This is a genomic window from Tenacibaculum sp. TB-53 (genome assembly GCF_059716285.2).
In genome coordinates this window covers 665,858-781,200 of the sequence record NZ_CM202790.1, presented here as the reverse complement: position 1 = coordinate 781,200, position 115,343 = coordinate 665,858, and the positions used below count along the sequence as shown (strand labels likewise).

General features: G+C 31.8%; 99 protein-coding genes and 1 riboswitch (2 of these 100 running past the window's edge). Of the genes, 36 read left to right on the top strand and 63 right to left on the bottom strand.

The window, feature by feature from the left end; genetic code table 11:
• The 5 genes from AC3VJB_RS03500 to AC3VJB_RS03480 form a co-directional block, all read left to right on the top strand.
• Positions 1-476, top strand: the 3' portion of a protein-coding gene (locus tag AC3VJB_RS03500) for an NUDIX hydrolase (RefSeq protein ID WP_167713922.1). The gene continues 151 nt to the left of window position 1, outside the view; only the last 476 of its 627 coding nucleotides appear in the window; the start codon falls outside the window, past its left edge; it ends in the stop codon at positions 474-476.
• A gap of 60 nt (positions 477-536) precedes the next feature.
• A complete protein-coding gene (locus AC3VJB_RS03495) occupies positions 537-1,373 on the top strand; it encodes a lysophospholipid acyltransferase family protein (RefSeq protein WP_281979357.1) in 837 nt (278 codons plus the stop codon).
• 25 nt (positions 1,374-1,398) lie between these two features.
• A complete protein-coding gene (locus AC3VJB_RS03490) occupies positions 1,399-2,487 on the top strand; it encodes a M42 family metallopeptidase (RefSeq protein ID WP_047789544.1) in 1,089 nt (362 codons plus the stop codon).
• A 57-nt stretch (positions 2,488-2,544) separates the two neighbouring features.
• Entirely contained in the window at positions 2,545-3,087 is a 543-nt protein-coding gene (locus tag AC3VJB_RS03485; protein WP_239179522.1) for an NUDIX hydrolase, read from the top strand.
• 72 nt (positions 3,088-3,159) lie between these two features.
• Positions 3,160-4,770 (top strand): class I SAM-dependent methyltransferase, encoded by a 1,611-nt coding sequence (locus tag AC3VJB_RS03480; protein WP_437824504.1) that lies wholly within the window; start codon positions 3,160-3,162, stop codon positions 4,768-4,770.
• A 55-nt stretch (positions 4,771-4,825) separates the two neighbouring features.
• On the opposite strand, the gene AC3VJB_RS03475 is transcribed toward AC3VJB_RS03480, so the two are convergent.
• The 5 genes from AC3VJB_RS03475 to AC3VJB_RS03455 all read right to left on the bottom strand — a co-directional run bounded on the left by AC3VJB_RS03475 (position 4,826) and on the right by AC3VJB_RS03455 (position 15,174).
• Complete coding sequence (locus tag AC3VJB_RS03475; protein WP_437824502.1) at positions 4,826-5,503, bottom strand: fibronectin type III domain-containing protein; 678 nt, start codon at positions 5,501-5,503, stop codon at positions 4,826-4,828.
• Complete coding sequence (locus AC3VJB_RS03470; RefSeq protein ID WP_497666757.1) at positions 5,500-10,038, bottom strand: immunoglobulin domain-containing protein; 4,539 nt, start codon at positions 10,036-10,038, stop codon at positions 5,500-5,502. Before AC3VJB_RS03470 ends, AC3VJB_RS03475 begins: the two co-directional genes overlap by 4 nt.
• Before the next feature lie 172 nt (positions 10,039-10,210).
• Positions 10,211-12,712 (bottom strand): PIG-L family deacetylase, encoded by a 2,502-nt coding sequence (locus AC3VJB_RS03465; RefSeq protein WP_253680338.1) that lies wholly within the window; start codon positions 12,710-12,712, stop codon positions 10,211-10,213.
• Positions 12,713-12,862: 150 nt separating this feature from the next.
• Positions 12,863-13,711: a hypothetical protein gene (locus tag AC3VJB_RS03460; protein WP_437824499.1), complete on the bottom strand. Its 849-nt coding sequence runs from the start codon at positions 13,709-13,711 to the stop codon at positions 12,863-12,865.
• A 35-nt stretch (positions 13,712-13,746) separates the two neighbouring features.
• A complete protein-coding gene (locus tag AC3VJB_RS03455; RefSeq protein WP_437824497.1) occupies positions 13,747-15,174 on the bottom strand; it encodes an ATP-dependent DNA helicase in 1,428 nt (475 codons plus the stop codon).
• A gap of 102 nt (positions 15,175-15,276) precedes the next feature.
• Between AC3VJB_RS03455 and AC3VJB_RS03450 the strand changes: the two genes are divergently transcribed.
• The 4 genes from AC3VJB_RS03450 to AC3VJB_RS03435 all read left to right on the top strand — a co-directional run bounded on the left by AC3VJB_RS03450 (position 15,277) and on the right by AC3VJB_RS03435 (position 17,774).
• Positions 15,277-16,011 (top strand): hypothetical protein, encoded by a 735-nt coding sequence (locus tag AC3VJB_RS03450; protein ID WP_047789538.1) that lies wholly within the window; start codon positions 15,277-15,279, stop codon positions 16,009-16,011.
• The gene (locus AC3VJB_RS03445; protein WP_239179516.1) at positions 15,986-16,816 is read left to right on the top strand and encodes a DUF3822 family protein; all 831 of its coding nucleotides are present in this window, start codon (positions 15,986-15,988) and stop codon (positions 16,814-16,816) included. Before AC3VJB_RS03450 ends, AC3VJB_RS03445 begins: the two co-directional genes overlap by 26 nt.
• Complete coding sequence (locus AC3VJB_RS03440) at positions 16,816-17,370, top strand: RsmD family RNA methyltransferase (protein WP_073182896.1); 555 nt, start codon at positions 16,816-16,818, stop codon at positions 17,368-17,370. Before AC3VJB_RS03445 ends, AC3VJB_RS03440 begins: the two co-directional genes overlap by 1 nt.
• A 125-nt stretch (positions 17,371-17,495) precedes the next feature.
• A complete protein-coding gene (locus tag AC3VJB_RS03435; RefSeq protein WP_047789535.1) occupies positions 17,496-17,774 on the top strand; it encodes an STAS domain-containing protein in 279 nt (92 codons plus the stop codon).
• 52 nt (positions 17,775-17,826) lie between these two features.
• On the opposite strand, the gene AC3VJB_RS03430 is transcribed toward AC3VJB_RS03435, so the two are convergent.
• Positions 17,827-19,449 carry an ABC-F family ATP-binding cassette domain-containing protein gene (locus AC3VJB_RS03430; RefSeq protein ID WP_047789534.1) on the bottom strand — a complete coding sequence of 541 codons (1,623 nt, stop codon included), beginning with the start codon at positions 19,447-19,449 and terminating at the stop codon, positions 17,827-17,829.
• A gap of 178 nt (positions 19,450-19,627) precedes the next feature.
• Here AC3VJB_RS03430 and AC3VJB_RS03425 point away from each other — a divergent pair, with 178 nt between their 5' ends.
• From AC3VJB_RS03425 to AC3VJB_RS03415, 3 genes are all read left to right on the top strand, one after another.
• Positions 19,628-20,980: a thioredoxin family protein gene (locus tag AC3VJB_RS03425; RefSeq protein WP_167713929.1), complete on the top strand. Its 1,353-nt coding sequence runs from the start codon at positions 19,628-19,630 to the stop codon at positions 20,978-20,980.
• Positions 20,981-21,105: 125 nt separating this feature from the next.
• A complete protein-coding gene (locus AC3VJB_RS03420) occupies positions 21,106-22,899 on the top strand; it encodes a DEAD/DEAH box helicase (protein WP_497666756.1) in 1,794 nt (597 codons plus the stop codon).
• A 355-nt stretch (positions 22,900-23,254) separates the two neighbouring features.
• Positions 23,255-24,241 (top strand): hypothetical protein, encoded by a 987-nt coding sequence (locus AC3VJB_RS03415; RefSeq protein ID WP_047789531.1) that lies wholly within the window; start codon positions 23,255-23,257, stop codon positions 24,239-24,241.
• A 119-nt stretch (positions 24,242-24,360) separates the two neighbouring features.
• Here AC3VJB_RS03415 and cysM read toward each other — a convergent pair whose 3' ends face one another.
• The 20 genes from cysM to guaB form a co-directional block, all read right to left on the bottom strand.
• Positions 24,361-25,248 (bottom strand): cysteine synthase CysM, encoded by an 888-nt coding sequence (gene cysM / locus AC3VJB_RS03410; protein WP_047789530.1) that lies wholly within the window; start codon positions 25,246-25,248, stop codon positions 24,361-24,363.
• A gap of 20 nt (positions 25,249-25,268) precedes the next feature.
• Entirely contained in the window at positions 25,269-26,012 is a 744-nt protein-coding gene (gene epsC / locus AC3VJB_RS03405; protein WP_167713931.1) for a serine O-acetyltransferase EpsC, read from the bottom strand.
• A gap of 23 nt (positions 26,013-26,035) precedes the next feature.
• Complete coding sequence (locus tag AC3VJB_RS03400; protein ID WP_073182911.1) at positions 26,036-26,371, bottom strand: 2Fe-2S iron-sulfur cluster-binding family protein; 336 nt, start codon at positions 26,369-26,371, stop codon at positions 26,036-26,038.
• A 134-nt stretch (positions 26,372-26,505) separates the two neighbouring features.
• Positions 26,506-27,561, bottom strand: coding sequence for an NAD(P)/FAD-dependent oxidoreductase (locus AC3VJB_RS03395; RefSeq protein WP_159495369.1), 1,056 nt, complete (start codon positions 27,559-27,561; stop codon positions 26,506-26,508).
• A 122-nt stretch (positions 27,562-27,683) separates the two neighbouring features.
• Positions 27,684-28,259 (bottom strand): precorrin-2 dehydrogenase/sirohydrochlorin ferrochelatase family protein, encoded by a 576-nt coding sequence (locus AC3VJB_RS03390; RefSeq protein WP_437824489.1) that lies wholly within the window; start codon positions 28,257-28,259, stop codon positions 27,684-27,686.
• Positions 28,259-29,026, bottom strand: coding sequence for a uroporphyrinogen-III C-methyltransferase (gene cobA, locus AC3VJB_RS03385; protein WP_497666755.1), 768 nt, complete (start codon positions 29,024-29,026; stop codon positions 28,259-28,261). The genes AC3VJB_RS03390 and cobA overlap by 1 nt, the downstream gene beginning before the upstream one ends.
• A 14-nt stretch (positions 29,027-29,040) precedes the next feature.
• The gene (locus AC3VJB_RS03380) at positions 29,041-31,143 is read right to left on the bottom strand and encodes a ferredoxin-like domain-containing protein (protein ID WP_437824486.1); all 2,103 of its coding nucleotides are present in this window, start codon (positions 31,141-31,143) and stop codon (positions 29,041-29,043) included.
• Positions 31,144-31,180: 37 nt separating this feature from the next.
• Entirely contained in the window at positions 31,181-31,531 is a 351-nt protein-coding gene (locus tag AC3VJB_RS03375) for a 4Fe-4S dicluster domain-containing protein (RefSeq protein ID WP_047789522.1), read from the bottom strand.
• 12 nt (positions 31,532-31,543) lie between these two features.
• Positions 31,544-32,791, bottom strand: coding sequence for a sulfate adenylyltransferase subunit CysN (cysN, locus tag AC3VJB_RS03370; protein WP_253056838.1), 1,248 nt, complete (start codon positions 32,789-32,791; stop codon positions 31,544-31,546).
• 123 nt (positions 32,792-32,914) lie between these two features.
• Complete coding sequence (cysD, locus tag AC3VJB_RS03365) at positions 32,915-33,820, bottom strand: sulfate adenylyltransferase subunit CysD (protein ID WP_497666754.1); 906 nt, start codon at positions 33,818-33,820, stop codon at positions 32,915-32,917.
• Between the two features lie 11 nt (positions 33,821-33,831).
• The gene (locus tag AC3VJB_RS03360; protein ID WP_159495372.1) at positions 33,832-34,440 is read right to left on the bottom strand and encodes a phosphoadenosine phosphosulfate reductase domain-containing protein; all 609 of its coding nucleotides are present in this window, start codon (positions 34,438-34,440) and stop codon (positions 33,832-33,834) included.
• An 11-nt stretch (positions 34,441-34,451) separates the two neighbouring features.
• Positions 34,452-34,706, bottom strand: a complete 255-nt coding sequence (locus AC3VJB_RS03355) for a DUF2061 domain-containing protein (protein ID WP_073182924.1) — start codon at positions 34,704-34,706, stop codon at positions 34,452-34,454.
• A 117-nt stretch (positions 34,707-34,823) separates the two neighbouring features.
• Positions 34,824-35,231 (bottom strand): RrF2 family transcriptional regulator, encoded by a 408-nt coding sequence (locus AC3VJB_RS03350; RefSeq protein ID WP_047789518.1) that lies wholly within the window; start codon positions 35,229-35,231, stop codon positions 34,824-34,826.
• A 23-nt stretch (positions 35,232-35,254) separates the two neighbouring features.
• Complete coding sequence (locus AC3VJB_RS03345; protein ID WP_159616670.1) at positions 35,255-36,421, bottom strand: O-succinylhomoserine sulfhydrylase; 1,167 nt, start codon at positions 36,419-36,421, stop codon at positions 35,255-35,257.
• Between the two features lie 264 nt (positions 36,422-36,685).
• On the bottom strand, positions 36,686-40,084 hold the full coding sequence (gene thrA / locus AC3VJB_RS03340; RefSeq protein ID WP_497666753.1) for a bifunctional aspartate kinase/homoserine dehydrogenase I: 3,399 nt from the start codon (positions 40,082-40,084) through the stop codon (positions 36,686-36,688).
• A 183-nt stretch (positions 40,085-40,267) separates the two neighbouring features.
• Entirely contained in the window at positions 40,268-41,560 is a 1,293-nt protein-coding gene (locus AC3VJB_RS03335; RefSeq protein WP_167713939.1) for an O-acetylhomoserine aminocarboxypropyltransferase/cysteine synthase family protein, read from the bottom strand.
• Between the two features lie 131 nt (positions 41,561-41,691).
• A riboswitch (SAM riboswitch) is annotated at positions 41,692-41,805 on the bottom strand.
• Positions 41,806-41,989: 184 nt separating this feature from the next.
• Complete coding sequence (locus AC3VJB_RS03330; RefSeq protein WP_497667312.1) at positions 41,990-43,555, bottom strand: protein adenylyltransferase SelO; 1,566 nt, start codon at positions 43,553-43,555, stop codon at positions 41,990-41,992.
• A 6-nt stretch (positions 43,556-43,561) separates the two neighbouring features.
• The gene (gene msrA, locus AC3VJB_RS03325) at positions 43,562-44,107 is read right to left on the bottom strand and encodes a peptide-methionine (S)-S-oxide reductase MsrA (protein WP_167713940.1); all 546 of its coding nucleotides are present in this window, start codon (positions 44,105-44,107) and stop codon (positions 43,562-43,564) included.
• Between the two features lie 14 nt (positions 44,108-44,121).
• Positions 44,122-44,568, bottom strand: a complete 447-nt coding sequence (msrB, locus tag AC3VJB_RS03320) for a peptide-methionine (R)-S-oxide reductase MsrB (protein WP_047789587.1) — start codon at positions 44,566-44,568, stop codon at positions 44,122-44,124.
• Positions 44,569-44,821: 253 nt separating this feature from the next.
• Positions 44,822-46,297, bottom strand: coding sequence for an IMP dehydrogenase (guaB, locus tag AC3VJB_RS03315; protein WP_167713941.1), 1,476 nt, complete (start codon positions 46,295-46,297; stop codon positions 44,822-44,824).
• 247 nt (positions 46,298-46,544) lie between these two features.
• On the opposite strand from guaB, the gene AC3VJB_RS03310 reads away from it, so the two are divergent.
• The 3 genes from AC3VJB_RS03310 (at position 46,545) to AC3VJB_RS03300 (ending at position 48,283) form a co-directional block, all read left to right on the top strand.
• Entirely contained in the window at positions 46,545-47,300 is a 756-nt protein-coding gene (locus tag AC3VJB_RS03310) for a hypothetical protein (RefSeq protein ID WP_167713942.1), read from the top strand.
• 120 nt (positions 47,301-47,420) lie between these two features.
• A complete protein-coding gene (locus tag AC3VJB_RS03305; RefSeq protein WP_167713943.1) occupies positions 47,421-48,008 on the top strand; it encodes a hypothetical protein in 588 nt (195 codons plus the stop codon).
• Between the two features lie 5 nt (positions 48,009-48,013).
• A complete protein-coding gene (locus tag AC3VJB_RS03300; RefSeq protein ID WP_047789511.1) occupies positions 48,014-48,283 on the top strand; it encodes a hypothetical protein in 270 nt (89 codons plus the stop codon).
• On the opposite strand, the gene AC3VJB_RS03295 is transcribed toward AC3VJB_RS03300, so the two are convergent.
• From AC3VJB_RS03295 to AC3VJB_RS03250, 10 genes are all read right to left on the bottom strand, one after another.
• Positions 48,284-49,027 (bottom strand): LytR/AlgR family response regulator transcription factor, encoded by a 744-nt coding sequence (locus AC3VJB_RS03295; protein ID WP_497666752.1) that lies wholly within the window; start codon positions 49,025-49,027, stop codon positions 48,284-48,286.
• A 3-nt stretch (positions 49,028-49,030) separates the two neighbouring features.
• The gene (locus AC3VJB_RS03290; RefSeq protein ID WP_497666751.1) at positions 49,031-50,746 is read right to left on the bottom strand and encodes a tetratricopeptide repeat-containing sensor histidine kinase; all 1,716 of its coding nucleotides are present in this window, start codon (positions 50,744-50,746) and stop codon (positions 49,031-49,033) included.
• Positions 50,747-50,776: 30 nt separating this feature from the next.
• On the bottom strand, positions 50,777-51,268 hold the full coding sequence (locus AC3VJB_RS03285) for a hypothetical protein (RefSeq protein ID WP_159611589.1): 492 nt from the start codon (positions 51,266-51,268) through the stop codon (positions 50,777-50,779).
• A gap of 242 nt (positions 51,269-51,510) precedes the next feature.
• Complete coding sequence (locus tag AC3VJB_RS03280; RefSeq protein ID WP_497666750.1) at positions 51,511-54,003, bottom strand: TonB-dependent receptor domain-containing protein; 2,493 nt, start codon at positions 54,001-54,003, stop codon at positions 51,511-51,513.
• Complete coding sequence (locus AC3VJB_RS03275) at positions 53,978-55,345, bottom strand: HTTM domain-containing protein (protein ID WP_437824471.1); 1,368 nt, start codon at positions 55,343-55,345, stop codon at positions 53,978-53,980. Before AC3VJB_RS03275 ends, AC3VJB_RS03280 begins: the two co-directional genes overlap by 26 nt.
• Positions 55,338-56,438, bottom strand: coding sequence for an imelysin family protein (locus tag AC3VJB_RS03270; RefSeq protein WP_497666749.1), 1,101 nt, complete (start codon positions 56,436-56,438; stop codon positions 55,338-55,340). The genes AC3VJB_RS03275 and AC3VJB_RS03270 overlap by 8 nt, the downstream gene beginning before the upstream one ends.
• A 105-nt stretch (positions 56,439-56,543) precedes the next feature.
• The gene (locus AC3VJB_RS03265; RefSeq protein WP_497666748.1) at positions 56,544-57,749 is read right to left on the bottom strand and encodes a DUF4856 domain-containing protein; all 1,206 of its coding nucleotides are present in this window, start codon (positions 57,747-57,749) and stop codon (positions 56,544-56,546) included.
• A 133-nt stretch (positions 57,750-57,882) separates the two neighbouring features.
• Positions 57,883-59,442, bottom strand: a complete 1,560-nt coding sequence (locus AC3VJB_RS03260; protein ID WP_497666747.1) for a bifunctional metallophosphatase/5'-nucleotidase — start codon at positions 59,440-59,442, stop codon at positions 57,883-57,885.
• Positions 59,443-59,479: 37 nt separating this feature from the next.
• Positions 59,480-60,286, bottom strand: coding sequence for a hypothetical protein (locus AC3VJB_RS03255; protein WP_047789503.1), 807 nt, complete (start codon positions 60,284-60,286; stop codon positions 59,480-59,482).
• 4 nt (positions 60,287-60,290) lie between these two features.
• On the bottom strand, positions 60,291-61,148 hold the full coding sequence (locus tag AC3VJB_RS03250; RefSeq protein ID WP_047789502.1) for a hydroxymethylglutaryl-CoA lyase: 858 nt from the start codon (positions 61,146-61,148) through the stop codon (positions 60,291-60,293).
• A 199-nt stretch (positions 61,149-61,347) separates the two neighbouring features.
• Here AC3VJB_RS03250 and AC3VJB_RS03245 point away from each other — a divergent pair, with 199 nt between their 5' ends.
• From AC3VJB_RS03245 to AC3VJB_RS03230, 4 genes are read left to right on the top strand one after another with little or no spacing between them, the layout of a single operon-like run.
• Entirely contained in the window at positions 61,348-61,914 is a 567-nt protein-coding gene (locus AC3VJB_RS03245) for an RNA polymerase sigma factor (protein ID WP_394421319.1), read from the top strand.
• Positions 61,904-62,434 (top strand): hypothetical protein, encoded by a 531-nt coding sequence (locus AC3VJB_RS03240; RefSeq protein WP_394421321.1) that lies wholly within the window; start codon positions 61,904-61,906, stop codon positions 62,432-62,434. Before AC3VJB_RS03245 ends, AC3VJB_RS03240 begins: the two co-directional genes overlap by 11 nt.
• On the top strand, positions 62,421-63,491 hold the full coding sequence (locus AC3VJB_RS03235; RefSeq protein ID WP_497666746.1) for a hypothetical protein: 1,071 nt from the start codon (positions 62,421-62,423) through the stop codon (positions 63,489-63,491). The genes AC3VJB_RS03240 and AC3VJB_RS03235 overlap by 14 nt, the downstream gene beginning before the upstream one ends.
• A gap of 22 nt (positions 63,492-63,513) precedes the next feature.
• On the top strand, positions 63,514-64,242 hold the full coding sequence (locus AC3VJB_RS03230; RefSeq protein WP_437824463.1) for a head GIN domain-containing protein: 729 nt from the start codon (positions 63,514-63,516) through the stop codon (positions 64,240-64,242).
• Between the two features lie 70 nt (positions 64,243-64,312).
• On the opposite strand, the gene AC3VJB_RS03225 is transcribed toward AC3VJB_RS03230, so the two are convergent.
• A complete protein-coding gene (locus AC3VJB_RS03225) occupies positions 64,313-66,952 on the bottom strand; it encodes a valine--tRNA ligase (RefSeq protein ID WP_437824461.1) in 2,640 nt (879 codons plus the stop codon).
• A gap of 187 nt (positions 66,953-67,139) precedes the next feature.
• Here AC3VJB_RS03225 and AC3VJB_RS03220 point away from each other — a divergent pair, with 187 nt between their 5' ends.
• Complete coding sequence (locus AC3VJB_RS03220) at positions 67,140-67,544, top strand: DUF1573 domain-containing protein (protein WP_047789497.1); 405 nt, start codon at positions 67,140-67,142, stop codon at positions 67,542-67,544.
• Positions 67,545-67,589: 45 nt separating this feature from the next.
• Here AC3VJB_RS03220 and AC3VJB_RS03215 read toward each other — a convergent pair whose 3' ends face one another.
• Entirely contained in the window at positions 67,590-68,930 is a 1,341-nt protein-coding gene (locus tag AC3VJB_RS03215; protein ID WP_437824459.1) for a retropepsin-like aspartic protease, read from the bottom strand.
• Between the two features lie 158 nt (positions 68,931-69,088).
• On the opposite strand from AC3VJB_RS03215, the gene AC3VJB_RS03210 reads away from it, so the two are divergent.
• The 6 genes from AC3VJB_RS03210 to lipA all read left to right on the top strand — a co-directional run bounded on the left by AC3VJB_RS03210 (position 69,089) and on the right by lipA (position 74,719).
• Positions 69,089-70,279 carry a pyridoxal phosphate-dependent aminotransferase gene (locus AC3VJB_RS03210; protein WP_239180505.1) on the top strand — a complete coding sequence of 397 codons (1,191 nt, stop codon included), beginning with the start codon at positions 69,089-69,091 and terminating at the stop codon, positions 70,277-70,279.
• Positions 70,280-71,290, top strand: coding sequence for a UDP-N-acetylmuramate dehydrogenase (gene murB, locus AC3VJB_RS03205; protein WP_073182968.1), 1,011 nt, complete (start codon positions 70,280-70,282; stop codon positions 71,288-71,290).
• 115 nt (positions 71,291-71,405) lie between these two features.
• On the top strand, positions 71,406-71,612 hold the full coding sequence (locus tag AC3VJB_RS03200; RefSeq protein ID WP_047789493.1) for a hypothetical protein: 207 nt from the start codon (positions 71,406-71,408) through the stop codon (positions 71,610-71,612).
• Positions 71,613-71,848: 236 nt separating this feature from the next.
• On the top strand, positions 71,849-72,412 hold the full coding sequence (locus AC3VJB_RS03195) for an RNA polymerase sigma factor (protein ID WP_082118657.1): 564 nt from the start codon (positions 71,849-71,851) through the stop codon (positions 72,410-72,412).
• 169 nt (positions 72,413-72,581) lie between these two features.
• Positions 72,582-73,811, top strand: coding sequence for an Nramp family divalent metal transporter (locus tag AC3VJB_RS03190; protein ID WP_349265245.1), 1,230 nt, complete (start codon positions 72,582-72,584; stop codon positions 73,809-73,811).
• Between the two features lie 38 nt (positions 73,812-73,849).
• A complete protein-coding gene (gene lipA / locus AC3VJB_RS03185) occupies positions 73,850-74,719 on the top strand; it encodes a lipoyl synthase (protein WP_497666745.1) in 870 nt (289 codons plus the stop codon).
• Positions 74,720-74,959: 240 nt separating this feature from the next.
• Here lipA and AC3VJB_RS03180 read toward each other — a convergent pair whose 3' ends face one another.
• Entirely contained in the window at positions 74,960-76,318 is a 1,359-nt protein-coding gene (locus tag AC3VJB_RS03180) for a pyridoxal-phosphate dependent enzyme (RefSeq protein WP_497666744.1), read from the bottom strand.
• Positions 76,319-76,340: 22 nt separating this feature from the next.
• Entirely contained in the window at positions 76,341-77,576 is a 1,236-nt protein-coding gene (locus AC3VJB_RS03175) for an ABC transporter permease (RefSeq protein WP_073182978.1), read from the bottom strand.
• Between the two features lie 135 nt (positions 77,577-77,711).
• On the opposite strand from AC3VJB_RS03175, the gene AC3VJB_RS03170 reads away from it, so the two are divergent.
• Together AC3VJB_RS03170 and AC3VJB_RS03165 are read left to right on the top strand one after the other, a co-directional pair.
• Positions 77,712-78,968 carry an exo-beta-N-acetylmuramidase NamZ family protein gene (locus tag AC3VJB_RS03170; RefSeq protein WP_497666743.1) on the top strand — a complete coding sequence of 419 codons (1,257 nt, stop codon included), beginning with the start codon at positions 77,712-77,714 and terminating at the stop codon, positions 78,966-78,968.
• Between the two features lie 83 nt (positions 78,969-79,051).
• Positions 79,052-79,783, top strand: coding sequence for a hypothetical protein (locus tag AC3VJB_RS03165; protein WP_253680375.1), 732 nt, complete (start codon positions 79,052-79,054; stop codon positions 79,781-79,783).
• A gap of 10 nt (positions 79,784-79,793) precedes the next feature.
• On the opposite strand, the gene capA is transcribed toward AC3VJB_RS03165, so the two are convergent.
• Both capA and AC3VJB_RS03155 read right to left on the bottom strand, forming a co-directional pair.
• Positions 79,794-80,789, bottom strand: coding sequence for a cysteate synthase (capA, locus tag AC3VJB_RS03160; protein ID WP_047789484.1), 996 nt, complete (start codon positions 80,787-80,789; stop codon positions 79,794-79,796).
• A 114-nt stretch (positions 80,790-80,903) separates the two neighbouring features.
• Positions 80,904-83,000, bottom strand: a complete 2,097-nt coding sequence (locus AC3VJB_RS03155; RefSeq protein WP_073183445.1) for a S9 family peptidase — start codon at positions 82,998-83,000, stop codon at positions 80,904-80,906.
• Positions 83,001-83,138: 138 nt separating this feature from the next.
• Between AC3VJB_RS03155 and AC3VJB_RS03150 the strand changes: the two genes are divergently transcribed.
• From AC3VJB_RS03150 to AC3VJB_RS03140, 3 genes are read left to right on the top strand one after another with little or no spacing between them, the layout of a single operon-like run.
• On the top strand, positions 83,139-83,462 hold the full coding sequence (locus AC3VJB_RS03150) for a YbaB/EbfC family nucleoid-associated protein (RefSeq protein ID WP_047789483.1): 324 nt from the start codon (positions 83,139-83,141) through the stop codon (positions 83,460-83,462).
• A 6-nt stretch (positions 83,463-83,468) separates the two neighbouring features.
• A complete protein-coding gene (locus AC3VJB_RS03145; RefSeq protein ID WP_231128418.1) occupies positions 83,469-83,762 on the top strand; it encodes a DUF2752 domain-containing protein in 294 nt (97 codons plus the stop codon).
• Positions 83,763-83,775: 13 nt separating this feature from the next.
• On the top strand, positions 83,776-84,102 hold the full coding sequence (locus AC3VJB_RS03140) for a CCC motif membrane protein (RefSeq protein WP_047789482.1): 327 nt from the start codon (positions 83,776-83,778) through the stop codon (positions 84,100-84,102).
• 52 nt (positions 84,103-84,154) lie between these two features.
• Here AC3VJB_RS03140 and AC3VJB_RS03135 read toward each other — a convergent pair whose 3' ends face one another.
• The 9 genes from AC3VJB_RS03135 to AC3VJB_RS03095 all read right to left on the bottom strand — a co-directional run bounded on the left by AC3VJB_RS03135 (position 84,155) and on the right by AC3VJB_RS03095 (position 90,925).
• The gene (locus AC3VJB_RS03135; RefSeq protein WP_156167055.1) at positions 84,155-84,313 is read right to left on the bottom strand and encodes a hypothetical protein; all 159 of its coding nucleotides are present in this window, start codon (positions 84,311-84,313) and stop codon (positions 84,155-84,157) included.
• A 24-nt stretch (positions 84,314-84,337) separates the two neighbouring features.
• Entirely contained in the window at positions 84,338-84,499 is a 162-nt protein-coding gene (locus tag AC3VJB_RS03130) for a hypothetical protein (protein ID WP_156167053.1), read from the bottom strand.
• 10 nt (positions 84,500-84,509) lie between these two features.
• Positions 84,510-84,686, bottom strand: coding sequence for a hypothetical protein (locus AC3VJB_RS03125; RefSeq protein ID WP_156167051.1), 177 nt, complete (start codon positions 84,684-84,686; stop codon positions 84,510-84,512).
• A gap of 113 nt (positions 84,687-84,799) precedes the next feature.
• Entirely contained in the window at positions 84,800-86,131 is a 1,332-nt protein-coding gene (locus tag AC3VJB_RS03120) for a DUF58 domain-containing protein (protein WP_047789580.1), read from the bottom strand.
• Positions 86,132-86,133: 2 nt separating this feature from the next.
• Positions 86,134-87,138 carry an AAA family ATPase gene (locus AC3VJB_RS03115; protein WP_073182992.1) on the bottom strand — a complete coding sequence of 335 codons (1,005 nt, stop codon included), beginning with the start codon at positions 87,136-87,138 and terminating at the stop codon, positions 86,134-86,136.
• A 1-nt stretch (position 87,139) separates the two neighbouring features.
• On the bottom strand, positions 87,140-88,375 hold the full coding sequence (locus tag AC3VJB_RS03110; protein ID WP_497666742.1) for a DUF4350 domain-containing protein: 1,236 nt from the start codon (positions 88,373-88,375) through the stop codon (positions 87,140-87,142).
• A gap of 1 nt (position 88,376) precedes the next feature.
• Positions 88,377-89,036, bottom strand: a complete 660-nt coding sequence (locus AC3VJB_RS03105; RefSeq protein ID WP_497666741.1) for a DUF4129 domain-containing protein — start codon at positions 89,034-89,036, stop codon at positions 88,377-88,379.
• 79 nt (positions 89,037-89,115) lie between these two features.
• Positions 89,116-89,967: a hypothetical protein gene (locus AC3VJB_RS03100; protein WP_047789478.1), complete on the bottom strand. Its 852-nt coding sequence runs from the start codon at positions 89,965-89,967 to the stop codon at positions 89,116-89,118.
• Positions 89,960-90,925, bottom strand: coding sequence for a stage II sporulation protein M (locus tag AC3VJB_RS03095; protein ID WP_497666740.1), 966 nt, complete (start codon positions 90,923-90,925; stop codon positions 89,960-89,962). Before AC3VJB_RS03095 ends, AC3VJB_RS03100 begins: the two co-directional genes overlap by 8 nt.
• A gap of 119 nt (positions 90,926-91,044) precedes the next feature.
• Here AC3VJB_RS03095 and AC3VJB_RS03090 point away from each other — a divergent pair, with 119 nt between their 5' ends.
• Positions 91,045-91,761, top strand: coding sequence for an RDD family protein (locus AC3VJB_RS03090; protein ID WP_497666739.1), 717 nt, complete (start codon positions 91,045-91,047; stop codon positions 91,759-91,761).
• Between the two features lie 142 nt (positions 91,762-91,903).
• On the opposite strand, the gene AC3VJB_RS03085 is transcribed toward AC3VJB_RS03090, so the two are convergent.
• Both AC3VJB_RS03085 and AC3VJB_RS03080 read right to left on the bottom strand, forming a co-directional pair.
• A complete protein-coding gene (locus AC3VJB_RS03085) occupies positions 91,904-94,270 on the bottom strand; it encodes an outer membrane beta-barrel protein (protein WP_497666738.1) in 2,367 nt (788 codons plus the stop codon).
• Between the two features lie 380 nt (positions 94,271-94,650).
• The gene (locus AC3VJB_RS03080; protein ID WP_156167049.1) at positions 94,651-94,959 is read right to left on the bottom strand and encodes a hypothetical protein; all 309 of its coding nucleotides are present in this window, start codon (positions 94,957-94,959) and stop codon (positions 94,651-94,653) included.
• 207 nt (positions 94,960-95,166) lie between these two features.
• Here AC3VJB_RS03080 and AC3VJB_RS03075 point away from each other — a divergent pair, with 207 nt between their 5' ends.
• The gene (locus AC3VJB_RS03075) at positions 95,167-95,775 is read left to right on the top strand and encodes a class I SAM-dependent methyltransferase (protein ID WP_047789473.1); all 609 of its coding nucleotides are present in this window, start codon (positions 95,167-95,169) and stop codon (positions 95,773-95,775) included.
• A gap of 25 nt (positions 95,776-95,800) precedes the next feature.
• Here the strand turns inward: AC3VJB_RS03075 and AC3VJB_RS03070 are convergent, their stop codons facing one another.
• From AC3VJB_RS03070 to AC3VJB_RS03030, 9 genes are all read right to left on the bottom strand, one after another.
• The gene (locus AC3VJB_RS03070; protein ID WP_437824436.1) at positions 95,801-97,168 is read right to left on the bottom strand and encodes an MATE family efflux transporter; all 1,368 of its coding nucleotides are present in this window, start codon (positions 97,166-97,168) and stop codon (positions 95,801-95,803) included.
• A gap of 15 nt (positions 97,169-97,183) precedes the next feature.
• Entirely contained in the window at positions 97,184-98,605 is a 1,422-nt protein-coding gene (locus AC3VJB_RS03065) for a DUF3526 domain-containing protein (RefSeq protein WP_437824434.1), read from the bottom strand.
• On the bottom strand, positions 98,602-100,032 hold the full coding sequence (locus AC3VJB_RS03060; RefSeq protein ID WP_437824432.1) for a DUF3526 domain-containing protein: 1,431 nt from the start codon (positions 100,030-100,032) through the stop codon (positions 98,602-98,604). The genes AC3VJB_RS03065 and AC3VJB_RS03060 overlap by 4 nt, the downstream gene beginning before the upstream one ends.
• A 43-nt stretch (positions 100,033-100,075) precedes the next feature.
• Positions 100,076-100,777, bottom strand: a complete 702-nt coding sequence (locus tag AC3VJB_RS03055; RefSeq protein ID WP_437824430.1) for an ABC transporter ATP-binding protein — start codon at positions 100,775-100,777, stop codon at positions 100,076-100,078.
• 8 nt (positions 100,778-100,785) lie between these two features.
• Entirely contained in the window at positions 100,786-102,003 is a 1,218-nt protein-coding gene (locus tag AC3VJB_RS03050; RefSeq protein ID WP_437824429.1) for a DUF4374 domain-containing protein, read from the bottom strand.
• Positions 102,004-102,025: 22 nt separating this feature from the next.
• The gene (locus tag AC3VJB_RS03045; protein ID WP_437824428.1) at positions 102,026-104,314 is read right to left on the bottom strand and encodes a TonB-dependent receptor; all 2,289 of its coding nucleotides are present in this window, start codon (positions 104,312-104,314) and stop codon (positions 102,026-102,028) included.
• A gap of 101 nt (positions 104,315-104,415) precedes the next feature.
• The gene (locus tag AC3VJB_RS03040; protein ID WP_437824426.1) at positions 104,416-105,330 is read right to left on the bottom strand and encodes a hypothetical protein; all 915 of its coding nucleotides are present in this window, start codon (positions 105,328-105,330) and stop codon (positions 104,416-104,418) included.
• Between the two features lie 2 nt (positions 105,331-105,332).
• Positions 105,333-105,815 carry a UCP032817 domain-containing protein gene (locus AC3VJB_RS03035; RefSeq protein WP_159611646.1) on the bottom strand — a complete coding sequence of 161 codons (483 nt, stop codon included), beginning with the start codon at positions 105,813-105,815 and terminating at the stop codon, positions 105,333-105,335.
• Positions 105,816-106,546: 731 nt separating this feature from the next.
• Positions 106,547-106,894 carry a hypothetical protein gene (locus tag AC3VJB_RS03030; protein ID WP_156167047.1) on the bottom strand — a complete coding sequence of 116 codons (348 nt, stop codon included), beginning with the start codon at positions 106,892-106,894 and terminating at the stop codon, positions 106,547-106,549.
• A 248-nt stretch (positions 106,895-107,142) separates the two neighbouring features.
• Here AC3VJB_RS03030 and AC3VJB_RS03025 point away from each other — a divergent pair, with 248 nt between their 5' ends.
• The 3 genes from AC3VJB_RS03025 to AC3VJB_RS03015 all read left to right on the top strand — a co-directional run bounded on the left by AC3VJB_RS03025 (position 107,143) and on the right by AC3VJB_RS03015 (position 114,762).
• Complete coding sequence (locus AC3VJB_RS03025) at positions 107,143-110,118, top strand: DEAD/DEAH box helicase (protein WP_497666737.1); 2,976 nt, start codon at positions 107,143-107,145, stop codon at positions 110,116-110,118.
• A 310-nt stretch (positions 110,119-110,428) separates the two neighbouring features.
• A complete protein-coding gene (locus AC3VJB_RS03020; protein WP_497666736.1) occupies positions 110,429-113,617 on the top strand; it encodes a LodA/GoxA family CTQ-dependent oxidase in 3,189 nt (1,062 codons plus the stop codon).
• An 8-nt stretch (positions 113,618-113,625) separates the two neighbouring features.
• Complete coding sequence (locus AC3VJB_RS03015; RefSeq protein WP_389863238.1) at positions 113,626-114,762, top strand: NAD(P)/FAD-dependent oxidoreductase; 1,137 nt, start codon at positions 113,626-113,628, stop codon at positions 114,760-114,762.
• Between the two features lie 382 nt (positions 114,763-115,144).
• Here AC3VJB_RS03015 and metF read toward each other — a convergent pair whose 3' ends face one another.
• Positions 115,145-115,343, bottom strand: partial view of a methylenetetrahydrofolate reductase [NAD(P)H] gene (metF, locus tag AC3VJB_RS03010; RefSeq protein ID WP_437824419.1) — the 3' portion only. Its footprint extends 758 nt past the window's final position; the window shows 199 of its 957 coding nt (coding positions 759-957); the start codon falls outside the window, past its right edge — the gene reads right to left on this strand; the stop codon is at positions 115,145-115,147.

Sequence of the window (115,343 nt, the reverse complement as noted above, 5' to 3'; positions counted from 1 at the left end):
TAGCGTTATTTTACCCTGACAATGATAACCAAACACGCTTTTTACTTACTGAAAGAGCGAGTTATAATGGAGCGCATTCATCTCAAATTAGCTTTCCTGGTGGGAAATTTGACAAAGAGGATAGTAGCCTACAAACAACTGCTTTACGGGAAACTTTTGAAGAAGTTGGTATACACTATAAATCTATTGAAATAATACGACAAACTTCAGACGCATATATTCCTCCTAGTAACTTTTTAGTAGCTCCATTTATAGGTGTTTCAGAAAAAACACCTCATTTCACTCCAAACGAAGAAGTTGCAGAAATTATTGAAGTTTTATTAGCTGATTTATTAGACGATTCAAACTTGACTTCAGTAGAAATGGAAACCTCATACATGAAAAATATTGAGGTACCATGCTTTAAATTAAACGATTACATTGTATGGGGTGCAACTGCCATGATGCTTTCAGAAATTAAAGATTTATTTAAATAGTTTTTTTTATGGTTTTCTTTTGTAATTTAGCATTTACACTAATAAAACCAGATTATAAAAATGCCTTTATTTAAAAGGAATCCTTTTGGACATATATTGTTCATTAAAAGATTTTTAATACAAGTTCTCGGAGTTATTTCTCACGGACGTTACCGTAAGTTTAATGACCTGCAAATAGAGGGAATGGATGTTTTAAGAGGTCTCCCCGACCAAAAAGTACTATTTATCTCCAATCACCAAACCTATTTTGCCGATGTAGCAGCCATGTTTCACGTATTTAATGCCGCTTTAAAAGGTAGAGATGACAATATTAGAAACGTAGGGTATTTATGGAAACCTAAACTAAATATTTATTATGTTGCTGCAGGTGAAACCATGCGTTCTGGTTTGCTTCCTAAAATTTTTGCTTATGTAGGTTCTGTCTCTGTTGAAAGAACTTGGAGAAGCGCAGGAAAAGATGTAAACAGACAAGTAAAAATGTCTGACATTTCTAATATAGGAAAAGCTTTAGACGATGGCTGGGTAATTACCTTTCCACAAGGTACAACTACCCCTTTTAAGCCTATTCGTCGTGGTACAGCCCATATCATTAAAACCTACAAGCCTATTGTAGTTCCTATAGTAATTGACGGATTTAGACGTTCTTTTGACAAAAAAGGATTGATGATAAAAAAACGTAACGTGCTACAATCTATGGTTATTAAAGAACCTTTAGAAATTGATTACGAAAATGAAGATGTGGCTAGCATTGTTGAAAAAATTGAGTATGCAATAGAGCAACACCCATCTTTTTTAAAGGTGTTAACACCTAAACAACTTCAGGAACAAGAAGAGTTTATTGAAAAGAGACGTTTTTGGGGAGCTGATAAACCTAAAGAAAAAGAAAAGAAAGATTAATAACATTAAAATTAACGTTTAAGTTATGGCTGATAAATCTATTTTAAATGAAAAGTCTATTGACTTTTTAGAAAAATACTTGAATAATGCTGCTCCTACAGGATACGAGTGGGAAGGGCAAAAAATATGGATGGACTATTTAAAACCTTATGTTGACGAGTTTATTACCGACACTTATGGTTCTGCTGTAGGAATTATAAACCCTGATGCTAAATATAAAGTAGTTATTGAAGGACATGCTGATGAAATTTCTTGGTATGTAAACTATATTTCTGATGACGGATTAATTTATGTAATCCGTAACGGAGGTAGCGACCACCAAATTGCTCCTAGTAAAATTGTAAACATTCACACTAAAAACGGAATTGTAAAAGGTGTTTTCGGATGGCCAGCAATTCATACACGTAATAAAGCGAAAGAAGAAGCTCCAAAACCAGACAATATTTTTATTGATTGTGGTTGCAGCACTAAAGAAGAAGTTGAAAAATTAGGTGTGCATGTCGGTTGTGTTATTACCTACCCAGATGAGTTTCACATTCTAAACGAGAACAAGTTTGTATGTCGTGCTTTAGATAACCGTATGGGAGGTTTTATGATTGCTGAAGTAGCACGTTTACTACACGAAAATAAGAAAAAATTACCTTTCGGTTTATATATTACAAACTCTGTTCAAGAAGAAATTGGTTTGCGTGGTGCGGAAATGATTACCGAAACCATTAAGCCTAACGTAGCTATTGTTACTGATGTAACACATGACACTACCACACCAATGATTGATAAGAAAAAAGAAGGTCATTTAGAGTTAGGTAAAGGTCCTGTAGTAGCTTATGCTCCTGCGGTACAACAAAAATTACGAGATTTAATTATTGATACTGCCGAAGCTAACAAAATTCCTTTCCAACGCTCTGCCCTATCAAGAGCTACAGGAACTGACACTGATGCATTTGCATACAGCAATGGTGGAGTTGCTTCTGCTTTAATCTCTTTACCATTACGTTACATGCACACTACCGTTGAAATGGTACACCGTGAAGATGTTGAAAATGTAATTAAAATGATTTACGAAAGTTTATTAAAAATTGAAGACGGAGAAGATTTCTCTTACTTTAAATAATATAAATAATCAAACGTCATTACTTATTTGTAATGACGTTTTTTTTACCAGCTTTTTATGGATGAACTTATAGATATTGTCGATGAAAATGGAAACTATACAGGAAAAACTTGTTTAAAATCTGAGGCTCATAAACATGGCTACTTTCACCCTACTATCCATGTTTGGTTGTACACTTCTAATAAACAAATACTACTTCAAAAAAGAGCACTAACTAAAAAAGTTTTTCCTGGTTTATGGGATATTTCAGTTGCTGGTCACATAGCTGCCGGTGAAAACATTAAAATTGCTGCTGTTAGAGAGGTTAAAGAAGAAATAGGTTTTGATATTCTTCCTGAAAACTTACATAAAATAGGTACTCGAAAACACATGGTAAATCACCCGAATGGAATTATCGATAATGAGTTTCATCATGTATTTATTGCTGAATTAACAGTTTCTGTCCAAGAATTAAAACTTCAAGAAGAGGAAGTAGCAGACTTAAAGCTATTTAGCTTAGAAACAATACTGCATACAAAAAACTACGAAAACTTATTACTTCCTCAATATCAAGACTATTATTCTTTTGTTCACAAACATATTTTAAATATTTTAACTTAATTTTTTAGCTTTAATAATTTAGTTTTAATTTTAAAATCAATTAGTTATATTTAGAATGAAAACTATCAAACTATGCTATCAAAACAAGAAAAGTCTGCGTTAAGGAGTAGGTTGTTTCGTCACTTAGACGGAATTGTTACTTGTCCAGCAGCTTACACTTTACATGAAAAAGGAATTACTAACTACTTATTAAAGAAGAAATCTGTTAGTTTAAATGAAATTACTTCCGAATTTAACGCTAATGACGGTTATTTAAATGTGGCTTTAAGAACATTGTGTTCTCAAGGCTGGTTAACACAACATGTAGATAATACACATAACACTGTTCAATTCGAAATCAATGAAGCTTCAGCTATAGCTTTTTCTTATTTTCACTTATATAAAGAAGCTTTTTTATTGTTGAAATTTTCAGAAAATTATAGCGCTCGAAAATTTGAAATTGAACCTTATGAGAAGCTTGAAAAGCTTTATAAAAACTTTACAAACAACTTCGGAATTAAAACTCCATCAACTTCTGAAGAAAAAGAAGCTCTAGCTCAGATCCTTACACATATCGAAGGTATTATTGTTGGTCCAACAACAGTTTTATTAGGTATGAGCGGTATGTTTCATAAATACTTTATGCAAACAAAATTCAGTGCTGATGAGTTTCATAAAGACGCTGATAATTTTAGTCGGCTACTTGATTTATTAACCAATCTAGGTTGGTTTTTCAAGACTAAAGACTCTTATGAGTTTACTGATGAAGGCTTGTTTTTTGCTCGAAGAGCAAGTGCTTATGGAGTTACCGTATCGTACATTCCTACACTCAGAAAACTAGACAAACTTATTTTCGGAAATCCTGATATTTTTAGAACTTCAGAAATTGGAAATGACGAAATTCATGTAGATAGAGAAATGAATGTTTGGGGAAGTGGTGGCGCGCATTCTACCTACTTTAAAGTAATCGATGAGATTATTATTAACCTATTTAATAAACCTATCAACGAACAACCTAAAGGTATTTTAGATGTTGGCTGTGGTAATGGTGCATTTTTAAAACATTTATTTAATGTAATTGAACATCAGACTAAAAGAGGTACTATGTTAGAGGATTATCCTCTATTACTTATTGGTGTCGATTATAACGAAGCTGCATTAAAAATCACTCGAAAAAACCTAGTACAAGCAGATATTTGGGCTAAAGTGATTTGGGGAGATATTGGAAATCCGAAAGCGTTATCAGAAGATTTACAAGATAAATACGGAATTAACCTTTCTGATTTATTAAACGTTCGTACCTTTTTAGATCACAACAGAATTTGGCAAGAGCCTGCTCCTAATGATAATTCAACTATTACCAATTCAACTGGAGCTTATGCTTACAGAGGAAAACGTTTGAATAACAACTTGGTAGTAGAATCTTTAAAACAGCATTTTACCAAGTGGAAACCGTTTATTAGTAAATTTGGCTTATTGCTAATTGAATTACACACATCAAAACCTGAATTGGTTGCTAAAAACTTAGGAAAAACAGCGGCTACTGCCTACGATGCTACACATGGTTATTCTGATCAATACATTATTGAGCTTGATGAATACATGAATACTATGGAAGCTATTGGGTTGACTTATGATAAAAACACGTTTAGAAAATTTCCAAACTCGGAATTAGCAACGGTTTCTATAAATCTTTTTAAGTAAAAAAGCTAGAGTAGTTAAACTACTCTAGCTTTTATAAAAGATAAGTTCAATTTATCTAAATGTTAAACTGGAATTCCTTATAAATAGACGATGAGTTTCCATTTTTATCTAAGACCACAACCATTAAAAAATAAGTCGTGTTATAATCAATACTTTGTTTTTCAATAAAAGTACTTTCTGTTTCTTTTATCAATTCAACTGTATCTTTTGACTCCCCTAAATATACTTTGTATTTTAAAATGTCATTATCAAGATCAGATGCTTCCCAACTGATATTAATCGTACCATCTTTATTATCTTCTAATGTTATACTCGCAGGAAATGGAGCATGATTAGAAACAGAAACTCCTTCTGTATAAAAATTCCAAGCACTATTACTCTGTTTTCCTTTATTTTGTATAATAGCAGTTACATTCCAAGAAAATTTTGTTGCTTTTGGCAAAATAACACTCATAGAATTAGTGTTAGTCATCTTTTCAATTCTATTTCCACTTTCAGTGTTAGTAAGTACCACTTCATAAGATATAGCATTTGTAGAATTACTCCATTTTAAAGGAATAGAAACTTCGGTATCAGATACTTCAGTTCCTTCTGTACAAAGCGTATTATTTTCAGGAAAAACTAACTCAAAAGCCCCTAATTCTGGTTCTGATGGTACTAGATCTTCACTTCCCCCTCCTCCACAAGAAATTAAAATTAATTGTATAAATAGTATAAATATTAGTTTTCTCATTTTTTGAATATTTTTGTGTTAACGGTTTGTGTTGAAGTAGTAACTGTTACAAGATACATTCCTGTAGCTAGAGTATCCATTGGTAATCTAGCTCCTCCATTATAAACATTAAGCTTAGCTGATAACACAGTAGCTCCCTCAAGGCTTCTTACGGCTACTATGGCAGAATTACCTGTAACACCAGAAATGTTTAGGTAATTTGTAACTGGAATAGGGTACAATGTAATACTTTTAACTGTAACGCTCTTGTTATAAACACCTTGACATGGTTTATTTGTTGTTATCTCTACAGAATTATTTCCATTATTTAGATTAACTGTTATTTCTCGTTCACCAGTATCTTTAAAAGTATACAAATACTCTTTATTATTAATTGTTACTTTATAGTTTTCACTACCTGATACTTGATAAGTAAGTGAAGTGCCTTTTAAACTCGCTTGAGAAACTTTTAAGGCTACTGGAGCACTAACCATTACATTATAACATTGGCTGAAACTAGGTAACTCTGACGCGGTAACACATATTTCATAACTTCCTACAGGTAACTCTGTAATTTCTAATCCAGAAGTATAGTTTACATTTTCAAAAGTTTTATTTATTACACCTTGTCCTACCAAAATTACTTTATAAATATAATTCTTTTTAAATGAAAGGTTTACAATACCGTTACTTTTATCTGGACAAGTGGTACTGCTTACCATGACCTGAATATCACTAGGCACTATATCAATTAATTGGTATTGAGCACAACCATTAACATCAACAATGCTTCCTTCACTTGTATTAGGACATTGATCAACATTATTGAATACATCATCATTATCATCATCTAATTGACTCTCCGAACATCCGTCTACATTTACCGGTTCTCCTGTTGGAGTATTAGGGCATAAATCTTTGTCATTATTTATTCCATCATTATCATCATCTAACTGACTTTCGGAACATCCATTAGAGTTTACCGACTCTCCTGCTGGGGTATTTAGACATAAATCATCTACATCCTTTATTCCATCACCATCTAAATCTGATGGATCCACATTTAATATTATTCTGTTTTTCGTCAATTTTAAGTCAGTAATAAGACTATTACTAATAACACAATCATAAACACCCTTATCAGTTAATTTTAAACTCTCAATAACATACTCTCTGCTTTTAGCACCATTAATATCTACCCCATCTTTACGCCATTGATAAGTATTGTTAGTACTTTTAGTAGCTTCAACAGTTAATCTAACTTCATCTTCTTCTATTACTGTAATTATTTCTTCCGTATCAATATTCGACTGAGGTTGGTAAAAGAAACCAAATAATGTTTTATAAGTATTAAATTCATTTTCAAAATCTTCAAAAACGAATTGATTATCTTGAATATCCAAAATTTGTAATTTAGTCAAACTCGTAAGATCTGGAATAACTCCTGATAATTTGTTTCCTCCTAATTCTAGTAATTGTAAATTACTAAAAGTATTAATAAATTGAGGTATTTGACCAGTAAGCTTATTTCTAGAAAAATCTAGAGAATAAAGAGCTGTTAATTTAGAAAAAGAAGCAGGTATTTCTCCTTCTATATTCCCATATATTCTTAAACTTTTTAGTTTGATTAAATCCCCTATTGAAGCAGGCATTAATCCAGTCAAAGGTATATTAAATGAGAGGCTTTCTAGATTAACAAGCGCTCCAATTTCATCTGGTATACTACCTGACATTTTATAAGCTCTAATACTTAATTCTTTTAGTTTAGTCAAATTACTTATTGTCGTAGGTATACTTCCTGTTAATTCATTATTAAATAAAGTTAACCTTTCTAAATTGGTTAAATCTAATATATTTTCTGGAAAATCACCTTCAGAAGAAAGATCCACATTACTTAAATATAGAGATGTAAGATTTATAAGCTCCGATAAATCATCAGGAAAATCCAATGTAAGCATGTTTCCATGACCATCAATTTTAACATTTTTTAATGATATTATATTAAAAAGACAACTTGGTATAACACCAGTTAAGTTAAGTTGATCTATATTTATCTCTTCAATCTTCGTAAGATTACATAAACTAGAAGGAATGCTTCCTGTGAGCCCATTACTAGTAGAACCTAACCCTAAAAGCGTTAATTTTCTAAGTTCTGTTAGATTTCCAAGATCATCTGGTAAAGTCCCATTAAGCTTTCTATACCTAATATCTAATTCTGTAACTCTACCAACTGTATTTACTGTAACTCCTTCCCAAGTACTTATATCTGCATTGAGATCCCAAGGATTTGTCCAATTTGCCCCATCAGTAGCATTATAAAATGCTATAAGGGCATTTTTATCATGTATTACACCTTTAGATTTAACTTTTAATGTTATTTCATTTTTCAATAATATTAAGTCGGTAATAATACTATTTTTTATAACACAATCATATACTCCATTATCATTAAAACCTAAATTATTTATTGTATAAGAACGATTCGTTGCTCCATTAATTTCAACACCATCTTTACGCCATTGATATGAATTATTAGTACTATTGGTTGCTTCTGCAATTAAAGTAATAGATTCTTCTTCTATTACCGTAATATTTTGCTCTTCATCTATTTTAAGTTGTGGTTGGTAAGAAAAAATATATGGTATTTGATTTTTGTAGTTTGTATATTCATTTTCAAAATCTTTGAAAACAAATTTATTATTATCAAACTCTAAGTTCTGTAAATTTGTTAATGTTGTAAAATCAGGAATAGTTCCTGACAAGTTATTATGACTGAAATCTAAACTTGTTAAAGTATTAAAAGTATTAATATAAGAAGGGATATGACCCGTTAGTTTATTTCTAGAAAGATCCAGAGCACGAAGAGATGTTAATTTTGAAAAAGAAGATGGTATTTCACCTTCAATATTTGTTGATACTATTGTTAAACTATTCAACTTAGTTAAATCACCTATTGAAGAAGGTATCACTCCAGTTAACGCCCCACTATGTCTAAGTGAAAGCTCTGTTAAATTACTAAGTAGCCCTATCTGTTCAGGTATGTTTCCAGTTAATCTAGTAATATAAAGAGATAATTTTTCTAAATTGGTTAAATCTAAAATACTCATTGGAAATCCTCCATTAGATGAAAGATCTATTCGACTCAAACTTAGAGTTGTAAGATTTGTAAGGTTTGATAAATCATCAGGAAAATCTAGAGTTAATAAAGGACTATTACCTATTAAATATACACTTCTCAATGATGCTATAGTAAAAAGACAACTCGGTACTGCTCCTGTCAATCCTGGCATATCTATTATAACATCTTCAACTTTTACAAGGTTACAAATACTATCAGGAATACTACCTCTCACACTACTAGAAGAACCTTCATTAAGATGTAATTTGATCAATTCTGTTAGGTTTCCTAATTCATTTGGTAATTCTCCATTAAGTTTTCTATAATTAAGTGATAAACTTGTTACTCTTCCTAAGGAATTTACCGTTACTCCTTCCCAAGAATTCATAGCTTCATTAAGATTCCATGAGTCTGTCCAATTTGCGCCATCAGTAGCATCATATAACGATATAAGAGCATTTCTATCGTTTATAGCTCCAATTGTATTGTAATTAATAATGTTTCTCTTTAAAGTAAGGTTTGGTACATTGGCATTCTTTACTTCACAGTAATACACACCTGCATCAGTTAAAGTTGATCCTGTAATTTGATAGGTAGGATTAGTAGCTCCTCCAATTGGAACATCATTTTTATACCACTGATAGGTATTATTAGCGCTTGTTAACCCTGTAATTGAAAAACTAATATTTTCTCCTACATTTAATTCAATTGTTTCTATTTCACCAACTCTATTTTGAGGACTATAGGTAAGTGTAGCAACATTATCTTCTAAAACTTTAGCTATATTGTCAAAAGATGGAACTCTTTCAAACACAGAAAAATTAATATTGTTATTACTGATATCTAAAGTGTTTATTCTGAATAAAGAAACATTAGTATAATCTGGTAAATCTGTTAATAGGTTATTAGATACAAAAACTTCACCTACGTTTGCAATTGATTCTCCAATCTCCACTGGTAACTTACCTGTCAATTTATTATGGCTTAAATTGATTTCAACAAAATGTCTCTCATTAAGCGTAAAAAGCTCTACAGGTATATTCCCTGTTAATTGGTTATTTTGAAGGTATAAGTAATTAAGATCTTTTGCATTCCCCAAAGCACTAGGAATAGCACTAGTCAAGTTATTATTTGAAAGATTTAGTGTATTTAAGCTTTTTAAGTTACCTAAATCAGCAGGTATAGATCCACTTAAATTATTATTTAAAAGATTTATCTCATCCACATGTCTTTCGGCTCCTGAAGCACCAAAAACAACACTGGTAACCACTCCATACCAATTCTGTGGAGAGTCATTCAAATCCCATTTGTTTGTCCAATTTGCTCCATCTGTAGCATTATAAAGCGCTATTAAAGCATCTTTATCACTTTGAGAAATTTCTTGAGCATTTACATATACGCCAAAAAGGACTAGCGTAAAAAGTAGTAGTCTTTTCATATAATTTTTTTAATATTCAGCGTCAAAAGTAATTAAAGTTACCTCAATCACAAAAAATTACTTTCCATTTAGTTTGTACTTACTTAGAAATCTATTTTTATCAGTCTTTTTAAATAGAAAAGCGGGGTTTAAACCTCGCTTTTCTATAATTTATATGACTCTTTTCAATATTCTATTTCTCCACGGTATTTTCTTTTACCGATAATAAGTTTGCAAATAACTTATAAGCTCCTGAAACTCCTGCTGGAAGCTCTCTAAAGAAGCTTAACCCTGTATAGATATAGTTTCCTTTACCATATTTAGCAACTAACAAACTTCCTTTTTTTACTGACTCCCCTTTATCATACATAGATAATATCGAAGTGTATTCTTTACTCCATTTGTTAGGAAAATATAAGCCTCGTTCTTGTACCCAACCATCAAAATCAGCTTCAGTAATTTTGTTTGGGTAATTTAAAATAGAATGTTCTTTAGCTAACAAGGTTACTTTAGAATATTCGTCTGTTACTCTATCACGTGATAATTGTAATTCATACGGCGCTTGTACATCTACTCCTCTATTCGTGTTGTATTGCACTATTAAATTTCCACCATTTTTTACATATTCTAACAAGTATTTTTGCTTAAACTGCAATTCTTTTATAGTGTTATATGCCCTAATACCAACAACAATTGCGTCAAATTGCTCTAAATTTCCATTAATCTCATTTACATTCAATTCTGTTACCTCGTAGCCAATTTGTTGTAAACTTTCTGGAATAGCATCTCCTGAACCTTGTATATACCCTATTCTTGTACCGTTCTTTTTTATATCCATACGTACAACTTTTGCTTGTGATGGTAATAATACTGACTGTTTAGGAATATGACTATAATTAATTTCTATCAATTCTTTATCATAACTTTTACCTTCAACTTTTGCTATAGCTTTTAAAACTCCTTCTGATTCATTTTGTGTTGGAGTAACCATAAAGTCAATCAACTGAATATCTCCCTTTTGGTCTATAGAAAATTTTGCTTCGTTTGGAGTAACTTTCCACCCTTTTGGTGCTTTTAGAGTAACTATTCCATTTGTATTTTTCGCTCCAGAACGAATTGCTACAGTTACTTTTTGAGATTTTTCTGAAGAAAAAACAAGTACCTTATTCAATAGCTTTGTTGTTACTTTCGGTAACACCTCAAAAGGTTCATAAATTTCTCCTTTATCTCTTTTAGCGTATCTATGTACCACTGGAATTGTAAATGCAATTGGTTGGTCTTCAATTATAATATTGTATTGAATTTGAATTGGCCTTAAAGACTCTGGATTACCTATTAATTTTTGATCGTTTACTTTGTACATTCCCAAATCCCACTGAGTAGCTAACCAATATGGCGAAGAGTAAGAAACATCTTTAGCGATATTGATTTTACTTTTAAAGTTTTGTTTACTATTGGGTGCTAAATCCAATTCTTTTTTGATGTTTTTCCCTTCAGGAAGGATAGTAATTGATGACAACTCCATAGAAATGAAACTTCTATTTAGTGCTTCAAAATTTACATTAATTGTACTGCTTGGAATTGAACTAGAACTTTCTGCCGAGGCTTCTAGATATAAACCTGCACAAGCTTTGATAATTTCATTCAATTCTTTAGTTTTAATAGCTCTCCAATGTGAATCTTTTAGTTGTCTTACCTTCTTATAGGCTTCCAATAGGTCTGGTAGATGTTTTGATGGATTTACAAAATCAAAATTTTGTTCAATATCATATAAAATATCTCCTATTTCTCCTCCGCCTTCTACTCTATTCCATGTTGTATTTATTCCTGAAAAAATATCTTTTTTGTCTTTAGGAAATTCTCCTTTTAAAAACTCTACATATTCTGTTTGACTTCCTCTAGTGGTTAACCTTCCAAACCCTTGGCATAAATGTTGACTGCTTGCTATTGCTGCTACTTCATTATTAGACAATCCTTTTAAAGGGTAGTACGTTCCTATATCAAAGCTTAACATATTACTTTTGTCTGCTTTTTCAAAAGCTTCTTCACTTCCGTAAAACCACCAAGATGTATTGAAAAACAACCTATTAGGCCTCCATGTATCTGTATACTTTAGTTGCTCAGGGTATTTTGATTTATCATTAGCTAAATCAAAAGCTTCAACACTTAACATCGCTGATGAAGTATGGTGGCCATGCGTTGTTCCTGGTGTTCTATGATTAAAACGATTGATAATCACATCGGGTTTGAAAGTACGAATTGCCCAAACTACATCGGCTAAAACTTTATCTTTATCCCAAATTTTTAACGTTTCATCAGGGTGTTTTGAATATCCAAAATCATTAGCTCTAGAAAAACGTTGTTCTCCTCCATCTACATTTCTTGCAGCTAACAGCTCTTGAGTACGAATAACTCCCAAAAGTTCACGCATTTCAGGACCTATTAAATTTTGTCCTCCATCTCCACGGGTTAGTGATAAATACCCTGTTCTAGCTTTTTCATGATTAGATAAATATGCTATCAAACGAGTATTTTCATCATCTGGATGCGCAGCGATGTATAATGCAGAGCCTAAAAAGTTTAATTTTTGAACTTTCTCGTAAATCTGATTTGAAGTAAGTTTTTGTGGTTTTTGTGCGCTTATTGTTAGTGAAATCAATAAAAAAGATAGTAATAAAAGTACTTTTTTGTGCATTTTTAATAGTTTGAATACTACACAAATGTAACTTTTTTAACTAAAGTATGAAGTACATTAACAAAATGCTAACATTTAAAAAAAGAAAAACCGAGAATACTGTAGACTTCTCGGTTTTTCTTTTTTTAACGTTATAAATATCCTCTTTTTTTACTCCCAATGTAAACCTAATACAAATGTTACATCTTCCCCTCCTATGTTATAAGTATTGGCAGTAAAAGAAAGTTCTTTAGGTTTTATATCACGATATTCAGCTAAAGAAATACTTTTCTTTACTAACTCTCTTTTCGGCTTACTTCTTTTTGTGTTTTGACCACTAAAAGTCAAAGAAAACGATTTATTAGGAATTCCATCATGATATACTTTTGTCTCATACATAAAATTTACAAGGTTTTGAGATTGATCTTCCCAATCAACCCATACCACTTCTCTAAACCTAGAAAGAGAGCTATTATTTGTATCGTCTTCTTTTGATAGATATACAAAATTCTCATTATTATTCTCATCTAATTCAGAAATAGAAAAACTTGCTCTTAAGGAAAGAAGTGAGTCATTATAACCATAATAAAAATCATCCAAAATACGATAACCAACTCCATTTAAAATAACATAAGTAATATATACTTTTGAGTGTTCTTTTTCTATAATTTCAAAGTTTTTACTTACAACTATTTTTTTCTCGCCATTAACATAAAAAGTTCCCTTTACATTTTTAGTGCCAAAATCTTTAAACGTTTTTGTTATTGAATTATCATAACCTTCAACAATCTCATCATCGAACACCCATTCAACACCACTTATATAAACCTCTTTTTCGGAAGATTCTTGAGTTACCCTAAAAGTAATTTCTTCAAACTGTGTTTTTTTACCTATAATTTCTACATAAAACTTCGGATCATCTATATCTATTTCTTCATCATTCGAAGAGGAACAAGCAGTTAATAAAACAGAAATTAATAAGAAGAAAGCAATTTTTGTTTTTGTAAAATACATTTTCATAGTTTTAAATTTTAAATTGACGCGAATATAGTTTTTTAATCTAAAAAATACTCGTCTTTAAAACCTATTAAATACAATTTTTCTTGTGCACGGGTAACAGCCGTATATAACCAACGTAAATATTCAACCGAAGCTCCATCTGGCAAGTATGGTTGTTCTATAAAAACTGTTTTCCATTGACCTCCTTGAGATTTATGACAGGTCATTGCGTAAGAGAACTTTACCTGAAGCGCATTGAAATACTTATTTTTCTTAACACCCATAAATTGCTTGTACTTTGATTTTTCATGTGCAAAATCTTCTTTTACAGCTTCATATAATCGGTTAGATTCTTCATAGGTTAATGACGGACTTTCACTTGTAAGAGTATCTAACAACAACACTGTTTCAAAAAGTTTCATATCAGGATAATCAATCATGCGAACTTCAACTTCTGCAAACTTAAAGCCGTATAATTCTTTAATTGAATTGATACGCATAACTTCACAAATATCTCCATTTGCTATAAATCCTGCCGAAGAAGAGTCTTTTAACCAGTAGTAATTATTTTTCACTACCATCACGTAATCTCCTGTAGAAATTTCATTTTCTTGTCCACGAATTTTAGTTCTAATCTGTTGATTGTATTGATTAGCTCTCTTATTTGAACGTACAATAATAGCAGTATCTTCCACTCCTATATCTCCATCATAAGCCATTGTTATAGCATCTTGAATATCATAACCATCTTGTAGACGAATAATGTCGGGATAATTTAAATCAAATTGAAAATGTATTGAATCATTCTGAATTAACAAACGTAAATCGGTTGCATTAGCCAAAATCCCTGAGCCTTCTTCTTGTCTAACCACTTCGTCTAACTCAATTTCTGTAACTTCTTTATTAAACTCAAACGAAAGTTTGTCAGCTTCTAAAGCTGGACTCATAGTTAACTTTACAGGTGGTAACTGTGCCGTATCTCCAATAAAAATAATTTTACAATTTTTTCCTGAGTATACATATGAGATTAAATCATCCAATAAAGAACCATTTTCAAATAATTTCGCGTTCTGCTTTTCATCAGAAATCATAGAAGCTTCATCTACAATGAAAAGAGTATCAGTATGCTTATTAGGTTGCATTACAAAATTTACAGCTCCACTACTTTGCTTTTTAGGAAAGTAGATTTTTTTATGAATCGTAAATGCCTGTCGGTTAGAATATCCTGAAATTACTTTCGCTGCACGACCTGTTGGCGCTAGTAAAACTGCTTTTTGTCCTATTTTCCATAAATTATGTACAACGGTACTTATTATTGTTGTTTTACCTGTTCCTGCATACCCTTTTAATAAAAATAAAGCGCGATTATCATCTGAAAAAATAAAATCTGTTAAGACATCTAGTAACTCATTTTGTTTTTCTGTAGGCGAATACGGGAATTTTTGTAGTATTTCTTTATAAAATTTCGGAGCAGTTTGTATCATATATCAAATAATATTCAAAGATAAGTCTATTTCTAAATAATTATTTTCATCATTGAAAAAAAATTGTAGATTTGCGAATATCATACATTAAAAATTAAAAAAATGAATTTATTATTAATGATTTTAGCAGCTGTTGTAGTTGCAGTTCTTTTAGCATTACTTGTTGTTAAGTTTGTTCCTCTAAAAATGAGATGGTTAGTCTCTATATTATTATTAGGAGCAACTGTCTTTTTAGTATATAAAATTTATAATGGTGTTATGGAACCTATTAATTTTAACAAAGACAAGAGAGTACGTTATGCTAAGGTTATTAAGAATTTAAAGTTGATTCGAGACGCTGAAGTAAAATATAAAGAAGTTTACGGAACATATACTAACAATAAAGATACTTTGCTTGCCTTTATTAAAAATGGTAAATTAGCTATTACAGAAACTAAAAACGTTGAAAAAACTGTTGAGTTAGGTGGTGGTATTACTAAAGATATATCTGTTAAAGTTATTGATACTGTAGGGTACGAGCCTGTTTTAAAATACTTTGAAGGTAAAGAGTATGCTACTATGTTTGATGTTCCTGGTACAGAAGAAAAATTTGAATTAGCTACAGGTAGAGTTGAAAAAGTTGCTGGCTTAGAAGTTCCAGTTTTTGAGGCGAAGGTTTCTAAGAAACCTATCTTAAAAGGAATGAATCCTTCTTTAATAAAGCAAGAATTAGAAGCCATTGAGACAGATCAAATTAAAGGTGAGTTTGTTTCTGTTGGTTCTTTAACTGAAGTAACTGTAGGTGGTAACTGGCCTCCTTATTACGATAAAGGTGACGCAATTGCAAAAAAAGAGTAAAAAAATTAGCGCTAATGCGCAGTATAAAAGTTTATCCATCCAATTTAGTTTGGATGGATTTTCTTTTTGTATATCAAACTCAGAAACAAAAGAAACTCTTCTTTTTACCAAGTATACATTTTCTGACTCTATTGCTTCTCCAGAACTATTACTAGATAAAATCATCCGTGTTTTTGATACTGACAAAGATTTACAACAAGACTTTACAGCTGTTTTTGCCATTCATCAAAACAATTTAGCTACGTTGGTTCCTAACAAGCTCTTTGACAGAAATAATTTAGTTCCATATTTAAATTATAACGTAAAAACATTAAAAACAGATTTTATAACCTACGATTTACATACTGTAATAGCTGCTAATACAGTTTATATACCTTATGTAAATATCAACAACTACCTTTTTCAAAATTTTGGGGAATTTGAATACAAACATCATTCAACGGTTTTAATAGATAAACTACTAAACTATTCTGAGAATGATTCTGAAGATCAATTCTTTGTATATGTTTCTTCTTCTTATTTAGATATCGTTGTTTGTAAAGAAGGCAAACTATTATTTTATAATTCATTTTTATACAATACAAAAGAAGATTTTATATATTACATTCTTTTCACTGCTGAACAATTACAAATGGATCCAAATTCTTTCCAATTGACATTTATCGGTGATATTGAGAAAGAATCAGATATATATTCTATTACTTATTCATACATTCGAAATATTCACTTTATTAATCCAATTAATAGTTTTTTTGCCGATAGTAAAGACTTTTCGAATCACTCTAATTTTATACTCATAGCCTAATGCGAATTATTTCTGGAAAATATAAAAGTAAAAGAATTACAGCTCCTAAAAACCTGCCTGTAAGACCCACAACAGATATGGCAAAAGAGTCTTTATTTAATATTTTAAATAACTTCTATTATTTTGAAAACATTTCTGTACTAGATTTATTTGCTGGAACAGGAAACATAAGTTACGAATTTGCTTCTCGAGGTACTGAAACCATTAATGCTGTTGACGCTCATTATGCTTGTATAAAATTCATTAATCAGACAGCTAAGGATTTAAACATGTCTATTAACAGCTATAAAAGTGATGTATATAAGTTTTTAGAAAAAACGCCCCTTAAAGTAGATGTAATTTTTGCTGACCCTCCATATGACTTTGAAGAAAAACAATTTTTAAAAATAGCTGACATAGTTTTTGATCGCAACTTGTTAAATAATGATGGGCTTTTGATAATTGAACACTCAAAACATACAGATTTATCTCAACATCCCTATTATAACTATGAAAAACGTTATGGTGGTAACGTTTTTAGCTTCTTTGAAATAGTTAATGATAACCAAGAGTAATACTTATAACTAATTTATCTATTAAAACAACCTAATCAACTATAGAAAACTGAATTCCAACGAAATAAGCTATTTATTTTAAAAGCAAGTTATAATTTTATAATATAAATTTAAAACTATGTATTATGGAATTTAAAATTAAAAGCTCTAAAAATTATTTAAAGATATCAGGTGACTTAACTCTTACCAACGTTCAGCTTTTTGAAGTAATGATTTATTCTTTTATAAAAAAATATAAAGACATTAGCATAGATATTAGTAATGTTACTAATATTGATACTCTAGGGGTTAACTCAATTGTAGAAGCTTATCAGTTTTCTTTAAAAAATAAAAAGAATTTGCTTTTTTGTGGCAAAGGCTCAAAAGATATTATGGATGAATTATATTACAGAAATGTGGCATAAAAAAACAGCCATAATTTTATATGATATTATGGCTGTTTTTTTAATTAATAATTTAAGAATACATTTTCTCTCTTAATTCTTTTACTTTAGAGTCCTCTAAATATTCATCGAAAGTAGCATACTTATCAATAATCCCTTTAGGTGTAATCTCTATTATTCTATTAGCTACTGTTTGTGCAAACTCATGGTCATGTGTAGTAAACAATACAGTTCCCTTGAAGTTTATTAATGAATTATTCAACGCTTGAATAGACTCTAAATCTAGGTGATTTGTTGGTTCATCTAGCATTAAAATATTAGCTCTTGTCATCATCATACGAGATAGCATACAACGTACTTTCTCTCCTCCAGATAATACATTACTTTTCTTTAAAGCCTCTTCTCCTGAAAAAATCATTTTTCCTAAGAAACCTCTTAAAAATACTTCCTCTCTCTCCTCTTCAGTTTGTGCGTATTGACGTAACCAATCTACTAAATTTAACTCTCCATTTTGAAAATAAGCAGAATTATCTGCTGGTAAATACGATTGAGTAGTTGTTACACCCCAACTATATTTACCTGAATCTGCTTCTTCATTACCTGAAATTACTTGATAAAAAGCTGTAGTTGCTTTAGAGTTTTTAGAAATAACGGCAACTTTATCTCCTCTATTCAAATTAATATCAACATTTGAAAACAATAACTCTCCTTCTGCATCCTTTTTTGATAAACCTTCAATATTTAAAATCTGGTCTCCCGCTTCTCTATCTCTTTCAAAAATAATTGCAGGATAACGACGTGAAGAAGGTTTAATTTCATCAACATTTAGTTTCTCAATCATTTTCTTACGTGAAGTTGCTTGTTTAGATTTAGCCACGTTTGCAGAAAAACGACGAATAAACTCTTCTAATTCTTTCTTTTTATCTTCTGCCTTTTTATTTTGTTGAGCTCTTTGTTTAGCTGCTAATTGAGAAGACTCGTACCAGAAAGTATAATTTCCTGAATAATGATTAATTTTTCCAAAGTCTATATCAGAAATATGCGTACAAACAGCATCTAAAAAGTGACGGTCATGAGATACTACAATTACTGTATTATCATAATTTGCTAAGAAATTTTCTAACCAAGAAATAGTTTCAAAATCCAAATCGTTTGTAGGCTCGTCCATGATTAATACATCAGGATTCCCAAATAAAGCTTGTGCCAATAATACACGTACTTTTTTCTTAGAGTCTAATTCTGATAATAATGTGTAATGATCTTCTTCTTTAATACCCAAATTTGACAGTAAACTTGCAGCAGAAGCATCGGCATTCCAACCGTCCATTTCTTCAAAACGAACTTGTAACTCACCAATTTTTTCTGCATTTTCGTCAGAATAATCAGCATATAATGCATCTATTTCTGATTTTATTTTGTGCAGTTCTTTGTTTCCCATTAACACAGCTTCTAAGGCAGTATACTCATCAAAAGCATAATGATCTTGTGTTAATACAGACATTCTCTTTCCTGGTTCTAAATGAACTTGCCCTGAAGTTGGTTCTTGTTTTCCTGATAAAATCTTTAAAAATGTAGATTTTCCCGCTCCATTTGCTCCGATAATTCCGTAGCAATTTCCTTGAGTAAACTTTGTGTTTACTTCATCAAACAAAACACGTTTTCCAAACTGAACTGATAAATTAGAAACTGATAACATGTATATTTTTTTAAATTCCGTGCAAAAATATAAAAACTAAAGACTATAAAAGAATTTGCATTAAAGTTTTTAACATCTTACTTTTGGCTCGTTTTAATTCGTTTTTAACAACGAATTAACAGCCTAATATTAAAGAGTTATCTATTTTTGAACTTTAATATTTAGGATAATTTGAATTATGATTAAGTATTTTATACCTCTCATATTAATTGTGTTTATTGGATGTAATAAGTCTGATAAGGATAAGCCTACCTATTTTGGAGGTAAAATTATCAATCCTAAATGTGATTTTGTTGTATTATCAGACAATTACGATTTTAACGACACTATACCTCTTAGCAAAAATAATACGTTCCTAGGTAGCTATAAGAAATTTAAAGAAGGTTTATACATCTTTCATCATGGTAATGAGCTTCAATATGTATACATGCAACCTTCTGATAGTTTGTTAATTAGACTGAACACATGGGACTTTGATGAATCATTAGTTTTTAGCGGTATAAATGCTGAACGTAATAATCTCTTGTTAGAGTCCTTTTTACAATATGAGCAAGATTTTAAAAATACCTTCGCATATCTTTCTTTACCTAAAAATGAATTTTTGGCTAAGATAGATTCAATGAAATCAGATAAAAAGATTATTCTTGAAAACTATAAAACTAACAGTAATGATGTTTCTGGTTTTTTAGATGTTTTTGATATATCTTTAAACTTCCCTTTATATACTAGATTAGAACAATATGCTATTAAAAATTTAAATAATAACATTCAAAATTTTAGTAGTTCTTATTACAGTTACCGCGAAAAGGCTCCTAATAAAGACTCTTTGATGTTTTATGGACCTTACTACAGATTCGTGATGGAAAAAATTAATAATGATGCTTATCAGAAAAGTAACGGAGTGAAAACTGATAAATTCACACAAAATCTTTTGCATGCCATTAACGAAAATGTAACTCTCGAGACTGTTAAAAATAAAATGTTGTACAATGCTGTTATTCGTAATTTTTACGAAGAGCCTAGTAGCGAAGTTAAAAGTGAAGCATTTTTTACTTTTTTTAAGTTAAACACCAACAACGAGCATAAAAAAAATGTTCAGCGTTTGATTAATGATTTAAAAGTTCTAAATAAAGGAGAGAAATTACCTCCTTTCAAACTAATTGCAGCAGACGGAGAGTTAAAAGAGTTTTCTAACATTTCTAAAAATAAAAACACTGTTGTTTTATTAAAAAACTACGAGTATGCATCAGATGATTGGGTTTCTTCTCGTTTCAATTATTTAGTTAAAAAAAATCCTGATATTAATTTTGTTCTTGTTAATTTGTGCGACTCTTCTAAAAGATTTACAAAAAACGTAGATGTAAAATATCAATACACCATACCTAGCGAAAGTGCCGTATGTGATTTTACCACCAGTAAATTTCCTCGTATGATTTTAGTTGATAAAAACGGAATTATTCAAAATGGTTATACTAGCTTATCTGCTAAAGATATAAATATAGAAATAAGCAACTTACAAAAAACAAAATAGTTAGCCTCTATTCATTTTATTTAGTGTACTTTTGCACCGTCCAAAAAAATCGTGCTAAAACGATTTAATTAATATTAATTATAGAATTCGCGGAGGGGCATCTGTGGGTTCTCTAAAAACACAGTATGTCAACATTTTTAGATTTAGGTTTGCAAGAACCTATCAATAAGGCATTAACCGATTTAGGTTATGAAAAGCCAACAGTAATTCAAGAAAAAGCAATTCCACAAATAATTTCTTCTACAGAAGATTTAAAAGCATTTGCACAAACAGGTACAGGTAAAACTGCTGCCTTTAGTTTACCTATTATTGAACTTGCTGATCAAACAAGCACACACACACAAGCAATCATCTTATCTCCTACTCGTGAACTAGCAGTACAAATAGGAAAAAACATTGAAGACTTTTCAAAGTATTTACCTAACTTGAAAGTAGCTACTGTTTATGGTGGAGCTAACATTGAAGAGCAAATAAGAAAACTTAAAAAAGGGGTACAAATAGTTGTAGGTACTCCTGGTAGAACTGTAGACTTAATTAAAAGAAGAGCTTTAAAGCTTGGTAATGTACAATGGTTAGTACTTGACGAAGCTGATGAAATGCTTAACATGGGCTTTAAAGATGAACTAGACCAAGTTTTAGAAGCTACACCAAACACCAAACAAACATTATTGTTTTCTGCAACTTTTCCTAGAGAAGTAGAAGATATTGCAAAAAACTACATGACTAACCCTGTAGAAGTTACATCTGGACAAAAAAACCAAGGCTCAGATAATGTAAGTCATGAGTATTACTTAGTAAACGAAAAAACTCGTTACCCTGCTTTAAAAAGAGTAGCTGATTTAAACCCTGATATTTACGGAATTGTTTTCTGTAGAACACGTAGAGAAACACAAGAAGTAGCTAATAATCTTATTAGAGATGGTTATAATGCTGATTCTTTACATGGTGATTTATCACAAGCTCAACGTGACTCTGTAATGGAGAAGTTTCGTAAAAAGAACATTCAAATATTAGTAGCTACTGATGTTGCTTCTCGTGGATTGGATGTTAACAACTTAACACACGTTATTAATCATAAATTACCAGATCAAATTGAAAACTACAATCACCGTAGTGGTAGAACTGGTAGAGCCGGTAACAAGGGAGTTTCTATTGCTTTAGTAAGCAAAAAAGAACAAGGCAGGTTACGTCCTATTGAACGTATTATAAAAAAACAATTTGTTCACACTCCTATTCCATCTGGCAAGGAAATATGTCAAAACCAATTATTTCATTTAATTGATAAAGTTCATGATACTGAGGTAAACACAGAACAAATTGAAGGTTTTTTACCAAGTATTTACGAAAAATTAGAAGATTTAAGTCGTGAAGAGTTAATTCAAAAGTTTGTTTCTTTAGAGTTTAACACCTTCTTATCTTACTACGAAAATGCTCCTGATTTAAACAACTTATCTTCAAGAGAAAATTCAAGAGGACGCTCTTCTAGTGAAAACATGACCCGTTTCTTCATCAATTTAGGAAGAAAAGATCGTTTAAACCCAGCCAAGTTAATTGGTTTAATCAACGATCAGAACATAGGTGATAAAATTGAAATTGGAGCTATAGATATATTAGATACTTTTTCTTTCTTTGAAGTCGATAAAAACTTCGAAAAAGAAACTTTAGATGCCTTTGCAGCAAATGATCCAGATTTTAATGGACGATCAGTGAATATCGAAATTACTAAAAACGATCGTAGTGGTGGTGGAAGAAAATCACGTAGAAGTGGTGGTAGCGGATTCAATGGTAAAAAACGTAGAAGTGATAAGCCTACTGATAGCAGAAAAAATTTTGGTAGAAGACGTAACGAAAACAGTTCTTCAAGAAGAAGTGATAACAAACCTGCTGCAGGTTTTGGTAGAAAACGTAGAAGAGATTAACAGTAGTGGTAGTGCTTCTGCTTCATTTCAATATTAATTATGCTAGGGAATAATAGTTTTATCTCTTTTAATTTAACATTACTATAAGGCAGTATTAAAATTAATGTAAAACTACATGATTAACGTAAGTTAACTGATAATATAACCGTACATTTTTTGTACGGTTTTTTATTTTGTTTTATATTGGCTAACGCTTACTTAAAAAGATTAAAATTGCTAAAAACTACGCTTATCACATTTAAACACACGGATAAAAGAAGTTTTTATTCTTTTATCCCAAATTGAATCAACCACAACTTTTACTATAGTTCAACAACTTAAATAATAAATCTAAATTCATAATTTAAAAAATAGAATGAAGTATATATATTTATTAGCCCTTTTTATTTCTATCAACTCATGTTCTCAAAATGAAAAATTAAATTTTGAAAACAATGGCGGTATGATATTGAAACTAAACTTTGATAAAACAAATATTGAATTCAAAGAAAAGATTATTCAAAGGGTTAAATTTTTCTGTGAATTAAATGATAAATATCAACGAGAATATGATTTTTCATCACTTGTAAATGAATCTAAAAATGAACTTATTTTTAAATTCCCCTTCCTTTTGACACAAAAGGACTTAGATAAACTTATATTATCTAAAGGAGAAATGTTAATCTCTAAAAATAATAATTACTTAAAAAAGGATAAGATAAAGAAACTCGAAACATCCTTTAATCAGTTATTACGTCGTAATATTGATGTTATTTTTAACAATAAAGAAATGTTATTAAGTTATTTAAATAATAGTCTTAATGAAGAAATTGTTATGACAGTAGATAAAGACACTGTATCTTCTTCAATCATTAGACAAATACCCAATAAAATTGAAAAATTGCCCTTTAGCATATCTTTAAACTACAATTCTGAAATAATATATACAATAGTTAGTCACCTTTATGAAAGGAATCTTAAAATAGACTTAGTACACAAAAATATTTATTTAAACTCAGCAAAAGGTATAATTAAAATGAAACCAGAAATGTTTTCTTTTTATAAAAAACTTAGGTCTTTATTTAAAGAAAACTACAGTTTAATGTATAATATATTAAATGAAATTCCTCCTACTGATAAATCTTTAAGTAAAATCCTACTAAATAGAGATCTAGAATTCATAATAAAACACAATTTTGATGATTTTTTAGTAGCCTCTAATTTTAACAATATTGATTCTTTAAAAGATTTTTTCAAGCAATTTAAATTTATTAACAGTTATAAAAATAAATTCGGTAATGAAGCTCAAGAAGAAATCTTAAAAATTATTAATATTATTAATAAAATTGAAAATTATAAGTAAACTACACATAACAATGACTAAAAGTAATTTCTTGTTCTTGTCTACTTTTTTATAAAGTATAAATTTAAAAATCCCCGCTTAGACGGGAATTTTTGCATTATAAAATAAGTAAAGACAGTCTATTGAAACAAATCAGAAGATAAATAGCGGTCTCCTCTGTCGCAAATAACTGCAACGATCACACCCTTATCAATCGTTTTAGCTATTTCTAAAGCTGCATGTACTGCTCCTCCACTACTCATTCCTGCAAAAACACCTTCTTCTTGCGCTAATTTTCTAGTCATGTTTTTAGCATCATTTTCATCTAGCTCCACTACTTGGTCTACCTTACTTTTATTAAAGAATTTTGGTTGGTATTCTGGCGACCACTTACGAATTCCTGGTATTCTAGCTCCGTCTTTAGGTTGTGCTCCTACAATTTGTACCTCTGGATTTTGTTCTTTTAAATAGGTAGAAACTCCCATAATGGTTCCTGTAGTTCCCATCGCTGAAACAAAATGAGTTACTTCTCCTTCGGTGTCGTTCCAAATTTCTGGACCTGTAGTTTTATAGTGTGCTTTCCAGTTATCGGTATTTTCAAACTGATTCAGCATAAAATAGCCTTTTTTATAGCGTAACTCTAGCGCGACATCTCTAGAACCTTCAATACCTTTTTCTGCATCCGTTAAAATAACCTCAGCTCCGTAAGCACGCATGGTTTTTACACGTTCTTCTGTAGAGTTTTCTGGCATTACCAATACCATATTTACTCCTAAAACTTTTGCCATGAGTGCTAACGCAATTCCTGTGTTTCCACTAGTTGCTTCTACTAAATAATCTCCTGGACGGATATTTTTCCTTTTAATAGCTTCAGCAATCATATTAAAGGCTGCTCTATCTTTTACACTTCCGCCAGGGTTATTTCCTTCTAGTTTTAATAATAGCTTTACGCCTTCCTTTTGAAGAATGTTTGAAACTTCTATGAGTGGCGTATTCCCTATACTATCTATAATTGTTTTAGTTTTCATGGTTGATTTTCGTACCTACATCATTTAACATAGGATTTTCTAGTGGTTATTTTATTTTCTGACTCATAGGTTACAATAGATCCTTCGGGTACAGAGGTGGTTACGCAAACATTAGCACCAATTATACTATCTCTTCCTATCACTACATCGCCTCCTAAGATAGTTGCGTTGGCATAAATGGTTACATTATTTTCAATGGTTGGGTGCCTTTTTGTGGATGCTAATTCTTTCTTTACTTGAATTCCTCCTAGGGTAACTCCTTGATATATTTTTACGTTTTCTTTAATAATGGTAGTTTCTCCAATTACAATTCCTGTTGCATGATCTATAAAAAACGAATCGCCAATGGTTGCTCCTGGATGGATATCTGTTCCTGTTAATCCATGCGCATATTCACTCATCATTCTTGGTAAAATCGGTATTTTCATTTTGTACAATTCATGACTCAAACGATATACAGCAATCGCATGAAACCCTGGATAGGCTAGATACACTTCACCTAAGCTTTTACAGGCTGGGTCAGTCTTTTCAAATGCCTTGGCATCTAAATCTAACTTTTCTCGTATTCCACAAAATGTTTGTTGGTATGCAGCCCATGTTACCGAAGCATTTTTGATAGCCAACCCGTTTAAAATTTTTTTAAACTTTTCTTTTAAATGATTTGCTTTTTCTTGACATACATCATTAAACAATGCGTAAAATAATTGTTTTGTAAAATTTGCTACATCATCTTTTAATGATAAATCGTATTGTTTAAATTGCATTTATTCTTTTTTTACAAAAATAACTAACTTTCAGGAGCTAACTCAACCTCTAATCCTTCTAATTCAAGTGTTATTTGAATCTGACATCCTAATCGGCTATTTTCTTCTACATGAAATGCTTCTGCTAACATTGCATCTTCATCATCATTCATCTCTGGCAATTCATGATTTGATTTTACATAACATTGACAAGAGGCACACATCGCCATTCCTCCACAGATTCCAATAGTTCCTTCTGGAGCAAGTTCATAAGAACGAACCACCTCCATTAAATTCATTGCCATATCTGTCGGAGCAACTACCTCGTGCATTACACCTTCTCGATCTGTTATTTTTATATTAATATCTTGATTATCCATCAGTAACAATTTATTATAGGAATCAGTAGTTAGGTAGGCTATTTTAGTTTTGCTGGTGAAGGGGCTTACTAAAAATTTGTAATTACAACAAACTTATTCGCTAAACTCCTAACTACTTTCATCCTAATCCCCAATTATTCAATTGCTTTTACTACCGCTTTTGGCGCTTCTTTTCTTGTTCCATCAAAACCGTCTACACCACCAACAGTGGTATATTTCATCACATATTTTTTATCTGGATATATACGTTTATAAGCACTTTGACACATGAGTGTTGCTTCGTGGAATCCACACAAAATCAATTTTAGCTTTCCTGGATAGGTATTCACATCACCAATGGCATAGATACCTTCTACATTGGTTTGGTAATCTAACGCATTGTTTACTTTAATAGCGTTCTTCTCAATTTCTAATCCCCAATTGGCAATTGGTCCTAATTTAGGTGCTAATCCAAATAATGGAATAAAATGATCCGTATCTATCATGTAAGGTTCTTTCCCTTTTTCTTCTACCACAACTCCTGTTACATGATTTTCTCCTAATACTGCTTTTACCTCAGCAGGAGTGATCAAGTTTATCTTTCCTAAATTCTTTAATTCTTGAACTTTTTCTACAGAGTCTAACGCTCCTCTAAACTCGTTTCTTCTATGAATTAAGGTTACCGATTTTGCTACATCTGTTAAGAAAATAGACCAATCTAAGGCAGAATCTCCACCTCCAGCAATTACTACATCTTTGTCTCGATACAGTTCTGGTTCTTTAATCATATACTCTACTCCCTTATCTTCAAAATCAGCAATGTTAGGAATAGGTGGTTTACGAGGTTCAAAACTTCCCAGTCCTCCTGCAATAGCTACCACAGGTGCTTGGTGTTTGGTTCCTTTATTGGTAGTTACGATAAATGTTCCGTCATCTTGCTTCTCAATAGTATCTGCACGCTCACCTAAGGTAAACCCTGGTTCAAATTGCTTGATTTGTTCCATCAAATTCTTAGTTAAATCTCCTGCTAAGATCTCTGGATATGCTGGAATATCGTAAATAGGTTTCTTTGGATAAATTTCTGAACACTGCCCTCCTGGTTGTGGTAAGGCATCAATTAAATGACAACGTAATTTTAATAACCCTGCTTCAAAAACGGTGAATAGCCCTGTTGGACCTGCTCCAATAATTAATATATCTGTTTGTATCATGTCCTCTTTATTTTGTCACTTCGACTACGCTCAGTGACCTCTCTCTATTTTATAAATTTATAGATTTCTTCATTTTAGTCTTGAGCCTTTCGACTTCCCTCAAGATAAACTTAGGCGAAAGATTACTTTACTAAACTCTCAGTTAGTTTATTTAATGTTTCTACTTTTTGTTCAAAGTTTCCTTTGATGGTTTTTCTATAACTATTTAAGTTTTGTACTAATTGATTGATGTCTTCTGGAATTACTTCTTCAAAAAACTGACGCAATCTTTTAGCAGTTGTTGGCGATTTTCCATTGGTTGAAATAGCTACTTTTACGTTTCCTTTGGTAACAATTCCGCCCATATAAAAATCACAATATGGTGGATTGTCCGCTACATTCACCAATTTATGTTGGCTCCTACAATCTTTATACACTTGTATATTTACCTCAGGAACATCGGTTGTCGCAATCACCAAATGTTTTCCTTGTAAATACGTATCGTTATAACTATCGTTTATCATATTCACCTTACCTTTTTGGGCTATAACAATGGTTTCTTCTCTAAAAAAAGGAGCGACCATCGTTACCTTAGCATCTGGACTCGATTTTAATAAAAATCGTAGTTTTTCCTCTGCTACGAACCCTCCACCTATAATTAGCACTTCCAATTCTTTAGTCTTTAAAAAGATTGGATATAGATTATTTCTTTCTTCCATTATACCACCTCTTTTAAAGCTACTTCTTGTTGTACTTGTAACAATTGTTGTCTATGGTTTACCACATCTCCCAACAAAATAATAGCAGGGTTACTCAAATTATTTTTAGCCACTACTTCTTCTATATTATCTACGGTACCGATTCCTATTTTTTCTTCAGGAGTAGTTCCATTTTGAATAATGGCTACTGGTAACTCATTCTTTCCTTCTTCTTTAAAAAGCTGAATAATTTCTGAAAGTTTGCCCATTCCCATTAAAATAACAACCGTTGCACTCGATTTTGCTGCTAAGGCAACATCGTTTGATAATTGGTGTTGTTTAGTGGTTCCTGTAATTACCCAAAAGCTTTCTGAATTTCCTCTTTTTGTCAACGGAATATTCTGATACGCTGGTACCGCTAACGATGAAGAAATACCTGGCACTACAGCAACCTCCAATCCGTGCTTTGCTGCGTACTCCATTTCTTCTGCCCCTCTTCCAAAAATAAAAGGGTCACCTCCTTTTAAACGTACTACATGTCCGTGAGAAAATCCTCTTGCAACAATCAACTCATTGATTTGTTCTTGTTGATAACGGTAGCACCCTCTTCTTTTTCCCACAAAAATTAATTCTGCATTCGGGTTTACGTACCCTAACAGTTCGTTATTCACCAATGCATCGTACAATACCACATCAGCTTGTTCTAATGCTTTGATAGCCTTTAAAGTGATTAAATCAGCATCTCCTGGTCCTGCACCTACTACGGTTAATTTCGGTTGATTTTTCATTGGACTCTCCTTTTTTAACTTTCTACGGCTACTTTTCGGTAGGCATCAATTGTTTTATAAAATGATGATGCTTCTTCTAAATACTTTTTTGCAAAAGCTTCCGTAGGTTCATTTTTATTGATTTGATAAATCAATTCTGAGAATGAACTTGATAATTCTATTTTATTTGTTGCTACAAACAATTCATCAAAATTGGTAATGATTCCTGCTTGTGTATTGGTTTTTGCTCCTTCTGCTGTTAACAAAGCTTTAGCAGTGTTTACCATAGCTGCATAAGCGTGGTAAATACTATCTGACCATTGTTGATTATTCAAGGCTTGTGAAGCATTTTCTAACTTTTCTTCACTTTCAAACAGTAAGGTTGCTACTAAGTCTATTACAACTCCAGCACATTCCCCTACTCCTATGGCTTTTACATAGTTTTTATTGTGACCCCAATCAATAAAATCATCTTCCGTTAAATTGGTGGTGTCTGATAATTCTTTTAACAGCTCATAGAAATATGTTTTACCTTGTCTATCGTAATAGCTTAAGAAGTCTTCATCTACTTGTTTATGGCTTTCAAAGTTGTTTAATAAGATTCGTAAAGATTCTGGTCCTCTTTTACTTGGTATTTTTATCAACTTATCAGCAAAACGACCATTTCCTTCTCCTAAAACTCCTCCTCCAACTAATACTTGTAAAGCTGGTGCTAATAACTTTCCTACTTTTATAGACATTCCTTGAAAACCAATGTGCGCCATGTTGTGTTGTCCACAAGCATTCATACACCCACTAATTTTAATGGTAATATCTTTGTTATTTACATACTGTGGATATTCAGCTTTTAACACATGTTCTAACTCTGCTGCAATTCCTGTACTGCTAGCAATACCTAAATTACATGTATCGGTTCCGGGACATGCAGTGATATCATTCAAACTATTATATCCTGCGTCTGCAAAACCTAACTTTTTTAATTCTGTATAGAAAAATGGTAAAAACTCCTCTCTTACGTGACGAATCAAAATATTTTGACGTAGCGTAAAGCGTAACTCATTTGCACCATATTTCTTGATTAAATCAGCTAACAAACGTGCTTTATCGGTATAAAAATCTCCTAAATGTACTTTAATGCCTATCGCGTATAACCCCTCTTGCTTTTGCTTGAAAACATTCGTTGTTTTCCAGTTTTGATATGCTTCTTTATCTTCAATTACTACAGATGGAACTTCGTTGGTTTCAAAAACAATGTCTTGTTCAAAGTTGGTAGTATTTATCGGATACGTTTTATACGCTAATGCATTTCTTTCAGCTGCAACCAGTTCTAAGAAAGCATCTACACCTAAATCTTTTACCAAGAATTTTAAACGAGCTTTGGCTCTTTTAGCACGTTCTCCGTAACGGTCGAACACACGTAACACTCCTTCAATAGTTGGTATCAATAAATCTGCTTCTAAAAACTCATAAATTACATCGGCATGACGTGGTTGTGACCCTAATCCTCCTGCCAATAATACCTTGAATCCTTTTACTTCTTTACCGTCAACTGTTTTCGTTTTTGCAATGAATCCTAAATCGTGAATAAAACTCAACGCGGTATCTTCTTCTGTTGCAGAGAAAGACATTTTGAATTTTCTTCCCATTTCTTGACAGATTGGATTACGCAAGAAAAATTGAAAGGTTGCGTGTGCATACGGTGTTACATCAAACGGTTCTTTCGGATCGATTCCCGCAGTTTCTGAAGCTGTAACATTACGTACTGCATTACCACATGCTTCACGTAACGTAATATCGTCTTTCTCTAACTGTGCCCATAATTCAGGGGTTCTGTCTAAACTTACGTGGTGAATTTGAATATCTTGACGTGTCGTAATGTGTAAACGACCACGAGAATATTCGTCAGAAACATCCGCTATTCTATGCAACTGTTCACTCGTAACTTTACCATACGGTAATTTTATACGAATCATTTGTACCCCAAACTGACGTTGCCCGTAAATTCCTCTGGCTAGACGTAAGCTTCTAAAACGTTCTTCATCTATTTTTCCTTCGTTAAACAAACGTATTTTACGTTCTAACTCTAGGATATCCTTTTCTACTAAAGGGTTTTCTATTTCTGATCTAAAACTTTGCATGTGGTTTTTTAATAGTTGTTTGCTTATAAAAGCGTTGTTATTCGTTATGTAAGAACTCTTGCTTTGCTAACAATTGTTCTTCTGTTTCTACATGTGCATCATCTGGCACACAACAATCTACTGGACATACTGCTGCACATTGTGGTTCTTCATGAAATCCTTTACACTCAGTACATTTATCAGGCACTATAAAATAGTACTCGTCTGATACTGGTTCATTCTCCTCGTCTGCATTTACAGAAGCTCCATCTAATAAGGTTACATTTCCTTGTAATGACGTTCCTTCGCTATATTTCCAGTCACTCGCTCCTTCATAAATGGCTGTATTTGGGCATTCTGGTTCGCAAGCTCCACAGTTAATGCACTCATCTGTAATGATTATTGCCATAACTTTTATTATTTACTTGATAAAACCAACTCCTGATGTAGTATTGGTTTTTGGATTGATGATTATAAACGCTCCGTTTGCTTTGTTTTCCTCATATGAGTCAACAAACAAAGGCTTGCTTACTTTTAAACTTACTTCACCTATTTCGTTTAATGATAATTTGGCAGGCGCTTCTTCTACTCCAGAAAAATCAGTACGAACAATTGTTTTTAACTCCGTTATTTTTGCTTGCGCATCATTTACACCATGCTTGATGTAATATTTTTGAGAAGCTTGTAATGGTGCTTTATCCATCCAACAAATAGTAGCTTCTAATTGTTTTACCACAGAAGGTTCTTCTCCTGTTTTAACCAACATATCACCTCTACTTACATTTACATCATCTTCTAAAGTGATGTTTACAGAGCTTCCTCTTTTTGCTCTTGCATATTCTTTATCAAAAAATCGAATGCTTTTTATAGTAGATTTTGTTGCTGATGGTAATACCGTTATACTATCTCCTACTGCTAAATCATCTCCATACAATTTCCCAGCATATCCTCTAAAATCATGATACTCATCCGTTTTAGGTCGAATAACTGTTTGCACTGGGAAACGTGCTTTTGATACTTCTTGCGTATCTTCAGACCCCAAGTTTTCAAGGTAATTCAGTAATGTTTCTCCTTTATACCAAGGGGTGTTTTCTGAAGACTTCACAACATTATCTCCTTTCAAAGCTGAAAGAGGTATGAATGTGATATTTTGATTTTGATAGTCACTCTTCTTTGCTAAATATTCTATCTCACCTTTAATCTGGTTAAATTTTTCTTCTGAAAAGTCAACCAAATCCATTTTGTTTACAGCTACTATCACATCTTTTACTCTCAATAAATTATTGATAAAAAAGTGACGATAGGTTTGTTCTACCACTCCATTTCTGGCATCTACCAAAATGATAGAAGCTTGAGAATTTGATGCTCCAGTAACCATGTTTCTGGTATACTCAATATGACCTGGAGTGTCGGCTATGATAAAGCTTGTTTTTGGTGTTGAGAAATATATGTGAGCTACATCAATAGTAATTCCTTGTTCACGTTCTGCTACTAATCCGTCAGTGGCTAAAGAAAAATCTAAGTAATCAAACCCACGTTGTTTACTTTTTTCTTCTATCGCTTCTAATTTATCTTGGGTTAATGATTTTGTATCGTATAAAATTCGCCCGATTAGTGTACTCTTTCCGTCATCTACACTTCCTGCTGTTGCTATTTTTACTACGTTCATATTTTATGTTGTTGGCGATTGGCAATTGGCCATTAGCCTTTAGCCTTTAGCACTTGCCTAGTTTTATATTGTTATTAATTTTCATATTGCTAACAGCCAAGAGCTAATAGCAAAAAACTTTTTTTAAAAATATCCTTGTTGTTTACGTTTCTCCATTGCTGCTTCTGAGCGTTTATCGTCTATTCTTGCTCCTCTTTCTGATATAGTTGATTCTCTAATTTCGTCTACTACTGTATCAATGTCTATTGCATCTGATAAAACTGCTGCCGTACAACTCATATCTCCTACTGTTCTAAAACGAACCATACGCTCTTTTACTTCTTCTTCCTCTTCTCTATACACAACTTCATCGTTTGCAGACCAAATTAACCCATCTCTAATAAAAGTGGCTCTTTTATGAGCGAAATAGATGGATGGAATTTCAATTTGTTCTTGTTGTATATACGACCATACATCTAACTCTGTCCAGTTAGAAATTGGAAAAACACGTACATTTTGACCTAAATCAATTCTTCCATTTAGCATGTCGAATAATTCTGGACGTTGATTCTTTTCATCCCATTGTCCAAAATCATCTCGTACTGAAAAAATACGCTCTTTAGCTCTCGCTTTTTCTTCATCTCTACGCGCTCCACCGATACATGCGTCGAAACCAAATTCTTCAATGGCATCTAATAACGTTTCGGTTTGTAACATGTTTCGGCTAGCGTACTTTCCTGTTTCTTCTTTTACTTTACCAGCATCAATATTGTCTTGTACTTGACGAACAATTAACTCAACACCTAATTCTTCTACCAAACTGTCTCTAAATTCAATCGTTTCAGGAAAATTATGTCCTGTATCGATATGCAATAAAGGGAATGGAATTTTTGCTGGGTAAAATGCTTTTTGAGCAAGTCGCACCAGTGTTATGCTATCTTTGCCCCCCGAAAACAATAACACCGGTTTTTCAAATTGCGCGACTACTTCTCTTAATATATATATGGCTTCACTTTCTAAAGCTCCTACTTGTATCGTTTCTGTATTCATAATCATGTTCTTTAAATATGTAAACCACATTCTCTGTTACTTTCTACTTTTGTGGGATCGAAGTACTTAAACTCGTTAGGTAATTGATGCTCTTCTAAATAAGCATCTAACTTCTCATCTGACCAATGGTAAAACGGACTCACTTTTAATATTCCATCTTTACTTCTTGAAACAATATCAATACTATCTCTAAAAGCTGTTTGTCCTTTTCTTAAGTTCGTAAACCAAACATCTGGCTTATGTTCTTCCATCGCTCTTTTAAAAGGCTCTAACTTCACTTGCTCAGTAAATACCGCATGTTTTGGGTCATCAACTGTTGGTAATCCTAAAGTGATGTTTCTGTGTGCTACCGTTTGTTTAGGTACATACAACTGAATGTTTAATTGTAATTTTTCAATTAACTCTTCAGCATGTTTATAGGTTTGTGGAGTATTATATCCTGTATCACACCAAATAACATCTATACTGTTTTTTACTGATGCTACTGCGTGTAAAATGGCTCCTTCATAGGGACGAAAGTTTGTGGTTACTACGGCTTTATTTGCTTGTAGTAATGCCCAAACAATAATCTCTTTTGGAGATTTGTTTTTTAACTCTGCGTTTACTGCTTCTAAATTCATTGTTTCTATACTCATTTTTTGCCCCATTTAATACTGTTCCAAACTCTTTCGTGAAAAAAATACAATAGCATTTTTGTTACTAATTCTACAGCTCCAATTGAAAAAGCTGTTTTTACTTGTCCTGTAATTACCCATGATATTAATATTGTATCTATGGTACCAACAACTCTCCAACTTATTGATTTTATAATGCTTCTTAGTGGCTTTTCAGAAAGCTTATCTTCTTTATAATTAGCTTTATTTTCTACTACTTGTTCTACAATCATTTTTAAAATACCATTACCCTATCGGAATACTAGGTTTTAAGTCGACAAATATACAGATGCTTTTTAATTTTCCAAGGGGAAATCAAAAAAATATTTGAATTTTACAATTTGTTAATGCTACACTAAATCTGCAAGTGTGTTATTACGAAGTACTTGTAGCGTATTATCTCTTACTTGAATCATTAGTTTGTGTACTGAGCATGCTTCTTCATCTGGACAGTCATCACATTTTTCATAATAATTCAAACTAACACATGGTACCATAGCAATAGGTCCTTCTAGTGTTCTAATAACATCAGTCATTTTAATTTCGCTCGCAGGCTTTAGCAAATAATAGCCTCCACCCTTTCCTTTTTTTGCTCCTAAAATCCCTGATTTTCGTAAGGTTAGTAATATGCTTTCTAAAAACTTGTGTGAAATATTTTCGTTTTCTGAAATGGTAGCTATTTGTACCATAGTGCCCTTTTCTTGTTTTGCAATAAAAGTAAGCGCCTTAATTCCGTATTTTGTTTTCTTAGAAAGCATATCACAAATATATGCTTTACTTCTTAATTATTTAATGCTTGATTTAAATCGTTAATTATATCCTCTACATTTTCTAGTCCTACCGAGCATCGTACCAATCCATCTGTTATTCCTACTTCTAATCGATCCTCTTCACTTAACTTACTGTGAGTGGTTGATGCTGGATGTGTTACAATCGTTCGTGTGTCTCCTAAATTTGCTGATAATGAGCATACTTTTATACTATTTAAAAAGTTGCGTCCAGCTTCAATACCTCCTTTTACTTCAAAAGCGACAATGTTCCCTCCCAATCGCATTTGCTTTTTTGCAATTTCATGCTGTGGATGCGACTTTAAAAATGGATACTTTACCAAGTTCACCTTCGGGTGCTCTTCTAAAAACTGCGCCACCTTCAACGCATTCTCGCAATGTTTTTCCACTCGTATCGATAAAGTTTCTAAACTCTTAGACAGCACCCAAGCATTGAATGGCGACATTGCAGGTCCAGTGTTTCTTGAAAACAAATAAATTTCTCTTATCAGTTCCTCTTTTCCCACTACAACACCTCCTAAAACACGTCCTTGACCATCTATTAATTTTGTTGCTGAATGAATTACCAAATCTGCTCCAAATTTGATAGGATTCTGTAAGTACGGAGTTGCAAAACAATTATCTATCACTAACAATAAATTGTGCTTCTTTGCAATACTTCCTAACAACTCTAAATCTAAAATATCAACTGCTGGATTTGTTGGAGTTTCAGCATACAATATTTTTGTATTCGGCTGAATTAAACTTTCAATCCTATCTACCTCATTAATTTTAAAATAACTCGTTTCTATATTCCATTTAGGTAAATACTTTGTAAACAAGCTATGAGTTGACCCAAAAACAGAGCGACACGATACTATATGATCTCCCGCATTTAACAGAGCTCCAAAAGTTGAAAACACCGCTGCCATACCGGTTGCAAACGCATATCCTGCTTCGGCACCTTCCATAGCCACTATTTTATTGACAAATTCTGTGGTATTCGGATTTGAAAACCTGCTGTATAAATTCTTCTCCTTTTCTTCTGCAAAAGATGCTCGCATATCTTCAGCATCATCAAATACAAAACTTGAGGTTAGGTATAAAGGTGTAGAATGCTCTGAAAATTGTGAACGTTCTGTTTGCGTTCGTATGGCTTGTGTTTCAAAATTTTTGCTCATGTTGTTTTTTTAGATGTTTGACCGCTTCGTTGTCAGATAAAAGAATCAAGATTTTTGGGACTTAGTTCTTCTACCTTTTTTCTGATGTCACTTCGAGTAAAATTATTGAAATGAAATAAAAATAATTTTTGTATCGAGAAGTATTCTAATCGTTCTCGATACAATTTTTACTTCGTTAACACTCCATAAAAATCACTCGAACTGACAAAGGCTTTAGTAAATCTTATCTCTATTTTCTTGGTTCTTGTTTCTTGTTTCTTTCTACTAATTATTATTCTTTGCTAATCGTAAGATGTCTCCAAATACGCCTCTAGCGGTTACTTTAGATCCTGCTCCTGCTCCTTGAATAACAATAGGTTGTTCTCCATACGACTCCGTATAGATTTCAAAAATTGCATCAGAACCTTTTAAACTTCCTAAAGGTGAATTCTCTGGTACAGATACTAATTTTACATCTAACTCTCCTTTTGTTTGTTGTAAATCTCCATGTAAATCTCCTATATATCTCAGTACGTGCTTCTCTTCCTGTGATTCTTTTTGCTGTTGAAATGTAGCATCTAGTTTTTCTAAGTTTCCTAAAAACTCATCAGAAGATATTTCTCTAAACTCCTCTGGAATCAAGTTTTCTATCTGAATATCCTCAAATTCATTTTCTAAATCTAATTCACGTGCCAAAATCAATAGTTTTCTGGCAACATCATTTCCACATAAATCCTCACGCGGGTCGGGTTCAGTAAATCCGCTGTCAATTGCTTCTTGTAATACGGTTGAAAACGGCACGTCTTCCGAAGAAAATTTATTAAACAAATAACTTAACGAGCCCGAAAACACACCTCTAATTCTCGTGATATTTTCTCCTGAATCATGTAGCAGTTTAATCGTATCAATCAATGGTAACCCTGCACCTACATTGGTTTCGTACAAGTAACTCTTATTATTTTTATCTAACGCTTTACGCAATTCTTTGTAAAAATCATACGAAACTGTATTGGCTATTTTGTTAGAAGAGACTAAGTCAAACCCAGCATCGACTAACGGAATGTAATTTTCTATAAAATCTACACTTGCTGTATTGTCTACTGCTATTAAATTTTCTAAATGATGTTCTTTTGCATAGTCAATTACACTATCAACTGTATGCTTATCTCCTACTGCTTTTTCAAGCTCATTCAACCAATTAGCTCCAACTCCATTTTTCTCTAATAATACTTTTTTAGAATTAGCAATCGCAAAAATGTTCAGGTGAATTTTACGTCTTTCTAAAATTGATTTTGAGTTCTCTAGAATTTGTTCTATCAAAGTTCCTCCTACTAATCCTTTACCAAAAACAGCTATGTTTATCTTTTTAGCAACTCCAAATACTTGACCGTGAATCACATTTAACGCCTTGTGTAACTGTTCTTTTTTTACCACCAAGCTTACATTTTTACCTGTAATGGTATTGTTAAATAATAAAGGAACTATTTGATTCTTAATCAACGCATTGTATGGCTGATGAAACTCACTTAAATCTTGACCTATAATTGAAATTACTGATACTTCTTCCTGAATTGAAATTTGATTTACATCTTTTGTTTGTAAATCATTTTCAAACTCTTGCTCTAAGGCTTTTACAGCAGCAGTTGCATTCGATTTGTCGACCACTAAACCAATTCCTCTTTCTGAAGAACCTTGCGAAATAATGCTCACGCTAATTCCATGATTACTCAATGCTTTAAAAATACGTGCATCTACCCCTACTTTACCTAACAAACCTCTTCCTTCAAAATTGATTAAAGCAACCTTGTCTAAAACCGATAATGATTTGATTCCTTTTAAGGTTGACTTTGCTGTAATAAGCGTTCCATTATCGTTAGGATTGAAGGTATTTAAAATTCGTAGATTGATATTCTTCTCTAACAACGGAATAATTGTTTTAGCATGTAAGATGTTCGCTCCAAAGTTTGCCAATTCATTTGCTTCTGAAAATGATAATACTTCTATCTTCTTAGCATCTGCTACCAAATCAGGATTTGCCGTGAAGATTCCATCAACATGGGTATAGTTTTGCAACTCTTCCGCATCTAAATAGTTTGCTAACAACGAGGCGGTATAATTACTTCCATTTCTACCCAACGTAGTAGTTTCGTTTTTTAGGTTTGAAGCTATAAACCCTGCTACCACATTCACAGTTGTTCCGTTATATTGTCTAAAGTGATTTAATACATTTTCTTTAGAAATTTCAACAATCGATTGCCCTTTGCCAAATATCTCATCCGTTTTTAACAACGTTCTTGAATCTGTAGCTAGGGCATTGATTCCTTTTTGTTGTAATAAATCTGTTACCGTTTTTATCGATAATAACTCACCTTGAGCTAACACTTCATCTTTTATCTTTTGGCTATAATCTCCTAACAAACTAACTCCCTCAAACAACTTTTCTAAGCGATTAAATTCCGTAGAAAAATCTACTAACGGAGTTAATTTCGTTTGCTCATATCGAAATGCTTCTAATTGTTCTTTAAAAGTTTTATTTTTAGCAGCTCTTTCTAAGAGTTCTTCCAGTTCATCTGTAGCATTTCCTCTTGCTGATACTACCAGTGCTATCTTCTCTCCATTATTAATTTTCTGTTCTATGATAGACACTACATTTTGTATCCCTTCATTCGACAAAGATTTTCCGCCAAACTTTAAAATTTTCATTCTTTTATTTGTTGATTTTTGATTGAATATAGGTTCAATAATTTTTTCTAATTGCTTGTATTCTATTAAGAAAGCGTCATGCCCATGATCTGAATTAATTTCATTATAGGTTACATTCGCATGGGCAGATGCCAGTTGTTTATGTGTTTCTCTGTTTTCTTCCGCAGTAAAAAACAAATCAGAATCTACGCCAACAATATGGATGTCTGCCTCGATTCTCTCTAATACATCTAGCTCTTCTCTTCCTTTTGTAACATCAATGGTTTTTAATAACTGATTCATCAATTTGTAAGAAGCTAACTGATAGCGTTCTTGTAATTTTTTTCCGTGATGTAGCAGCCAGCTTTCTACATTAAAAATCTGTAACTCTTCATTTTTTGAGCGTTGAAAACGTTTTTTAAACGACTCTGGCGTTCTGTAACACAACATTGCATGCATACGTGCATCATGCACAGGATTACTAGAATTGATTAAAAATTGCTCTTGTATTTGACAATTTGCTATCAACCAATCGGTCGATTTCCAATCAGTAGCTACAGGAATTAAATGTTCGGTAATTTTCGGGTTCAACACAGCCATTTCCCATGCTATTCCACCTCCTAAAGATCCTCCTATCAACGCAAATAATTGTGTTATGTTGAGTTGTTCTAGCCCTTGTAGAAAAATGTTTGCAATATCACGTGCTACGAAACTTTTGTAATCATCTATTAAGAAGTTATCATAACCGTTTCCAGGTATGTTAAAGCACAAAATGGTATATTCATTAGTATCTATAACCTTGGCTTCTCCTATTAAATCTTGCCACCAACCTTGGCTTCCTGCAACATTGCTATTTCCTGTGAGTGCGTGGTTAATAAGTACCACAGGAGCAGTACCCAATGCTTTTCCAAAAACTTGATAGCTTAACGGAATTGTATCGAATTGTGTACCGCTTAATGTGGTATAACTAAGAATATTAATATGCTGCAAATCACTTTTCATTATTGATGTCTTTATGGGCGTTCCCTTAAAGGGTCGGGCTTTCCGTTATATCTTTTGTTGGTTCTCGATACTTGCTTCGCAAACTCGAACTGACAACAAAAGGATGCCACCGCAAATGCGAAGCATTCAACGAAACCAATAAGTAAATAACCTATTATGAGTTAATCCCTAACGCAAGTTGTTTTAAACCAATACTTCTTTAGGAATTTGAGCAAATGCTTCTTGTAAATCGGTTTTTAAATCTTCAATATTTTCCAAACCAACTGATAAACGGATTAAGTCTTTAGTAACTCCTGTGCTTTCTTGAGCTTCATCACTCAATTGTTGGTGCGTAGTACTTGCTGGATGAATAATTAAAGATTTAGTATCTCCAATATTGGCTAGTAATGAAAAGAGTTTGGTATTGTCAGCAATGGTTTTAGCAGCTTCGTAACCTCCTTTTACTCCAAAAGTTACCAATCCACTTTGACCTTTTGGTAAGTATTTATCTGCTAAAGTTTTGTATTTGTTACCTTCTAACCCTGGATAGTTTACCCAAACAACTTCTTCTTGTTCTTGCAACCATTTTGCTAGTTTCAATGCATTTTCACTATGCTTTTGAATTCGCACTTCTAAGGTTTCCAATCCTTGAATGATATTAAAAGCATTGGTAGGACTCAAAGCTCCTCCAAAATCACGTAATCCTTCTAAAATTAGTTTAAACGTGTACGATGCTGCACCTAAAGTTTCGTGATATACCAATCCGTGATATCCTGCTGAAGGTTCTGTAAATTCAGGGAATTTCCCATTTTCCCAATTAAAAGTTCCTGCATCAATAATGGCTCCTCCTAACGAGTTTCCTTGTCCTCCAATGTATTTTGTTAAGGAGTGAATTACAATGTTAGCTCCGTGTTCTATCGGATTTAATAAAGCAGGTGTTGCTACGGTATTATCCACAATGAAAGGAACTTCTGCTTCTTTCGCATGCGCTGATATAGCTTTTAAATCCAATACATCTAACTTCGGATTCCCTAGAGATTCAACAAAAAAGGCTCTAGTATTCTCTTGTACTGCAGCCGAAAAATTATCAGGGTTTGAAGCATCTACAAACGTAGTAGTAATACCCAATCTTGGTAAAGTGACATTTAATAAATTGTAGGTTCCTCCGTACAAACTACTCGAAGCTACGATATGGTCTCCTGCCTTTAATAAAGTTAACAATCCAGTCGAAATAGCTGCTGTTCCCGAAGCAAAAACTACAGCTCCTATACCACCTTCTAAAGCAGCTAAACGATCTTGCAAAATTTGATTGGTGGGATTGTTTAATCGGGTGTAAATAAATCCCAATTCTTTTAACGAAAACAGGTTTGCTGCATGTTCTGCATCATTAAAAACATACGAAGTAGTTTGATAAATAGGAACTGCTCTTGTTCCTCCATTTTGTGTTACATCATGTCCTGCGTGCAACGCGTTTGTTGCGAATTTTTGTGTACTCATTTTTCTTGTTTTTGAGTTAATAAAAAATTAAACCAAAAGCCAAAACACATCTATTTTTAGATGTTGCTTACTAGAAAAATGTTATTAAGAAATTATAAGAAGATTCTTGTAGATATTAAAGAAACTTCTTTGGGTTATCTATCCACGAGTTTTTACGCTCTGGTAGAATTTAGCACCTTCTTTGTTTGCACAAAGGGTTGCTAAGGTTTCATAGGGTCTAATCCCTCCACCTTTCTTGATAACATCGTCAATAAGTGTTTGAACTTTTACGAGCACAAATATTCAATTATAAAAATGGATTTTCCAAATTTATTTTGATTTTTATTTTAAAAAGTGTTTTGAATTATTTTTAAAACAAATAACCAAACAACTTAAAATTAGTATATTACAACGCTTTATTTAAACTGAAATATAATGATTTTTTTTATCTTAAGAACTACAAGATAACATAGAGCATCCTACTTTATTTCGAGCCCATTCTGGTCGTTTTGCGAACCATTTTTCATATTTTGGTTGCTCATCGTAAGGATTTTTGAGCAGTAAATATAACTCATTTAACAATACAAAGTCATTTTTATTTGCATCATCAATGGCTAATTGCGCCATGTAATTTCTGAGTACATATTTCGGATTTACAGCATTCATTTTCTCTTTTTTGTCTTCATCCGAAACAGTTTCGTTTTGTAATCTATCTATATAACTTTGGAACCAGTTTTCCCAAGATTTTTTTATTTCGCCTACAACTTCTAAAGGCATATAAAATGTTTTTTCTATTTTTTTGATTGCCTCCTCTTTGGTATCATTTTTTGAAATCCCTGACAACAATCGGAAAAAAATGGTCATATCAGTTTCTGTTTTTTGAAGTACTTCTTCAAGGTTTGAAACTAACGTTCCATCTAATTCTTGTGAAGAAAAAAGCCCTAATTTTTCTCGCATCATTTGCATATACTTTTCAGGAAACTGCTCTTGGTAATTTTCCAAAACTGCTTCTAAAGGTTCTGCTTCTTCAATTAAAGGATATAAAGCATTTGCCAACTGATATAAATTCCATAAAACCACCTCTGGTTGCGAACCATATCGGTAACGCTTATGGGTATTATCAGTTGTATTTGGTGTCCATCCGTGGTCATAACCTTCCAACCATCCATAAGGTCCATAATCAATGGTTAAACCAAGAATAGACATATTATCGGTATTCATTACTCCATGTACAAAACCTACACGTTGCCAGTGAATAACCATTTCTAAACTACGCTCTGCTACCTCTTTAAAAAAGGAAACATACGTTTCTTTTGAAGGTTCACCTAAATGAGAATAATGATGTTTAATTGTATAATCAACTAGTGTTTTTAATGTTTTTACATCTCCTCTGGCAGGAAATATTTGGTAACTACCAAAACGTAAAAAAGACTCGGCTGTTCTACATACGATCGCTCCTTTTTCATAGGCAGCGTTTCCGTCGTACAATACATCTCTTAATACCTCATCTCCCGACAAAGCTAAAGACAGAGCTCTTGTTGTAGGCACACCTAAATGATACATAGCTTCACTACACAAATACTCACGAATAGAGGAACGCAAGACTGCTAATCCGTCTGCATTTCTCGAATATGGTGTCTCTCCTGCTCCTTTTAACTGCAAAGCCCAGTTTTTATTATCATAGACTGTTTCAAATAAATTAATTGCTCTACCATCTCCTAATTGTCCTGCCCAATGTCCAAATTGATGTCCGCCGTAGCACATCGCATACGGTTGTGTGTTTTTATATACATCATTCCCTGTAAAAACATTCTTAAATTCTTCTGAAGCTATTGCTATTTCTGAAAGTCCTAACTCATTTGCCATTTCATCCGAAACATGAATCATTTTTGGATTGGATGTTTTTTTAGGTGTTACATACGAAAAACAAGCTTCTGTAACCTGTCTTCGAGTATTTTCTTGAATTGGGTCTGCTGGTAATTCTTTAGTAAAGGTATTTTGTATATTGAATTTCAACACGTTCTATTGTTCTTTTAGTTTGTTTGCGTACATTTTTCTAAGTTTAGATAGCTTGGGTGAAATTACTGCAGCACAATACATTTGTTCTTTGTTGTTTTCATAATAATTTTGATGATACTCTTCCGCAGCATGAAATGTAGTTAATGGAGTTATTTCTGTTACAATTTCATCTTCATAATGCGGAGATAATTTTTCTACTACTTTTTCAGCAGTTTGTTGTTGCTCTTCATTCTGATAAAAAATTACTGAACGGTATTGTGTTCCTACATCAGCTCCTTGCCTATTTAAAGTTGTTGGGTCATGACTTGTCATAAACATTACCAACAACTCTTCATAACTTATAATTTCAGGATTAAATGTTGCTTGTACTACTTCTGCGTGTCCTGTTAAACCTGAACAAATTTCTCTATAAGTTGGTGTTCCTGGTACGGTTCCTCCCATATAACCAGATACCACTTCTTCTACTCCTTTTATTTGATTTAAAATAGCTTCTACGCACCAAAAGCAACCGCCACCAACGGTAATTAGTTCTAATTTATTATTTGTCATTTATATACTTTCTTTTATTCAGTATCTAAAATCATTGATGCTGAGTTAATGCAATAACGTAATCCACTAGGTTCTGGTCCGTCAGGAAATACATGTCCTAAATGAGCATCGCAAGTGTTGCACATTACTTCTACGCGTACCATACCAAAAGTAGTATCTTTTTCATATTGAATAGCATTCTCTTTTATAGGTTGCGTAAAACTAGGCCACCCGGTACCTGAACTAAATTTAATCGTTGAATCGAACAAAGGTGTGCCACAGCATACACATTTATATTTGCCAGCATCATAAACACTACACAATGCTCCTGAATTTGGTCTTTCTGTTCCTTTTTGTCTGGTAACTCTAAACTGTTCAGTAGTTAAAAGTTCTTGCCATTCTGTTGCTGTTTTTTCCACTCTTTTATCAGGTGTTGGATTACCATTAACTGCAAAATTAATTACGTCTTTCCAAGTTAAAATTTTGTCGCTCATCCTGCTCTTTCGTTTTATTTAACTTATTAGTAGTTTCTTTTCTTTGTTACTTACAAAGCTACAATTCATTATTTATTATATTGATTTTAATTCTCACTATTTATAAAAAGTGCTTTTACATTTGTTAGGAGTTTAAAAGTGCCCTTTTTACATTAGTTAATAAAGAAGAAAAAATGTTGTAAACAAAAACGCTGTTAGTTTAATTACTAACAGCGTTTTTGTTTTATAGTTTCTTTATAGTTTATCGTCTACTATAGTTAGGTGCTTCTTTAGTAATAGCAACATCGTGTGGATGACTTTCGTTAATTCCACTTGCAGTAATACGAATAAATCTTCCCGTATTTTTTAATGTTTCAATATCTTTTGCTCCACAGTATCCCATACCTGCACGTAACCCACCTACAAATTGGTGAATACTTTCTTGTAATTCTCCTTTGTAAGCTACACGTCCTACAATTCCTTCTGGGACTAATTTTTTAATATCGTCTTCTACATCTTGGAAGTAACGGTCTTTTGATCCTTGTTTCATTGCTTCAACAGATCCCATTCCACGGTACGATTTGAATTTTCTTCCTTCGTAAATAATGGTTTCTCCTGGAGATTCTTTGGTTCCTGCTAATAATGAACCTAACATTACACAGTCTGCTCCAGCCGCAACAGCTTTTGGAATATCACCTGTATAACGAATACCTCCATCAGCAATTACAGGAACTCCACTTCCTTTAATAGCCGCTGCTACTTCTAATACTGCTGAAAATTGTGGGAATCCTACACCTGCAACTACACGAGTTGTACAAATAGATCCTGGTCCTATTCCTACTTTTACTGCATCTGCTCCAGCTTCTACTAAATATTTAGCTGCTTCTGGTGTTGCTATGTTTCCTACAACAACATCTAATTCAGGGAATTTAGCTTTTACTTCTTTTAATACAGAGACCACTCCTTTGGTGTGTCCATGAGCTGTATCAATAATCACAGCATCTACCCCTGCATTTACTAAGGCTTCTGCTCTATCTACTGCATCATGCGTTACACCTAATGCTGCAGCTACACGTAAACGTCCATATGAGTCTTTATTAGCTATTGGTTTTTGTGTAAGCTTTGTAATATCTCTAAAAGTAATTAATCCTACTAGCTTATCATCGTCATTAACAACAGGTAACTTTTCTATTTTGTTTTCTTGTAAGATAACTTCAGCATCTTTTAAAGAAGTTCCTTCTGCAACAGTTACTAAGTTTTCAGAGGTCATAACTTCAACAATAGGACGCTCGTTATTTTTTTCGAAACGCAAATCACGATTCGTTACAATTCCTACTAATTTTCCTGCTTCATCAACAATTGGAATACCTCCAATTTTATGCTCACGCATTGCTTGTTTAGCATCTAAAACGATTGCACTTAACGACAAAGTAATCGGATCGATTATCATTCCGCTTTCTGCACGTTTTACTTTACGAACTTCTTGAGCTTGTTGCTCAATTGTCATATTTTTATGTAACACTCCTATTCCTCCTTCTCTTGCAATAGCAATTGCCATAGCAGATTCGGTTACCGTATCCATAGCTGCTGATACTATTGGAACATTGATTGTTATGTTTCTTGTAAATTTTGTTTGGATTGAAACTTCTCTTGGAAGTACTTCTGAGTAGGCAGGAACTAATAAAACGTCGTCGTACGTTAATCCTTCTCCTAATATTTTAGCTTGATGAGCTTGCATATGCAATCAATTTAGTGTGTTGTTAATTAATTGCATGCAAATATACTACAAATAATGCAAAAATTACCTTTAATTTTAAGTTAAGTAAATCGCTTTATATTTTATCTTTTGTTTATTGCTTTACCCTTCTATCAATAACGCTAATAATCAACTTTTATACGCTCAAGGTTTCTCTGCTTATTCTTTTCTATATCATTCTTAATTTTAGTATGTGTTTACCCTATTCCTATTCATAAACCTACAACTAATGGAGAACAGTACCCCCATAAAAGATACCAAGAAAGTAGTTAACACTACCGATGTTTATCCTAAGGTATTTAAAGAATTAATTACTGAAATTAACAACATGCTATCCTATGCTATTTACAATGGTATTACTATTAATACAGAAGTCAATTCTCTCATTGAAAGTAAGGGTTTAAACGACTTGATAAATGCGCATAATATTCTTGTTAAAAACATTGCTCCTGCAACGCCAAAATCGATAGAATATACTAAAGCACTGCGTGAAGAAGGACAAAACAAATCGATTTTTAGTAAGCTTCCTGTGGTAAGGAACCTTATTTTTTTAGCTCTTTTCTTTTTACTTTTATTTATTGTTACTGCGCTTTCTCCTGATGTAAATAATAACTCATTAGATAAAGGTTTAATGAATAACTCTGGATTACCACTCCTTTTAAACCTCTCCTACTTAGCATCTGTTGCTGGTTTAGGAGTTATTTTTTATTTATTGAAAAGAGTTAGCGATTCTATTAGAGAGTCAACCATGGTTTCTGAAGAGTCTGTTTCTTATTTAGCACAGATAGTACTTGGTATTATTGCTGGACTAATTATGTCGGAAATTATTTCATTTTACACTAAAAGCCCTGAAGACATCAACCTTTTTAATAAAGGTGTTTTAGCACTGATTGGTGGGTTTTCTTCAGAAGCTATTTTTAGCATATTACAAGGCATTATAGATAGAGTTAAATCTATTTTTATTGTACCTAAACCCAATAAATAACTATTACTAAAAATAAAAGAGGTTGCACTGTTAAGTGATTATAATAGAGCTTACAACATACTAACCAAACTTAGCTCAATACTGTAGTAACCTCTTTTTTATTATAAACTAACTATACTTATGAAATACTTTTATGCATCTGTTTTTTCTTTTTTTCTTTTTTCCTGCGCCAGTATTCCAAGCTCTACTGTAACACTTACTAAAGAAGTTATTAAAGAAGCTGATAATATGCATCAACTAAATGTAGCTTTAGTCAACAAAATTTTTGATGAGCGAAAAGAAAAAATCAATTTATTTATTGAAAATAAGTACACCCCTACGCTATTAAAAAAGTTTGAGGGTTTATTACCAGATTCTTTAGATTATAAAAAAGAATTACCTAATATTCTAAATAGTATTGTTCCTATTATTAATCATAAAAAAGATTCGCTTCAAAGTGTATTAGATTTACAAAGACAAGATATTTTAAACCAACTAAACTCTAATTATAGCGATTATAGTAAAGCGACTACTTCGCTTCAAAACTTAATTAACTCTGCGGTAAACATAAAAACTACAGAAAGTGACGCTTTGTCGGCAATAGATCAACTTACAGGTGATAAAATTAATATAAAAAAGGTTGAAAACACCATTAATCAGAGTATTGATAAAACTGGAAGTGCCCTAAATAAATTGATAACCATTGAAAAAGTAATTTCTGAAAAATAACGATTATGAACTCTATAGACTGGAACAATATAGCTAAAGAAGCTGCTTCACAAACTGATGCTGAGTTTAACAAACAATTGGCTAGTTTAACAAACCTAAAGCTTAGCGAAGTGGATGCTTTTATTAAGGAAAGTAAAATTACCAATGCAAACGCCATAAAAACACTTAAACTTATTGATGATGCTACTATTAGTAATAATGAAAAAGCCAAAGCTATTTCTAATATTGAAAATGGCTTTGGCTTTGTTATAAGTTTAGTTTCTAAAGTGGTATAACTACCTAAAAATTGTATTGTCTTTTATAAATGCTGTTTTGTAACGCTCACTAAAGAGTATTTTTTCATCATTATCTAAGACAATAAGATTATCTTCAAAGTAAATTTCTTTGATTTTCTTTACGTTAACTAAGTAATTTCTATGTACTTGTCTAAAATCTGGATTAGATAGCATGTCTTTTAGCTTGGTTAGCGATAACTTTATTAGATAATTTCCTGAGTCGCAAATTATACTACAGTATTTTTCCTTTACTTCTACATAATTAATAGCAGCTACATCTACTTTAACCACGCTTCTTTTCTTCTTTATAAATAAAAAAGACGGACTTATTACACCATTGTTTGATGCTAAACTAATACTGTTGTTTTGTTGATAACACGACTCAATTGCCAATTCTAAAGAAAATAACAATTCTAATTTGTTATATGGCTTTAAAAGATATACTAACGGATTGGTTAGTTTTGCTTCATCAAAAATTTCTCTTCCTTGCATACTTGTTAGGAATAAAAAAGGCACATTAATTCCTTCTTTATTCAAACGGTGTGCTAACGAAATTCCGTCTGGTCTTCCGTTTATCATGATGTCTAAAATAATAACATCAAAAAAGCGGCTTCTAATTAACTTTTCTGCTTCTACCGCATTTTTTGCTAATGATACTTCGTAGTCATTATCTTCTAAAAAAGAAGAAAGTTCTAAAGCTTCTTCTTCTAAGTCTTCTAGCAATAGTAATTGTAGTCTTTTCATAATTTATGCGCTTGCGTTGGGTAACAAAATTCGTATAGTTGTCCCCACTTCCAACTCACTATCTATGAGTAATTTTCCATTATTCTTTTTAATTAGTGTTTGACACAGTAACATACCCAAACCTACCCCTTCAGATCTGTTAATTTTGTCAATACTTAAGTCTTCTAATCTTTTTATTTTCGCTAATTTTTCTTCTGAAATTCCAAAACCTGTATCTTTAACCTCAATTGTACTAAATTCTTTAGAGTCGTTATAGGTTTTTACTTCAATCTTGCCGTTTTCTCCTGTGTATTTTAGTGCATTATCTAACAAATTTCTCAATACTATTTTCAAGGATTCCTTATCTGCCTTTACCAAAATAGTAGCCTCTAACATGGTAGTTAGTGCAATGTTTTTAGCTTCTGCAATTTCTTCAAAGTTATAAACAGCCTGTTCTACCAATGGTTTCAAAGGATATTCTTCTGCCTTAAACGATAACTGATTGTTTTGCTCTAACGACCAATGCAATACGTTGTTTAATAAGTGACTTGTACTTTCTGTTAATGCAATAGCATTGTTGGTTGTTTCACTTACCACATCGTATTCTTTGTTTTTTAATTGTCGTTTTAGCTTTTCGTGCTGTCGTTTAATTGTATTAATTGGTGAACGTAAATCGTGAGACACTACAGAAAATAAATAGTCTTTCGTTTTGTTAGCTACGTTTAACTCCTCTTTTTGCTGGGTTATAAATCTATTTTTACTTCTTAACTCTCTATAAAAATAACCTAAAAACCCGAGAAAAACTAATAAACCCGAAGCTCCAATTACTAAACTCTTTTGCACTACCGCTTGACGTTTTAACTGTTCTTCTTGTAAAACGATTTCTTGTTGCTTTTGAGCTACGGCTAATTGTTTGTCTTTTTCTGTAAGCTCCCAAATTTTATCGCGGTTCCAAATAGAGTCTTTCCAACGACCGTATTCTATATAATAGTCTACACTTTTTTGGTAGTTTTTTCTATTCTTCTCTATAACCGCCATGTTTTTGGCTGTATATTGTTTAAGTTCTAAATCAGAAAATAATTTTGCTAGCTCATACGCTTCTTTAAATAACGGAATCGCCTCATCATCTAAATATTGATTATAATAGACATTTGCTAAATCCATTTTAGTTCTTATAATAGTAGCTGTATCTCTAGCCTGAACTAAATTCAATTCTTTTTGAAAATATTCCTTTGCTTTAATATATTCTTTTTTATGAAGATAACTTAAGCCTAAGTCATGAAATGCTTCTTTTTTTATTCTAGCATTAGTTGTAGAACTATTTTTTTCCCATTCCAATAAAACCGTAATTGCTTCATCATATTCCTTTAAATTTAGATAGCACCATCCTAACTTTATTTTTTTTAAATTTTTAAAAAAAGTATTATCTGATATTGACAAAAAACTACTAAGTGCTTTTTTTGTTAAACCTTTATTAATAGCACTTACTCCCTGAATATAATTAAGTATATCTTTCTCTATTATAGAACTTGTCCTATTTAATAATTTTGAAGAGTATACATAACAAGAATCAAACTTTCTTTCTTTTTGAAACTTAATTAATTTGCAGAAATCTGTATTTTTAGTGAAACGACAAATAGAATCACTTTTTGAATAGAAAAAATCTAAATCTTTAACTTCAATTTTTGACTGTCCAAATATTAAAGTACTGAAAGAAAAAAAAGAAAATACATAAAGCAACAAACACCTTTTCGAACACATATAATTCTTCTATTCCTGTGGTTTAGAAGGCGCAGTTACAGTTCCCCTATCCGTTTCAGGATCATCATTTTCACTACGTACTAAAATCATATCTACAGATGGAGTTCCTTCATCCAATTGATAGGCAAACTGTACATAATATAAATCGTACTGGCTAGCTACTTCATCGCAATTAAACTCTACTCTAAAATCTCTACAACTTACCGTATCGTATCCACCATCTTTGTTTAAGATTTGTGCTGGCATTACTCCATAGTAATTTAAATAGATTTCATTTCCTTGTAGTTGTAATCCGTTTGTGTTATCTACTGGGTTTAATGTGTTATCTGGTAAATATGCTAAAACCGTTACGGTGTTAGGAGTTGCACTGTTTCCTGATTCATCTCTAGACATGTTAACTAAAGGACCTGTAGGTACATTATCAACACTAATATTGGTGTCAAATTTTCTAAAATCTTTTAATGTTAATGTAACTCCGTTAACGTTTACTGGGTTTCCCATGTTTTTATAATTTTAATTTGGTTATTGGCTAAATTTACAATTATAAAAAGAAAAGAAAAAATAGTTTGTTAATAATTTATAGAGGAGTATCTAGATAAATACTCCTCTATAAAACTCCTAGTTCTTCCGCTAGCAAAGCAAATATTATTAATAGTTTTCGAAAGCCTTTATTAACACGATAAAGCTGTTATATTAATACCTTATAAATAATAAAGGGAGAAACCGAAGCTTCTCCCTTTATTTTAAATTTTAAACTGTAATGTTACATACCAGTTTCTCGGAGCGGATGGTATAATACCTGGTCCAGGGTACCCTGTTGCTCTACGTGTAAAGTATTTTTCGTCTAACAGGTTATTTACTCCTGTTTCTAGCTTCCATTTTTTATACGAATATGAAAAAGAAGCATCTACAATTGTATATGCTGGTATAGGACCTATTGTTCCGTAACTAGGATGTGTGCTATCTACTGTTGCATGTGTAGCATCTGTTTGTTGCTCAGACAAATGCGTTAACTGTAAGCTACTTAAAAAGTTTTTATATCCAAACTTTACTCCTGTTTTTAAGTTTAGGTTCGGTATAAACTCTACTTGATTTCCTATTACTGATTTTTCTAATGAATCTGTATATTCTGATTGTGTTAACGCTAGGTTTACATAGGTATTTAGCACGTAGTTTGATGACAGTTTAAATGCATTTGCCAAACTAACATCTGTAAAACCTTCAAAACCATAAATAAAAGCGTCTCCTACATTAGTTCTTAACCTATCTCCTGCATCGGGTCCGCTACTTACCCAAAAAATTCCGATTCTTTTATTGTAAAACAGTCCAAATCCGCTTAGATCGTAGGTTACTATGTTTTTAACTTTCCCTCTTATTCCAATATCTGCTGTGCCTCCTTCTTCATCATCTATGTTTTCATCTACTTTAAAAGTAGGACTTACCGTACGGATGTCATTAAAGGTTACTGAACGGTAGTTTTGAGAAGCATTTGCATAAACTTCTAACTTTGTTGATGGTTTATAACTTGCACCAATACCAAATAAAGCAAAGCTTCTTTCTTTTGTTCTATCGTCTCTAAACGTATTAATTCCGTTAGGTAACGGCACTCCGTTTTGTAGATCTTCATTATTCCACAATACTGTTTTATAATCTCCGTTACTTCCTGTTTTTATGTATTCTAATCTAAATCCAGGAGTTATTGAAAATTTATCTGATAGTTTAAAAATATGTTCTCCAAATAATGCTACGTTCGTATTGGGGAATTTAAAATTAGATGAGGCATAGGCATCTACATCTGCAAATGTAAAGTTTGCATCTACACCATTAGATCCAGCTCCTTGTTGTTCAGAATTATTTGCTTTGTAATATTTTACACCTAGTAAATAAGTATTCTTTTGCCCTCTAAAATCATAGTTTGATAAAAAGCGAATTTCTGTTCCCCAGTTTTTATATTGCCCGTTAATTAAATCTCTCGTAGCATAATTTCCATCTGCAAAAGGTTCATCTACATACGTTATAGGACTTACATTACTTGATTTATAATTTCCTCTAAACCCTATGGCTTTTCTCGAAGCATTTAACCCAAATAAGTTAACACTTAGGCGCGTGTCTTCTGTAAAATTATGGTCTAGTTTTACCGTCCACAAATTCCAGTTTACACGAAACCAATTTCTTGATCTGTTACTTTGAAAAGGATCTTCATTAAACATTTTATCATTTAACCCTCCTGCTTGTTTAGCTAAATAATTTAAATATGTTGCCTCTACTGTTAAAGTTGTTTTTTCTGATAGTTTATGATTTACATGACCATAAATATTTATTGAATTAAATTCTGAATTTGGTCTAAAACCATCTCCTCGTTTATAATTTATGTAACCGTAATAACCTGTTTTATCAACTGTACCTCCAACACTATTAAAAGAATTGAAAAGACCGAAAGATCCTGTAGATTGTCTTGTTATGAACTCAAATTCTTTACTCTTATTAGGTTCATTAAATTTAAAATTTAATAAGCCTCCAAATTGTGTTCCGTATTGTAATGATGCAGCTCCTCTTACAATTTGTATTTCTTGTAAGGCTTCTGCTGGTGGTGTGTAATAACTTTCTGGATATCCTAATACATCTGCACTAATGTCGTAACCGTTTTGTCGTGTATTAAAGTTTGATGTTCTGTTAGGATCCAAGCCTCTACCTCCAATGTTTAACTGTAATCCTGCATCATCATTTTCGTAAATATTGAGTCCAACTACTTGACTGTATATTTGGCGTGCGTTATTAGCTGCTTTGTTTCCTACTGTTTGGTCTAATAAAACTACCTCTGTTTTTTTTCCTTCGTAAATGGCAGTTCCTTCTACTGCTTTTAATCTTTTTAAACTAAATACTTTTCTTAGTCTTTGATTGATAATTACTTCTGATAATTCTTCATCTAACTTTAAAAGTGTTATGTTTTCTACAATATTTTTATTTGTAATAGTTAGTGCATGTTCTTTTATTTCGAAATTATAAGAAAAGAATACCAATGAATAGTTTCCTGATTGCAATGGTTTGGTTTTATAATTTCCTTGAACATCTGATATTGCTAACTTTCCGCCTGAAGCATCAAAAACTTCAACATTATTAATAGGGTTCCCTTTTTCATCAATTATTTTTCCTGAAATGGTATATTGTGCTACTACTGTTTGCACAGCTAAAAATAAGGTAAAAATAATGCTACAGGCCTTTAATTTTGATTTCATGATTAAATGGTATAATCCAATTTTTATGTTTAAAACTTTCTTTTTGTTGGTATAAATCTACTTTTGGATCTATAAATTGTGTGCTAAGTCGACCGTTTAATGTTACATAACTATCTACATATACTTTAGGGTTTTTCATTCCTTTTTTCTTGTAGGTGTCTCCTAAAAAATGAGCAAATTCAAGTATAAAATCTGATTGAAAACTCATTTGTTTTTCTTGTAATGTTGTTAAATAATCGCTATTATCAATATATACTTGCTTTTTTGTTTCTTCATCAATTATTTTAAACTCTGCATAGCCTGCTTTTTCTGTTAACATAACACGCCAAGAAAAACGGTATCCTTCTTCAGTCCAAAATAACTCTCCGGGGTACAACAAATACCTAAAAGGAATAATGATTTGTAGTATAAAAAATAATATTAAAAATTTTCTTGTTAATGTTAGTTTTTGGGTAGTTACCAAGGTTTTTCCTTGATCGAAATAATCCTTAGAAATTCTAAATATGGCTGCTATGATATTTAGTATTCTATGGTGCACTTTTGGATTGAAAAATATAATGGTTGAGACAATCATTATATAAGGGAACATTCCTATTGAAAATAGTATTCTTGTAAATACATGAAATATAACTACTGCAATAAACGCTATTGTGCGTGTTCGTTTATTTAATAATAAGAAAGGTATTATTAAATCGTATATGGCTCCTGCCCAGCTCATAGCAAAGTGAAACCATGTTTTAGCCATTAAAAAACCTACTAACGGTAAATTGTTTTGTACGGGTAACCATATATTTAATGGTGATGCTCTAAACAACCAATCAGAATTTAGTTTTGCTAATCCTGCATAAAAATATACAATACCTAATAGTAATTTTATAGCATCTATAGTCCAATTAGGTATTTTTTGATAGGCTATTTTCTCGTTTTGTTTTGCATCTACAGAAAAATAAGCATTTGCTGGTAAAAAAATTAGAATAAATGCTACTAAACTTACAAAGTAATAATGGTTTAAATAATAACTTTTATCCATTAATTCTATGTAGGTAAAGCTTAAAAAAAAGATAATTGCTGCTGCTCTATATTTATAACCTAACATTATAAATAGTGCAGCTATTGCACAAATTAAAAATAATAAGTAAGTGTAATTACCTAATGGTTTTATATACTCGAATCCGTAGTATGAAAAGAAAAATTTTGGTTTTATATACTGTTCCTCTATCCATCCGTTTAACCAAAAACGTAGTATGCTACAAAACATCATAAAACCAAAAAAAATACGAAATACTGCAAGTGGAGCAGCTTCCGTATTTTTTTTGAAGTATTTTTGTAATGTATTAATCATTATCAGCGTCGCTCGAAGTATTTTTAATACTCATAGCACTCATCATATCTGGTTTAAAGTTTTTTAATACTGTTTGCATAGCCTCATAAGTATTTAAAAACACATTTTTGTCATTTTGAATTTGATCTGTAAAATCATCTTTTAATAAACTTGCCTTATCTTCTAAATTTGTAAAGTTTGTGTTTATTAAATCTGCTAAATCTTTTCTTTTTAGAAATTCAAGATATTGCTGTAAACTTTTACCGTTATTTCCATTATAACCTATTCCTTTATAAAAGTTTTTTGTTGCTGTTAATGCGGTTATAAATAATTCTTTAGAAATGTCTTTTTTATAAAATCCTTCAACCAAGGTTACATCTGGTATACCTGTTCTTGCTCCTGATGGATTGGCTATTTTAGGGTCTCTTAATTGTTTTTCAAAAAAAGCTACAACATAAAAGTTTACTAATTTATCTACACTACTTGATATTGAGTATCCATCATTTTCAATAAAAGTTTGCTTGTAACCTCCGTTCCAATCATCCTTAACTTGTTTAGATAAATTATAAACTCTGTTACTTACATCTTTTAAGTATTGTTTATACTTAGCTGCATTTTCTGCTGTTGTGTAAAAAGTTACAGTTTCCTCATCAGTCCCTTTCCCGTTAAGTAAATAGTCTAAAGCTGGAAAACCTTGTACACTTATTAAATTAGGTGACTCTAGGTTATAAGTCCCTGACTTAGCATAATCATCTAATTGAGTAGCGTTAGTTGGTATTGTGTTCATATAACCAACCATGTTTATCTCTTGAGCCTTACCTACTTGATATAAAGAAACTTTTTGCCAAGTTACGTAAGCATTTTTCCAAGCAGTTCTTGCTTCAACTAAATTAGCTGTGCTTACTGTTGTTGTAAATTTATTTATTGCTTCGTTTAATAATTGTGTTTTCTCTACAAAATCATTGTATCCTGGAATAATCATTTGATCAGCCCAAAAAGTCAACATCTCTTTTCTATTAAAATCATCTGGGTTTGATGTACTAGGATTATCGCTACTACTTGAGCTACATGCAACGATTAAAGAAAGTACACATATGTATACGATTTTTTTCATTTTGTCTTAATTAATTTTTTATTAATCTAAATAAACACGCAAAAATAAAAAAAAATAGCCATGTAACTATACATGGCTATTTTAATTTATCTTAATTTAATGGTTTTAATCGTTTAAACTAACTACATCTTCTGTTGTGAATCCAAAATAGGTTCCTAATCTAGATGCAATTTGGTCTAATTGATCGTCTGTAATAGACCATAAACCATTATCAGCTTCTAACATTGCGATAGTTCCTGCTATTTGGTTTTTTTCAACTTGTTGTCCATTAATTTCAACAAATCTTAAAGATTGTAAAAAACCGTATGCTTCTGATAATGCATGTAAACTATTTGCATCTTTAGCTCCTTTTCCTTTTAATAGGTAATGTGCAGCCATAACCCCTATTACTTTAGATACTGATGCTCTAATAGTTTCAGCTTGCTTACTTGCTAATTCATAATCATTAGCATCTACTGCTGCTCTTCCTAATTTGAATGCATTATAAACATCATCAAAAATTCCTTTAAACTTACTATCATTATCAACACTTTTAATATATGAGTTTAGGAAGCCTTTTCTGTCGTCTAAAGAATTAACTGGTTTTGCAGGATCTTCTTCTAAACCAAATAAATACCCATAAGCTTCATCCCAACCATGTTGTAAAGCTGTATAATTTTTGGTATCATCTCCTTTGTATGGTTTTCCTGCTTCATGATCTGCTTTATTATCATCAATAAATTTTTGAGAAACATACTTGTTTATCATTTGATCTGCAATTACAGCTCCTATTAATGTTTTAGCTACTGCTTGATTGTACTCAACCCCTTTAGCACTTACATGAACTTCTCTACTACCTGTAGTTAATTTTCCTGCTGTACCAGCAGCAGCATCTGTATTCCAATTAGCATATACCTCTGTTGCATGGTCTTTAATCCACCCATCCATTTTCAGTCTTAACTCATCTGTTTCAACAGCATCTACGTTAGAGTTTGTTGCAGATGCAACTGTTCCTCTTAATTTTTTACCACTCTCATTTACAGATTTATTATTAGATGGTACAGTACCTGCAAATCCTTTTCCATCTTTAAACATTTCTATTAATTGAGCTTCTGTTTTTGTATTGGTTCCTAAAGCGGACTTTAATTCTGACGCCATTACTAAACGTGCTTCTTGCCCAGTAAAACTTACATTTGACTTACCGTCTTTACCAGTAAACGCATAAGTAGCTGGAGCTTCCACTGGTGGTTTTACATCATTATCATTATCGTCTGAACAAGATGTAAATACTAGAGCTGATATAGCTAACATTGAAAGAAATACTCTTTTCATTTTATTTAGATTAAGTTTTAATTAAATTTACTGGCAAATTTATGTAAGAAATTTATTTCACCAAATCTTATTAAGACTTATTTTAAATAATTTTTAACATATTTTACTTAGTTACACATGAAGTAAAATTAATCTATTTATTTTTTTCAAAAAGGTTTACAACTGCTTTACGGATATCATAAGCCATTTCATCTTTTTTTGGTTTATAAATATGTATTACATCTTTACTTTTATTTGAAAGTATAGGTATATCAAGACCTCTTAATAAATAATCTGAAAAAGCAACTGTATAGTTTTTATCTTCTTGAAGTTTTCCTTTTTTAAGAATCCATTTTCCGTTTTCTTTCTTAGCATTAAATCGTTGTAAGTAGGCACCTGTTCCTGAAGCAGCTTCTCCAAAGTCCAACACTTCTTTTAATAGACTTCCTTTGATTTCTACTTTTAAAACTTCACCTCCATAAGGCAAAACTCTGAAAATATCAACGGCATTTATATCTCCTGCTAGTACATCATCTATCCTAACAGAACCTCCGTTTACTAATGCACAGTCAACTTCGTTATTGTATGCTAAACTCATAGACTCAGCTATAATCTTACCCATATTTGTTTGAACACTTCTAATAGTACTTTCTCTTGCATCAAGAGGTTCTTTAGCTGTATATATAACTTCATAAGGATTAGAAACTACTTCTTGAATTTTACTTTGTAAAACAACCTGCCATTTATCAACTACAGCTTTTACTTTTTTATTTGAAATTATCGAATCGTTAATCTCTTTTAACTCTGACTTAAATTGAGTTTTCTTAGTTGCTGGATCATATTCAAATCTATGAATATAGACCGTTTTAGCATTTGCATCTGCTTTGGTAATTACTACCTCTCCTACTTTATCGTAACTATTGGTATGCTCATGTCCACCCATTATTAAAGGCACATTAGGTAATATTTTTGCTATTTCTTTGTCTTGAGTTAGCGAAGCATGGGTTAACCCAATAACTATATCAACATTATCTTTAATCTCATTATATGCCTGCTTTATTTCTTCGTACATATCTCCATAATATACATAACTCTTAGGGTTGGAAGGTATACAAACACTTATAAAACCTACCTTTAATTTTGTACCATCTGGATTTACAAATTCTTTTATATAAGAATCTTTTAAACTATGTTTTTCTCCATCAATTATTTTATGAAAATACGAGTGTTTACCATCTATGTTATGCAAAACATTAGCGGAAATCCATTCAAATTTACTCTCGTTTAACCTCGCTTGTAAGTGTGTGTAACTTAAATCGAATTCATGATTACCAAAAGCAACTAAATCAAAATTCATAGCATTCATAACTTCTACCATTTGTTTTCCTCTTACTCGTTCTCCATTATACTTCATTGTTCCAAGCAAAGAAGGTGATAAAAAATCTCCTGCCAACACTAACATTGTTTGTTCATTTTCTTTAAGTAAGTCTTGGTGTACGGTTTCCACCCGTGCCATTCCGCCATATTTATCTCCTTGTATTGGCGCTATTTCATAAACATCATTTAACTGAAGTATTGTAAAGTACGTTTTATCGGCATCTTTTGTAAACTGATATTTGTTTGTAGAAGCATTAGCTGTTTTTTTATTTAAATTACAACTAACTATAAACAAAAAGATTATGGGAAATACTATAAGAATTCTAACTTGTTTCATTTGATTTTACTTTGATAAAGAAATCAAATTTACAAATTTAGTGAAGATATTGACGTGTGTTTTGCCTAATCATTTTTCTGTATTCTACCAATTCAGGGAATTGATAAAAGAAATTTATTTTTTTATGCGCTATAGTTCTAGGCTTCTTTATTTTAGGCCTTAACACAAAAGCTGTCCAGCTTTCTACGATGTCTTCTTCTGGACTTTCTGCTGCATAGTCTGTAAGAAACTCTGTTCTGTTATTTAAATATAAATCATATAGTTTTTCTACACAATTTGCCTCTGTATAACAGTATTTTCGTTGAATAACATCCCAACGGTTTAAAAGGGCTCCTTTCCAAAAAATATTAACAAACCTGTTAATATAACTATCTTTATAAGCCTCTCCCTCATGAGTTAAATATAACTCTCCTTCTTCTTGCTTTCTTTTATTCGTTGGCCTTATTTGAGTTCTATTAAGTGTTAACAAATGTCCAAACTCATGAACTAAGGTATAAACAGACTCGTGTAATCTTCTTTTATCTTTAGTTTCAAAGTTTACATCTCTAATATCAATTTCTAATTGCCATTTATCATTTTTTGAACTCAAAGCTACTAAAGCACCTGTTTTTTCATCAACCCCATCTGTCATTAAAACAATACGCTTTATATATTTTTGAGTGAGCTCTTTTGGAAAAATTCTATTAAACTCACTCCAATAATAAGAAGCTAATTCATCACTTACAGAATGATTTTTAATTATTTTATTGCCTTTCACGTCCCATACTCCTATTCTTTCACTATCAACAGATTGAGAAAAAGCTGAAATAAAGAAAAAAAGAAAAACAATATTTAATTTCATCATTTTTTTAAAAAACTTCTAGGGCTTTATTATATGCACTTTCAAAACTCATTGGTTTTATATTAGTTATTACTTTATTTGATGTAAAGTAAGATAACAATTTCTCCGTAGGCATATTACCTGTTAAATCATCTTTAGCCATTGGACACCCCCCATACCCTTTAATAGCTCCATCAAAACGTCGACAACCTGCCTTAAATGCACTATCAACTTTTTCGTGCCACTTAATTGGTGTAGTATGTAAATGAGCTCCAAATTCTATTTGAGGGTAACTTGGTATTAGATTTGAGAATAAATAATCTATATCTTCAGGTGTTGAGCTTCCAATTGTATCTGACAAAGATAATATTTTAACACCAAACGACGAAAGTTTTTCGGTCCATTCTCCAACTATCTCGACACTCCAAGGATCTCCATACGGATTTCCAAATCCCATTGACAAATAAGCTACGACCTCTTTATTTGTTCGATTAGCAATAGCTAATACCTCTTTTAGGGTATCTATAGATTGGTCAATTGTTTTGTGCGTGTTCCGCATTTGAAAGTTTTCTGATATTGAAAAAGGGTATCCTAAATAATCTATTTCTTCAAATTGTGAAGCATCATTTGCTCCTCGAACATTTGCTACAATTGCTAAAAGTTTACTTGTAGTAGTAGATAAATCTAACATCGATAAAACTTCAGCTGTATCTCTCATTTGCGGAATTGCCTTTGGTGATACAAAACTTCCAAAATCAATAGTGTCAAACCCTACTTTTAACAGTGAATTAATATACTTAGCCTTTGCCTCTGTAGGAATAAAATGACTTTTAATTCCTTGCATTGCGTCCCTTGGACATTCAATAATTTTAACACTATTCACCATTGTGTCAAATATACATATTTTGATTCATTTTTTCACTTGTCTTAATCTTCCGATCCCTAACAAAAAACAAAACACACAACACTTTAATTATCAACAAAATATCAATATAAAATTTAAAACTATAAAAAATATTTTACTTTTATTGATGTAAACTGTCACAATTTTAAAGTTAAATTGTCTCTAGTGTAGAATGATTTTATTGGAGTCTCAACATACACATATTAACCAACTAATCGAACGCTGTAAAAAGAACGATAATGCTGCTCAGATGCAGGTTTATCAAAACTATTACAAAGCTATGTATAATACGTCATATCGTATCTTAAAAGACGAGTTTGAGGCTGAAGATTTAATCCAAGAAGCATTTTTAACTGCTTTCATGAAGTTAGATAGCTTTAAAGGTGAGGTTACTTTTGGTGCATGGTTAAAAAGAATTGTGATTAATAAAAGTTTAACCCAATTAAAGAAAGTTACTCGATATGATGAAGTACGAATGGATGTGATTCCTAGCTACGAAGTAGAAGATATTGAGATAGACTATAGTTCTTTAGAAGTTAAAAGAGTTATAAGCTGTTTGCAAAGTTTAAAGGATAATTACAGAATTGTATTGACCTTGAACCTTGTTGAAGGTTATGATTATGATGAAATCGCTCAGATATTAAATTACACCAATGAAAATGTGCGAACAACAATATCTAGAGCAAAAAAGAAATTAAAACAAGTATTAGCTGCTAATACTAATAAAAAACAAGTATATGGAGGATAAACTACATCAGTTTTTTAAAGAAAATGATTTTGATGTTTTCGAGCCTCATCAAGGACATTTAAATCGATTTCAACGAAAACTAAAGTCGCCAAAACAAGCTAAAAGGGCATCTTATTTTTGGATGAGCATAGCAGCGTCAATCGTATTAATTTTAGGATTTTATCTTGGTAGTTACCAACAAAAAAACACCTACGACTTAGCCGATATTTCGCCCAAAATGGCAGAAGCTCAAAACTTTTTTGTTACAACTATAAATCAAGAATTAAAGGAAGTTGAACAATATAGAAATTTAGAAACCGAAATGGTTATTGAAGATTCTTTAAATGAAATTGAAGAGCTAGAAGACCAATACAAAACGCTCGTAAAAGAACTATCTAAAAGAGAAAATAAACATCAAATTATCAGAGAAATGATACAAAATTATCAACAACGATTAGATGTGTTAGAAAAACTTCTTTTACGATTAGAATTACAACAAAACCCAGCAAAATTAGAAATATTAGAAGATGAAATTATATAAAGTACTTTTCCTACTCCTGTTCATTCCTACTCTTTTAGTAGCTAATGATAAAAAACACGAAAAAAGCAAAAACATACGTAAAACATTTTCTGTTAACAAAAACGCAACCTTATACATTAACAATAAATATGGTAATGTAAATGTAGCTACTTGGAACGAAAACAGAATAGAAATTAACGTCAAAATAACTGTTAAGGGTAATGACTTATCTAATGTTGAACGTAAGTTAAAAGCAATTGATGTTCAATTTGAAGCTACACCTAGCTTAGTAGAAGCCAGAACCATTATTGAAAAAACAAAATCAAGCTGGTCTTGGTGGGGTAGTAATAACACCAACTACAAAATTAACTACTTTGTTAAAATGCCAATCACCAACAATGCTGATTTAAATAATAAATACGGAAACATTGAGCTGGATAAATTAGAAGGTAAGTCTAATATTAATTGTGATTATGGTAAAATACAAATTGACCAATTATTAAATGAAACTAATAACATTAATTTAGATTACTGTGGTACTTCTGAAATTAACTTTATGAAATCAGGAAACTTAAGTGTTGACTACTCTAAGTTAACCATTCAAAAATCAGAAAATTTAAAAGTAAACGCAGATTATTCTACCATGAAAATTGGTACTGCAACCGATGTTGATTTTAATAGTGATTATGGAAGTATTTCTGTAGATAATGCCTCAGGCATTAATGGTAATTCTGATTATGCTAGCATAAAAATAGGTACTATTAGAAAAAACTTGAAAGTTAATACCGATTATGGTAGTGTTAGAGTTAGAAATATTAAAAAAGGCTTTGAAAGTGTTGTTATTGATGGAAGTTATGCAGGAATTAAACTTGGCACGAATAGTAACAACAACTTTACTTTTACTGTTGATTTAGGTTATGCTGGATTTGGATATCCTGAAAACTATGTAAACATGTTTAAAAGCATTAATAAGTCATCAAAAAAATACTACGAAGGAACTTTTGGTAAAGGAAATTCTAATTCTACCATTTCCATAAAATCTAAATACGGAGGTGTTTCTTTAAAATTAAATGATTAACCAACTTACAAATTATATTACAATGAAAAAATTAGCAATCTTATTATTATCTCTTTTTTTTAGCTTTCAAACACAAGCACAAAGCTGGTGGAATTCAAAAAAAATTAAAGGAAACGGTAAAGTTACTACAGAAACTAGAAAAATTGGTTCTTTTGACAAAGTAAACATTGGAGGTTCATTTGATGTTTATTTAATTAACGGAATCGAAGGTAAAGTAACCTTAGAAGGAGAAGAAAATATTTTAAAGTACATTGAAACTGAAGTTAAAAACGGAAAACTAAATGTACACTTCAAACAAAACACCAATATTAAAGCCACAAAAAAACTAACAGTAACTATTCCTTTTGAAAAAATTGAAGCCGTAGCTTTAGGAGGATCAGGAAATATAATTGCAAAAAAACGTATTAAGGCTGATGTAATTTCTTTTGGTTTAGGAGGTTCCGGAAATATTATAGCCAGTGTAGACGCTAATACTGTTAAAACTTCTATTGGCGGTTCTGGAAACATTAAACTAAAAGGGAAAAGTGACAACTTAAAATGTTCTATTGGTGGTTCAGGAAATATAAAAGCATACGATTTAAAAACAAGTTCTTTAAAAGCTAGTATTGCTGGGTCTGGTGATATATCAGTAACCGTTAACAATAGAATTAAAGCTACAATAGTAGGGTCTGGAAGTATATATTATAAAGGAAACCCTTCAGACATAGATAAGACTTCTTTAGGCTCTGGAAATGTTATTGATAGAAATTAAAGTATCTTACTATATAAAAACTCCGCTGTAAGTTTACAGCGGAGTTTTTTATTTATTTAAAACAATTAACTTACTGTAGAGAAGCTAAACTAGCTTTAATTGTTTCAATCTTTGCTAACGTATCTGACTCTTTTTTACGCTCTAGGGCTATTACTTGCTCTGGTGCATTACTTACAAATCGCTCATTAGACAACTTCTTTTGAATTCCTGTTAAGAAACCTTCAGCTCTTTTTAACTCTGCATTTAGCTTAGTTATTTCTGCTTCTACATCAATGGTATCCAATGAAATTGGAACAAAATATTCATTTGATTTTACACGGAAAGATGCTGCGCCTTCTACCTTATCGGTAACATAATTTATATCTGAAGCATTTGTTAGCTTTTGAATTACTACATCAAACTCTTTTGTAAACTTTTCGTTATTTACAACAGACAATTCAACCGCGTCTTTAAACGAAATATTTTTATTTTTTCTAATTGTTCTAATTCCTGAAACGACCCCTGTAGCAAATTCAAAATTCGTTATCAATTCTTCATTTGTTTCTCCTACTGTTGGATATTTAGCTATAATCAATGCATCTTCAGGAGTTCTTTCTGTAATGTGTTGCCAAATTTCCTCCGTTAAGAAAGGCATAAATGGATGCAATACTTTTAAGTTATTCTCTAATACTTCTATTACAGCTTTATATGTTTTTGCATCGATTGGTTGTTGGTATCCTGGCTTTACAATTTCTAATAACCATGATGAGAAATCATCAGTAATTAACTTGTAAATTGCCATTAAAGCATCTGATAAACGATACTTACTAAAGTGATCTTCTATTTCTAACAACACTTTATTAAACTTAGCCTCATACCAAGCTAATCCTATTTTAGCCGTTTCTGGTTGCGCTAAACTTTCGTCTATTCCCCACCCTTTAATTAAACGGAAGGTGTTCCAAATTTTATTAGCAAATCCTTTTCCTTGCTGGCACAAATCTTCATCAAATAATAAATCGTTTCCAGCCGCTGCACTTAATAATAACCCTACACGAACTCCGTCAGCTCCAAAATCTTCAATTAACTTTAAAGCATCTGGTGAGTTCCCTAAGGATTTACTCATTTTTCTACGCTGCTTATCACGTACCAACCCTGTTAGGTATACGTTTTCAAACGGACGTTCATCTTTGTATTCATATCCGGCAATAATCATACGTGCCACCCAGAAAAATAAAATATCTGGTCCAGTTACTAAATCATTGGTTGGATAGTAATACTTTATTTCTTCATTTTCTGGATTACGAATTCCATCGAAAACCGACATTGGCCATAACCAAGAAGAGAACCAAGTATCTAACGCATCTGGATCTTGTTTTAAATCAGAAACACTTAATGATGTATTCCCTGTTTTTTCTTGGGCTAGTTTTACTGCATCTTCAATATTTTCAGCTACTACAAAGTCTTCTTTCCCATCTCCAAAGTAGAAAGCAGGAATTTGTTGCCCCCACCATAATTGACGAGAAATATTCCAATCACGAATGTTTTCCATCCAGTGGCGGTATGTGTTTTCAAACTTTTTAGGGAATAACTTCACTTCTCTATCTTCTCCTAATACAGCTTCAATAGCTGGCTTTACCAACTCTTCCATTTTTAAGAACCATTGATCCGATAATCTTGGTTCAATTACCGCTTTCGTTCTTTCTGAAGTTCCAACTTTATTAGTGTGAACTTCTGTTTTAACTAAGTAACCTTTCTCCTCTAATTCTTTAGATATTTCCTTTCTAACAACAAAACGGTCTTTTCCTTCGTAATGTAATCCAAAAGAATTTAAGGTAGCGTCTTCATTAAAAATATCGATTACTTCTAAGTTATGCTTATCTCCTAAGGTTTTATCATTTTCGTCATGCGCAGGTGTTACTTTTAAGCAACCTGTACCAAACTCAACATCAACATACTCATCCTCTATAATCGGAATTTCTCTATTACATAAAGGTACAATTGCTTTCTTTCCTTTTAAATGTGTGAAACGCTCATCGTTTGGATTAATACAAATAGCTGTATCTCCTAAAATAGTTTCAGGACGTGTAGTTGCAATAGTTACTTTTTCATCAGAACCTACTATATCGTACTGTAAGTAATATAAATTACCTTGACGTTCTTCGTAAATTACCTCTTCATCAGAAAGCGTTGTCTTAGCTTCAGGATCCCAATTCACCATACGATATCCACGGTAAATTAACCCTTTATTATATAAATCTACAAATACCTTAATTACTGATTCTGACAATGCAGGATCCATGGTAAATGCAGTACGTTCCCAATCACAAGAAGCTCCTAACTTTTTTAATTGATCTAAAATAATCCCTCCATACTCATTTTTCCATTCCCAAGCATGTGCTAAAAATTCTTCACGAGTTAAATCATTTTTATCAATACCTTGTTCTTTTAATTTCGCTACTACTTTTGCTTCAGTAGCAATTGAGGCGTGGTCAGTACCTGGAACCCAACACGCATTTTTTCCTTGTAAACGAGCACGACGAATTAACACATCTTGAATTGTATTGTTTAACATATGCCCCATATGTAATACTCCTGTAACGTTTGGTGGCGGTATAACAATTGTATAGGGTTCGCGTTCATCTACTTCTGAATGAAAGTAATTGTGCTTCATCCAGTAATCGTACCATTTTCCTTCTACTTCTTTGGAATTATATTTTGATGGAATATTCATATGTTATGTGTATCTTTATGGTTAATAATTTAACATTTTTTAACCTTTGGCATTGTTTTTGAAATTCGATTAGCAAAAATACAACTATCTATGAGGTACAGAAAATTAGAGGTTGTTTTTTTAGAACTTAAAGAAATAATACTAAATTTGTAGCGGTTAATACCCTAAAAAATTAATTTTTAACATTATGAGAACAATTTTATCATTTATCGCTGTTTGCTTTATTACCTTAACAGTAAGCGCTCAAGAATTTAAATTTGAAACTGAAACTATTGACTATGGAAAAATAGCTTATGGGTCTGAAGGAAAACGCGTATTTGAATTTACAAACGTAGGTGAAGCTCCTATTATAATTAAGGATATCGTATCTCCTTGTGGATGTACAGTACCTACTAAACCTGAAGAACCAATTATGCCTGGTAAAAAAGGACAAATTGAAGTTTCTTACGATACAAAAAGATTAGGTGGTTTTTCTAAAACTTTAACTGTTATTTCAAATGCTAAAAACAAAAGAAAAAGAGTTAAAATTAAAGGATTCATTGTAAAGGATGCAACTCCTGCCAAAGAGAAAAGTACGGTAAGCGATAGCTAAAAACTTATTATACATAAAAAAAGCTCAACAAATGTTGAGCTTTTTTTATATTCTTTGTTCTAGCTTAAACATAAACCTTAGCCTAACACCTGCTCTTTCTGCTTCTATCTTTATTTTCTTACCTGGTTTTGTATGAAACATATCTATAATCTCATTTAAATGATATTCATGTGCCGCCTTTCCATTAATTCTCTTTATTACATCTCCAATTTGAAGACCTGCTTTAAAAGCTGGTGAATTTTCTACTACTTTATCTATTTTATACTTAGGCTTAAAACGATAAAAATATGTACTTACTAAAGAAATTACATTACTTTTTTGTGTTTGATTATTTGAACCATAAGCATCTTCAAACTTAGTCGCTCCTTTTTCTTTTATTAACTCTTGCCCATCATATATTATATGTAGACCACTCATATTATAATAAAAGCCTCTATTTAATGAAGCGTTCTTTTTCAGTATTACTCTTTTATTCGGGTAATCAAGCCATACCTTAAAACGTTTTAAAATTCCTCCGCCAATACTACCATTCCTTTCTTTAAATTGTCTGGCATTAAAGGTTGATGAAGAATCTAAAAAAGATACTGTTGGTTCACTTATTTTAAACTTTCCCATAGAAATTTTCTGAAGCCTACTTCTATTTCCATAGATAGTACCACTAAACCCCTCTCCTATTATATCTTTAAAAAACTTCTTAGGTGTTTTCAACTCTTTTTTTGTTCCCTCAAACAACCAAACTGCGTCACTACCTCCTGTATCAATTAATAATTTTACTGGTAACATTGTTGTTTTCAAAGTATCAACTTGCACATTTACATCTATGTAAGGTTTATTTCTATAAAATTGTAAAGGAAAACTTTCACATCTATTACATACATTCAGTTTATAAGTTTTAGGGTTGTAAAAATCAATCCTCTTGCTAGCATAATTAATTTTGACTATAACATCTTTTAATAAATCATACCCTATAATACCGTGAATGGTTGTTCCCATTTTAGCAGAAATATCAAAAGCATCTTTCAAAATAACATATAACCCTTGATTAGAACTAGCTATGTTTTTAATTCTAAAATTATTACCTCTAGAAAATAATGCTTCTACTGGAGCTCCACTCCCTAACCCCCTTATAAACACTTTTTTTACATTATTTAAACCAATACTATCTTTAGAAGTTAGATTAAATAAAATTGTCTTATTTACCCCTGTATCCAAAATAAATGATAGTTTGTGTCCATTAATTTCCAATGGAATAACGACTAAATTGTTAATTAACTGAAACTTTATCGATTGTTTATCAATCTCTTTACCTAAAAACTGAAAGTTTTGTTGAGTAAAAGCTGAAGTACTTAAAAAAAGTATAAAAAAGTATAGTAATAATCTATTCAAAAGAACTTATTTTATAGTTATATACTTAAATATACAACCTTCATTTTAGAAATTCTGGTTTTTATGATTTTTTTAACCGATTTTTTCATCGTAAACATTCTAATACTCTCAAATATATTTTGCAAATTTGCCTTTCAAACAACTAATTTAATTTAAAAATGCCATCAATTTCTAGTAAAGGAAACGCAATGCCTCAATCACCAATTCGTAAATTGGTTCCTTTTGCTGAGGCTGCTAAAAAAAATGGAACAAAAGTTTATCATTTAAATATTGGTCAACCTGATATTAAAACACCACAAGTTGCTTTAGACGCAGTAAAAAACAATAGTATTGAAGTATTATCATATGCTAGATCTGAAGGTTCAGAAGAATACAGAACCAAACTAGCTAATTATTATGCTAAAAATGATATCCATGTAACGGCTAATAATATCATAGCTACTACAGGAGGTTCAGAGGCTTTATTATTTACTATTGGTAGTATTACCGATCCAGGAGATGAAATCATTATACCTGAACCTTTTTATGCTAACTATAATGGTTTCTCTACAGCTTCAGGTGTAAAAGTAGTTCCTGTTATTTCTAAAATTGAAAATAACTTTGCTTTACCTGCTATTGAAGATTTTGAGAAGTTAATTACTCCAAAAACTAAAGCAATTTTAATTTGTAACCCTGGGAATCCAACTGGATATTTATACAGCAAAGAAGAAATTGAAAAGCTAAAACAAATTGTGTTAAAACATGATTTATTTTTAATTGCTGATGAAGTATATCGTGAATTTACATACGATGGTGAAAAGCATAATTCAGTAATGGCTTTAGAAGGATTAGAACAAAATGCTATTATGATTGACTCTGTATCAAAACGTTACAGCATGTGTGGTGCAAGAATTGGTTGTATTGTTTCTAAAAACGAAGATTTTATTGGAACAGCTATTAAATTTGCTCAAGCACGTCTAAGCCCACCAACCTATGCCTTAATTGCCAGTGAAGCTGCTTTAGATACTCCTCAAAGTTACTTTGATGAAGTTATTGAAGAGTATGAGGATCGTAGAAATACCTTGATTTCTGAGTTGCAAAAAATTGAAGGAGTAAAAGTTGCCAATCCTAAAGGTGCTTTTTACTGTGTTGCTGAATTACCAGTAAAAGATACTGATGACTTTGCTCAATGGATTTTAGAAAAATTCAGCGATAATAATGAAACGGTAATGGTAGCTCCTGCAAGTGGATTCTATTCTACCGAAGGTGAAGGAAAAAATCAGGTGCGTATTGCCTATGTTTTAAACAAAGCCGATTTAAAACGTTCAGTTGAGATATTAAAAATCGCCTTAGAAAAATATAATAGTTAATTGAATATTCAAGAAAACATATCTTTAAAAGAGTACAACACGTTTGGTATTGATGTAAATGCCAAACGTTTTGTTTCTATTACTTCTGTATACCAACTACAACAGCTTTTAAAAGAGGAAAAAAATCTTTTTTTAATTTCTGGTGGTAGTAACATGTTACTTACCAAAGATATTGAAAACCTAGTTGTACATATTGATATTAAAGGAATTTCTATTGATAGAGAAAATAATAATGACATCTACATAACTGTAAATGCTGGTGAAAACTGGCATGAATTTGTGTTGTGGTGCGTTTCTCAAAACTATGGTGGATTGGAAAACTTATCTCTAATCCCTGGAAATGTAGGTACTTGTCCTATCCAAAATATTGGTGCTTACGGTGTTGAAGTAAAAGATACTATCACAAAAGTAGAAGCTGTTGAAATAAAAACAGGAAAATTAGTTTCTTTTTCTGCGGAAGAATGTCAGTTTGGATACCGTAATTCCATATTTAAAAACGAAGCCAAAGGGAAATATGTGTTAACTTCAGTAAGTTTTCAACTCACTAAAAACAATCACAAACTTAATACTTCCTACGGAGCTATTGAGTCTGAGTTAGCTTCAAAAGATATTACAAATCCAACTATAAAAGATATTTCTGATGCTGTAATCGCCATACGTCAATCAAAATTACCCGATCCAAAAGAAATAGGAAACAGTGGTAGTTTCTTTAAAAATCCAGTAATTTCAAGAGAACATTTTGAAAAACTTCAGAAAAAGTATCCTAATACTCCTAGTTATGTTATTTCTGATACTGAAATTAAAGTACCAGCTGGTTGGTTAATTGAACAAAGTGGATTTAAAGGAAAGCGTTTTGGCGACTATGGAGTCCACGAAAAGCAAGCCTTAGTCTTAGTAAATTACGGAAATGCAAAGGGAAATGAAATTTATGAATTGGCACAAAATATTCAACACACTATCAAAGAAAAGTTTAATATTAACCTAGAAATAGAGGTAAACATTATTTTATAAAATTACAATTAATTCTAACATTTTAGCCATACTTCAATTTCATTAGTATAAATTTATTTAATTTCATACAAAAAAAATATGAAGTTCGTATCTTTGCAGTACAAAACAATACATCATGAAATTAATTTTTGTTACCATAGGATTATTAGCGTTAGCATTTGCTGGAATTGCCATTAAAATTTGGGCAAAAAAAGACGGAGAGTTTGCTGGTACTTGTGCTAGCCAAAACCCGATGTTAAATGAGAGTGGTGAAGCTTGTGGATTTTGTGGTAAAACTCCAGACCAGTTTGATACTTGTAGTGAACCTCAACATAATAATTAAACAAGTACCAATTAACTAATCTTTTTTAGAATTTATCACTTTACCCTTCTCTCTTACAGCAGCTACTATTTTGCAAAAGGAAGTAAAAAAATCTATGTTTAGATGTTATATCGTTCAAGATATTACTCTTCCATAACTAGAGTTACTTAGTTTTTTATAGCTGGTATACTTGGTATTTACCGAATATCGCTATAAATTAGTATATTTATATCAAATCAAATTTTGAAACCCAAGCATTGGACATAAATCAGGAAAAAGTATTTCACCACATTCAACAAGCTAAAAAAGGAAATCAAATATCTTTTAATTATTTATTAGATACTTTCTGGGGGAGCGTGTATGCTTTTCAGCTGAAAAAAACCAAAAATGATAATGATGCTGAAGATATTACTATTCAAACTTTTTCCAAAGCTTTTGACAGAATTGAAACTTTTGATGAAAACTATCAATTCAAAACTTGGTTAATTACAATTTCAAAAAACGTATACATCGATTCTCTTCGAAAGAAAAAATCTACCATATATACACAAACAACTGAAGAACAAGAAAAAGAAGTGTATGCTGTTGTTGATGACGCTCCGTCTCCTGAAGACAAAATTATTACTGAACAAAACTTAGCGAAACTTCTAAAAGACATTAAAAAATTAAAACCAAAATATCAAGATGTCATCAACCTTCGGTATTTTCAAGAGTTAAGTTATAAAGAAATTTCTGAGCAAATTGGGGAACCGATAAATAATGTAAAAGTAAAATTATTACGTGCAAAAAAATTATTAGCTGAAATAATAAAGAAATCATAAATTGCAAAACCATAAAAATCAAAACTTTATGATTTTACAGTTTAATGCAATAAGAAAATATCTACATAAAAAAGAATTTCAACCAAAAAGAGAAGAAAAAAAGCATCTGAAAACTTTGTTTGAAAAGTTAAAAGATGGTGACTATTTAAACTTTTAAGCTCTCTTTTTCATGAAAAAATCTCTCTTAAACCTATTAGGCCCTGGACTATTATTTGCTGGTGCTGCCATAGGTGTTTCCCATTTAGTACAATCAACTAGAGCTGGTGCCGATTTTGGCTTTGGTTTACTATGGGCTTTACTCCTAGTACACATTATCAAATATCCTTTTTTTCAATTTGGCCCTCGATATGCTACAGCAACAGGCGAAACGCTTTTAGATGGTTATAAAAGACTCGGTAAAGGAGTTTTAATCAGCTACTTTATCTTAAATCTTGCAACTATGTTTACCATTCAAGCTGCAGTAACTATTGTTACAGCCAGTTTAGCTTCTAATATTTTTGGTATTTCACTTGATTTAGTAGCATGGTCTGTATTAATTATGTTCATCAGCATTGTTTTACTAGGCATAGGGAAATACAAATTTTTAGATAACTTAATGAAGTATATTATTGCTATTTTAACCATTAGCACTATAATAGCCGTAAACATTGCCCTATTTAAAACTGACAAGGGTTTTAGCTTTCAACAAATAATACCTAGCGGAACAGCTCAAGTAACCTTTTTAATTGCTTTCTTAGGATGGATGCCCGCTCCGTTGGATATTTCTATTTGGCATTCTTTATGGTCGGTAGAAAAAGACAAAACTACTTTTGTAAAAATAAAGCCTAAACAAGCCATTTTTGATTTTAATGTTGGCTATATTGGAGCCTTATTTTTAGGAGTTTGTTTTGTTATGTTAGGTGCTTTAGTTATGCATCAATCAGGAGAATCATTCTCTAGTAAAGGAACTATTTTTGCTTCTCAACTAATCAATTTATACACAAAAAACTTAGGAGAATTTTCTTCTGTATTTATTGGTATTGCAGCTTTTACAACTATGTTTAGTACTACCATTACAACATTAGATGCTTCACCAAGAGCTATGGAAAAATCTTCTTTTTTACTTTTTCCGAGAACAACAAGAACAATAAAATTAGGCTACTGGTTTTGGTTACTACTGTTAACGCTTGGAACCTCTGTTATTTTATATTGTTTTTTAAGTGATATGGTATTTCTTGTACGAATAGCCACAGTTTTATCTTTTTTAACAGCTCCGTTTTATGCTATTCTTAACTATATCTTAATTACTGGTAAGCATACGCCAAAAAAGTACAGACCAAATATTGGTTTACGCATTTTGAGTCTTATAGGTATTGTTTTTTTGTTCGGATTTAGTATTTGGTTTTTACTTAGTTTATAAATCTTTTCTTCGTAAATTTGCAGTTCAATTTTTATGGAATGGCAAACGAAACTGTAGCAACACCAGAAAGAACGAAAAAACCAAAATGGTTACGTGTAAAATTACCTGTAGGAAAAAAATACACGGAACTAAGAGGACTTGTTGATAAATATAAATTAAACACTATTTGTACCAGTGGAAGCTGTCCAAACATGGGTGAATGTTGGGGAGAAGGTACTGCTACCTTTATGATTTTAGGTAACATCTGTACACGTTCATGTGGGTTTTGTGGTGTTAGAACTGGACGCCCAGATACCGTTGAATGGGATGAACCTGAAAAAGTAGCTCGTTCTATTAAATTAATGAATATTAAACATGCGGTAATTACCTCTGTTGACCGTGATGATTTAAAAGATGGAGGTTCTATTATTTGGTCTGAAACAGTACAGGCTATTCGTAGAGCTAATCCGAATACTACTTTAGAAACTCTTATTCCTGATTTTCAAGGAAACGAAAAATTAATAGACCGTATTATTGAAGTAGCTCCTGAAGTTGTTTCTCACAATATGGAAACGGTACGTCGCTTAACTCGTGAAGTTCGTATTCAAGCAAAATATGATCGTAGCTTGGGGGTTTTAAAATACCTAAAAGAAAACGGAATGCGTACTAAATCTGGAATTATGCTTGGTTTAGGCGAAACAGAAGGTGAAGTAATACAAACCATGAAAGACTTACGTAATGTTGGATTAGATGTTATTACTATCGGTCAATACTTACAACCTAGTAAAAAACACTTACCTGTTAAGGAATTTATAACACCAGAACAATTCAAAAAATACGAAACATTAGGGTTAGAAATGGGCTTTATGTATGTAGAAAGTGGTGCCTTAGTACGTTCATCGTATAAAGCACACAAACACGCTAGCTAACCTTAAATTAAAATATCCTTAACTTTTTAACGGTTTAACGTTAAAAAAATGTCAAATAATTAAAAATTAAATAAAGTACCGCTTTTTATTTATAATTTTGGCACAGATATTGGAAACAACAATACCGTAAGCAAGTAACATTGTTTTCATTGTGTAAATTATTTGAATTAGTTGATTAACAAAGAAGCCCGCTCAATTTGAGCGGGCTTCCTGTTTTTATTCTCTTTAGAGATGCTAATTTTAAATAGCTCTAATTATATCATATTTTGTAATGATGTGGTGTTTTCCATTTTCTAAATCAACTAAAACTGCTTGATTTTCTTTGTTAATTAACTTAGATACCTCATCAATAGAAGCTGATTTTTTAACTGTAGGATATACTCTTCCCATTACATCTTTAATAGGCTTTTCTGCTATATTTTTATCTTCTAAATAACTATATAATAATGCTGATTCATCTACTGAACCTACAAACCCATTTACATCTCTTACAGGAATCTGTGATATTTTAAATGCACGCATTCTTTCGATAGCATGCGATACTAATTCTTCTGTTTGAACAGTTACTAATGGTTTATCTATATGATCTTTAATTAAATCTTCAGCTGTAGTAATTTCTTCATCTAAGAAACCTCTGTCACGCATCCAATCGTCATTAAACATTTTTCCTACATAACGGCTTCCATGATCGTGAAATAACACTACCACTACATCATCAGGTTTAAACTCGTCTTTTAACTGTAATAATCCTTTAATAGCTGAACCTGCTGAATTCCCTACAAAAATTCCTTCTTCCTTAGCTATTCTGCGTGTGTAAATAGCAGCATCTTTATCAGTTACCTTTGTAAATCCATCAATTAAAGAAAAATCAACATTTTTAGGTAAAATATCTTCTCCAATTCCTTCAGTGATATATGGGTAGATTTCATTCTCATCAAAAATACCTGTCTCGTGGTATTTTTTAAATACAGATCCGTACGTATCTACTCCCCAAATTTTAATATTTGGATTCTTTTCTTTTAAAAACTTAGCAGTCCCTGAAACCGTTCCTCCTGTTCCTACTCCAACAACAAAATGTGTGATTTTACCATCGGTCTGTTCCCAAATTTCTGGTCCTGTTTGCTCGTAATGTGCTTGTGCGTTTGAAGGATTGTCATATTGATTTACATACCAAGAGTTTGGAGTTTCCTCCCCTAAACGCTTAGATACTGAATAATATGAACGAGGATCATCTGGTTCTACATTCGTAGGACAAACAACTACCTCTGCCCCTACTGCACGCAGAATATCCATTTTTTCTTTTGATTGCTTATCTGAAATTACAAAAATACATTTGTACCCTTTTACAATAGCTGCTAATGCTAATCCCATTCCTGTATTTCCTGAAGTACCTTCTATAATGGTACCCCCTGGCTTTAAACGACCATCTGCTTCAGCATCTTCTATCATTTTAAGTGCCATACGGTCTTTTACAGAGTTTCCTGGATTAAACGTTTCTACTTTAGCTAATACTAAAGCATCTACTTCTTTTGTCACTGAGTTTAATTGAACTAAAGGTGTGTTACCAATAGTTTCTAATATATTTTTTGCGTACTTCATATCTTATTAATGTTATGCAAAACTAAGCAAATCGAATGGATTTTGAAGGGCGAATTTTTGTAATGATATATGAAGGTACTATCAACATTAAAAAGCAAAGTATTAGCGTACCTATGTTTAACAATAAAATTGCCAAGAAATTAATATCTACAGGCATTGTTGATACATAATAAGTTTCAGGATCTAGACTTATTAACTTCGTATATTTTTGAATTAAAAGCATACTAAGTCCGATGAGATTTCCCCAGAACAATCCTTTTAAAATTAAGTAAGAAGCATTGTATAAAAATATTTTTCGGATACTCCAATTTACACTTCCCAATGCTTTTAAAATTCCAACCATTTGTACACGTTCTAGAATAAGAACCAACAATGCTGTTACCATGTTTATTCCAGCAACCAACACCATGATTCCAATAATAAACCATACGTTATTATCTAATAGTTTTAACCACTCAAAAATAGCAGGATAATTATTTACAATGGTAATACTATTTAAGGTTGCTCCAATACTTGTATACACTTCATCTCCTTTTTCTTTGAGCATATCATAATCATCAATCAACACTTCAAAGCCTCCTATTTCATTATCTTTCCAACGATTAATTTTTTGAACCTCTCTTAAGTCTCCCAACAACATAATCTTATCAAACTGTTCAAAACCTGTATTGTATATTCCCACAATAATTGGCTTTCTTGATTTAAATTTCAAACTACTGTTTTCTGCTCCAAACCATGTTTGAATGGTATCGTTTAGTTTAAAATGCAATCGGTTTGCAATAGATTGAGAAATTAGAATTTCTCGGTTTCTATCTTGGGTAAAATCTGGTAAACGACCCTCAACTAAACACTCATTAAAAAAAGTAAAATCGTAATCAGCCGAAACTCCTTTAAAAATAATTCCTTCAAAATCAGTAGGAGTTCTAATTATCCCTCCAACATTAGCAAAAGGTTGTACTTTTTTTATGCCGTCAATGTTTTTAAACTCTGGATAAAACTCTTGGTTAATATCAATCGGAACTGTTGAAACATCTGAATTGTTATTATCGTAATTTACAATTTGAATATGCCCTTTAAAGCCTGTCATTTTATCGCGCACCTTATTCTGAAACCCAGAGGTAATCGACACTGCAATTAACATAATAGCTACACCAAGAGCAATGGCAATGGTTGCAATGGTAATAATTGGTGATGAAATACTGCTTTTATACTGTTTTCCAGCAATGATTCGTTTTGCTATGAATAGTTCGAAGTTCAAATGTTTTCTTTTTTACAAACCAAAAGTAACTAATTCTTATGTAAAGAAAGAGAAGAATACCTAGGTTTTAATTCTTTAACTTTTATTATTCTTAAAAAATAGAAATCTGTACCTTTATGTTTTAATTTTTTATAGATGAAGCTTACTTTTAATTACGTTTTTTTACTTTTTTTAGTATTCAGTTTTCAATTTTCTTCTTGTGCACAACAACAAAAAAAATCAACTACTAAAGAAGTGCCAATACAAGAACAGCCAAAAACAATTAAAACGGGTGCTGATAGAACTACAGCTTACCTTCCTCTTTTAAAGAATAAAAATATTGCCATAGTTGCAAATCAAACTTCCGTATTGCAATTGTTACAACGAGCTGAAGTTGCCCCCAACATTATGGGGTCTGAAATGGTACAACATCACTTAGTAGATTATTTACATAATTACGATAGAATTAACGTTCAAAAAGTATTTGCTCCTGAGCATGGTTTTAGAGGAAAAGTTGATGCTGGTGAAGCCATAGCTGATGGAAAAGATGTAAAAACAGGGATTCCAATTATTTCGTTGTACGGAAAAAACAAGAAACCTTCGCCTGAACAATTAAATGGAATTGATGCTGTTGTTTTTGACATTCAAGATGTAGGCGCACGTTTTTACACCTATATCTCTACGTTACATTATGTGATGGAAGCTTGTGCCGAGGCAAATATTCCTGTAATTTTATTAGATAGACCAAACCCAAACGGACATTATATTGACGGACCTATTTTAGAACCTGAACACAAAAGTTTTGTAGGCATGCACCCTGTTCCTGTAGTTTACGGAATGACAATTGGTGAATACGGTAAAATGATTAATGGTGAAAAGTGGTTAGCAAATGGTATTCAGTGTGATTTAACTGTAATTCCGTTAGAAAACTATACGCATCAATCAATATATAGTTTACCGATAAAACCATCGCCTAATTTACCGAACGATGTTTCAATAAACTTATACCCTAGTTTATGTTTTTTTGAAGGAACCAATGTATCTTCTGGAAGAGGAACAGATAAACAATTTCAAATTTATGGTTCACCACATTTAGAAAAAACTGATTTTAGTTTTACACCACAACCCAATGAAGGTGCAAAACATCCAAAACATAAAGAGAAAATGTGTTTTGGGGAAGATTTAAGCACTTCTGAAAGCTTAATTAACTTAAACCTTAGTTGGCTAGTAAAAGCGTATCAACAATCTCCTAAAAAAGACTTTTTCAATACTTTTTTTACCAAACTAGCAGGTACTACCAAACTACAAGAACAAATTGAACAAGGGCTTTCTGAAGAAGAAATTAAAGCAAGTTGGCAACAAGGATTGGAAGACTTTAAAAAAGTACGTGAACAGTATTTGTTGTATGAGTAACAAAGAAAATTCACTTTTATAAATTTTACGATTTTTCACTTTACACTTATATAGATTATATTCTAGAGTTAGTTTTACAAGCTATGAAAAAAGATATTTTACATAATTTAGAAAACCTTTTAAAAAGGTCCCTTATCCAGTTAAAAGGAGCTACCTTAGAAAAGATAATAACGAGTTATATAAATGAAACAAATCAACATTACTTAAGTATTGGAGTTAACCATTATTTAGAAGATGAAGAATCAATAGAATTAAATAAATTAAAGAAGAATCCTGAACTAAAACAATTCTTTCAAAAAGCAATTGAATTTAAATTTAATGAAAATCAAATAATTGAAAAATTCAAGTTGAATATACAAAATGCTTTTGCTGAAATAAAGGTAAAGGATCAATCTGAACAAAAGGTAATAAGGCTTCAAGCTATATTTTTAGAATATGACCTCTTACCTACAGCGTCAATTTATGGATATGGAAAAGGAGATTATCTATTATTAAAAAAACCTAAGTATTTAGGATTTTATCCAAAAGATGAAATATTTATTAGTATTGAAAAAATAGATTATAGTACTGTTTGGAAAAACCTAATCTCCTTTAATAATACTATTGAACAATATGGAATTGACGATTATATTTTTGAATCGGATATATACCTAGCTCTTAAAGATGCTTATATTTTCAAAACATATATTTTATTACATAAAGCTTTTGATGGACTAGGAAATAAAATATTCGATGGAATTGAAATTGAAAAACCATTAATGATTTATGGAAGCGAACATGATTGTGAAGCCATAAATATTTATATGTTTGAATAAATATAATTGGTTACAAAAACCCCTGCTCTTTCATCCAGTTATTAGAATAAATCTTATTCATATAACGAGAACCGTGATCTGGTAAAATTACGACTACTACACTATTTTCATCAAAAAAACCATTGTCTGCATATTGTTGTGTAGCCTGTAAGGCTGCTCCTGAAGTATATCCCGCAAAAATACCTTCTGCTTTCACTAATTCTCTGGCTTTTAAAGCCGCTTCTTTATCTGATACTTTTTCGTACACATCTACCACATCAAAATCAGTAGAAGTAGGAATTAAGTTTTTACCTAAACCTTCTATTTTATAGGGACTAATTTCATTTGAATCAAACTCACCTGTTTCATGATACTTTTTAATCACTGAGCCCATCGCATCGACTCCTAAAATTTGAATATCAGGATTTTGTTCTTTTAAATAACGTGCTGTTCCAGAAATCGTTCCTCCTGTCCCGCTTGCTGCAACTACGTGAGTTACTTTTCCGTCGGTTTGTTCCCAAATTTCTGGTCCCGTACTCTTATAATGTGCTTCAATATTTAGTTCATTAAAATACTGATTGATATAAATAGACCCTGGATTTTCTCTATGCAATCTTTTAGCTACTTCGTAATACGAACGAGGATCGTCAGGAGTAACATTTGCAGGACAAACATGTACTTCTGCTCCCATAGACTTTAACATGTCTATTTTGTCTTGAGAAGACTTATCACTCACTGCCAAAATACATCGATATCCTTTTACAATACTAATCATTGCCAATGAAAACCCTGTGTTACCAGATGTTGTTTCAACAATAATATCTCCTTCTTTTACGATTCCTTTTTGTTCTGCTGTTTCTATGATATGCAATGCAATTCTATCTTTAGCAGAGTGACCTGGATTAAAAGCTTCAACTTTTGCATAGTAAGTACCCGGTAAATCTTGGGTAATTCGATGCAGTTGAATCATGGGAGTTTGACCTACTAAATCTATTATTGAATTGGTAATACCTTGATGTCTCTTCATTATAGTTTGTAAATAAGAAAAAGTGTCATTACGAAAAACGGACACGAAAAATCTGTTGAGATTGTTCGTTGCTTTCGCAATGACACTTACACTCAATCGAGCGCAAAAATATAATTATTTTTTTAACTTACCTTCTAACATTAAAAAGAACGTATATTCTTCTGCTGTTTCTTTTAAAGCATCGAACCTTCCTGAGGCTCCTCCATGACCTGCTTCCATATTAGTATGTAAGAATAACATGTTGTTATCTGTTTTTAATTCACGTAGTTTCGCTACCCATTTTGCTGGCTCCCAGTACTGTACTTGGCTATCATGTAAACCTGTAGTTACTAACATATTTGGATATGCTTTTGCTTCAACTTGATCGTATGGAGAATACGACTTAATATAATCGTAATATTCTTTATTATTCGGGTTCCCCCATTCGTCATATTCACCTGTAGTTAATGGAATACTATCATCTAGCATGGTAGAAATTACATCAACAAAAGGCACCGCAGCTATGATTCCGTTATATAGCTCAGGATTCATATTTACAATAGCCCCCATTAATAAACCTCCTGCAGAACCTCCCATAGCATATAAATGCTCTGGAGATGTATAACCGTTATCAATTAAATATTTAGAACAATCAATAAAATCGGTAAATGTATTTTTCTTGTTCAACATTTTACCATCTTCATACCACTCACGTCCTAAATACTGACTTCCTCTAATATGCGCTAAAGCATATACAAATCCACGATCTAATAAACTTAAACGTGTTGTTGAAAACCCATCATTAATTGTATATCCGTAAGAACCGTACGCATATTGTAAGATTGGTGTATTTTTATCAAGCTTCGTATCTTTATGGTGTACAATTGATAACGCTACTTTTTTACCATCTCGTGCAGGTACCCATATACGCTTGCTTACATAATTATTTTTATCAAACTTTCCTCCTAAAACTTCTTGCTCCTTTTTAACTTCTTTTGACCTGTCTTTCATATTGAAATCAATCACAGAGCTTGGAGTTGTCATTGAATTATATGAGTAACGAATTACCTCTGTATCGAATTCAGGGTTACCATATACTCCTGCTGAATAGGTTTCTTCTTCAAAAGGTAAGTAGTAGTCTTCAGTTCCATCCCATCGTTTAATACGGATTTTATTCAATCCTTCGTTTCTTTCTTCTAAAACTAAATAGTCTTTAAAAATTGAAAAATCTTCAAATAAGGTATCTTCTCTATGTGGAATTACATCTACCCAGTTTTCTTTCCCAGGCTTATCTACAGGAGTTTTCATCAACTTAAAATTGGTTGCTCCGTCCTTATTGGTTTTAATATAAAAATGATCTCCGTAGTGTGCTACTTCATATTCTAAATCACGCTCACGTGGTTGAATTATTTGTAATTCTCCATCAGGATTATTAGCATCTAATACATGATATTCTGTTGAAACAGTACTATACGAACCTATTATGATATAATCTTTAGATTTTGATTTGGTAACAAAAGCTCCGAACGTATCGTCTTTTTCTTCATACACTAATTCATCTAAAGATGCATCAGAACCCAATGTATGTTTGTAAATCTTTGAAGAACGTAACGTTACAGGATCTTTTTTAGCATAAAACAACGTTTTATTATCATTAGCCCATACAGAACCTCCAGTGGTATTTTCAATAATATCTTTATAGATTTTACCAGTTTCTAAGTTTTTAATTCTAATAAAATATTGACGACGACTAACTGTGTCTGTAGCAAAAGCTGTCATTTTATTATCTGGTGACACATTTAACCCTCCTAGCTGGAAATAATCATATCCTTTTGCTTCATTATTCACATTGAACATGATTTCCTCTTCTGCTTCTAAAGTTTCTTTTTTACGGCTATAAATAGGATATTGCTGTCCTTTTTCATAACGAGTTATGTAAAAGTATCCATCTTTTTTGTATGGTACTGACTCATCATCTTCTTTTATGCGCCCTTTCATTTCTTGAAATAACTCTTCTTGAAACTCTTTAGTTTCTTTTGTCATTTCTTCATAATAAGCGTTCTCTGCATTTAAGTAATCGTATACTTTTTGAGTTTGTTCGTCTTTAACTTCTGCATTTTTTTGAGCATCAGTTAAACGCATCCAAAAATAATCATCAGTACGTATATCTCCGTGTTTCTCTAACTTAGTTGGTTGCTTTTCAGCAACTGGGGCTTTGATATCTTTATTCATTTCTTGTTTTTTGCAAGAACCAAAAATAAGACTAAAAAACAAAGCCGGTAGCATTATTTTTTTCATTTTTTAAGTTGGTTTATATTTCTTGTGAAAATACTATTTTTGTTGGAAAATAAATCATAAAAACTGTACAATATGTTCGGAGATATTTCTGGAATGATGGGTAAACTAAAAGAAGCTCAACAAAAAGTAGAAGAAACAAAAAAACGATTAGATACCGTTTTAATTGATGAAGCAATTGCTGGAGGAAATGTAAAAGTTACCGTAACCGCTAATCGTGAAGTTAAAGCTATTACAGTAGATGAGTCTTTGTTAGATGATAAAGAAGAATTGGAAGACTATTTAATCTTAGCGCTAAACAAAGCATTAAAACGTGCTGGTGAAATTAACGAACAGGAATTAGCTGTTGCTGCTAAAAGCGGAATGCCTAATATTCCTGGAATGGATATGTTCAAATAATAAGTTATGCCTGTACAATTAGAAGATTATATGTTGCCTTGCTTAAACAAAAAATTCTTTGGAGTTGACTGTTTAGGTTGTGGTATACAGCGTGCTTTGAGCTTAATTTCACAAGGAGAGTTCGTTGCTGCTTTTAAAATGTACCCTGCAATATATACCTTACTGCTTTTAGCTTTTGTTGTAGGTATTAACTTCTTCTATAAAGTAAAATATGCTCAAAAAATAATCAGTATATTGGCTATTATTAACATAATTATTATAGTGAGTAGTTATGTTATAAAAATGAATCAATTAATTTAAACTTTAGAAAACTATGGAAAAACAAAAACTACCAAATTCTACAGGTGTTTTAGTATTAGGAATCATTTCAATTTTAGGGTGCTGCTGTTATGGATTTATTGGGTTAATTCTTGGTGTTGTTGCTTTAGTTTTAGCTAAAAAGGCTACAACTTTATATAATGAAAACCCAGATGAATATGATGGAATCAATAATATTAAAATTGGTAAGATTTTGGCTATTATTGGTGTTATTTTAAGTTCATTATATATAATTACTATGGTAGGAATGATTTTATTCTTTGGTTGGGATGCTCTACAAGACCCTGAATTATTAAGAGAACGATTAGAAAGTATACAATAACTGTATAACTCGTATATTACATAAGAAAAGCGACCACTTGGTCGCTTTTTTATTAATCTCCTATACTTTTAATTTTATCCCACCAACTTAACACAGTTTCAACTCCTTGTCTAATATGGACCCCAACAGAATACCCCCAATCGTAATCCTCTTGTAAACCTCCATTAATTTCTAATTTCTCTTTGAAACTTAGTTCTTTTAATTCTTTCATTTTTAAATTTTTATATTGATTAATTTATCTGGTTCCTGCATTAAGCCCTGAGAAAAAAGACTTTGCACTCTCTATTACAATCACAAAAGGCAACATTTGTAATGCTTTTACACTATCTATAATACCTCCTCCTGTTGTTTCTTTTAACTCTTTTTCTGAAAGAGTTAATAATTTAGAGTTTTTCATTTTTGTTTTTTTAATGTTTATCTCCTCCTGTTATACCATCATAAATCCCATGTAAAGAATCTATATTTCTGCCTAAAAAATAACCTGCAAAAAATGCCGCTCCTTTTAACGAACTAATAAATCCACCACCGTTTATGTCCTTTAACCCTTCTTTTGATAGAGTTTTTACTCCAAAATCATTACTCATAATTTTATTATTTAATTAATTACTATATTTTTTGTTGCAACGATACAAACATAAGTTTGTTCACTGCAAAAACATTGCAGGATATAAAAAAAGCGACCAAATGGTCGCTTTTTTTATATCATTCCTTTTGCTTTAAACTCTAGGTATTTATTTATTACATTAACAGACAAATGTTGTGGTTTTGTTAAAATAGCATGCACAGCGTTTTTTTCTAGCTCTTTTATCATCAAACGTTTTTCGTATGCGTATTTCTCAGCAATTGTTTTATGATACACACTTTGTAAATCTTCTGCATTTTCAGTAATCAACGTATCTAACTCCGTATTTTCAAAAAAAACAGTCACTAGCAAGTGTTTTTTAGCTATTGCTTTTAAATATGGTAATTGCCTTTTTAACGCCGATATATGCTCAAAATTGGTATATAAAATTAACAAGCTACGTTGATTTATTTTTCTTTTAATATTCGCATACAATAACGCAAAATTAGCATCTGAAAAATCGGTTGTAATATTATACAACTCTTCGTTGATAACCGATAAGTTTGTTTTTTTGTTACTGGCAGCTACTATCTTTTCAACCTTTTTGGAAAAGGTAAGCATCCCTGCTTTATCGTTTTTTAATAAGGCTATATTTGAAAAAGCTAAGGTTGAATTAATTGCATAGTCTAATAACTTCAACCCTTCAAAAGGCATTTTCATGACACGACCCAAATCGATAATAGAATATATGGGTTGTGATTTTTCATCTTGATATTGATTCACCATCAACTCTGCTCTTTTAGCAGTTGCTTTCCAGTTTATAGTACGTACATCGTCACCAGGAATGTAGTTTTTAATCTGTTCAAACTCCATCGTATGCCCTATTCGTCGTATTTTCTTCATACCAAACTCCGTTAAGTTATTGTGCATCGCCAAAAACTCGTACTTTTTCATTTGTATATATGACGGATATACTTTCACACTTTCTTCCGCAGCAAAGGAATAACGTTTAGAAAACATTTGTAAAAAAGAAGACACGAATATATTTACTTTCCCAAATTTGTATTCCCCTCTTTCAACTGGTCTAACACTATAGGTATAGGTTGATTTCTCACCAGGCTTCAAAGACATTGCATGTTCGAAATCTCTTTTTTGAAATTGTACTGGCAATTCATCAATCAATGAAATAAAAACTTGAAACGGATAATTATTTTCAAGCGTAATGGCTATTTCATTATCATCTGAATTTGATAGTTTTTCTGATGTAATTCTTTTCGCTAAAAATCCATTTTTAAATCGGTATAAGATAAACACATCAACACATATCGTTATTACAAATAACCACACAAGCATCCATGTTACTGAATAAAGCGCAGGAATCCAAAACGATAGTAAAAATAAAGCCGAAATTACGCTTATGTAGATAAAAAAGCGATTGTGTACGTATAACGATTTAAAGAATTGAATCACTACCTTGGAACTTCTACAGATTGTACAATCATTTCAATCACCTTATCGGCTGTCATCCCTTCCATTTCACGTTCAGGAGTTAACATAATTCTATGGCGTAATACTGGATAAATACTCTTTTTTACATCTTCAGGAATCACAAAATCACGTCCATTGATTGCTGCAAATGCTTTAGAGGCCATTAATACTGCAATACTTGCTCTTGGTGAACCTCCTAAATACAAATGTGCATTGTTACGTGTATTGGAAATAAGTTGTGCTATGTATTTAATTATTTTTTCCTCTACCAATACTTCAAAAACCTTGCTTCTGTATTCTAATAACTCAGCTTCTGTTAACACAGCTTCCACTTTCGTTTGCGGTAACGCTCCTTTGCGATCGTTATGAGCAGTGATTATCTGTATTTCTTCCTCTAAATTCGGGTACCCAACATTTATTTTAAATAAGAAACGGTCTAATTGCGCTTCTGGTAAGGCATACGTTCCCTCCTGCTCTATTGGGTTTTGAGTTGCTAATACCATAAAGGGTGGATTCATTTCATAACGCTCACCATCCATTGTAATTTGTTTTTCCTCCATCACCTCAAACAATGCTGCTTGCGTTTTAGCTGGTGCTCTGTTAATTTCATCAATCAACACAATGTTAGAGAAAATCGGTCCTTTTTTAAACTCGAAATCAGATGTTTTCATGTTTAAAACCGAAGTTCCTAATACATCCGAAGGCATTAAATCAGGCGTAAACTGAATTCGGCTGAAATCGGTTGCAATTGTTTTAGCTAACAATTTTGCTGTTACCGTTTTGGCTACTCCAGGAACACCTTCAATCAATACGTGTCCGTCAGCCAGTAAAGAAACCAACAGTAACTCCATAAACTCCTCTTGACCTACAATTACTTTCCCTAGTTGCTCTTTTATTTTTACAACCGCTTCTTTTAACTTTGACAAATCTATTCTGCTTGAAAATAACTCATTCGTATTTTCTATTGGATTGTTTTCTGTATCCATCCTATTCTTTTTTATATGCTTTAAAAGCTTCAATAGCTTTATTTAAGGCTATTAAATCTTCTTCGGTTATACTTGATTTTGACTGTATTTGCTCTATCTTTTTAAATAAAGCAACTACTTTTTCTTCTGAATTACCACTTCTATTAGCAAGGTTTTTATAAAAACGTTCGTCTATGTTTAAAGTTGATAATCGGTATTTTATTCTGATATATTCTAAAAAATAGTTGATTTTATGTTCAGCTATATTTTTATGATCTGATTTTTCGTAATACATATTGGCTATGGTACGTGTAAAAGCCAGTGTTTGATTTTTTAACGGTGTAATAACAGGAATTAATCGCTGATTACGCTTTCCTTTAAAAATAATAAAGAACAACACCCCTATCAATCCTATATAATATGCCCATTTTAACGATTGGGTTGATAAAATATAATGCATGGGAGAGGTTATTCTACTTTTTCCTGTCTTATAATAGGTATCCCATAAAATGGTATTGTTACTATTAGAACCCACCTCTGCTTCTTTATTACCCGGGTTATTTAGATATGATAACACATTCGCTACGTACTCATAATTATTATCTAATAGCATGTTATAATTCGTAAATGCCTGCGGGAACGTATGCAAATAAAAATTACCTTCTCCGTGTTTAACTTTGATAAAATTCGGCTTTTTACTGATGATGGAATCGTTTTCATTTCGTATTACCAACTCGCCTAAAATAGTTGTATTGAGCGTATCAACTTCAGAAAAATACAGCTTTGAAAAATTTCTATCAAAATAATACTCTTTTCTACCAAAAATAGGGTTACTCATTTTTTGATAGGCTTTTTCCTCAAACGCTGAAGTTGTTAAATAACTTGTCTTTGTTTGCAACGTATCTAAATATATTCCATTGGTTGCTATGAACACATCATTTCCTCTATCTGCAAACTCTAAAAGCTCATTCAACTCATCTTTGTCAAAATTCACTTTATTATCAAGAAAAAAATAGGTTCCGTTATTCTTATCGTCTTTTAAGTACACATACGGATTTTGGTAGATATCTTTTACTTCACTTTTTGGAAATAAACTTGGCATTTCTTTATGCAATACATATGTACCATATGGAATTTTATGTTTTGCAACATAACTTGGATACCAATTGATTTCTTTAGGCTTTACAGATTCAACATAAAAAATACCGAGCACTATAAGCACCAACAGACCAATGTATATTTTAAGTTTTTTATCCAAATTAGTAAATTTTAGCTAGTGTGTTTTTAAAGTTGTTCTCCGCTTGTGTAAATTTTTCTCTATCTATAGAAAACTCACCATACCACACATAATCGTACAAATAAGTTAACTCTTTAAAGTCTGTATACAGTTGTTTTTTAGATGATAACTCTTTTATATAATCTTCGTTTGTTTTTTCTTGTTTCCAAGAAATAAACTCTTTATCTGACAGTTTTTTTAACAGCAACAAATAATAATAACGTACTGCTAGTTGATAATTTCCTTCTGAAATTGCTTCTTGAATTAACTTTGGTAAGTCTTTATCTTTTATCAATTCTTCTTCTTCCGATAAATGCACAATAGGTTTAGCCTTTTTACCATCAATAATATTGCGTGCATTTACTTTTAAAAAGAACTTAATAATGAAGTACAACACCAACCCTGCAATTACATATGGTAGCGCTTTTAAAACAACACGTAAAAATCCTACTGCTGGTGTAATATCATCAAAAATATAAGAGAGAATTTTTATGACGGTTCGTTTTAACCAATCCCATATTTTTTCTAAAATAGTAGGTTCTCTTTTTTCTACAATGTATATAAATTCATCTTTTTCTTTGTACTCCTCTATTTTTTGAGTGTCAAACTTTTTTTGTTCAATAATAGTATCATCATACTGCACCTCTCTTTTTTCTTCCTGTGAAAATAGAGTGATTGAACAAATAAAAAACGTTATGTAAAAAAGAAACTGCTTCAAAAGATTACTGTCCTATGCTATCAATTCTTTCAATAGTCCCCGTCAAATTTTTTCTTTCATTAATATCGAAGTACAAAAGTACATTTGTAATAAGTGTTATCGAATAGAATAAAAACTTTCCTACAGTTGCCAACACATTTAACAATAAGTAAATAGGATCCCTATATGTATTAAACATTGATGTAGGGTCTTCATTTCCCATACTTATTCCCATCTTAGCAAGTTGATAAATCACCGCTGGTATTTGGAACACATAACCTAAAACTCCTACTAAAAGACCTACAACAAACATTACTCCGAACGTCTCCCAAAAATAACCAGAAATAAAATTAAAACTTTTACTAATAGTTTCAGTTGCTCCTTCATTTTCAAACACTAAAATTGAAGCTCCTAAAGACAATACTGTCGCTGTATAAATAACAGGTAGAAAACAAAGTAAGATACTTGCAAAAATTATTAATCCAGCTAAAATCCCAAATCCTGTAAACGACCAAAACTTAGCTTTTGTACCAGCTATTACTTCTTCTTTTTTTACAACTCCTTTATTGTCTATATAGGACTTGATATAATACATCCCTGCTAAATTAACATAAACAACTGTTACCAAATAGGCTATACCCATTATTATACCCGACCCTCCAAAACTCAATGTATCAAAAGGGTTGTTATTTGGAATTTCAGATAATAAATAAGTCATATAAACAGAAGTAACAACAGTAATTACAATAGGAATTGCTGCTATTTTTAAAATTGTTAAAAAGAACTGCTTCCCCTCTAATCTTATAAACTTAAAAGCATCTGAAATAATACTTCCTAAATCTCTTTCTTTTTTAAACTCTACGTATTCTTTATGCATTGGTTTGTTGATTTTTATAAACTTTAATTGGGTATATGACGTAATAAAATATAATGATTGCTAATGAGGTAGTAATGATTAAAATTGCTAACCAATCGGGCATTTCTGTATGACGGGTTACAAAACCTTCTAAAAATCCTGCAACTATAAAAAAAGGAATGGTACTTACCATTATTTTTAATCCATCTTTCATGCTTCTTTTAAATGATTCTAGTCGTGAATAGGTTTTTGGAAATAGTAATCCGTTACCTAATACCGATCCGGCACATCCTGCAATAACAATTACTGATATTTCTATGGTACCGTGAATCCAAATGGTTCTTGACGATTCCCAAAACAACCCTTTATCGTAAAAAAAATATAAGAACGAACCTAACATTATTCCGTTTTGCATCATAATGTATAAGGTTCCTACCGAAAATAGCATTCCTAATACAAAGGCATACATGGCTACTTTTATATTATTTACAGTAATTCCAATAAACATGTCTACTTCATTAGCTTTTTTATATACAGCCATTGGATCTCCTTTTTCAATATTCTCCAGAGTCATATTTACATAACCATCTCCTAAAATCAAACGGACAAAATCAATATCGGTTGCGGCTGAAAAAGCACCACAAATAGAAAAAAAAGCAAATACTAAAAACGCTATAAGCAGCTGTTTTTGGTAACTGTAAAACATCAAAGGAAATTCAGTTTTAAAAAAACTAATAAACCTGTTTTTACTTTCTTTTTTAGTTTTATAAATTTTTTGATGTGCTGCCGATGCTATTGAATTTAAGTATATCACCGTATTTCCGTTAGGATAAAAGGTTTTGGCATAACTCAAATCATCAGTTAACTCCACATATAAATTAGATAGTTTATCTGGTGAAATAACTTTCTTGTTATACAGCACATCTTCAAAAAGTTGCCACTTTTCTTTATTTTTATTTACAAAAGCAGCTTCTCTCATGTGTTTAAAAAATTAAAGCATGTTTGTTGAGAAGTTTCTCTAATCATAGAATATTTTTATCTTCGCTAAACTAAAAAAAGTTGCATAAATATCAACAAAAAAAAGTGAAAAACTAGTTCATGGATAATTTTCAAATAGAAACAGCTCAAAACATTGCTATCAGTCAAAATGTAGCTCATGTTACCACTCGCATTGGTTCATATTTAATTGATGCGTTATTTATTGTTGGGTACTACATTATCATTGCTATTATAATAGGAATGTTAGACATTCCCATGAGTATGGAATACATGAGTCTCTTTGTTTTACTAGGGCTTCCTGTATTCTTTTATAGTTTACTTTTTGAGGTTTTAATGAACGGGCAAACTCCTGGCAAATACTTTAACCAAATAAGAGTGGTTAAATTAGATGGTTCTAAGCCTACTTTTGGAAGTTATTTAATTAGATGGTTATTACGTTTTGTTGATTTCACTTTAGCTAGTGGTTCTGTTGCTGTACTTACCATTTTATTAAACGGAAAAGGGCAACGTTTAGGAGATATTGCTGCAGGAACTACTGTAATATCTGAAAAGAAAAGAATTACGTTAAAAGATACTATTGCAAGCGATGTAGTTGATAACTATACACCTACCTATTCACAGGTAACGTTATTGAGTGACAATGATATTCACACTATCACAAGAGTATATAGAGACGCCATAAAGAAAAAAAATCATAAAGTAATTTTGAAACTATACACAAAAGTTATTGAGTTAACAGGAATTACTACCGAGCAAAAGCCTGCTAAATTTATAGATACTGTGATTAAAGATTATCATTATTACGCGAGGCAGTAATATTTATTTTACACAAGTTTAAATAAACATTACTTACTTAAGTAAAAGCAACCTAATCAAAACAAAGAATGCCGTTCTAAAAGGGCGTCATTCTTTGTTTTTTTTATGGAATTCTATCTCGTAATTTAATTCTTGAAAAAAATCATAACCTTTTCTGTTCTTCTGTTTTTTTTCTATTTTCTTTCACTAAGTTTCCTCCTAAGTGATAAAGCAAGGTCACCCCAAACCTTCTTGAATCTGGTTTATTATTATAGTAATAATCTATAATATCACTTTGAGAATAGGCTTCATAACGGTTGGTATTAAATATATCACTTATAGTCAGTTGCGCTACTAGTTTTTTATTTAGGAATGTTTTTTTTATTCCAAAATCTACATAACCTGTTGCTTTTGTACTGTACAAACCAAGTAACTCCGATGAAAACCAGTGTGCAGAAAGATTCATTTTATAGTCTTTTGGCAAGGAAATATCTTGTTGTAATGTAAATGTTGTAGCCCACTTTGATAGTTGTTTTTCTCCTGAAACTTGTGAAATAGGATAAGTAGTATAACTTATGTCTGAAAAGAAAAGTAAATTCCAAAACGAATATAATTTAAATGGAGTTGATACCGTAAAATCAAAACGCTCTCGATTACCAAAATTATCACTTTGACTTTTTATAGTAGTACCATTATCATCTACTAAAAGCCTTCGATTTATAAAATTATCACTTTGGTTATACGTTGCAGAAAAAACATATTTATTTTTTAAGCTATATGTAAACGAATATACCCAAGCTAATTCAGGTGTTAAATTAGGGTTTCCTGAATAATAGAAGTACTGATCTCTATACCATCGTACTGGATTTAAATCGGTGTAAGATGGACGATTGATACGTCTGTTTAACGAAAAGTCAATTTTATTGTCTTTATCTAAAATTTGTCCAATTGAAAAAGAGGGAAACAACTTGGTATATTGCCATTGATTTGTTTCATTTTCTTTTACTGTATATCCTTCTGCTCTGGTATATTCTACACGAAGTCCAGCATCTATTGTTGTTTTATTTATTTCTTTTGATCCTGTTATATATGCTGCTGCAATCTGTTCATTATATTTATAATGATTACTTAATGCTGGTACTTTTACATAAGTATCTTCTTCTAACGATTCAAATTCGTATTGATTATCATTTTTTACCTTAGCATATTTAACCCCTGTTTTAATAGCATACTTCTTAAAAGGCAAATTAGCATCAATTTGTGCTGAAAAAATATCTACACTTCCTGGTTGGTGTGACTTGAGTACGTTAGTATTTAATTTATTTTGATTTGCATCATAATTGTCTGTTATCAGTATTCCATCTGAATAATTTCGATAGGATGTATAATTGGCATCTGCTGTTAATTTTTTTCCAAGAGAATCTATAACAAACATATAATGCACACTCCCCGCATCGTAATGATAAGGTTCAATTATTTTATTATCTGTTAATGTGTAAGATTGTAATTCTTTGAGATTATTAAATTTATTAACTGTAGAATAATTTTGTTTTTTAAAGTCATCAAAGTAGCCATGATAGTTAATACTTAAGCTATGTTTAGGTAAAAACTGCCATTGAGCTCCAAATCGCCAAGTATAATATTTTATTTTATAGTTACTTTCGTTTTTACGACTAAGCCACAGAGATTCTCCGTTCTCATTGATGGTATTTCCACTTTTGTTTTTGGTAAATCTATGAGGCGTATTATAATCAAAAGAACCATATAAATTCACTTTTTTTGTGCGTAAACTTGCCGAAATATTTTCGTTTGTCATCCAGTATTTCCCTTTTGAAATGGTAGTTCGTAAATTGACTGCATAACCTTTTTTAAGTTTTTTTTCGAGAACAATATTAATTATACCTGTATTACCTGCTGCATCAAACTCGGCTGTTGGTGATGTTATCAATTCTATCTTTTTAAGGTCTTCAGCACTCATTCCTTTTAATAAATTTGACAATTGACCTCCAGATAAATAGGTCATTTTACCATCTATCATAATATTTACCCCAGACGCCCCTCTAAATAAAATAGCATCGTTTTGCGCTACATTTATCCCTGGTAATTTTTTTAACATATCAAGAGCGGATTGCCCTGTTGTAAGAGTAGATTTTTTTAGGTTAAATGTTAATTTTCCTTTACTAGCCTCAATAAGCGGTTTTTTAAAATTAACCACTACTTCGTCTAACGCATTAGTATCTTCTTTTAAGGTTATGTTTATCTTTTCTTCATCAGTTACTTTTTTTTCTCTCGTAATCATTCCTACAAAAGAAAATACCAAAACAGATCCTCTAGTAGTTTTTATTGAATATTTCCCATCTAAATTGGTTACTGTTCCTTTATTACTTCCTTTTATAAAAACAGTTGTACCTGGTAATACTTGATTTGTAACATCACTAACGATTCCTTTTACTTCAACCTCCTGTGAAAAAACAAGCCATGGGAAAAGAATTAAAAAGTAACGTATAAGTATTTTGATATAATTTTTCATTATTTAATTTATTTTTTAGTTAGATAGATTTATCTACCTGTAATCATTCTGCTTATTTAATTTCTGTTTTTACACAGATACCTAAATATTAAGTATTACTTAAGAATGAATTATTTTGGTTTTATAAGTTCTAGAAGTTTTTCATTACAATTAGTTGCATAAAATGTTCTTCAACTCCTTTTTAAAAAAGTTGTAATTATTTTCAAAAAATTGAATGTGAAAATGTTTTTTTCTTTACACATAGCTTTTTATATGCTCTAAATATTTAGATGCATTTTATAATCCAAAGTTTTTAACTTTTGATTACGCTATCATTAAAAGAAACTAGAATAACTTATAAAAAACCAAGATGATATTTTACTTTGTTTTTCTCTAAAAAATTATAATAAGAAAGGAGGAGGTCTGGAGAAAAGTTGATACAAAGCAAAGTTACTTGTGGTAGTAAACTTGTAATTTTTAATAATTGATTTTTGAACTATTATTTCAAACTTATCAATAATTAAATTTTGAAAATTAGGAGTAAGTGCAGGAGTTAAATCATGTGTTATGCTATGGTCACACATGGTACAATGTACTGCATGATCCATATCATCTGTATGCATCAATACATGAATTCCTGTCATTTTCACTGATAGAAAAAGCACAAGGAATAAATAGGTTACGCTATTCTTTAACCATCCTTTTTTCATTACTTGTAAACTTACTAAAATTAACTTGAAAAAATGTTAATTTCACACTTGCTTTCGCTAAAAAAAACATATAACTTCTTCTAGTTAAAAACATATGAATAAGCCTTTTACTTGTATAAAAGTTAAAATATAATAGAATGTTTTATTTTTTAATTTAAACAGTGTAATACTTCGTTATATTTGTTTATTTCAGAAAAAATATAATGAATGTGGAAAGAGCATTATAATAAAATTAAAAAAGAAAAACATCCCCCAGCTTATACACTTCGTAAAGCTTTAGATTTTATAGCCACCCAAGATAATATAACAGAAAAAACAGCTGTAGACTTGGGTTGTGGTAATGGGGTAGATACATTTGCTTTATTAGAAAATGGTTTTTCTGTAGTTGCCATAGACAGTAACCCTAACTCATTACTTTACCTGCAACAAAACTTAGCTCCTAAACATTCTAAATTATTAAAATTTAGTAACGTTTCTTTTGAGAATTTAGAAAAGCTTCCTTCTGTTTATTTGGTTAATGCCTCTTTTTCACTTCCTTTTTGCCCCCCTAACCAATTTGATAATCTATGGTCGAATATCATTAAATGTATATCTCCTGGAGGAATTTTTTGCGGACATTTTTTTGGACCACAAGATTCCTGGAGCTCTAACTCTGATATGACTTTTCACAATATACAAGATGTAAAAAACTTATTTGATCAGTTTGAGATTCTTTATTTTAATGAAATCTCTAAAAAAGGAAAAACATTATCTGGAAAAGAAAAATTTTGGCATGTTTTTCATATTGTGGCAAAAAAGAAACACCTTATAAAATAATAAACTAACTCATTTATACCTACCCCTATATTATTCCCTTGGATATTTGCTTAAGTGTTTTTCTAGATACAATATATAAAACCAAAGCATATAAAATATTTTCTAAAGCCAAACTGTAATATATCCCCTCTATTCCAAAGTATTTAGTTAAAAGTAATACTACCGGAACAAACAATAATAATTGTCTTCCAATAGGTAACAACGTTGCTAATTTTGCTTCTCCTATAGCTTGAAAAAGAACTATGCTACTAGAAGATATTGGAATAACTAATAAAATACTTAGCAACATTCGTACATTAAAAATTTCTGTATCATTAAGTTCTACATTAGGTAATATAACATTAACCATTGCCTCAGGAAAAATCAGTATCGGTATTAATAGTCCAGCGCCAAGAACAACCCCTGCAAACCTATATATCCTTACTCCTTTTAAACATCTAGACGGCTTGTTAGCTCCGTAATTAATTCCTATAATCGGCTGCATAGATTGGTAAAGTCCTAAAAGCGGAATAGCTAAAAAAGTAAACAACCTAAAAACAGCATTAAAAAACGCCATAGCTTCTTCTGTTCCATAGAAAACCACTAACCTGAAAAGTAAAAATTGCCTAAATAAATTAGATAATTGCATTGTAAATGCTGAAAAACCAATACTTAAAACATTTTTAAGGATTTTATACTCCAACCTTATTCGAAAAGCTCCTGTTTTAAATGTTGCTTTTCCACAGATAAAGTATAAAGATGTTAACAAACTATAAATAAACATTGCTATAATACTACTCCATGCAGCACCTGCTACTCCCATCTGTAAAACGCCAATAAAGATGGGAGTTAGTAAAATATTTAAAATTACTGAAGCTATTGTGAATTGCATTGCTACTTTTATATTTCCTTCTGCCCGTATTAAGCTATTAGCTGACAGACCATAAATACTGAATAATGCTCCCAAAACGTATACTTTAAAATATTCTAAAGCATACGTAAATAGTTCTCCTGAAATTCCTATTACTGAGACTATTTCATGAGAAAAAATAATTCCAAAAACAGTTACTAAAGTTGCCCCTATGAGAGATAAGGCTATCATGTTTGGAATTATTTTCTTTTGAACTTCAATTTGTTTGGCGCCTATAGCTCTACTAAGAACAGATGCAGAGCCTGCAGCTATAAAAACAGTAATGCTTGTAACAACTAGCATTAAGGGAAATAACATTGAAATCCCTGTAAAAGCTTTTATTCCTATAAAATAGCTTGTATAAAATATATCTACAAGCCCGTTTATAGATATAACCATCATACCTAAAATACTTGGAACAGATAGTTTTAACATAAGACCCCAAAGGCTATCATTAATAAAATCAAGCTTTTGTTTTGTGTTATTCTTTATTTCGGAACTCATATTTACACCACTCTTTTAAGAAGTTATTTTTTTAAAAAAGACCAGTGATGTACCAAAAATTATAAAGGTTATAAGTATTACTTCTAATAAACTTTTTCCTATTCTTTGACTTTTAGTATAATCAGCATTCAACTTAAACTTAGGCAACCTTTCATAATCTCTTATTGTTATTTGCTTACCTAAAAACAATTTATTAAAATAAAAATTGGTAATATCTCTATGAAAAAGTTCAATTGATTGATAAAAAGATTGAAAAATTTCAGAATCCGTTTCAACTATTTCATTAAACATTCCTTGAGCATTTACTGCTGGATTTGCCCATCGAAATTTAGAAACCCATTCTTGTCTTAACTCAATTTGTTTAAAATACTCCTGTACTTCTTCTCTGTGATGATTATCATTAAGCGCAGTAAAAGATGCATAAGCCTTGGCCATTGTATTTACATCTATTAAAGATTTTGCTCCTTTTAAATCATCTCGGTAATCTAAATACTCAACAACTACAGCTTTAGCTTCTTCTATATTATCTTCATTTTCAAGACTTATTCTTCGGGTTATATCAGCTAATGAAGTATTGTCTATCGGATGTACAATATTTGCATATACATTTAATATTGCTGGAAAAACTATTAAAAAAAGTAACCATAAACCAGCAGCAGTAATGGCTGTTAATGAAGAATTCTTTTTAAAGCTTATTAAAAGAAACATTAAGGCAAACCAAAAGCTGAAATAACACAAGACTGCTAATAACCATAAACAAGCACTTAAAATACTTACTTTTTCAGCAACCGTAAAGGCTATTATAGACAAAAGGACTCCTAACCCTAAAACTAAAACATAATAAAAAGCAATTCTAATTAAGAGGATTTTTCTTAGCCCTATAGATTGTAACCTTAATAAGGGTAACATTCCGTTTTCCTTCTCCTCTGCATATAATCCATAAGTAAAAGTTATGATAAGCAATGGAAACAAATAAACAAAAACAAACGATAGGTCTAAATTTCCAACATAGAGTTTAAGTGGATTTGCTAATTCATTTTCAAACAATTGATAATATAAGCTCATTCCCGTTAACTTATAGTAATAAGGTTCTATATCTCTTTGTCCTAAAGACATGTGTGCTAAACCATGAGGAGGTAAAATTGCATGATATCCATGTCGATACCATGCATAGGCTGGCTTAGAAGCTATGTCAAATAATTGTTTATCTTTTAACGAAGTATGATTGGCATAAAAACTCTCTTTATACTGTTCAAATTCTTTCTTTTCAATATGTTTAACATTCTCAATTATTTTACGCTGCTCCGTTATTTTTGAATGCCCGTAATAAACAGCATAAATACCCAATAAAAATACGATGGTAAGCAAAATTATTTGAAACGTATTTCTAACAATTGAAATACCTTCACGCCTCCATAATAATATCGTTAATTTCATATCAATTTATTTTTGTGAGAAGAAGGTATTAGTAAGAACATTATTAAAACCCAAAAAATTAATGATATTAATTCTATTCTGTAATTTTTAAAGGTTTTCATTACACTTGGTGTACGATATTCCAGCCCAGAAACCGTTTCCCATAAATTTCTTCCTGCTTTGTACTCGTAAAACTCGCCATAACGTGAATTTACAGCCATATCATTATTCATTTTTCTCATTAATTTAAGACGGTATACTTTTGTTTTTTCTTGAAAATCATTAAAACTGTACCCGTCTGTTGCTGCAAAAGCCATTGAAAAATTTCTTACTGAAATGTACGGTGCAACAAACCCTATTATACTTCCTATTCTATTTTGATATTCAAACCTTCTGTTAAGAAGAGAATCATGAACTTTTTGTACTTTATAAGCATATTCTTCTCCCTCTTGCATTCGTATTGCTTCAAAATTTAGTGGTAATTGATGTAAAGAATCTACTCCATATTTTTTTAAGTACTGTTCCTTTAATTTAACAAGTCTCTCTTCTTTAGAGCCATCCATAGGCAAACCCTTATCTATATCCTTTTTAATTTTTTCTTTATATGCTTTAAGAGATGGTAAAGGATATAAACTCTCTCCTATATTAGCCGAAGTTTTTGGAATAATAATACCAGTCGTAATCCAAAACATTAATAAAGTTAGAAGAGAGTTTCGTGCATTTGAAGACTTAAAAGAAACCCAAACAGAAAAGTTTGTAAAAACAAATAAGTACCCAACGTAAAGAAAAAAGAGAAATAAAACTCGTAAGCCTACATCTTGCACTACTAAACTATTATCTTCAATTATTCCTACAATATAAAGTCCTGTAAAAAATAATATTAATATAAGTAGGACTATTAAAAAATAAGCCAAAACTTTACCTAAATAAATGGATCTCATTGAAACTCCTTGTCCTATTAACAACTTCAAGGTTCCTGTTTCTTTTTCTTTACTAAAAGTTTGAAAAGTGATGAATATAATAAGAAGTGGTAATAATAACTGAAGAACCAAAGCTGCACTCAATTCTCCAAAACGAGCCATATTACCATATCCTTGTACAGGTCTAAACATAAACTCATGTGCATAATGTGCTTCTAAATAAACGGAGGTTCCTGTATACGTATCCAATCCAAAATCAAAAAGACTTAAAAGCGTTTTAGGCTTAAAAACATATGTCCCGTAATGAGCCGCAATATGCGGATGCTTATTTCCTTGTTCTAACCACTCAGCTCTTCTTTCTTTTTGAGCCTTTTTCACCATATCCATTTCCTGTTTATAAGCTATATGTCCAGCATAAAGTGAAAAGCCTAAGAGGAACAAAATAATAGGAAACAAAATTTTTAAAGCATTTTGCCTTGCTATACTGGTAAGTTCTTTTTTAGCTATTAAAAATACTTGATGTATCATCTGTTTACATTTTTATTTTTTAGATGTAATGACTTATTACACACTATTCGTGCATATGTTTTAAGTACTTTTGTTCTAAATCATGAAAAGAAACTTGATTTGACTCCATCTTTTCAACCAAAATTCCTTCTTTCATAATACCAATATGTGTTCCTGTTTCTTTAGCTCTAAAAAGATCGTGTGTTGCCATTAAGGTGGCAACTTTTTGTTGCTTCATATTAAGTAGAAGCTCAGAAAACTCATTACTTGCTTTAGGGTCTAACCCAGATGTAGGCTCATCTAAAAGTAATACCTTGGCTCCTTTAGCTCTCGCTAAAGCAATCCCTACTTTTTGTCTCATTCCTTTAGAGTAACTACGAACTCTTTTCTTAATAAAATCTTTTTGTAAACCTGATTGTATTAATAAGTTTTCTAATGCTTCTTTTTCTATATCCACACCTTGTAGACCACAGAAAAAGTGAAGATTCTCCAGTCCTGTCATATATTGATACAACTGGAGATTTTCAGGAATATAAGACAACCATTTTTTTGTTTCTTGTGGGTTCTTTGTTACATCCAAACCATTAACAAAAGCGCTACCAGATGTAGGCTCTATAAAATTTAAAAACAAATTAATAGTTGTTGATTTTCCCGCACCGTTAGCACCGAGCAAGCAAAAAATATCTCCTGCTTTAATATTTAAATTTAAACTATTCAAGGCGGTAAAATCACCATATTTTTTTGTGAGGTCTTGTGCTTTTAACATGGTGTATTCTATTCGTTATTAAAATCTTCAAGACCAGATATGTAACCTCCTGTAGACGTAAACATTTTACTAGATGTGTTTGAACTGGTGTCAAAACTAAACACAGCATTTTCATCATTCGTTGCTATTGTAAATAATAATTTTTGGTCTTTATAAGGAAGAATAATCATACTACGAGATCCATATGTGGTAGGAAGTCCTGGTACAGCCCCTAAACTCGACTTTTTTTGAACATCAATTTCAAAATATTTGAATTGAGGTTGCCCAGTTTGATACTCATAAAAATCATTTACCTCCTCTACTCTTGCTGTAAAGCTTCTTCCGTTAGGTGCATGATAAACTCCATAACATACATTTCCTGTTGCTTCTTGCATATTCATAAAATAATCTGGGTCAAAAGAAGTTTCTCCATTAGGTATTTTTAGCAAACCACTAGGGCTACTTCCACTACTCATTGTAGTTCCTAAACCTTGTACATAAATATCTCCATTAGTAGTTTTAACCATTCCTGCATTTGCTGCATGTCCGCCAAACACCATTCCTGTTCTTTTATCCGAAATTATTTTTTCTACCTTTTTCTCTTTTAAATCAATTACCGCTACATAAGCCCAATCGTTTACTGGAGCAAAATTTTTCTCATAATGTACTCCCATAAACAACTTTCCATCGCGTTCAATCATATCTGTATAATAGGTGCGCGTAGCTTCAGGAAATTTTTCTTTAATTAATGTTAAAGCTACTTCGTCTGTAATACGCATTGTAGTTGGATTGAAAATAATAAGTTTTGAAATTCCCCCTGCTACTGAAGCATACGCTACCTCCTTACTTTCAAAATAAAGGGCAGAAAAAGTATTTGCCCCAGGAACAACAATACGTTGATCTTCGACTGCATTTCCTTCTTCATTAAATGAATATTTTGCAAGGGTTGCAGGTGCGCCAAAAGGCAATGCATACAACTCTTTATTATAAGAAACGGTTCTTGTATTTCCTGTTAATTCTAAAGCCTTGTCATTTCCTATCGTTGAAAATTCTAAACTTGATTTTCCTTGAATATAAGAGGTCTGATTAGGAAATGCTCCACTTACTGTTGTAATCCCAAAATTAATAATTACTGGATCGGTTCCAACTGGTGAATTATCATCACTACTACACCCTATGAATGTAAAAACTAATACAAATGTGTAAAGTGATACTAAACTTATTTTTTTTAAGAATTGTGTTTTCATTTTTATTTATTGATGTTTATTTTTAATTTATAAATGTTCTAAGTGTTATATAAAATGCTCTTCCAGGACGTTGCACACTAAAGTTATCGAATACTTTTTCGTTAAATATATTGGTCGCTTCAGCAGTAACCGTCCATCTATTTTCCGGGTGAGAAAGAGTGATACCTAAATTTTGAGTAAATTGAGATGGAATGGTGTTTTTTAAATCTTTATTACCATCTACAGCCCAAAACAGATAAAATTCATTTACGTAGTTTGCAGACCACCATGCTGAAATATTATTTTTTGTGTGCAAGAAATTTTCTTTGTGGTAGCGTACTTCTGCATTTCCAAAAAAATAAGGAATGTTGGGTAGTCTTGCATTAAAATAACGATTGTCCACAGCCCCCGTAATATTTTTCGGTGAACGGTTTCGTAAATCTTGATAGGTAGCATTTGCTTTTATATCAAGAAAATCTACGGGACGATAACGCAGCTCCATATCAACCCCAAGCGTACGTGATTTTAGTAAATTTTGATATTGGGAATAAAACTGTGAGGTTCGCAACCAAATAACATTGTTTGTTCCTCGATAAAAAAGATTCGTATCCCAATTAACTTTCTTTGTTTTTAACTGGAAACCTAAATTAAAATTATGGCTTTGTTCTGGTTCTAAAAATGGATTGGATTTTATTAAAGTAAAATCTCCAAAAAGCTCCACTTCATCAGGAAGTCTCGTAGCATACTCGTAAGAAGACTTTACTAAAAAAGATTTTGTAAGATGGTAACGAAGCGATTGTAAAAATCCAAAATTAGATGTTTCTTGCTGGTTAGGAACAAAGTCAAGGTTTTTTATTTCATACCCATCTGCATCTAACCAAAAATGTTTTGCCGCTGTATAACTCGTTAAACTTTTTGAAAAACGGTGTTCATAAGCAATTCCTAAAGCGTTTTTAAAAAGCTGGGTTGGATTCTTAAAAAAATCTTCTCCATAAAACTCAGCCGCAATTGGATCTTCTCCTACTCTTCTAAACCAAGATGAAAAAAGATTCAACGTAAACTTTCCTTTTTCCCAAGGATAGTAGTTTAAATTAACTCGATTTAAAACATTTTGAGAGGTTAATTTTAAAGAATTTCGTGAGGCAGAAATTTCCCCACCATCTGTCCGTTTACGATATATTTTACCATCCCAAGTATAGGCATTCAAGGTAGTATCAATAAAATGTCCGCTGGTACGGTTATAACCACTATACCATTTTATGTTCATTTTCTTTAAAATATTCTTTTTTTCATATTCTAAAGAAGTCCCTATAGTCGATTCATTATAAGTAGCTTCTCCATAAGGTTGAGCCATAATAGCATTGTGCTGTATATCATCGTCAAGTCCTGAATAACGAGCACTAAGAACCAATCGATCTGCATACTTTTTATCTAAAACTCCTGCATAAACGTTTAAAAGATGGTTAGAATATTTATCATGAAAGCGTTTAACTCTTGCTGGCTTTGGATTTCCTTGTTCGTTTGGTATTTCAACATCTACTTTATAGCTATTGTCAGAGTGATTAAAAAATGAATTCACCCCAAACATCCATTGATTGTCTGAACTCATTAATTGCGCATTTACGCTCATTTTATGGCTATTAAACGATCCTGCTGAATAGGAAACATCTAAGTAATCTGAATATGATTTTCTAGGAATTATATTAACCGCTCCTCCAAGAGCATCTGCTCCTAAGTCTACAGGTACTACACCCTTATAAACTTCAATTTGTTCTATTAAGTTTGAAGGCAATACGTTTAACCCTAATCCCGCTCCAAAATATGATAAAGGAATTCCATCTAGAAAAAAGGGTACCGATTTTCCAGTCATCCCATTTACATAGATTCTTGCAGCACTACCAAAACCTCCTGTTTGTCGTACATTTACCCCTGAAATTTGTTTTACAATATCACTTGTATTAATGTTCCTCTCTCGAAACTTTTCCATTTGTAAAACTGACACGTTAGCAGTACTCTCTTTTAATCTTTGAGCTGTTGATTTTCCTTCAAGAGTTACCTCATTTAGCTGATTTTGCTCAGGCTTTAACTGAATAGTAAATTCTATATTCGTTTTTTCACCTGAAACATCTATAGTCTGGTAATTTGTTTTAAAACCTACATAAGATATTTTTAAGCTATATTTTCCTTTCGGAATCTTTTTAAATGTAAATTCTCCATCTTCATTGGTTACTGTACTTTTATTAAGTTCTTGTATTTGGAGATGAGACTGAAATAAAGGAATCCCTAAATTGTCGGTTACTATTCCTGAAACTTTTACTGTTTGCGAATACAAAAAACTACTTGTTAATAGGCTAAAAAATAGTATGCATATAACTTTTTTACTTCCTAATTTTTCAAGGTATAACATCTCTGATTTAAAATAATTTTTAGTCATTATAACCTTACTTGCTTTATCAGCCCTTCAGCTTCCATTTCTTTAAATATCTCTAATTCTTTTTTTGACAGGCTATTTTTAGTGAGTAATCCATCTGCTTTATCCCATAATTCTTTTGCTTCTGACGTAAGAGAAAAAGCTTCATCTGTATCTTTCTTCATGAGATAATTTAGTTCTGGTGATTTACTAACTAATAGTATTTCGTGATTTTTTATTAAGTGTATAGGTTTCTCTTCTAATAATGGCACTATTTCTCGTTCTTCATTGTAGAGTAAAAAAGTATTTCCTGTTGAAATTGAAAGCGATTTTGTTTCATTTGGATTCATTTCAAAAGCTTCCATTTCTGTTTTCATACAACCTTCAGAGTTGATAAAGCACCTTACTATTTTTACTGGAGTTTTCTCTTTTGAATGATTGTAAACCATTGCTATTTTTTCTTCTTTTTTTACATTGATTAATGAGATTTTTTCTACCCAAAAATGATCATCTAAGTGAGTTTTTGAGTACTTTATATTTCCATTATTATGCACCTCGGACACGAGAGTATATTTTCCTAGAGGAGCATTATCGGGAACGTTATATGTAAAATAATAATGGCGACCAGCTTGTATGTTTGTAAGAATTTCTACAAGCTTTTCACGTTTACAAGCTCCTTCTAAATATGAAGCCAACACTAAAAGCGGAGTGTTTTTGTTTAAATATTTTAATTTTTGTGGTACTACTTCCTTGTTTTTATTTTCTTCTGGAAAAGCAACAACATGATTTTCAAAAAGCATTGTTACATTACCTTTAGGATCTTTTACTCCTATTTTTACCAATGGACATAAGTGTTTATCTTTTAAGTGTACTGTATTAAAATTCCAATGTATAGTAATGGTTTTACCTTGAATGGTTCTTTTGGGAAAAATGCTCATCCTTATTTTTTCAATCTTTTAATATTTTCTTTGCTGTATTTTTGAGGATATACTTTAAACCATTTTACCATGGTTTCTTCACCTAAATAGTCGTAGGTTGTAGACAACAAAAATTCCAATTTCTTGAGGTACTCTTCTTTTGCTTCATCTGGTGCAATTCTCATAGCCTCACTTCTTTCATCTTTTTCTTTTTTAGTTGCAGGAAGATGATGAAAGTAAGGGGTGTTTAAGTATTCTTTACTAAACTTATGGTAAAGTGGTGTAAACAGTATAAGGTTGTGCCACATTTCATCTATAATTAATAAATCATCTGGAATGAAGACTCCTGGAATTTGACTTATATACAAAAACTTCAACGTTTCCATTAATATATCTTCAGCTTCAGTTTCTGTAACATCATACATATCTAAAAACCTAGATATTACATTTTCATCACTAAAAGTTAGGAGTTTATGTAATTGTTCTTCTGTAACTTTTCCTTCCATTATATTTAACTGTTTTTACTTTTTAAAAAGCGGTAGGAATTTATCCTACCGCTATAAATTTGCAGACTATAAAGTGTTAACACAGTGCCCACAATTACTACAATGTGTAGTTCCAGCTGCTTGCTTAGACTTATCAGCTAAAATTTCTGAAATCATTGATTCTTTGGTTTTCATAATTAAAAATTTTAAAGTTTGGCCTACTCTATTCAATAAGGTTTTCAGCATTCCCTTTGTTGCAACTTCTTTAATATTATGGTACATAAATCCAATAGAATTCCTAGGCTTTTCAAAATGAGACTTAGTCTTTTGAAAAACTGAAAGATTTCTGTAAAGATTCTTTTGAAATTTAAATTTTAGTAATAACCTATGCTCTAGTATATTTAGGTACTTTTCTTACTTCTTATATTATATCTAATGCCTATAACTGTTTAAAACCCTTAAAAACACGTAAAGACATCTAAGCTGCTATAATATATTTTAGATAAGATAATCCTGCATCTAAATATACTACGAGCTATTCCTTTAAACAATAAAGAAAATAGGTTATTAAAATAAAAACAAAGTGGTGGTAAGAGCTTTTAAGCTGGTATTTTCTCCTCTTTAAAACTGAGACATCACAACAACGTATCTCAGATTCATTACAAGTACTATTTAAGTCAATATTCTATAACTGCTCAAATACTTGAATAAAAAAACATTAATTAGAAAGATTGAATGTAAAATAAAAACTCTTACACTAAAAAAGGTGGAGGTCTAGAAAAAAGTTGCTCCGCAGTAATAGTACCTGAAATAATAAAATTATAATCTTTAATTACTTCCCTCAAAACAATATATTCATTGCTTTCTATTGAAAAGTCTAAAGTATCAGGAGTAACTAACGGAGTTAAATCACTTGCAACTGCATGATCACATATCGTACAGTGTGATGTATGGTCTTTATCGTCTGTATGAGATAGCACGTGCAACCCACCTACTTTCATTGATAGAAACAGGACAAGAAATAAATATGCAATGCTATTTTTTAAACGATTACTTTCCATTTGGTTACGAATATAATAAATTAAATTATATAAACACATTTTTTTTACTACTTAAATTTTATTACAAACTCTCGTAGTTAAACTAGCTATATTTATGGAAAATTATGCATAGTGTAAAGCAACATCTTAACAATAATTTTTAATTTACTGAAAACAAACCCACTATACTCTCTCTTATTTTTTCGTTAATAAAAAGCTAACAAAAACTATTTTTTCACACGTTGAATATAGTATTTTCGCACCCTTTCTTACAGAAAAAATCACATTTCAAGGGTACGAGAACAACTATGAACGACGAAAAAAACTGGTTACAATATTATAAAAACAGCTTATCTGATAGTGAAAACTTAGCTATTGACATTAGTAAAATAAAAAACCTTTTTCATCAAAAATCATCCGATTTAAGTAACGCACTCATCAACGCTAAACAAGCAAGTCAACTATTAGATGTTGAAGAACGTAGAATTAATCGGTTAAAAGGAATTACTAAAAAAGACAATCCTAAGTGGCATAAGGTAGAAGAAACTAAAATATTAATAGCACCTTTTCATTTAGTATATCAAACGGATAATACAAAATTTAAACAACGTACTATTCATCCTTTTTGGATTAGTGCTATTGTAAATCGTTCAGGACAATTATCTGCTCCAAAAGATGGCTTTCCTTTAATTGTTCGTAACTATCTAACACCTATGGCAGATGTTAAGAATGATTTTATCTTCTCTTCTATCGACACCGTTTTAGATGCCAAAGACCTAGACGCTCCCGATTTTGAAAATAGCGAAGAACCTATACCTTGGGATGAATACTGGAACTATATTAACGAAGTATTTTCTGCCATAACTTTTAGCAACCTATATCGTTATCAAGTAGAACGCTATACCACACAATATGAGCTTACTTATTTCGCATTAAGTTCTAAAATTTCTACGGCAAAAAGTATTCTATTTCTATACGAAAATCTACTTAAAAATACGGATGAGTTACCTGTACTCTCTAAAATCATCAATCCATATACTAGAGAACGACAAGAAGCCATTACCGATAACGGATTTTTAGTGTATAACCATTTGCATTTAGGACAAATGTCGAATAAGTTCCCACTTTCGGTTAGTCAGCGAAAAACATTACTATCGTATTTAGTAGCCGAAGAAAATGCAGTTACCGCTGTAAACGGACCTCCAGGAACTGGAAAAACTACCCTATTACAAAGTTTAGTGGCTACCGAGTTTGTAAAAGCCGCTATTAATGGTGAAGAAGCTCCTATAATTTTAGCCTGCTCAAACAACAACCAAGCAGTAACCAATATTATTGATAGTTTTATCAACTCTGAAAGTACTATGGGAGAATTAGCCAACCGTTGGATTCCTGATTTTAACGGATATGCAACCTACCTCCCATCCAGTTCAAAAAGTGATAAAAAACTGGCTAACATTAATTACTTAAAAGGGAATTTATTTGGTCATGAAGGAACACTTTGTAATCTGGAAAATGAAAAATATATCTCTGAAGCAGAATATTATTTTTTAACAAACTACTGTCAATATTTCAATACCCAAACAAATTCACTTGAAGATGTATGTAACCATCTACAAGAAGAAATTATAGGTATTCAAAATATTTTAGCTGATGGTGTTGATTTCTCCAGAAACTATATAAATGCTGTAAATTACATTAACAGTATACTTGTACACGAAGAGAATTTCATCGAAAAAAGTACGTTTAAAATCTCCAAACTACAGGAATGGAGAACTGTTTTAAACGATTTAAAAACATCGACAAAAGACACTGATTTTATTGATAAAGTAAAACACTATTTTATTGATGAAACTCAGTTTGAATCAAGAAATGCTGAACACATTTTTAAGGCTAACGCTGAAACACTGTTGGATGCTAAAAAAGTAGCAGCATATATAAAAGAATGTACAAACAATGTAAATCTGCTACTGCAATCACATTTAAGCCTAAAAAATTGGAAGTACGAAAATAATATCAAAGGATTTCCTTTTGTTTCAGAAGAACAAATGTGGGCGTATGAATATGAAAAAATAAACTCTAATGATGCAACACAGCGTTTCTTTTATGATGAATTAGATATTGATTTACGCCATAAAGCATTCTTATTAGCAACCCATTATTGGGAAGCGCGTTGGTTACTAGAAACCAGAGAAATGTTAGAGGAAAACACCGAAAAAGGAACAGGAGAATATGCTATTAAAGCAAAATGGAAACGAAGAGCTATGCTTACCCCTTGTTTTGTAGCTACTTTTTACACAGCTCCAAGTCACTTTTTATACAGTCAATTTCAAGGAGAAAACGAAAACGGAAAACCTATTTTTGAATACTTACCACTATACAACTTTTTGGATTTGTTAATTATTGATGAAGCTGGTCAGGTTACTCCAGAAGTAAGCATCCCTGTATTTTCATTAACTCAAAAAGCCTTTGTAGTAGGTGATTTACAACAAATTGAACCTATTTGGTCTATCCCTAAAAAAATTGACCAAGGAAACTTAACAAGTCTTGATATTATTGAAAATCAAAATGACACACATTTAGATGAGTTAGGTTTTTTAGCGTCTAGCGGAAGTATTATGAAAATGGCTCAAAATGCTTGCGAATTTGAAACACCATTACCCGCTAAAAAAGAACAAGGATTGGTTTTATTGGAACATAGACGATGTAATGATGAAATTATTAGTTTTTGTAACGAATTGGCATACGATGGTATTTTAAAACCTATGAAAGGAAAGGCGAAAGAAAATCAAGCATTTCCATCAATGATGGCATATCATATAGAAGGAGTTAGCGAACGCAAATACAACAGTCGTCAAAACATTAGCGAAGTAAAAGCTATTATTTCTTGGTTACAACAAAACAAAGAAACCATTCAAGAAGCATACGATGTAGACGCTATTGAAAGTGTTTTAGGAATTATTACTCCTTTTGCTAGTCAGAAAGGAGAATTATCAAAAGCCTTAACCGATGCGGGTTATAAAGTAAGCGACATTAAATTAGGTACTGTACACGCATTACAAGGTGCAGAACGAAACATTATCTTGTTCAGCTCCGTATATTCTAATGACGACGAAGGAACCTTGTTTTTTGAAAAAGACAACAAGCCTAACATGCTAAATGTAGCGGTTTCTAGAGCCAAAGAAAGCTTTATTCTTTTTGGAGACACTCGAATTTTTGATGAAACCAAAAACACGCCTTCAGGAATTTTAAAAAGACACTTAAACATTTATGAAATGGCTAACTAACTACATTTTTATACATTATATTTTATTAGTCTTGCCTATAACTTTTCTTTTTTTAGACCTTTTACCTACTTAAAATACGTCTGTAAAATTCTTAACTAAAAATTAATTTGAAGTATTATAATTTATATAATTCACTTCTAAATCTTCTTAAAAATACTTACTTCCCTTTAAAATATCAACTCCTATCCCATTACCCAATACCTTTAACTAATAACCAAAATCCTAACGCTTAAGAGTTTCTTAAAACAAACGCTAACTTATATTCCTTATTTTTAAAGGTATATAATGTCAAACTAAAACTAACCAAAAAATGACAAACCCCTCACAAAATCAATCTTCATCATGCTGGAACTGCGATGGAGACATTACCCAAGTTACACAACGTTTAAAAGAAATGTTTGTAGAAATGGGACAAAAAACACGCATTGAAAACGGACAACAACCTGCCGAGAGAGCTGTATTTAGAAAACAACACGGTATAGCCTACGGTCGTTTTGTAGTAAACAAAGACATCGAAGAAAAATTCAAAATCGGAATTTTTGCTGGTGATACTTACGAATGTGCTGTTCGTTTTTCAAGTGATACTGGACCAACTTCTCCCGATTTACATTCCACCTTAGGAGTCGGCTTGAAACTCTTTGGTGTGGAAGGTCCTAAATTGTTAGGAGACGGTACCAATACCGATTTTATCTTTCAAAACATCGACCGTTTTTTTGCACGTGATGCACAACAGATGTGTAGCTTTACCACTGCTGGTGTTATTGACCGCGATTATGATTCATACATAGCAAAGCACCCTGAATTAGCCAGTATTCTAAAAGCTATGACCAAAGAAGAAGCTAGTGTACTAAGTGCTAGCTATTGGGCAATTCTTCCTTTTAAATTAGGTGATTCACAAATTGTAAAATATCGTTTAGTTCCTGAAGACACTTATAAAGGAACTCCTTTTAACGATAACAATTACTTAGGTATCGATTTACAACAACGTTTGTTAACCAAAGAAGCGACCTTCCGTTTCGAAATACAATTACGTACTAACGATGCTACCATGCCATTAGATGATGCTCAGGTAGTTTGGAGTACAGAAGAAAGTCCGTATATCTGCATTGCTAAATTACACTTGCCTCAACAAGATGTAGCTAGTATTGGACAAGCCGAGTTTGGAAGCAACTTAGCGTTTAATATTTGGAGAACCTTACCGCAACACGAACCATTGGGGTCGATTGCACAAGCTAGAAAAGTGGTGTATGCGGCAAGTGCCGAAGCACGTCATCAAGCCAACGGACAGCAATTACAAGAACCTAAAGAAATCAATCCACAGTTTGAAGGTAACACCGATGAAAATAGTGACTGTATCGTAAAAGCAGGTATCTACCCTCCTATTGGGGTGATGCGTGTAGGAAATAGTGAAAACGAATACTTTATTGGTCCACTGGTTGACAATCCTGAACCACAAACCGATCCCTATGCATACAGAGATAAAACAGGAGCCTTAAAAAGACAAGCAGCACAATTTAGAATCTACGGATTCAATGCTGCTGGAAAAGCGGTAAAGGAATTAACGGCTGAAAATGCAAAAATTACATGGCATAGCCATTTAGCCAATCAAAAATCGTCTTGGTATCAGTTCAACATTGCCTTAGATATTCCTGAAGCTGCTGATATGCCTCCTTCTATGTTACGTAATATTGATGTAAAAGACCGTAACTCTTTATTAATTGATGGTGGCGCAAAATCTATTACCGGAGCCAATGTTACCAAAGGTCCTTTCTTTGAAGGGGAATTTCTTTCGAAAAAAGTGTACTTAGGTGAAATGCGTACGGATGAAAAAGGACGTCTAATCATGTTAGGTGGACACGGAAAATCGGAAAACATCAACGGCGATATTGCCATTACTTTTGCCAATAACGAAGGTTGGCACGATGATATTTCGGACGGACCTGTTACTGCGGAAGTAGAATACGAAGGAACAAAATTAAAAGTAGATCCAGCCTGGGTTATTTGTGCACCACCAGATTATGCACCAATGCAAAAATCGGTACGTACGATGTGGGATTTAATGCGTGATGTAGCTGTAAAATCTAAAATGTTGGTACGTCCTGTAAGACCATCGTTTACCAAAGATATATTACCAATTTTCCAACGTATGACTGATTTACAATGGGTAAATGCTGGTTTTGCTGGAGCTTTTGGTTTTGGCGGTCAGTTCAACTACACCACTAATGAGTGGATAAAACGATTAGGGAATCCGTCACCTGCCTATATGGAAATGCGTAGAACGATTTCTAACAACTTCCGTCGTTTTGACATATCAGGAGCAGAAGCACCTCAACTATGGCCTTGGTTGTATGGTGATGCAATTAGTATTCCTTCCACAGGCTCTGTACGTCAACATGCTACGTTATCTGATTTACAATTAGAATTTTTAGATCAATGGGTACAAGGTGATTTTGATGCTGATTATGTAGACATGACTGGATGTCCGCACGTACCTAAACCACCAACGATAGACGAACTTCCTGTTTCAGAACAACCAGATATGTTAACTAAAGCAGCTATGGAGTTTTGTTTAGCTGATGCTTTTCACCCTGGTTGTGAAATGACGTGGCCTATGCGTTCATCTGGAATGTACATGGCTCCTTTTAGAATTAAACATGCACCTAAAACACCGCCTGTTAATACTACGTATTATGGTCCAATGATGAATAACGATATATTACCATTGGCAAAAGGACCTATTTTAGGCGGACAAGTAGCTGGGGGAATTACTCGTTGGATGGCGATTCCTTGGCAAACAGATACCGCTAGTTGTAGAGATGGATACACTAGTGAATACGATCCATATTTACCTACGTTTTGGCCTGCTAGAGTACCAAATAACGTTTTAAATGAAGAACGTTATAAAGAAACAATGGATTCGAATTTATCTGAAGAAACCCGTATTCAAGCCTTTAATTTCCGTTCCGATTGGTTAGACAACCTTCCCTTAGATGGTGAAGCACCAACTTATACAAATCAAATTAATAGCATGATTAAGTATTTTGATAAATTAGCCGTGGTTCAAAAGCGTCCAGGAGTTCAGCATGATCCTAATTTCCCTGAAGAAATGCAGGTGGGGATTACTCCTACTCCAGAACAAGAGGCAACATTATTAAAAGCTACCATACAAGAATTACAAAGTGTTTTAACTGCTAAACATGCGTTAAAGAAAGGACTTCAAAATACAATAGATACAGCCGTAGAAAAACTATCACACGATAATTTATTAAACGAGCAATTTGTTTTGGAAGATGCTCAGCGTAGTTTATTAAGCTTAACGGAAGATGAACTAGAAAAAGACTTTAAAGCAACACCAAATGTTATTAAAACCATACATTTAATTGCTTCTAAGTTACATCATATGAAACAGTCTGATTCGCATCAAGAAGCAGCTCCTAAAAGAGTTGAAGTTGGTATTCCTGAGAAGATGACACGTTTTTCAAGATATATTCCTAAATAATATACGAATTGAAAGAATATAATAGTACTACTGACATACTAATTATAGGTGGTGGCATTGCAGGTTGCATTGCCGCCATTTCTTTAGTTAATTATTATAATGTTACATTGCTAGATAAACTAGTTGAACCTGTTGATAGAATTGGAGAATCACTAGCACCTGCTGCACAACGAATTTTAAAAGAGTTAGATTTATTAGAAAATGAATCGGAAGCCATAAAACAAACCATATTTCGTAATAATTTAGGAATGCAATCCTATTGGGGAAATAGTCAACTTCAAATTGTTGACCATATGAGGAACCCCGATGGATTCTCTAGAAGTTTAGACAGAAAGAACTTTGAAGTATATCTAAGAAAGATTGCTGCTAAAAGAGGAGTTAATTGTATTTGGGGAACACGCCTTTCTAATAGCTCTTATGAAAATAATTACTGGAAAGTAACCACAAAGTCTGATGACTTAAAAAACAGAACCACACATACTATTCAGGCAAAATTCGTAATTGACGCCACTGGTAGGCAATCTCATTTCACCAAAAGCTTAGGTATTCAACGTACACAGTACGATAAATTGATTTCTTGTTGGATGAGCTTACCTAATACCCAAGAAAATACCATGAGCACCATTGCTACTGATGATTTAGGTTGGTGGTATAGTGCTGTAGTTCCCGATAATAAAAGGGTCATCGCTTTTCAAACGGATCCTGATTTAGTGGATAGAAACACTTTTAAGCATGTAAATACATTTTTATCCTTTGCCAAAGAACACAAACTCATTCAGCCTTTAATTGAAGGTAACGAAACTACTGTTAACTTTCATGGTACGGTAAGTGCTAACTCTACTCGTTTAGAACAAGTAACAGGTAAACAATGGGTTGCTTTGGGTGATGCAGCTATGAGTTTTGATCCGCTTTCTTCTCAAGGAATGTTCAACGCTATGGCAAATGCAATGCAGCTTCAAAAACTACTTATTAAGTATGATTTTATTAAGGACTTGGACTCCACCAAGGAGGGAAAATTCAATATATTGTATGAAAATCAACTACAACAAGTTTGGAATCATTATCTAAAACATAAAAACTTTTTCTACAGTACTGAGACTAGATGGAAAGAAGCTACTTTTTGGAAAAGACGCAGTAACTATTAACTGTTGATTTCTTAATTTTAGAACCCAAAAAAAGACCGCTTCACTTTTAGAGTAAAGGTTTTTCTGCTAAGTTTTGATCCCTTATGTTATCATTTCTGTAAAAGTTAACTAATTCGTTGACATTTTTGGTTAAAAATATTAGAAGCCACACCATTTAAACTTTGGTGTGGTCTTTATTGATTATAGTAATAAATATATTATAATATTTTTTCTTTTAAATATTCTTTTGATTCAAAATAAGTTCCATGAATTAAATCTTCCTCAATGGTTCTCCATAATCGTTCAATTTTCCATTGATTTGTGGTCTATAAAGCCTTATATATCGATGTTTTATTCCTAATTCACTCAGTATTCTTTCAAATGGATGAAATGACGATTTATCTTAAAAAACTCCTTCAGCAATTTTTTGAATATTGGTTGATCTTCCCATTGAATAATAATGTAAAATAGGTACTCCTTTTTGTTGTAGTTCCTTACTTTGAGCAATGCACCACTCTACTCCTACTTGTCGTACTTCTGCATTACTCTTACAATTCACAACCTCTTTTACCAAAGTATCTGGTAAATCAACTTTAAAACGG

Bases quoted from the DNA above. Each gene is read 5' to 3' on its own strand.
- AC3VJB_RS03375 (WP_047789522.1), bottom strand. From the start codon at position 31,531: ATGGCAATAATCATTACAGATGAGTGCATTAACTGTGGAGCTTGCGAA.
- AC3VJB_RS03035 (WP_159611646.1), bottom strand. From the start codon at position 105,815: ATGGAAGGAAAAGTTACAGAAGAACAATTACATAAACTCCTAACTTTT.
- lipA (WP_497666745.1), top strand. From the start codon at position 73,850: ATGGCAAACGAAACTGTAGCAACACCAGAAAGAACGAAAAAACCAAAA.
- AC3VJB_RS03305 (WP_167713943.1), top strand. From the start codon at position 47,421: ATGAAATACTTTTATGCATCTGTTTTTTCTTTTTTTCTTTTTTCCTGC.
- AC3VJB_RS03090 (WP_497666739.1), top strand. From the start codon at position 91,045: ATGGATAATTTTCAAATAGAAACAGCTCAAAACATTGCTATCAGTCAA.
- AC3VJB_RS03235 (WP_497666746.1), top strand. From the start codon at position 62,421: ATGAAATTATATAAAGTACTTTTCCTACTCCTGTTCATTCCTACTCTT.
- AC3VJB_RS03070 (WP_437824436.1), bottom strand. From the start codon at position 97,168: ATGAGTTCCGAAATAAAGAATAACACAAAACAAAAGCTTGATTTTATT.
- AC3VJB_RS03460 (WP_437824499.1), bottom strand. From the start codon at position 13,711: ATGAAAATGTATTTTACAAAAACAAAAATTGCTTTCTTCTTATTAATT.
- AC3VJB_RS03435 (WP_047789535.1), top strand. From the start codon at position 17,496: ATGGAATTTAAAATTAAAAGCTCTAAAAATTATTTAAAGATATCAGGT.
- AC3VJB_RS03050 (WP_437824429.1), bottom strand. From the start codon at position 102,003: ATGAAAACACAATTCTTAAAAAAAATAAGTTTAGTATCACTTTACACA.
- AC3VJB_RS03465 (WP_253680338.1), bottom strand. From the start codon at position 12,712: ATGCACAAAAAAGTACTTTTATTACTATCTTTTTTATTGATTTCACTA.
- AC3VJB_RS03055 (WP_437824430.1), bottom strand. From the start codon at position 100,777: ATGTTAAAAGCACAAGACCTCACAAAAAAATATGGTGATTTTACCGCC.
- AC3VJB_RS03285 (WP_159611589.1), bottom strand. From the start codon at position 51,268: ATGGGAAACCCAGTAAACGTTAACGGAGTTACATTAACATTAAAAGAT.
- AC3VJB_RS03190 (WP_349265245.1), top strand. From the start codon at position 72,582: ATGAAAAAATCTCTCTTAAACCTATTAGGCCCTGGACTATTATTTGCT.
- AC3VJB_RS03065 (WP_437824434.1), bottom strand. From the start codon at position 98,605: ATGAAATTAACGATATTATTATGGAGGCGTGAAGGTATTTCAATTGTT.
- AC3VJB_RS03250 (WP_047789502.1), bottom strand. From the start codon at position 61,148: ATGGTGAATAGTGTTAAAATTATTGAATGTCCAAGGGACGCAATGCAA.
- AC3VJB_RS03100 (WP_047789478.1), bottom strand. From the start codon at position 89,967: ATGCATAAAGAATACGTAGAGTTTAAAAAAGAAAGAGATTTAGGAAGT.
- AC3VJB_RS03455 (WP_437824497.1), bottom strand. From the start codon at position 15,174: ATGATACAAACTGCTCCGAAATTTTATAAAGAAATACTACAAAAATTC.
- AC3VJB_RS03060 (WP_437824432.1), bottom strand. From the start codon at position 100,032: ATGATACATCAAGTATTTTTAATAGCTAAAAAAGAACTTACCAGTATA.
- AC3VJB_RS03475 (WP_437824502.1), bottom strand. From the start codon at position 5,503: ATGAGAAAACTAATATTTATACTATTTATACAATTAATTTTAATTTCT.
- AC3VJB_RS03180 (WP_497666744.1), bottom strand. From the start codon at position 76,318: ATGAAGTACGCAAAAAATATATTAGAAACTATTGGTAACACACCTTTA.
- cysN (WP_253056838.1), bottom strand. From the start codon at position 32,791: ATGAACGTAGTAAAAATAGCAACAGCAGGAAGTGTAGATGACGGAAAG.
- AC3VJB_RS03335 (WP_167713939.1), bottom strand. From the start codon at position 41,560: ATGAGTACACAAAAATTCGCAACAAACGCGTTGCACGCAGGACATGAT.
- AC3VJB_RS03275 (WP_437824471.1), bottom strand. From the start codon at position 55,345: ATGATTAATACATTACAAAAATACTTCAAAAAAAATACGGAAGCTGCT.
- AC3VJB_RS03355 (WP_073182924.1), bottom strand. From the start codon at position 34,706: ATGATTGTAGAACAAGTAGTAGAAAATAAAGCTAATTATAAAGAAGAT.
- AC3VJB_RS03485 (WP_239179522.1), top strand. From the start codon at position 2,545: ATGGATGAACTTATAGATATTGTCGATGAAAATGGAAACTATACAGGA.
- AC3VJB_RS03130 (WP_156167053.1), bottom strand. From the start codon at position 84,499: ATGAAAAACTCTAAATTATTAACTCTTTCAGAAAAAGAGTTAAAAGAA.
- AC3VJB_RS03420 (WP_497666756.1), top strand. From the start codon at position 21,106: ATGTCAACATTTTTAGATTTAGGTTTGCAAGAACCTATCAATAAGGCA.
- AC3VJB_RS03300 (WP_047789511.1), top strand. From the start codon at position 48,014: ATGAACTCTATAGACTGGAACAATATAGCTAAAGAAGCTGCTTCACAA.
- AC3VJB_RS03145 (WP_231128418.1), top strand. From the start codon at position 83,469: ATGCCTGTACAATTAGAAGATTATATGTTGCCTTGCTTAAACAAAAAA.
- AC3VJB_RS03200 (WP_047789493.1), top strand. From the start codon at position 71,406: ATGAAATTAATTTTTGTTACCATAGGATTATTAGCGTTAGCATTTGCT.
- AC3VJB_RS03220 (WP_047789497.1), top strand. From the start codon at position 67,140: ATGAGAACAATTTTATCATTTATCGCTGTTTGCTTTATTACCTTAACA.
- AC3VJB_RS03255 (WP_047789503.1), bottom strand. From the start codon at position 60,286: ATGATGAAATTAAATATTGTTTTTCTTTTTTTCTTTATTTCAGCTTTT.
- AC3VJB_RS03425 (WP_167713929.1), top strand. From the start codon at position 19,628: ATGATTAAGTATTTTATACCTCTCATATTAATTGTGTTTATTGGATGT.
- AC3VJB_RS03095 (WP_497666740.1), bottom strand. From the start codon at position 90,925: ATGAGAGAAGCTGCTTTTGTAAATAAAAATAAAGAAAAGTGGCAACTT.
- cysD (WP_497666754.1), bottom strand. From the start codon at position 33,820: ATGAATACAGAAACGATACAAGTAGGAGCTTTAGAAAGTGAAGCCATA.
- AC3VJB_RS03125 (WP_156167051.1), bottom strand. From the start codon at position 84,686: ATGAGTAATGATTTTGGAGTAAAAACTCTATCAAAAGAAGGGTTAAAG.
- AC3VJB_RS03080 (WP_156167049.1), bottom strand. From the start codon at position 94,959: ATGAAAAAAGGATGGTTAAAGAATAGCGTAACCTATTTATTCCTTGTG.
- AC3VJB_RS03440 (WP_073182896.1), top strand. From the start codon at position 16,816: ATGCGAATTATTTCTGGAAAATATAAAAGTAAAAGAATTACAGCTCCT.
- capA (WP_047789484.1), bottom strand. From the start codon at position 80,789: ATGAAGAGACATCAAGGTATTACCAATTCAATAATAGATTTAGTAGGT.
- AC3VJB_RS03490 (WP_047789544.1), top strand. From the start codon at position 1,399: ATGGCTGATAAATCTATTTTAAATGAAAAGTCTATTGACTTTTTAGAA.
- AC3VJB_RS03155 (WP_073183445.1), bottom strand. From the start codon at position 83,000: ATGAATAAAGATATCAAAGCCCCAGTTGCTGAAAAGCAACCAACTAAG.
- thrA (WP_497666753.1), bottom strand. From the start codon at position 40,084: ATGAAAAGTGATTTGCAGCATATTAATATTCTTAGTTATACCACATTA.
- AC3VJB_RS03495 (WP_281979357.1), top strand. From the start codon at position 537: ATGCCTTTATTTAAAAGGAATCCTTTTGGACATATATTGTTCATTAAA.
- AC3VJB_RS03225 (WP_437824461.1), bottom strand. From the start codon at position 66,952: ATGAATATTCCATCAAAATATAATTCCAAAGAAGTAGAAGGAAAATGG.
- AC3VJB_RS03030 (WP_156167047.1), bottom strand. From the start codon at position 106,894: ATGTGTTTATATAATTTAATTTATTATATTCGTAACCAAATGGAAAGT.
- AC3VJB_RS03210 (WP_239180505.1), top strand. From the start codon at position 69,089: ATGCCATCAATTTCTAGTAAAGGAAACGCAATGCCTCAATCACCAATT.
- AC3VJB_RS03085 (WP_497666738.1), bottom strand. From the start codon at position 94,270: ATGAAAAATTATATCAAAATACTTATACGTTACTTTTTAATTCTTTTC.
- AC3VJB_RS03450 (WP_047789538.1), top strand. From the start codon at position 15,277: ATGAATTTATTATTAATGATTTTAGCAGCTGTTGTAGTTGCAGTTCTT.
- AC3VJB_RS03430 (WP_047789534.1), bottom strand. From the start codon at position 19,449: ATGTTATCAGTTTCTAATTTATCAGTTCAGTTTGGAAAACGTGTTTTG.
- AC3VJB_RS03040 (WP_437824426.1), bottom strand. From the start codon at position 105,330: ATGAGCATTTTTCCCAAAAGAACCATTCAAGGTAAAACCATTACTATA.
- AC3VJB_RS03345 (WP_159616670.1), bottom strand. From the start codon at position 36,421: ATGAGCAAAAATTTTGAAACACAAGCCATACGAACGCAAACAGAACGT.
- AC3VJB_RS03470 (WP_497666757.1), bottom strand. From the start codon at position 10,038: ATGAAAAGACTACTACTTTTTACGCTAGTCCTTTTTGGCGTATATGTA.
- guaB (WP_167713941.1), bottom strand. From the start codon at position 46,297: ATGCAAGCTCATCAAGCTAAAATATTAGGAGAAGGATTAACGTACGAC.
- AC3VJB_RS03135 (WP_156167055.1), bottom strand. From the start codon at position 84,313: ATGAAAGAATTAAAAGAACTAAGTTTCAAAGAGAAATTAGAAATTAAT.
- AC3VJB_RS03265 (WP_497666748.1), bottom strand. From the start codon at position 57,749: ATGAAAAGAGTATTTCTTTCAATGTTAGCTATATCAGCTCTAGTATTT.
- AC3VJB_RS03240 (WP_394421321.1), top strand. From the start codon at position 61,904: ATGGAGGATAAACTACATCAGTTTTTTAAAGAAAATGATTTTGATGTT.
- cysM (WP_047789530.1), bottom strand. From the start codon at position 25,248: ATGAAAACTAAAACAATTATAGATAGTATAGGGAATACGCCACTCATA.
- AC3VJB_RS03280 (WP_497666750.1), bottom strand. From the start codon at position 54,003: ATGAAATCAAAATTAAAGGCCTGTAGCATTATTTTTACCTTATTTTTA.
- AC3VJB_RS03170 (WP_497666743.1), top strand. From the start codon at position 77,712: ATGAAGCTTACTTTTAATTACGTTTTTTTACTTTTTTTAGTATTCAGT.
- epsC (WP_167713931.1), bottom strand. From the start codon at position 26,012: ATGCAATTTAAACAATACGATTTATCATTAAAAGATGATGTAGCAAAT.
- AC3VJB_RS03415 (WP_047789531.1), top strand. From the start codon at position 23,255: ATGAAGTATATATATTTATTAGCCCTTTTTATTTCTATCAACTCATGT.
- AC3VJB_RS03150 (WP_047789483.1), top strand. From the start codon at position 83,139: ATGTTCGGAGATATTTCTGGAATGATGGGTAAACTAAAAGAAGCTCAA.
- AC3VJB_RS03400 (WP_073182911.1), bottom strand. From the start codon at position 26,371: ATGGATAATCAAGATATTAATATAAAAATAACAGATCGAGAAGGTGTA.
- AC3VJB_RS03260 (WP_497666747.1), bottom strand. From the start codon at position 59,442: ATGAAACAAGTTAGAATTCTTATAGTATTTCCCATAATCTTTTTGTTT.
- msrA (WP_167713940.1), bottom strand. From the start codon at position 44,107: ATGACAAATAATAAATTAGAACTAATTACCGTTGGTGGCGGTTGCTTT.
- AC3VJB_RS03140 (WP_047789482.1), top strand. From the start codon at position 83,776: ATGGAAAAACAAAAACTACCAAATTCTACAGGTGTTTTAGTATTAGGA.
- AC3VJB_RS03480 (WP_437824504.1), top strand. From the start codon at position 3,160: ATGCTATCAAAACAAGAAAAGTCTGCGTTAAGGAGTAGGTTGTTTCGT.
- AC3VJB_RS03020 (WP_497666736.1), top strand. From the start codon at position 110,429: ATGACAAACCCCTCACAAAATCAATCTTCATCATGCTGGAACTGCGAT.
- AC3VJB_RS03295 (WP_497666752.1), bottom strand. From the start codon at position 49,027: ATGAAAAGACTACAATTACTATTGCTAGAAGACTTAGAAGAAGAAGCT.
- AC3VJB_RS03350 (WP_047789518.1), bottom strand. From the start codon at position 35,231: ATGCTTTCTAAGAAAACAAAATACGGAATTAAGGCGCTTACTTTTATT.
- AC3VJB_RS03165 (WP_253680375.1), top strand. From the start codon at position 79,052: ATGAAAAAAGATATTTTACATAATTTAGAAAACCTTTTAAAAAGGTCC.
- AC3VJB_RS03390 (WP_437824489.1), bottom strand. From the start codon at position 28,259: ATGGAAGAAAGAAATAATCTATATCCAATCTTTTTAAAGACTAAAGAA.
- AC3VJB_RS03115 (WP_073182992.1), bottom strand. From the start codon at position 87,138: ATGGATACAGAAAACAATCCAATAGAAAATACGAATGAGTTATTTTCA.
- AC3VJB_RS03380 (WP_437824486.1), bottom strand. From the start codon at position 31,143: ATGCAAAGTTTTAGATCAGAAATAGAAAACCCTTTAGTAGAAAAGGAT.
- AC3VJB_RS03360 (WP_159495372.1), bottom strand. From the start codon at position 34,440: ATGAATTTAGAAGCAGTAAACGCAGAGTTAAAAAACAAATCTCCAAAA.
- AC3VJB_RS03310 (WP_167713942.1), top strand. From the start codon at position 46,545: ATGGAGAACAGTACCCCCATAAAAGATACCAAGAAAGTAGTTAACACT.
- AC3VJB_RS03270 (WP_497666749.1), bottom strand. From the start codon at position 56,438: ATGAAAAAAATCGTATACATATGTGTACTTTCTTTAATCGTTGCATGT.
- cobA (WP_497666755.1), bottom strand. From the start codon at position 29,026: ATGAAAAATCAACCGAAATTAACCGTAGTAGGTGCAGGACCAGGAGAT.
- AC3VJB_RS03230 (WP_437824463.1), top strand. From the start codon at position 63,514: ATGAAAAAATTAGCAATCTTATTATTATCTCTTTTTTTTAGCTTTCAA.
- AC3VJB_RS03025 (WP_497666737.1), top strand. From the start codon at position 107,143: ATGAACGACGAAAAAAACTGGTTACAATATTATAAAAACAGCTTATCT.
- AC3VJB_RS03075 (WP_047789473.1), top strand. From the start codon at position 95,167: ATGTGGAAAGAGCATTATAATAAAATTAAAAAAGAAAAACATCCCCCA.
- AC3VJB_RS03395 (WP_159495369.1), bottom strand. From the start codon at position 27,561: ATGATACAAACAGATATATTAATTATTGGAGCAGGTCCAACAGGGCTA.